Source organism: Stappia sp. P2PMeth1 (assembly GCF_900185735.1).
GTDB lineage: Bacteria > Pseudomonadota > Alphaproteobacteria > Rhizobiales > Stappiaceae > Stappia.
In genome coordinates this window covers 391,867-504,565 of sequence record NZ_FYAW01000019.1, presented here as the reverse complement: position 1 = coordinate 504,565, position 112,699 = coordinate 391,867, and the positions used below count along the sequence as shown (strand labels likewise).

The following is a 112,699-nucleotide window of genomic DNA, read 5'->3' as shown; positions in this document are numbered from 1 at the left end:
TATGACATGGCTGAGGCCATCAAGGTGCGAGCGGCCGCGCACAGCTTCGAGGGCAAGGTGTTCACCGTTGTCTCGTGCTCGACCGTCTCGCAGGAGATCATCGACGCGATGGCGGCCTCGCATCCGCAGGCGCGCGATCTGCTTGTGCGGAAGAACAGCGCCTTTTCCGGTGTGCTGGGGCCGGATGGCCGGGTGGTCGGCGAGCCGCTGATCGACGAGGAAGGCATCGTCTATGCCGAGATCGACCTGTCCCGCTGCATCCAGCCCCGGCAGATGCACGACATCACCGGCCACTACAACCGGTTCGACATTTTCGACCTGCGGGTGAATCGGCGGCCGCTCCAGCCGGCGCGCTTCGACGACTTTGCAGCGGGTGCCGCCGAGGCATCCTTCGCGGATCCCGCCACAGATACAGGACCGGAGACCGAGAAATGAGTGCCAACCGGATCGTGCGTGTGGGACAGATCGTCCCCTCCTCGAACACGACGATGGAAACCGAGATCCCGGCCGTATTGCGCGCCCGCGAGGCAAGCCACCCCGAGCGGTTCACCTTTCATTCGAGCCGCATGCGCATGAAGAAGGTGACCAAGGAAGAGCTTGCGGCGATGGACGGCGACAGCGAACGCTGTGCGCTGGAGCTGTCGGACGCGCGCGTCGACGTCCTTGGCTATGCCTGTCTTGTCGCCATCATGAGCATGGGGTTGGGCTATCACCGGGTCTCGGAGGAGCGGCTGCACCGCCGGACCGAGGAGAACGGCGCGCCGGCGCCCGTCGTCACCAGCGCCGGTGCCCTGGTCGACGGGCTGCATGCCATCGGCGCGAAGAAGGTCTCGATCCTGGCGCCCTATATGAAGCCTCTGACCAAGCTGGTCATCGACTATATCGAGAATGAGGGGATCGAGGTCGTCGACAGCATCTCGCTGGAGATCCCGGACAATCTCGAGGTCGGGCGGCAGGACCCGCTGGCGCCGGTGGAGATCACCAAGCGACTGAAAACCGACAGCGTCGATGCCGTCATTGCGTCGGCCTGCGTGCAGATGCCGTCGCTGGCTGCGATCCAGATCATCGAGGATCGCGTCGGCATGCCGGTCATCTCCTCGTCGGTGGCGACCACCTACATGATGCTGAAGCGGCTCGGCCTGAGCACCCGGGTCCCCGGTTATGGCGCGCTGCTGTCGGGGGCCTACTGAGTGACACGTCTGACACAACTGTCCCTCCCAACGAGAGGGCGGGAAAGTCGGCAACTCGCAAAACGGCTCGGATGCAATGCCGCGCGTGTCTGCGTTCAGGAGAAACCCTCAGGGAGGGCGTCGGTCGGTCCGCGTCACGGCGATGGCTTGGCAGCCTTGCGATCGACCGCTTCAAGCAGGGCATCGGCGCCGTTGCGTAGCAGAGCCTCCTCAAGTGTCTTCTCATAGTCCGCCCGAGCGGCCTTGAGACGATCGGCGCCTGGCTTGGTGAGGACTGCGTAGACGCCTCGCTTGTCGTCCGGACACAGATCCCGCACAGCCAAGTCAGCACGGCTCAAGCGTTCGAGCATGCGAGAAACCGAGCTTTGATTGAGGCCCAAATGCGCGGCCAATTCCTGCATCCGGAGCTCGCTGTTCGCGGCTTTCGACAGAGCATCCAGTGCTCGGAACTCGGACAATCCGAGACTGTGCTTTGCCTGCAGGACTCTGCTCAGGTCTGCCTCGACGCTGTCCACGATATCGAGCAACTTGTGCCAGGAGATGGATTTCGAATGGGGCATCTCTGCATCTGCATCCTTGGACGGCGAACAGGCGGGCACCTACATGTATGGCCATGCAGATGCCCGCGCAAGGCTCACCTATCTGCCGGCCGCTCGGCGGGAGCCGCGCTGATAGGCCTCGAACGGCGCCAGCCTGTCAGGTACCGCCAGTTCGCGGGCACGAGGTGACGCCCACGTTCGAGGATCGGTTTCCAGCAGACGGTATGATCCACGGTAGTCAAACCCATGGTCAGCCGCCGCGTGTCTGTCGACAGCGTAGTAAATATGCGAGATCCCGGCATAGAGGGCACTGAGATAGCACATAGCGCATGGTTCTCCGGAAGCCAAAAGCGTGGCGCCCTGCAGATGCGGCGTTCTTCCAGATCGGCAGGCATTGCGGATAGCCTCGACTTCAGCGTGGGCTGTTGGATCGTGACACTCGATGACGCGATTGACGCCACGACCGAGTATCTCGCCAGTCTCGCCGACAATCAGGGCGGTGAACGGGATGCCGCCGCTGGCTACGTGCTTGAGGGAGAAAGCCACTGTTTCGGCCATCAGCGGAAGCATGCGAGCGGAGGGGGGCTGGACCATATCGATGTTCTCCTGCCGTTCACGAGCCTGGAGCTTGAAGTTTGGGACTGTCGGCCAGCTTCAACCAAACGACCCCTGCGATGATGACCGCGAGCCAGAGGCCCTGAAACCAAGTGAGAGTCTGGTCGAACACGACGCTGCCGAAGAGGACGGCGCCAATCGAGCCGATCCCTGCCCAGACGGCATAGCCAATGCCCACATCGATCTCTCGCAGGGCCGCACTCAAAAAATACAGGGTAAGAAGAAAGAACACGATGGCGGCCGCGGACCAGCCCAGCCTCGTGAAAGCTGCACTGCCTCCGACGCTTATCGCATAGCCGACCTCGAACAGGCTGGCCAGGAGCAGCATCACCCAGGCGCTTGTGGATTTGCGGGCTTCTTGGACGATTGTCATAGCGTTTGGTTTCCTTTGTGAAGCAAGCCGGTTTCGTTGTTTCAGGTGCAGCGCCTACGCTGCGCCGCTCAAGCGCAGGCCAACAACCCCGCCGATGACCAGCGCGATGCCGAGAGCTTTTTTCCAGCTCAGGGTTTGGCCGAAGAACAACGCGCCCAGAACGACGATCCCGACGCCCGAGATTGAGGTCCACATGGCGTAGCCCACGCCGACGTCGAATGTCAGAAGCGCAAGACTGAGAAAGAGGGTCGCCAAAGCACCGCTCGCAAGCGTAGCTGCGGTCCAGCCGGGGTGGGTGAAGCCTTTCGCGTTTCCGGCCGAAATTGCGACAGCGATCTCGAAAATGACGGCGATCCCGAGATACAACCAGGGCATGCTTACTCTCCAATGCTGATGAGGGGATGGGACTGTTTGGGGCCGGCGGCGGCTTCGAACTGATCGAGCGCCGCCTCAAGTTGCGCCATGGGCGGAGTCCCTCGGAAGATCTGATCGCCGACGACAATGGTGGGAACCGAGCGGATCCCCATGTCTTCCTTGGCATGGCGCAGCGCTTCGCGGTGACGTGCTCTGTACGTACCGTCCTTCAGCGCAAGACGAGCCGCTTCCGCGTCGATTCCGACGTCCGCAGCCAGCCCCACCAGGACTTGCGGATCACCGATATTGCGGTCTTCCTGGAAAAAGGCCTGCAGAACACGCAAGGAATAGGCGTGATCACGCCCTTGATCCTGCGCCATCGCCAGCAACTCGAATGCCTTGGCTGTCCTCGGCTGCGGGGAGATCGAGGGCAGCTCGATTGGCACCCCAAGCTGTTTAGCGAGCGGATATACCGACCGGGCCCAGATTGAAGGCAGGTAAGGGTCTTCCGGCTTCAGGGTTGGCACTGGCGCCGGCCTCAGTTCGAAGGCGCGCCAGTTCAGGCCAATGTTGCGGCCCGCTGTTGCCCGTGACACGACTTTCTCGGCCAGCAGGCAGAACGGGCACACATAGTCCGAATAGACGACAACGGATGTCATATGCACCTCACTTACCTTGCATGCACATGCATGTAGATTGGAGTGAGGTGCTCGTCAAGGTGCATGTGCATGCATGTAGATGTGTAAAGGCCGTGATTTGCTCGATTACGCCGGCGCCGTCGAGGTATCGCCCAGCGATGAGTCGCGTTCGAAACGAGGTGCGCAAATGGAAGGGCGACTCAGCCGCGGCTAGATCACGTTGGAAAAGCGGGCAGCGTGAAGCGCCCGCACTCCGGGGGCAGGGGCGCCGAGATTTGGTCACCCGGGTCTGAAGTTCGTCACCTTTGGCGGCCTGCTCTATGCGACCTCCAGATCTAAAAGGAAAACGAGTAAGTCAATGGTTCTATTGTTGTTTTGGACTTTGAAAGACGCTCTGACGGTCGCTGCCAAAGCGAGGCATGATTCAAACTCGCCACACCAGAGGTTGGGCTGTGCGAAAGCGCGCGAAGCGGCGACGGCATCTCCGGCTCCGCACCCTGGGTTGTCACGCCCGGACCTGTGGCGATCTGGGGGTGATCTGGGGTCGATCTGGGTCCGACCGGTCTCGCCTCCGATCAGGCGAGCCAGCGCGGACCTCGCCCCCGGTCAAGGGCAGAGCAGCATCACGGGCAAGGGCATGCCGGGGTGGACGGCGTCGACGTCGGGCGGGATCACGGCGATCCCCATCGCCCGGGCCATGGGCGACAAGGCGGCTGACGCGCCCGGGCCCAACCGATCGAGGATCGGGCGTCCCATCGGGTCGCGCTCGGTCCAGACGACCGGCACATATTCCCGTCGCCCTGTCGAGCGGCGATACCGGAACCCTGCGATGGCCGGCAGCCAGTTGTCCGGCTCCTCCAGCAGTCCGGCGACCCGGCGCAGGGCCGGTTGGGCGATCTGGCTGAAGGTGATCGCGGCCGCATAGGGGTTGCCGGGAAGCCCGACATACAGCGCCGCGCCCAGCCGGCCCACGGTCAGCGGCTTGCCGGGGCGGATGGCAACCTTGAGCACGTCCAGTTCCGCCGCTTCGGCGCGCAGCGCGTCGAGGATGTGATCCTCCTCGCCGGCCGACACGCCGCCGGAGGAGATCACGACGTCATGCCCCCGCGCGGCGTCGCGGATCGCGGCGCGGATACAGGCGGGATCGTCCGGCAGAATGCCGAGATCGGACAGTGCGACCCAGGATAGCCCGGCCAGGGTGGCGCGCAGAAGCACGCGGTTGGAATTGTAGATCTGTCCCGGCCCAAGCGCCCGGCCCGGCTCGGCCAGTTCGTTGCCGGTCGACAGAATGGCCACGCGCACCTTGGGCCGAACAGCGACCTCCGCCACGCCGCAGCCTGCCAGAAGGGCAAGGCGGGGCGGGCTCAGGGCTACTCCTGCGTCAAGCGCGGGCGCCCCATGTGCCATATCCTCGCCCTGGCGGCGGATGTTCTGCCCGGCCCGGGGACGCTGCGTCAGCGTCACGCTGTCGCCCACGCGCGAGACCTGTTCCTGGATCACGACGGCATCGGCTTCCAGCGGGATCGGCGCACCGGTGAAGATGCGCGCCGCCGACCCTTGCGGCAAGATCAGCCGGCGGCCGTCGCCGGCGGCAATGCGCGCGGAGACCGGCAGGTGCCAGGGACCATCGCCCGTCAGGTCGGAAAGGCGGATGGCATAGCCGTCCATGGCCGAGTTGTCGAAGGGCGGCAAGGCCGAGACGGCCAGGACCGGCGCCGCCAGCACGCGGCCTGCAGCCTCGTCGAGGTGAAGCGTTTCGGCGCCCGCCACAGGCGTTGCGACCGCAACGGCACGCAGCCGCGCAGCATCGACCGAGAGCGCCGACCCGGCCCTGCCGGCCGAACAGGAAGCTGCCGTTCCCATCTGCACCTCCTGCGCAGGGACCCGCCCCGGCGGCGGGGCGGGTCCGTTGGCTTGAATCAAAGCATGATCTCGTGAGACTTGAACGAGATGTTGCGGGTCTGCGCCGTGGCGTCCGCGATCTTGCGGATCGTGCCCCAACAGTGCTTGTAGTCCGGCAACACCAGTTCGTTGACCCCCGGATTGACCACGTTGCCCTGGCTTCCCGCCGGCGAGCCGAAGACCATCGCCACCGTGTTCCGCTTGAGCGTCGGCATCGGATAGGCCATGCCCTGCGTCACCCCGTTGTCGTTGACGATTTCCAGAAGATCGCCGGGATTAAGGCCCAAGTCCACCATGTCTTCGGGATGCATCTCGACGAAAGGATGTGGGTAGCGGTCCTGGACGAAGTCGTTCTCCTGATCGAGGAACTGGTTCTGCCAGAAGATGTTGGCGCGAACGTTGTTGATCCAGAAGCGGTGCGCGGCCTGTTCGCGCGCCTTGCCGGCCGCCTGCCAGCCGCGCCAGCCGGCGGCGCAGAACAGCGCCTTTCCGTCCTCGCGCCCGTGACGGGTGAAACGGCCATCGGTGTATAGGCGCGTGGTGCCGATCAGTTGGCCATCTTCATAGCCTATGACCGGCTCCTGCACGCCGTTGTTGCCCATGGCCCGCAGGCGCTCATAGGTCACCTCCGGATTGCCCTGGTGGTAGCCGTCCATGAAGGCGTCTTCTTCGGTTGCCCAGTCGAAACCCTTGAACTGGTCGGCATAGGCCGCGTGTCCCATCTCGCGCAGCACCCGTTCCATGGCTTGCGCGATGCCGGCGGCGATCAGGCAGTCGGGTCTCGAATTGCCGTAGGGGTCCATATATTTCTCGGACAGCCGCAGGCGCCGCTCGCCGTTCATCGAGGTGAGGTTCATCTCGTTGGCTTCGCAGGCCGGCAGGATCACATGAGCATTCTGGCCGATCTGGCTGTGGATGATGTCCACGTCCACCACGAAGAGCCCGCCGGCGTTCAGCGCCGAGACGATCGCGTCGACCACCTGTTCGCGCGTGCCTCCGGCGGCGGCGTCGATGGCATCCTTCACCATGTCGGATCGGCGCTTGTGCACCCGCTTGAATTCCGAAGCGTTCAGCGTGGTCTTGTAGTGGTCGCAGGCCCAGATGTGGTGCACCTTGCCGAGGCCGCGGATGAGGAACTGGTCGACATACTCGGCCGGGCGGCCCACATGTGCGTCGCCGGGACGGTAGTAGCCTTCCTGGTGACCGCCCAGACGGCAGACACCGCCGCCCTCGCGGCCGACATTGCCGGTTGCGAGCGCGATGTTCACCAGCGCACCGATGGTGCGATAGTTGTCGTTGCCCCAGATGATGCCCTTCTCGTAGGCCGTCACGCAATTGCGGCGGCTGCCGTCGTCATGCGGCTTGGCGATCCACTCGGCGGCCTTGGCGATGTCGGCGGCCGGAACGCCGCAGATCTCGGCGGCTTGATCGAGCGAGGTGCGACAGGTCAGCATCGCCGTTTCGAGGCTGCCGAGCGCGGCGGGGTGCGCCGGATCCTCGGGCACCGCCACCCCGTCCTGGAAGGTCGAATTGGCGATGAACTCCTTGTCGGTCCAGCCGTTGTCGACGATATGGGTCAGGATGGCGTTGAACAGCGCCATGTCCGTGCCTTCCCTGATCGCCAGGTGCAGCACGTTCTCGGGGCCTGAGAACTGCTCGGACGAGGCAATCGTCAGAGTGCGGCGCGGATCGACGACGACCATCTTCGCACCGTTCTGCAGACCCTTGACCATGTGGTTGAGGTAGAGGTTGGTCTGCGTTTCCATCGAGTTGGCACCGACGATGAAGATCGTGTCGGTCACCTGATAGTCCTCGTAGGCGTAATTCAGCTCGTCCACGCCCATGTCGCGGCTGGAATGGACCTCGGAATTGTAGGCCGGCCGGTTGTGGATGCGACAGTTCTTCACCTTCATGCTCTGGAAGTACAGCTTGCCGGTGCCCCAGGTGTTCTCGTAGCCGCCGGCACTGCCGCCGTGGTCGAACATCGAGACGACCAGATCGTCCTCGGACCCTTGCGCCACCACCCGCGCCGTGACCCGTGCCACCAGGTCGAGCGCATCGTTCCAGCTTGTCGGCTGCCAGGTGCCGTTGCGCCAGACCATCGGGTCGGACAGGCGCTGCTGCTGTGTGCCCATGACCTTCGACGGCCGGTTCTCCGCCATCCGCGCGCCGCGGATCGACCCCAGGCCCGAATTGACCACACAGCCGCTGTCGGGCTTGACCACCAGATGCACGTCGCGACCGTTCTGGCGCACCACGTTGTACATCGACGGCGCGAACCAGGCCTCGGTTTCCATGTGCTGCTGTTCGCTCAGGTCGACGCCGAACTTGTTTTCGCCAGGCGCCGTTCCGCCCTGACGGTTCATCGGCCAGGTGTAGGCCTTGTAGCCGCAGCCGACGATGCAGTAGTGGCAGGTGACGTTGAATTCCTGCGCATCTGCGGGGATGATCGGCAGGCGGTCGATCTGTCTCTTGTAAGCCATCGTTTTCCCTCCCCCTACAGCACGTTCGACAGGCGGCCGTAGATCAGGTCGTCCACGCCGTCGGCATAGATGTCTCCCTTGTCGTCGACGCGCAGCAGGAATTGCGGCAGGTTCTGCGTGGCATGACCCCAGATCTGCTGTCCGCCCGCCTCGCAGTCGAAGCGCGAGTGATGGCCGGGGCAGTTGAGCGTCTTGTCCGTGGCCGAATAGCTCAGCAGCCAGCCCTTGTGCGGACACAGCACCGAGAAGGCCACGATGTCGCCATCCGGTCCGACGCCGCCGTCCACGGCCTGGCCCAGCTTGAGCAGAACGCCAGGGCTGTCCGGATCGGGATAGGCGACATCCAGCGGCGCGTTCACCGCCAGATCGGCGATATTGGCGAGACGGTTTGCCGGGTAATCGACGCGGGCAAGGGCGCGTGCCCTGGCCTGTTCCGGCGTTGCCACCACCGCGGCCACCGCGCCCGCCGTCGCCAGCGCGCCCCCTTTCAGAAACTGTCGACGCCCAACGTCGACCAATCGGTTGCACTTCATTGGCTGGCTCCTCCCAAGCTCTCCAAAGTCGAAATACGGCAACATGCTATTTCGCGGGTCCAGGGCGGACAACGGCGTGCGAGGTCCTGCTGCAGTGCAGCTAAGGACTGAATTTCAAAGAGAAAATTTCGTGTTCGGAAATCCGGACATGCCGCAGTGGGATCACAGGCCGGACAGGCCCAACCTCTGCATCTTTTCCCACAAGGTTGTGCGGGAGATGCGCAACAGCCGCGCCGCCTCGCCGATCTGACCGCCGGTACGGTCGAGGGCGGTGATGATCTGCACCCGCTCGGCAGCCTCGCGCGCCTGCGCAAGCGACAGGAACTCCCCCGGCCCGGCCTGATGCTCCGGGAACAGGTCGGAGGGCTGCAGCAGCGACCCTGTCGCCATGGCGAGCCCCCGCAGCAATCTGGTGCGAAGCTCGCGCCCGCCCCCCGGCCAATCGTGGGTCCGCACGGCCTCTTCGCACAGGGTGCTGATTCCTTCGACCTGGGGTGCCTGGCGAGGGCCGAGCTTGCGGAACAACTGATGCAGAAGCCAGATCGCATCCTGCGGCCGTGTCCCGAGGGGCGGTATCGGAATTTCGTTCTGCGCCAGCCGCAGGAACAGCTCGGCACTGAAGCGACCGTCCTGAATAAGAGCCTCCAGATCGGTGCCGCAGGCCGCGATCAGCCGCGCCTCGCCTCCCTGGTCGAGCCGGTCGAGCAGCCGGGACTGGACCTCGGCGCCCATCCTGCCGACGGCCTGCAGGAACAATGTGCCGTCTCGTACGGTGCCGAAGCCGCTCGCCGATCCGAACAGCGCCGCATCCGCATCGGCCTCGCGGACGAGATCGACGGTGACGAACGGCGTGACGCGGCGGTCCGACAGGTCGTGAATGCGCCGCGCGACAAGGTCCTTACCCGTTCCCGGACCGCCGCGGATCAGGACGGGCTGGTCGTTCGCCGCGGCTTTATCGATCAAAGCCTCGATCTGCCGCGCCGCCGAAGACACCCCCAGCAAGGGTGGGAAGTCGTCGGTCGGCGACGGGCTCTTCCGATTGCCGACAAGCAGCCCAAGCCGCTCGAGGAACACCGACATGTCGAACGGTTTGGTCACGTAGTCCGCGGCACCCGCCTTCATCAGACGAACCGCCTGGCTGATGCCGCCCTGGCCGGTGATGAAGAGGAACGGCGGCGGCGTGCTGGTGCGGGCCAGCGTGGCGAACAGTTCCTCGCCCGACCCGTCCGGCAGGGCGATGTCGCAGACCACCGCGTCGATCGGCGCGTTCGGGGTCCGGATGGCTCCCAGCGCCCGCACCATCTGCTTGAGCCAAAGCACCCTTGCGCCTTCGAGCTCCAGACGCTGCACCAGCGAGCCGCCCATGATGGAATCGTCCTCGACGAGGACGATCCGTCTATTCCGCAGCATCGCCAGCCTCCGTCGCGAAGGGCAGTGCGACCGTGATGCAGGTGACGCCCTCGACCCGCGCAAGATCGATCCTGCCGTTCAGTTGCCTGGCGAGGTCGCGCAAGAGGCGCAGGCCCACGCCGCCGCCTTGAGGCACCGGGCCGTCGGCAAGCAGCCGCTCGCGCGCGGCCTGGGACATTTCGGGCCCGGTGTTGGTGATCTGCAGGACGAGCTCCCGGTCGACTGGCAAAACGGCCAGCCCGACGCGTCCCGCGGTTCCTGCGGCCGTGCAGGCGTTCAGCAGCAGGTTGAGCACGATCTGCCGAACCGGCACCGCGCAAAGGCCGTGCGCCGTGGGCGCGGGCATGTCCACGGACCAGTCGAGCGTAAGCCCCATGCGTGACACTTCGGGCTGGATCAGGAGCTTGAGATCCTCGAAGTCCTCGCGGGTCAACGGCAGGTCCTGACGATCGAGGCGGTTCTGGTCGAGCGTCGCGCGCGTCACATCGCGCAGATGGCGCAGGCCTCGGTCCAGCAGGTCGGCAGCCTTGCGGACCACCTCGGGCCGGTCGGGATAGTTGCGGATCGTATCGGTGGCGTTCAGCAGGCCGCCGAGCGGGTTGTTGATCTCATGCGCAAGCGAAGAGGACAGGCGACCAAGGGCCACGAACCGCTCTCGCTCGGCAAGCCGCCGTTCGGTTTCGGCCTTGGCGGCGACGGCGGTCACCATGGCATTGTAGGTGCGGGCCAGCCGCGCCGTTTCGCCGTCGCCACGTGGGATCTGCGAGACCGGAATGGGGTGGGGCTCGCCCGGCGTCTCGGTCATCTGATAGGCGAGTGTCGTCACCGGGCGCAGCATCCGTCGCAGGACGACAAAGCCTGCCAGCGCCAGCAGGCTGACGATAAGAGCGTTGCCGAGGATCAGGAAGACGAGCGCCTGCCGCCGTTCCGCCTGAAGGTCGGAGACGTCCAGCTCGGTTGCGATCTGGCCGACCATGCGCCCTTGGTAGACCAGCGGTGCCAGCAGGTTGAGAACGGGGGCGGTATCGTCTATCGACAGATGGTCGAGGGCCACCGCATTTCGGACCAGATCTGCGATATCGCTGTCGATGGGCACGCGCCGAGGGTCGGTCGCCGCCAGAACGCGGCCGCGCTCGTCCGCCACGGCGGTCAGAATCATCCTCCGTCCCTCGGCCCCCTTCGAGGCCCGGTCCAGCGTGTCATAGACCTCCCAGACATCCTTCCGCAGAACATGCGACCCCAAGGCCACCGTCAGCCCCTCGACATGCATCTGCGCCAGTTCCTGGATCCGTGCGTCCTGCACCCGGGCCAGCGACCGCAGGACCACTTGCGAGGCCAGTGTCCCGGCAAGGATCATCATCGCCGCCGCCAGCAGCGGCAGCTTTATCGACATCGGCAGGGAGGCGATCTGCTTCATTCGTCACGGTCCCAGATCGCGCATGCGATCGGCAATTCCGTCATAGAGATCGTCGGTCGCCCGCTGAAAACCGTCGAGATGCAGCGCGGCGAGCGCCTGACGGCCGTCGGCGCGCTCGACCAGGCCCAGCAAGGCATCTTGCAGTGCGCGAACCGGCTCGGAGGCCAGATTGTCGCGCCTCGCGCAGACCGGAGGGAAGCCCAGCCATTCCGACCGCGCAACCACCCGCGTTCGTTCGGTCAGCGCCGGTTCGATGACGGCCAGAGCCTCCCAGACATAGCCATCGACGCTCCCCGACCTGACAAGTCCGTCCGCCACGGCCCGCACCACGTTGCGATGACCGAACGTGAAGACCGACCTGCTGAAGAAGGTCTCCACCCGGTCCCCGAGGCGCCGCAGATCGGTTGCGGTGACGAGATAGCCCGAGTTTGAATCCGGATCGGAGAAGGCGTGCAAGCCGCCGCGCAGATCGCTCAGGCCCGTCGCCGGATCGTCGGCCCCGACGATCAGGTAGGATTGGTATCTCGGGCCGCCGCGCCACACCGGCACGGCGACAAGTTCCAGCGCATCGGCATGTTGCAGATAGGGATAGCCGCAAAGCCAGGCCGCATCGATCGTCCGGTCCAGAAGCAGGCCGGTGACTTCCTGGTAGGTGCGCCGCTGAAACAGTTCGATCTCGCGGTTCATGCCGCTTGCAAGGGCGCGGCGCAGGCCCTCAATCACGACGGCATCGTTATCCAGAAAGACCGGCGTCAATCCCAGACGCAAAACCGGCTGTGCCCGTGCCGGCCTCGCAATCAAGGCAGCCGTTCCTGCGCCGATCAGGAAGCGGCGTGTCATTGGATGGGTCATGATCCCGGCCCCTCCCTTTGGCCAAGATACATAGCGCGCGACCGGATCGGGTGCCTCTACGCTTGTATCGTATTCTTTTTCGCTGTTCCAAAGGCAAAGCAGCGGGAAGCCGTGCCGTGGTTCGCGTGTCCCCCAAAGCGGTCCGCCGGCATGCTGTGCCGAGGACGCCGGCGGTAGGGACGTCTCCTCCCGCGCCAGAGAGGCACGAACTGCCGAAAGCCATGCGACATCCGGATGGATCGAGCAGCGCCTCGCCGACATGAGGTTGATCGGGGTCAAGCCATCCGGTCTTGCGTCTGCTATCGTTGGTCGAACGGGAGGCGGGGATGCGCAGAAGGGGCTTTCTTGTCGGGGCGGGTGCGGCGCTTCTCCTTGGTGGCCTGGGGGCCTATGGGTGGCGGTCGGCCGTCGGTTCGCTCTCAGACTATGCCCGTCATGCCGGCGGCCTGCGTGCGCCGCTGCCGGCCGATCCGGCCGACAGGGATCTCGTCCGCTACGCGGCGCTTGCCGCCAATGGCCACAACACGCAGCCCTGGCGCTTCCGCCTTGCGGAGGGCGCCATGGACATCCTGCCGGATTTTTCGCGCACCACCCACATCGTCGATCCCGACGACCATCATCTTTTCGTCAGTATCGGCTGCGCGACCGAAAACCTCGCCATCGCGGCGGCGGCGGCGGGGCGCCCGGGCGAGGCGCGGATTGATCCCGAAGGTCTCGTCCACTTTGCCTATTCGGCGGGTCCGTCGCGATCCGACCCCTTGTTTGCCGCCATCCCTCGGCGGCAGTCGACCCGCAGCGAATATGACAGCCGCGCCATTGCCGCCGCCGATCTCGAGACGCTGCGCAAGGCTGCCGAGGAGCCTGGAGTCCGCCTCGTGCTGCTGACCGAGCGGGTCCGGATTGACCAGGTGCGGGACCTCGTCATCGCCGGCAACACGGCCCAGATGCAGGATCCGGCGTTCATGGCGGAGTTGAAACAGTGGCTGCGCTTCAATCCCCGGAGCGCAATCGAAGCGGGCGACGGTCTGTTTGCGGCCGCGAGCGGCAATCCCGTGCTGCCCGACAGCCTCGGGCGACTTGCCTTCGACACGTTCTTCACTGCAGCGGGCGAGAGTGACAAATATGCCCGGCAGATCGACAGTTCGGCCGGCATCGCCGTCTTCCTTGGCGAGCGCGAGGACAAGGCGCACTGGATCGCCGTCGGGCGCGCCTGCCAGCGGTTCGCCCTGGCGGCAACGGCGCTGGGCCTCAAGCACGCTTTCGTCAATCAGCCGGTCGAAGTGGCGCCGCTGCGCTCCGACCTCGCGGCATTGGTGGGGGAGCCGGGGGTGAGGCCTGACGTCGTGATGCGGTTCGGCTACGGACGGGACCTGCCGTTCTCGCCCCGCCGTCCGGTGGATGATGTCCTGGTTGCGGCGTCCGACGCCCAGGCTCCCGACGGGGCTGCTCCTCGGCGAACCGCGTAGATCCAGACCGAAAGCGTCGCCGCTCGCCGTCGGCGACGCACCGCGCTGTCCGGCCCGTTTTCCCGCAAATCGCCCTGCCCTCCCGCAACCCGTTGCCGGGCGAGCGCTTTCCGCTCGGGATCGGTCAAGTGAATTGGTACCAAGATATCAATGTACCTCAATACAACTTTAAGGTATCCTTTCCCAGGTCCCGGCAACCCGGCCGCGACCGGATTTCAAGGAGGAAAAGGAGACCATTATGTCTGCCAAGGTTTCGTCGGCTACCCATGACAAGCTCAAGGCGCATGTCGGCCCGATCCATGACGAGATCGGCAAGCTGACGCTTGAGATCGACCGCATCCGCAGCGAGCGTGCGATCCTTCAGGCCATGGCCGTCACCGAACTGGACGGCATGGGCCTGTCCAAGGATGCGGTCGGCAGCCTCGCCGCCGCCTGCTGGTAAGCTCCGGCGCAGGGCAGCCGCTGCCCTGCGCCCCCGCCCCCGACAGCGAGCCTTCCCGATGACCAGACATTTCTCAGAAGCGGGTCAGCGTCATATCGTCATTGTCGACCCGGTCGCCCACTTCTTCAACTACATCCCCGCCGCGCGCGACCTGGGCTACGGCGCCATCGTTCTCAGTTCCAATCCTGATGTCTGCCGGGCCGAGGAGGCGGGTCACCGCCGCATGGACGACGCCTATGCCGCGAACAGCGCCCTGACGGCCTTTGTCCCTTACACCGCCGACGATCTCGACTCGGCCCTGTCCGCGCTGGCTCCCTGGCGCGGCGCCATCGCCGGTGTCATCGCCGGCGACGAGGTCACCGTGCCCGCCGCCGCCGCGCTGGGGCGTAGGCTCGGCTTCGACTATGCCCCTGCCGAGGATGCCGCCTGCCAGCAGATCAAGTCTCGCATGAAGCAGCGTCTCGTCGCCCGCGGGGTGCCCACGCCCCGCTTCGTCGTGGTCGAAACGCGCGAGGACGCCATCGCCGCCTGGAGGGATTTCGGCGGCGACTGCATGATGAAGATGGTCGACTACGCCATGAGTTACGGCATTTCCCGGGTCCGCTCGCCGGATGAGCTGAGCGAGGCCTGGGACCGCATCGCCGCCCGCCGCGCGGCGCTCGATCATGACTTCGCCACGCAGAGCAGCGTGGTGATGGAGGAATTCGTCTCCGGCCGCGAATTCTCGGTCGAGGGCTACGAGCAGGATGGCCGTATCGAGGTGCTGAACTTCTGCGAGAAGCTCTCGCATGAGAATTTCATGGTGATCGGCCATTACGTCCCGGCCCGCACCAGCGCCGGCGAGGCCGAGGCGCTGCGCCGCATCGCCGCCGACTGCGTCCGCGCTCTCGGCATCCGCAACAGCGTCTTTCATGCCGAGGTGCACATGCGGGGCGATCAGCCCTTCCTGATCGAATGCGCTGCCCGGCCGCCGGGGCAATATTCGGTCGGGGTGATGAAACGGGTCTACGGATTCGAACTGATGCGCATCGCCCTGCAATTGGCCTGCGGTGAAAAGGTCACCGTGCGCGCCTGCCCGCCGCGCAAATGGAGCGCGATCATGGCGCTTTACTCCGACGAGACCGGCATCGTGCGCAGCACCCGGTCGCTGGACGCGTTGCGCGCGCGTCCCGAATGCTACGCGCTGAAATGCAGCGTCAAGGCAGGCGACGCCGTTCTCCGGCTGGAAACCTTCCGCGATGTGCTGGGCCTGGCGCTGCTGGAAGCGCCCGACCCCCAGGCGATCCGGGAGGTCTATGACTGGGCCCGCGCCTCGGTGCGCTTTCCGGTCTGATGGGGGAGGGACCATGGACGCACTGACCCTGCTGCCCTGTCCGGATGGGCCTCGTTTCGCTGCCGCGGTGCGCGCCGCCGCGCTCGCCGGCGATCTGCACAGCATCCCGATCTCGGGCACGGCCCGCGACGCCCGGGCGCTGGCTGCGCTCTATCCCGACCTGCCGATCCGCATCGCGCCCGCCCCCCCGCCGTCCGCCCCTCTATTCGACAGCGCGTCTGGTCTGGCGGTCGATCTGCTGAGCGACCTCTGGCAGATGGGCACGGCCGGAACCCTGGCGGTCGCCGATCCGGGGCCGGACAGCCTGCCCGCGCTGGCCTATGCGGTGCTGACCGGCCGCCGGGTCGTCGCCCTGCCCGCGCCGCTGGACCCCTTCGCCGCCCTTTGCGGGTCGGGCACGGCCTTGATCGCAACCCCGGCCGAGGCACTGGACAAGGCCTTCATCGCCCGCCTGCTCGACTGGCAAACCACCGACCCCGAGGCTCCCGACCGCCTTGGCCTGCTGACCGGACGCGACGCAGCGCAAACCGCACGGATCGTCGCCCGTCTTCTGATCCTGCGCGCCTGCCACGCCGCCGGTCACGTGCTGCCCGCTCCCGCCGACAAGGGACCGTCCGAGTTCCTGCTGATCGGCGCGCATGGCAACGAGATGCATCTCGGCTACGGCGAGGAGGACGTGCTGTGCGGGCGCCGGCACGCCCTGCCGCCGCAGCCGGAGGGGCGTTTCGATTGCGGCCGCGCCTGCCAGATCGAGAACCGCCGCGCCGCGCAGTCGCTCGACGCCAACACCGTCCTGCTCATGAGCTGCGACGGCTTCACCCCCAGCCAGGGGCTTGCGCCGCGGGATTTCTCGGTCCTTTTCGGCCTGCTCGACGGGCGTCCGGCGGCGGTGCTGGCGCCGTTCAAGCACGTGCAGGCCAATGCGCCGCTGCTCATCCTCATCGAGGCGCTGGCGCGCAGCGCCGCGCCGCTGGGCGAAATCGCCCACACCCTCAACCGCATCGGCAACACGGGCATGCTGCCTGATCCGGCCTTCCTGGTGCTGGGCGATCCCGACCTGTGCACTGTGCCGCCGCTGGCGCGGGACACACAAGGGGCCGAGACCACCTCCACCCCGCGCGGCACCGTCCTGCGGATCACCCCCGCGCCGCAGGCGCATGCGGTGACGCTCCCGCTGCCCCGGCCTGCGGGCGACACGCCGCTGGCCGTGCTGCCGATGACCCCGGCCCTGCGCGCGTCCGGCCATTTCTTCGCCCTTGCGCCCACCCCCGGCGAGGGGATCGAGGTGACGGTCTTTCGCGACGGCGCGCTCGACCCCGGTCCGCTGGAGGTCGCCCTGGTGCCGGCCGCGCCGCTCGACAGCCGGGTGCTGGCGACCGGGCGCGGCGCCCTCTCGCGCCTGCGCCTCATTGCCCATGTCTTCGGGTCGTCCCCGGCGATGGACACGGCCGGCAAGGACATCGCCGACCTGATGCACCGGATCGCCGCCTTTCCCCGCCCGATTGAGCAGTTGGACGCACTGCCCCTGGCGCTGGCCGCGCCGGCTCTGATGCAGGCCCGCCTCGACGCGCTGCGCCGCGCCGCGGCGCTGCGGATTGCCGACCATCTGGGCGAGGCACGGGTGTGGATGTCGCAGGACCATGCCGCGCTCTACCCGGATCTGCGCCGGGCCGGGCCCGAGGGCGACGGCCCCTGCCCGCATTGCGGCACGCAGGCCTTTGCCTGGCGCTACCGCGACCCGGTGGCCGAGCATCCCGCGCGTGACGTGACGATCTGCCATCGCTGCGGCATCACCGCGGACCTGCCGCTCGCCGCCGCCTTGCGCGTCTCCATGTCGACCCTGCCGGAAGTACGCGGGTCCGCTCTGGAGGTCTGCGTCCGTATCGACAACACCGGCCCGGAGGCCGCGGCGCTCTCGCTGTTCCTGCAGCTCAACGAATGGCGCAAACTGGGCGTCGGCGGCCTGGCCGAGCCGGTCGAACTGTCGGTTTTGCCGGGCGAAACGCTGCGGCATGGCGTTGCGCTGACCCTGCCGCCGCAGATGCAGGACGATATCGTCTCATTGCAACTGTTCATGGTGGACGCAGGTCTCGGACTGCATTTCCTCAGTCAGAAGACCCTGCTGAACCTGACCGCGCAGCCTGCCCGTCGCCGCGCGGTGGAAGCTGCGGAATGAGGGGTAGGGCCTCATTCCTCCATGGTGTGGGCGTCGTCGGCATTCAGATCCAGATGGTAGACCTCGCGCATGGTGCGGATGAACTGCAAGGTCTCCTCGTTGAAGGCGGGCCGGTTCTCCAGACTGTGCAGGATCATTCCCTCCAGCAGGTCGCTCAGACTGATCTCCTTGTGATAGGCAAGGGATTTCAGGACCTTGAGGATCCGCTTCTCGATGCGAACGCCCGTCTGAACTCTTTCCACGTGTTTACCCGACCTGGCCGCCATCTCGCACCTCTCTTCCGACCGCATGGTTCTACTGGGTAAAAGAGCACCGGGGCAACGTCAAATCGGGAAAGGCGCAGGCGGGACAACCGCTTGATGGAGGGGGAGCTTCCGGCGTGTACGCCGCCGTGTCCCATGATGGGTCCTGGATGATCCGAGAGGCATGGCGACCGTCCATACGCACGGGCTGGCGTCGCCTGTCATCGTCCGCGACGATCTCATCTGAGGAGCAGGGAGCCGTCGGGTGATCTCCCTGAAGGTCGGCAGCGGTCCTCAGCCGGGAGCCAGTGTCAGGAAGCGTCGGAACAGGCTGGCGACACGGTCGGGAAACTCCTCATGCGGCAGGTGGCCCGCCTCGGGCAGGATCACCGACCAGCAGTCGCCGAGCCGCGCCTGGATGCCCAGGGACTTGTTCACCGGCAGCACCTTGTCGCCGGCGCCCCAGACCGACAGCACCGGCTTGCGCAACTCCGGCAGCCGGGCCTGCAGGCCCTTCTCGTGGAACTGTTTCAGCGTCTGCAGAAACGCATCTGCCGCCCCGGGCTCCAGCAACTGGCGATAATAGAAGTCCACCATCGCCTCATCGGGCATATGTGCCGTGTAGGAGGCCCGCATCTTCGACCGGAAGATCCGCGGCCCGATGCCCTCGCGCAGGATCGCGCTGCGCATGGCATGCCGCACCAGGCCGATCCGCGCCGCCCGTTCCACCGAATGGGTGCCCCCGGCGATGCCGACGCTGTTGATCAGCAGCAGCCGGTCCACCAGTTCAGGCGCGTTCAGCGCCAGCACCGTCGCCACCGCCGCGCCAAAGGAACTGCCCGCCACATGCAGCCGCGCCAGACCCAGGGCGGCGCAGAGCTCTGCCACCCTGGCGCTGGTCGCATCCAGGCTGTAGTCGCCGAACGCCTTGCCCGAGTGTCCGAACCCCGGCATGTCGATCGCCAGCACCCGGTGATCCCGCGCCAGGTCAAAGAACAGGTCCTGCCAGGTGGTCATCGATAGCGGAATGCCGTGCAGGAACAGGATCGTCTGCGGTCCATCGCCCGCCAGCGCATAGCGGATCGGCCCGCCCGCCACCGTCTGCAGGCGGGCAAGGGGGCTCATGCGGTCTTCGAAGTCCAGCATGGTGAGGGGAACGGGCCGCGGCTCGTGGCCGGCAAGGGCGCGCGGTTTCATGGTCGTGGTCATGCGCCCGCCCCCGCCAGCGCCGTCCGGGCGAAGACCGCCAGCAAGGCATTGTAGTCGTCCGCCCGCTCCCAGGTCAGGAAATGCCCGGCCTCGGGCAGAATGACCGGAGTGACGCCGCCGAGGGCCGCTGCCAGCGCCCGCGCGTGCTCCGGTCCGACCAGCCGGTCCTCGCCGCCATGGATGATCTGCACCGGGCAGGCGATCCCCGCCGGGTCGGCCAGCGGGACGAAGCGGTTCGCCACCAGCGTCTGGCGGCAGAATGCATCCGCATGCTGCTCGTTCACCCGGTAGAAGGTCTTCAGCTTGTACAGTTCGTCGGCGTTGCGGCTGCGATAACCCGCGCCGAACAGCCAGTCGATGCTGTCGTCGAACACCGCCGCCATGCCCGACTGCCGCGCCAGCCGCCGCCAGCCCTCGGTCGTGTCGAGAATGACCTCGTCCGCCGCCAGATAGGCGGAACACAGGCTGATGCCGGCCACCCGCTCCGGCGCCATCAGCGCTGCCTGCAGGGCGATCAGCCCGCCCAGGGCGCAGCCCGCCAGCACCACGCGGTCGAGATCCAGATGCGCCACCAGTTCCAGCACATCGGCGGCCATCGTCGCGCAGTCAGCACTCTCCGGCAGGGGGGAACTGCGCCCGATGCCGCGATTGTCCAGCGTGATCACCCGGAACTCTTCCGCCAGACGCGACGCCTGCCGGGCCCAGAAGCTGGTGTCGCCCCCCACCGGCCCGATCAGCAGCACGGGTGGCCCCTTGCCCTGGCTGCGGTAGCAGAGCGTGCCGCCGTCGCGCAGTTCCAGCGTCGCGGCGCGCACTTTGCGATAGAAATGGTCGAAGATGTTCACCACCAGCGAGCTTTTGTCGTCGATTCCCTCGATCACGTCGGTCGGGTCATAGGCGGGCATGCCTCCATCGAGATAGACCGCTTCGTGCCGCCAGGTGCAGGGGTCGTATTGCAGCGTGTGGGGAATGACTCGCGGCTTGTGCCGCCCCAGCAGGATCAGCACGATCTCGCTCGCCACCAGCGAGGCCGCGAGCACGCAGGCCGAGGCCAGCGACGGTCCCGATCCTTGCATGAAATCCGTGTTCGAGTTCTGCTTCGAGACGTCGTAGTAGCTGATATGCGCCAGCTTCGGCACGAGGCCGCAGGCATAGCGCAACTGCTTCTCCATCGGCGGCTGCGCGTCGGAAATGCCGCAATAGGCCTCCATCGTCATGCCCGCCGGATCGAAGATCTGCAGGCAGGCGCTGAACCCCACGGGCGAGCCCATCAGGACGTAGAGCCCGCGCGCTCGGGCCGCACGGTGAAAGGTCAGGTGATCGTCGATCCGGTAGAAGTCGATGGCATCGATGCAGATATCCACCCCGGCGAACGCCGCCTCGGCGATCTCCTCGGTGAAATAGTCGCGGAACAGCGTGACCCGCGCGTCCGGGTTGATGTCGAGGATCGCTTCGCGCAGCACCTCCACCTTGTCGCGTCCGTCGTTCGAGACGGTGGCGCCGAACTGCCGGTTGATGTTGGCAAGCTCGAACCTGTCGGGATCGACGATGTGGAACCCGCCCACGCCCATCCGCGCCAGCGTCGACAGGCAGTTGGAGCCGATCCCGCCCGCGCCGACCACCAGCACCGTCGCCCGCGCCAGCGCCGCCTGTTCCGCCTCCGTCAGGATGCCGATGTTGCGCTTGAAGGAGTCGGCATAGACCGATCCGGCGCCCTGAAGTGGATTGCCGTCATGCATTGGCCGCCTCCTTGAGCAGGTGCGAAAACCGCTTCCGGTATCTGCCGACCCGCCCCAACGCCCCGGCCACCGTCGTGCCCGCCACATTGACGAACACATCGCCGGCCGGAACATTGAGGATCGTGTCGAACAGCGCGTTGATGCGCGCGTCGGCCACATAGGGCAGGCTGCGATAGAAGAAGTCGCACTCGCCGCGCAGCGTCAGCGTTCTCGCCTCGAGCGGCAGGTGCGGGTCGTATTTTGCCACCACCTGCCGGGCGATCCGCACCACCTCCTCAGGCGGTTGGCGGACGCCGTCCGGATGCACCGGAGCGAGGTGCGACATCAGGCTGTAGACCAGCGGGCTTTGCGAGATCGAGGTGAAATAGACCGCGTCCCGCGCCGGCCGTCCCACCAGCGCGTGATCCGCCAGAAGCACGAGGAGCAGCGCCATCAGCCCGGAATTGCGCAGTTCCTGCATGACGTTGACGCTGCACAGGTGCAGCACGTGCACGCCCGCCCGCCCCGACGGCACGGTCGTATCCACCCCGGCGGTGCCGATCAGCATGCCGTTTCGGAAGATCAGCACCATGGCGGAGGCGTTGTAGAACGGCTCGATCTTGAAATGCCGCCGCATGTGGTCGAGGTGGGTCTCGTCCCAGCCCCGCGCGAAGGTTGCCAGCCTGAGCAGGTCCGGTTCCAGTGCCGCCAGTTCCCCCCGATGGCGGTCGGTGCGGTCGAGGATGACCAGCTCATGCTCGAGAAACGTCATGCGGCGTGCGGTCTCAAACATCGGCGTCGGCCCTTGTGGTGAGGAAATGCAGCGCCCGCGCGATCAAGGTCCCGGCCTCGCGCACATAGGTGCCGCGCCACGCAGCGTCCTGCGGACAGAAGGCGCGCAGCATCTGCGCCCGCGCCCTTGCGACGCAACGCGCATCATCCGGGAAGTGCACCAGCGCACTGTTGGCCGCGCGCAGCGCCAGCAGCGTCCGCGCCGCCGGCCCGGTGCCCAGTTCGAAGGTGACGCCGCAGGCGCCTTCCAGCCCGAAGGCCGTCTTCAGCCCCCGGATCACATCGCCCCGCGCCGGATAGACCGCCTGGTCGCCGGCATGTCCGTCGCTGACCGGCATGCCGAAGATCTCCCGCATGGGCAGCAGCGACGGACCATTGGCGAGCAGGCTCGGCACCTTGTAGCCGCCGATGCCCGAATGCAGGTCGAACAGGATCGTCCGGTCGGGCCGCGCGCCGGCCAAGAGCGGGCCCAGCGCCGCGTTCAGCGCCTGCAGTTCCGGCGCCAGCGCCGCTCCGCCATAGAACACCGCCTGCGGGTCGAAGTACTGCCCGCCCGCCAGCGTCTCCTTGACCTGGCGCATTCCGCCTCGCGCGATCACGCTGGCGACAAAGACCGCGAACCACGCCGCATCGGGCAGGCGCGACAGGGCGCGGCTGCTGAACAGCCGCCCGATGGCGCGGGCCTGCGGCCCGACATCGGCCAGTGCGGCATGGTCCGAAAGGTAATTGCGGTTCAGATCGACATTGTCGGCATTGGTGCGCCGAAACGCGCGGATGCCGCCGGGGTTGATGCCATGCACCAGGATCACCCGCACCGGCCCGTCATGGTCCGCCAGCCGCCGGACCAGCGCCACCTGCGCGGCGCTGCCGCAATGCCCCTCGATCCCGTGCAGCCCGCTCAGCACCACCAGCGTGCAGGCTGCGTCCCCGGGGCCGCACAGCGCCACCCGCAGGCTGTCGCCGCTATCGCCGATCAGGTGGTCACGGATCTCCAGCCCACAGGCGTCGCAGGCCGCGTCGAACATCGCCCGCGCGCCCTCGACGTCTCCGGCATAGAGCCGCGACGCCTCGCCGTCATCGATGTCGGCGGCCATGTCAGTAGGAGGCCTCGGCACGGTTTGCATCGTCGATCTTGGGCTCGGGGTTGCGAAGGGCAGGGCGGCGCTGCACGGTGCGCACCGGCCGCACGCCGTCCGCCGCCAGGACCTGCTCGTCCACCACCAGCGTCTGCCCCTGGAATTTCAGCGGCGCGCCGATCCAGCGCGTTTCCGCCTCCAGATGCTGCCAGTCGCGGGTCATGATGGTTTCCAGCCCGGCGATGCTCTTCACGTCGCCTTTCCACTCCTGCGAGGTGTTGTAGAAGGCGTCGTCATGGCAGGCCTTCACGCAGGCAAGACACTCGATGCACTGGTCGGGGCGCACCGACACCGCCGGCCCTTTCGCCAGCCGCGCCAGCACGCCCTTCGGACAGACATAGATGCAGTCGTAGCAGGAGGTGCATTTCACCGGATCGATGATCGGCTCGAAATGGCTGCGATAGTCGCCCTTCTTCAGCCAGCGCTTCGGCGTGGTCTTGTAGATCGTCGAACTGCCGCAGCCGTCGAGCGAGATCAGCAGCACGATGGCCGTGAGCGTCGCGGCCCACAGTCCGACCTCTTCCGCCGGCATCCGCGTGTACCATGCCACGCCCGCCAGCCCGGCCAGCGACACGCCCAGATGCGTCAGCGTCTTCGCCCAGCGGCGCTCTTCGGGGAGAATGTCCCAGAAGGCGAACCAGGTCAGGTGCAGCAGGAAGATCAACCCCATCGAGATCAGCGCATACTGCGGATAGAAGAAGGCCACCGGGAACAGCGTCATGCAGTAGACCAGCGCCGTCGACAGCGCCTGTTCCATCCGGTCGACAAAGCCGAACTGCGCCAGCGTCATCGGCTCGGAGCGGCGGTAGTTGGCGCGGATATAGGCGGGAAGGTCGTCCAGATGCGTCGGCCCCCAGGCCAGCTTGAACCCCGTCTGCCGCGTCACTTCCTCCGCGTCGATGCCGGGCGCGGCATAGGGCGGCGCGATGATCCGCCGCCCGGCCACAACGTCCTTCAGCCCGGTGACGTTGATCGCGTCGATCACGTCATACTCGTTGTATTCGTTCATTCCGGCGGCGCACCAGACGTTCGAGCCCTTGGAATTCGCCACCAGCAGGTAGCAGTCGAAGGGGGCGAGCACCTTCATCAGCCGGTGCACCGTCAGCGTGTAGTTGCCGCTCAGGAACACCGGGCTGTTGGCATCGGGATTGCCGATGCGGCGCAGTCCCAGCGCGCAGGGAAAGTTGAAATGCCGGAAGAAGACGTGGAACGTCTCGTAGAGCTTGGTCGTGATCCACTCAAACATGGCGTTTGACACCTTCTATCAACTGGAAGGTGGACATGGGCCAGGTCTTCTTCTCGGCGATCTCGAAGCCTGCCGCCTCGATGACGCCCTTGAGGTCCTTCACCGGAAAGAACGCCCGCCGCAGGATGGCGAATTGCGGCACCCACATCAGTGTCATGACCACCCGGAACAGCACCCGCGAGACCCTGCCCTCGGGCCAGACCTCGTCGGCGATCAGCATCTTGCCACCCGGTTTCAGGATCTCGTGGCATTCGCGGAAGATGTGTTCGAGGTAGGGTTTCGACAGTTCCCCCACCACCATGGTGGAGACGATTGCGTCCAGGCTGTTCGGCGCGAAATGCTTCTTCAGGTTGGTGACGCTGTCCTTGATGATGGTGAAGCGGTCCTCGCGCCCTGCCTTGGCGATGTTGCGGCGGCACTCCTTCAGCATGCTTTCGGAAATGTCCATGCCGGTCACGGTCGCGCCGTGCTCGATGCATTTCAGCCCCAGCGAGCCGGTGCCGCAGCCGATGTCCAGCACCTGGTCGCCCTGCTTCATGCGGCTGGCGATGGTGTTCTTGATCCGGTCGATCTTGCCGCCGGTCAGCAGCTTGACCGAGACGTCGTAGCGCTCCGGTGCGTATTCGACCCACACCATCCAACTGTACATCAGCATCGTGACCTCCTTCCGTCGCGTGCCGGAACGTCGGCCCGCCGCCTGTGCAGGCGATGGGCCAGGGGTCGGGATCAGGCGCGCGCCATCGCGTCCGTGCGCTCCTCGCGATAGCCCGCGATCTCGCGTTCCAGGTTCTCGGATGTCGGGAAATGCGCCCGGTCCAGCACCGGGTAGAAGTGCAGGACGGCCCCTTTCGGCAGCGTCACCCGCACGCCGGTCTCCTCGTCGGTCTGCCGCGAGGCGATGATCCGCCGCAGCACGCCGCCGGTGGCAAAGCTCTGCACCGGCACCGCGTCCGTGCCGATCCGCTCCAGTTGCAGCGCGCAGACGGTCTGCGCGTCATGCATCACCTCGATATGGACGGAGTTCGCCTCCGCGTTCCACAGGAAGTCCCTGCTGTAATGCGTGTCGGGCGAGGTGGGTAGCGCGATCTCCGCAGCGCGCCCCTTGAGTGCCTGCCGCACGTCGTTCGGCGTACCGCACTGGGTGCAGCATCCGGCCTCGTCCAGCGCCACCGCTTCGGCCTTCAGCCCGTAGCGGCGCACGGTGCGCGTGCCGCAGCCCGGACAATGGGTGTCCGACACGCCATCGCGGAACATGTTGCCGCAATAGACGTAGCGAATGCCCACCTCCATCGCCATCTCGCGGGCCTTCAGCACGATCGCCTCCGGCGTGCGTGTCACGCTGGTGTAGAGATAGGCCGGGTGGAAGGCGACGTAGTGCAACGGCACCCGGTCGCCCACATGCTCCAGCACCCAGGTATTTGTCTTGGCGATCTCCTCCTCGGTGTCGTTGCGCCCGGTGATCAGCAACTGGCTCAGCTCCAGATGCCGCCCCGAGGCATGCACCTTGCGGATCATGTCGAGCACCGGCTGCAGATGCGTGCCGCCGGTGAACTTGCGATAGAACTTCTCATCCATCGACTTCAGCGAGATGCTGAAGATGTCGATACAGTCGATCAACTCGTCCACCGCGCCGGATTCGATGTAGAACGCCGACTTGTAGAGGGTGACGATCCCCGCCGACTGGGCAAGCCGCGACGTTTCCACCACGAATTCGTGCCAGACCACCGGATCGTTGTAGGTCCAGGAAATGACCTCGATCCCCAGCATCTCGCAGGTGGCGACGATCTGTTCGGGCGTGTAGCGGCGCACATCCGCCTGATCGAGGTGGCGCACCTGGGATGTCCGCCAGTTCTGGCAGAAATCGCAGGACATCATGCAGCCGATATTCCCGAGCGACAGGATCTTCGCTCCGGGGCGGAAGTGGTTCACCGCCTCGGTCTCGATGTATTCCATTGTCGCCTCGACCGACTTTCCGTAGTTGAAGGTGTACAACTCGCCGCCGATATTGCCGCGCACGCCGCAGCGCCCCATCTGCCCGTCCGCGATCTTGCAGTGGCGCGGGCTGAGGTTGCACACCACCATCGAACTGCCGTTGCCGGCCTTCTCCCAATGGGTGGCGGGATAGGCGTCCCGCATCCAGGACACGTCTTGATCGATTTTCATGGCGGCCTCCGAAGCGAAGCGATGGAAAAGCGAAAGGATCAGTCGAGGATCAGTTCCGACAGGCCGAACTTGACCTCTCCCGGCTTGGCGGGGGCGAGGTCTTCCTCGACATAGAAGCGTTCCCAGACAGCGTTCGAATACAGTTGCCCCTTGCGGGTCAGCCGCACCTCCTCGCCGTCGTCGGTCAGGTAGCCCTCGGCCTGGAGCGCCCGCAGCACGTCGCCATAGACCAGGTCCATGGGCACGCCGAACCGCGCCTGGAAATCGGTCTTGAAGACGTTGCCCACCTTCAGCCCGCGGATCATCACCCGGCGCATCTCCTGCTCCTTGCTCAGATGCGTCGAGAAGTCGAGGATCGGCTCTCCGGCGTTGATCCGGTCGATATACTGTCGGATATTGGTGATGTTGGTGTACATGAACTGATGGATCGCCGATTTCGACGATACGCCGAAGCCGATCATCGGCCATGTTCGCCAGTAATAATCAAGGAAGCGGCAGTAATGATCCGCCCGCGCCGGGTGGTAATAGCCCGAGGTGCTGCCGGTGACGTAGCCCGCCTGCTCCAGCAGGTCGAAGGCCCGCACCGCCATTGCCTTCTCTTCCTCGATCAGCGGCAGCTTCTGCCCCTTCTTGAGGATCCAGTTGTGGTAGGCGGTGTTCTCCCAGACCTCCAGCGGATAGACCGTGATGCAGGACATCTCCAGGTCGATGGCGCGGGTGACGGAGTCTTCCCAGATCTCGGGCGTCAGCCCGATCAGGGGATAGATCAGGTCGACATTGACATGGGTGAAGCCCGACTTGCGGATCGCCGTCACCGCGCGGTCGATATCGTGCAGGTCGTGCGGCCGGTTGGTCTGCCGCAGGACGCCCTCGTCGAAGCTCTGGATCCCGATCGAGAACCGGTTGAAGCCAGCATCGAACAGCGCGTCGATCTTGTCCTGGTCGACGCTGCGCGGATCGAATTCCACCGCGACCTCGGCGCCGGCGGCCACCTCGAACGTGTCGCGACAGGCCTGAAGGATGCGGATCAACTGGTCCGCCGTCAGCAGTCCCGGCGTGCCGCCGCCGAAATAGATCGCCTCGATGCGGAACCTCGGGAACACCGGGTTGTTCGGAAACGCCTCGATCTCCTTGATCAGCGCCTGGACATAGGCCTCGCGCAGATCGTCCTTCGAGTTCACCATCACGGTGTAGTCGCAGAAGTGGCATTTCGTCGAACAGAACGGGATATGGATGTAGATCGACGCGTCCTGCTTGCGAAAGAAATTGCCGAAATCCGTGTAGGTGTAGTTGAACGGATAGGTGTGGATGTTGCGGCGGATGTATTTGTCCTGCTGGATGTTCATGTGAATTTTCCTGTCAGGCTGTTCCGGGTCTGGATGAGCGGGGCGTGCCAGGTCGGCGGCGCCAGGTCAGCGGCGTCAGGTCAGCGGTGTCAGGCACTGCAGGCCGGGGGGCGCGGGTCGATGCGCCGCGCGCCCGGTCTTCAGCGTCGGACGTCCGCAGGAGACGAAAAGGTCGCTGAGCACGGACCTGTTCCGACCGCGCAACTCCGGCCCGGCGCGCCCGATGGTCTCGATGGCAGCGTCGACCAGGCGGAACTGGAAGCGGCAACTGCGCGGATCCGGGCGGTTCATGTCGCCGCTGCGGACGAAATTCTCCTGTTTGCAGCCGCCGCTGCACAGGTAGCGGATCGCGCAGTCCGCACACACCGGCGTGTCGTTGATCGACGTCCGCCACCGCTCGGTCGTCGCCGCGTCGACGCCTTCGGAGAAGCTGCCGCTGCGAAAGTCGACCTCGCCCACCAGCCGGTGACAGGGCATCACGGACTGGTCCGGCGAAAAGGTGAAATACTTGCGTCCGCCGGAACAATGTCCGTTCGCCACTTCTCCCAGCAGGATCATGCGGATGATCGTTTCGATCTCCAGCACGCCCTTGAAGCGGTTGTCGTCCGAGAACAGCGTCAGATAGGCCCGCGCGAGGTCGCGATATTCCGCGTCCACCTTGTCGTCGCACAGCGCGTCGATCTCGTCCCGGCTGCGGCCGGCGAACGTGTCCGCGAACACCGGCTTGAGAAAGCTGTCGCCGACCACGGCGGGCAGGATCTGGAACCAGTCGAAGATGTTCTCGCCGTGCAGTTCCCGTACATCCGCGACGAGCGAGGAACCGGGGAACGGCACATAGGTCATGCGTGCCACCAGCGTGATGGCCTCGGACCGCTGGCGCACGCGGCGACAGTTGGCGATGATCTGCTCGAAGGAGCCTCGCCCGGCCAGGTTCGGACGGTTGCGGTCATGCGTCGCCGCGCCGCCGTCGATGGACACCGACACGGTGAAGCCGAAGCGCTCGAACAGGCTCAGTTCCCGCTCGCTCAGCCGTGTCGTCAGATTGGTCGAGATGCGGTAGTGAAAGCGGATGCCGCTGTCTGCGGCCAGCGCGAGTGAGCGCTCGCACAGCGTCTCGATGGCGTCGAAGTTCATCATCGGCTCGCCGCCGAAGAACTCCAGCCGCACCGCGTCCCCGGCGCCGGCATTCTCCGCGATGAAGCTCAGGATCGCATCCAGATCCGTGTCGGTATTCAGCTTTCCCTTGATCCGCCCGTAGTCGCCCCCTTCCGCGAAGCAGTATGTGCACCCCAGATTGCAGACCGACGTCAGGTTGATGTTCAGAGCCAGGTTCGCGCCATCCAGCGGCGAGGCGCGCTCCAACCGATCCCGGTTGAGCGACGTCAGATGGCCCGCCGTCCGCAACTGCTCCAGATCCCTGGCGACCCGCTCCGCCAGCCCGGGGGAAAGCACCTCGGGGTCCCTGCGGTCTTCCGGGGGCGTCCCTTTTATTTCATAGAGTTGGTGCGTTTCCGCATGCAGGATCCAGGCTTTTGCCGCCGCCTGGACGATGTGGAAATCCGGTGTGTCTGGGCGTTGGTCACGCATCCGTTTCTCGCTCCGCGTCGAACTACGGTTAACACCTCTTAATATCGGTACTTTGGTACCAAGCTCAGTGCAAGCACAATCTTTGGGCGAGTTAACCTATGGTAAAACAATCTTAGCGAGTTTTTACGAGGCGGCGGGAGGACCTGCCCCGACTGGGAATTTCGGCTGCTGACGGCAAGTGCAGGGCCGGCCACGCCAAATCGCGAAACCCGGCACAGCGTCGGCGCGTGGCGACATGCAATTCGGCTTGAAGTTTGAATATCCCGGAGTTAGGTACCAATATACCAAACTACCAGAAGCCGAAAGAAGCTCCGTGTCGATCCGCGCTCTCTCCTCCTCCGGCGTCTCCTGGGCGCTGCTTGCCGCCCTGCTCTACACTCTTGCCGCCGCTGCGGCGAAGGTGCTGGTGGGTGACTTCCACGTTCTCGAGATCCTGTTCTTCCGGCAGATCGTCGTACTGCTGTCGACCCTGCCCGAGATGCGGCGCAGCTTTCCGCAAGCGCTTTACACCAGTCGTCCCGGCCTGCATGCCATCCGCCTGGTCGGCGCCTTTCTCGCGCTGTCCTGCGGCATCTGGGCCGTGGCCGTGCTGCCGCTCGCCACGGCGACGACCCTCGGCTTCTCGCAGGTCTTCTTCGTCGCGCTGCTGGCCCGGTTTTTTCTCGGCGAAACTGTCGGGCCGAAAACGTTTGCCGCCATCGCGCTGGGCTTTGCCGGCGTGCTGGTCGTCATGCGTCCCGGCGGGGAGGGCCTGTCGCTGCTCCATGCCGCGATCCCGCTCCTCGGCGGCGTCGGCGGTGCCATGGCGGTGATCAGCGTGCGCCGGCTGGCGCAGACCGAGAGCACCGCCACACTGCTGCTCTACCAGTCGCTGTTTGTCGGGCTGCTCAGCGGCCTGCCGCTGGTCGTCCTCTGGGTGACGCCCGACCTGCCGCAACTGCTTCTGCTGTTCGGCATCGGCATTCTCGCGACGCTTGGCCAGTGGTGCGGCGTTCAGGCGCTGCGTCTCGCCGAGGCCAGCGTCGTCGGCACCCTGGACTACATCAAGCTCGTCTATGCCGAGCTGCTGGGCATCCTGGCCTTCGACGAGCGCTCCGATCGGCAGACGGTCTTCGGCGCGGCGCTGATCGTGCTCGCGGCCTATGCCACGGTGCGCCTGCGCCCGCGCCCGCGCGGTCGCTGAGGGCAGGCCCGGATCACGGTGACCTCGCCGGTGCTTCGGCGGAGCCCGGCGGCGGAGGCGCGTTTGCGGCAGTCGGCCGCCGTCTCTGCGTGACGAGGCGAACGAGGTCGTCGACCAGTTCGTAAAGCACGGGGATCACCAGCAGGCTCAGGAAGGTCGAGGTGATCAGGCCGCCGATCACGACGATGGCCATGGGGGCGCGGAAGCTGGGATCGGCGCCGAAGCCCAGCGCGATGGGCATCATCCCGGCGCCCATCGCCAGGGTCGTCATGACGATCGGCCGGGCGCGCTTGCGGCAGGCGTCGAGCAGCGCATCCAGCCGCGACAGTCCGCGCTCGCGCTGCGCCACCAGGGCATATTCCACCAGCAGGATCGAGTTCTTGGTGGCGATGCCCATCAGCATGATCATCCCGATCATCGCCGGCATGCTGAGATGGGTGCCGGTCGCCACCAGGGCCAGCAGGGCCCCCGGGATCGACAGCACCAGCGCCCCGAGGATCGTCACCGGTTGCGCCCAGGCGCGGAACAACAGCACCAGAACGATGTAGATGCAGGCGATGCCCGTGCCCATCGCCAGTTGGAAGCCGTGCCCCAACTCGTTCGAAGTTTCCGCCGGGCCGATCTCGCTCTTCGTCAGGCCCGGCGGTAGCTGCGTCAGGCTGGGCAGAGCCGCGACCCGCGCCTGCACCTCGCCCAGCGCCCGCCCGTTGAGGTCGACCTCGAAGGTCACGTTGCGCAGGCGGTCCAGGCGGTTGATCTGGGCCGGACCGCTGGCGATCTCGATCTCGGCCACGTCGCGCAGCGGCACCGCGCCGCGCGCCCCCGGCACGGTGAGCTGGCGCAGCAGATCGAGGTCGGCTGCGGCCGCCTCGGGCAGGCGGACGACGACCGGCACCTGGCGCCGCCCGAGGTTCAGCTTCGGCAGGAACTGGTCGTAGTCGCCCTGGGTCGCCACGCGGATCGTCTCGGCGATGGCCTCGGTGTTGACCCCCAGATCCGCCGCGCGCGCGGTGTCCGGGCGCAGGATCAGCTCGGGCCGTTGCAGGCTCAGGCTGCTGACCACCTGGCCGATGCCGTCCAGGCCGCGCAGGTCCCGCTCGACCCTGGCCGCATGCCCGGCCAGCAGATCGCTGTCCTCGCCCGAGAGCACCATCGCATAGGTCTCGCCCGCCACCAGCGCGATGCGGGCGCCGGCCACCTCCTGCAGGCCGTCGCGCAGGTCGCGCTCGATGTCCTGCTGGGTCAGGCCGGGACGGTCCTTGCGCGGCGTCAGGTTGACGGTCAGGGTCGCCATGCGTGCTTCGGCCACTCCGCCGGTGGGGTTGTCGGAGGCGTTGCCGCTGCCGATGGCGGTGAACACGCTCCTCACCTGCGGGTGCTTTGCCACCGCGCGGCGCACCTCTTCGGCGGTCGCGAGCGTCCGGCCGTAGGGGCTGCCGGGCGGCAGTTCGACGGTGATGCGGATCTGGCTGAGGTCGCCGGCCGGCAGGAAGTCGGTCTTTATGGCGCCCGATGCCAGCGGCAGGGCGCAGGCCAGGCCGAAGAGGCCGACGAGCGCCAGCGTCGCCCCCTTGTGCGTGAAGGCCCAGCGCGCCGCCTTCAGATAGGCGGGGATCCAGAAGGGCTCGGCATGCGGCCGGCTGGGCGGCTTCAGCAGATAGGCGGCCATCATCGGCGTCAGCATCCGCGCCACGGCCAGCGAGAAGAACACGGCGACCGATGAGGTCCAGCCGAACTGGACGAAGAACTTTCCCGCAAGTCCCGGCATGAAGGCCGTCGGCAGGAAGACCGCGATCAGGGTGAAGGTGGTGGCGATGACCGGCAGGCCGATCTCGTCGGCTGCCTCGCGCGCGGCGACCAGCGGCTCCTTGCCCTGTGCCATATGGCGCACGATGTTCTCGATCTCGACGATGGCGTCGTCCACCAGGACGCCCACGACCAGCGACAGCGACAACAGGGTGACGATGTTCAGCGTGAAGCCCATCCACTGCATGAACAGGAAGGTGGGCAGGATCGACAGCGGCAGCGCCACCGCGCTGATAAGGGTGGCGCGCAGGTCGCGCAGGAACAGCCCCACCACCACGACCGCCAGCACGGCGCCCTCGATCAGCAGCGACAGGCTGCCCTCGAAGTTCTCCACGACCGGGTCGATGGCATTGAACGCCTCGACAAGGTCGATGTCCGGATGCTCCTGCTGCAGCGCGTCGACCGCCTTGCGCACGCCGCGGGCGACCTCGATGTCGCCGGCGCCGGTGGTGCGCAGGATCTCGAAGCAGACCACGGGCCGGCCGTCCAGGAAGGCGCCGCTGCGGCGCTCGGCCTGGGTGTCGGCGGCCGCGGCCACCTGATCGAGACGGATCACCCGGCCGTCGGGCAGCGGAATGTCCATCGCGGCCAGTTCGGCCGCTGAGGAGGCTTCGACCACCGTCCGCAAGCTCTGTTCGCCGCCGCCGAGCCTGGCGCGTCCGCCGGGGGCCTCGAGCTGCACCCTGGCGAGCCGGCGCGAGACGTCGGCCGCGCTCAGGCGCAGGGCGAGGAGCCGGTCCGGGTCGAGCTCCACCCGCACTTCGCGCGTCACGCCGCCCACGCGCGTCACCGCTCCGACGCCGGGCACGGCCAGCAGGCGCCGGGTGACCCGGTCGTCCACGAACCAGGACAGGGCCTCCTCGTCCCGGCGCGAGGATGCCACCGTGTAGGTCAGGATCGGATCGTTCTTGAACTCGATCTTGCGGATGACGGGCTCGCGGAGCGCGGCGGGCAGGTCGCCCCGCACGCGGGCCACGGCGGCGCGGGTGTCGTCGAGGGCCTCCTGCGGCGGCTTGTCCAGGCGGAACTCGGCCGAAACCGTGGCCACCCCGTCCTGCACCGCGGTGTGCAGATGCCGCAGCCCCTTCATGGCGGCCATGGCGTTTTCCAGTTTGAGCGCCACTTCGGTTTCCATCTGCGCCGGGGCCATCCCCGGCAGGCTGGCGGTGACCGTGATCATGGGCAGGTCCACGTCCGGGAAGTTCTGCACCCTGGCGCCGTGAAAGGCGAAGAGGCCTGCCAGCGTCAGCATGACAAACAGCAGGACGGCCGGAACGGGGTTTCGGATCGACCAGGCGGAGACGTTCATGGTGCCCTCCTTACCGCAGCGCCGGGAGGGGCGCGCCGCCCGCCGCCACGACGACGCGCACCGTCAGACCGTCGGAGAGGAAGCCGACGCCGGCTTCGACGACCGGCATGCCGGGCTCCAGCCCGGCGCGGATCTCGATCCGGCCGTCGCGCCGCGCGCCGACCGTCACCTTCTGCTGCCGCGCCCTGCCGTCCTCGATGCCGAAGACATAGCTGAACCCGTCGCGCAGCAGGACGGCGGTGTCGGGGAGGGTCATCACCTCCCGCAGGTCCAGCAGGATGTCGCCGCGGGCGAAGAGGCCGGCGCGCAGCACGGCGGAAGGCTCCAGATCGACATACACGATGCCGCTGCGCGTCAGCGGATCGACCTGGGGAGAGACCCGGCGTACGCGTCCTTCGGCCGTCTCGCCGCCACTGAGGGCGAGGCGGACACTCTGGCCGGGTGCCAGCCGGGCCAGATCGGGGCCCGGCAGTTCGGCCCGCCATTCCAGCCGACCCTGCCGTTGCAGGCGCAGGATCTCCTGTCCCGCGTGCACGAGCGCCCCTTCCACGGCGGCCACGGCACTGATCACCCCGTCGTCCGGAGCCCGCACGTCGGTGAAGTCCAGCCGCAGTTGGTCGGCCTGCGCCCGTGCGCGGGCGGCTTCGAGCCGCGCTTCGGCCATTTCAGCCGCGGCGACAGCCTGTTCGAAGGCCCGGATCGCGAGGGTCTCGCGCTGGTGCAAGGTCCGGGCGCGTTCGGCGGCACGGGCCGCCTCGGCGGCGGCGGCGCTGGCCTCGCGCAGGGCCGCGCGGCTGGCCTTCAGCTCCGCCCTCAGCGTGCCGGTGGCGAGCCGGGCCAGAAGCTGCCCCCTGGTCACCCGGTCTCCGGTCTCGACCAGCAGTTCCGACAGGCGCAGCCCGCCGATCTCCGCCCCGATGACGACCTCCTGCCAGGCGGCGATGCTGCCGACAGCGGGCAGGGTCTGGGGCCACCGTTCGCGCGCGGCGGAGGTCAAGTTGACCGACAGGGCCGAGGGGGCGGCGGGAGGAGGCTCGGAAGAGGTCGCGCCGCGCACGAGCGATGGCCATGGCGGCCCGATGGTCAACAGGACGGCCACCAGGACGGCCAACAAGGCGGTCAGCCCGATGGCCGGCCCGAGGAGCAGTGTCAGGGAAGACCGGCGACGGCTCATGCGCACCTCTTTCGGCTAAGCCCCGTCCGGCCGCAGCCGAAGCGAAGGGGCGAGGCGGTGAGGTTTCCCTCCGCCCGGCGGCCGGTCATGGGGTGAAGACGATGCGGGTGTTGCCCGGATCGGGACGCGACCAGGTTCGTTCGACCTGGTTGAGCGGGACGGCCCGCGCGTCCACGCGGAAGGTGCCGCGGGCGATCTCCCTCGCCAGCCTCGGCAGCTCGCGCAGGATGGCGCGGCCCGACACGGCCCCGTGTCCGCTGCCGAGGATGCGAAGATCCGCCCGGCGCAGGAGGGTGCCCGGGATCGGCGCGATCTCGCCGGCCATCGAGCCGACGTGAATCCAGGTCAGCGGCAGGCTGTGGCTTTCCCGTTGCGCCAGCATGGACTCCATGCAGCGCACGGCGCTCTCGCCCCAGATGAAGTCCAGCACCACATCCGTCTCGCAGGCGGCGGCACCCAGCCGCTCGTCGCCCAGCAGGATGGTTCCGGTGGCGCCCAGCGCCGGCAACTCCGCCAGCCTGGCCGCGTTGCGGCCCACGGCGAAAACCTGCGAGGCGCCCAGATGCCGGGCGATCTGCACCGCCAGCCGCCCCGAGCTTCCGGTCGCGCCCAGGATCAGCACCCGCCTGCCGCGTTGGAACGGCAGCCGCCAGCGAAAGCCCGGCGCCCGGCAGCGCAGCGCGATCCACGACGCCATGGCCGGGTTCATCGCCGCCGCGATGGCGACCGGATCGCAGCCATCCGGCAGTTCGATGCTGTGGCTGCGCTCGATCACGGTCCGCTCGGCCATCGTTCCGATTCGGCCGGGCTCTTGCACGAAATAGCGCAGCTTGCCGTCGGGACCGCGCCCGACCCCGTCAATGCCGGGGACCTGAGGCAGTTCGGCGGTGCTGGAGTAATGCAGTCCGGCGGCGCGGCCCCGCGTCACATGGTGCAGGCCGGCCGCCAGCACGTCGATCGGCATGTCTGTCGGCGCGCGGGCCTCCGGATCGGCGAAGTCGCCATATCGCGGCGGTTGATCGAAAGCGGTGATGACGGCAGCTTTCACGAGGTCCTTCCTTTCGGGCGCAAACGTGATTAAATTCGCATTACGAATTAATATGGTTCGTAATACGAACAATGTCAAGATGGAGCTGCGATGCAGACGCAAGACGAGACGCCCCCCGCATCCGGCGACGGGCTGGCTGATGCCCTGATGACGACCGCCTTCGTGATAATGGCCGTCGTCAACCGGATCGCCGCCGAGCACGACCTTTCTCAGTCGCTGCTTCGGGTTCTGGGCATCCTGCGGGACCGCCGTCCGCGGATGGCCGAGCTCGCCGACTATCTCGGGCTGGAGAAACAGACGATGTCGGGCCTGGTCTCTCGGGCGGAGAAGCGCGGACTGGTCGCCCGCGCGCCGAATGCCGAGGACGGACGGGCGACCGATGTCTTCCTGACGCGCGAGGGGGCCGAACTGGTCGACCGACTGCATGACGAGGGGCAAGCCGCCCTGGCCCCGATCCTCGACAGGCTCGAGGCGCCCGATCGACAGCACCTCGAGGATCTTCTCCGCCGTCTGGTCGGCGGCCGGCAAGGCTGACGGGTTGCGGCGCGGTCAGGAGAGGCCCGTCGGCGGCGCGCCGTCCGGGGTCTCCCATGCCAGCCGGTCGAGGACGCCCTTCAGCCGAGGCGCCGCGAAATCGAGAAACGCCCGGATCTTGGGAGCAACGAGCCGCACATGCGGATAGACCAGGTGAACCGGTTGCGGCGGCAAGGTGAAAGCCTGCAGTATCGGGACCAGCGTGCCGTCGCGGATCTGCTCGCACACCATGTAGGACAGGGCTATCGTGATGCCATGCCCCATCGCGGCGGCCTGTATCGCCGGGGTCGCGTCGTTGATTTCGAACGTCGGTTGCACAGACACGCTCCCGGTTTTCTGCCCGTTCCGGAAGCGCCATTCGCGGTTCGGCATCAGGCCCGTGAAGGCGATCACCGAGTGGTGCCGCAGGTCCGCCGGCGATGCGGGGACCCCGCGCCTTGCAAGATAATCCGGGCTCGCGACCAGGATCCGATGGACCGAGCCGATCCGCTTGGCGATCAGGGTCGAGTCCGGCAGGTGTCCGATCCGCACCGCGATGTCGACCCCTTCCTCGACGAGGTTCACGACACGATCGAGCAGGAGAACGGACGCCGTCACCCGCGGGTACTGTCCGAGGAAGCCGCAGACGACCGGCGCCAAGGCGGATCGGCCGAAGGTCACCGACGCCGTGATGTTGAGGTGGCCCCGCGGCAGGGCGGTTTCGCCCACCGCCTCCTTCTCGGCAGTGTCGAGATCGGCGAGGACGCGCCGTGCGCTCTCGAGGAAGCGCTGGCCGACGTCGGTGATAGTCAGGCTGCGCGTGGTGCGGTTGAAGACGCGCGCGCCGAGCCGCTCTTCCAGCGCGGAGATGGCGCGCGTCACCGCCGGCGGCGACAGGCGCAGCCGCGCTCCGGCCTTGACGAAGCTGCCCGCGTCGGCCACCGCGATGAACACCTCGAGCTCATGCAGCCGGTCCACTTATTATTCCTCCTTGAGGAATAAAATATTTCATAAGGCGAGCATTCTTTCAATCGATGCCATGAACCAGATTGGGCGGACGCAGTGCCCGGAGCACCGCATCCTCAACCGCACAAGGACTGACTTCATGGCTCGTGTTGCCGTTATCGATCCCCAAACCGCCACCGGCGAGGCCAAGCAGCTTCTGGACGCCGTCCAGTCCGGTCTTGGAATGGTTCCGAACTTCATCCGCGTGCTGGCGAACTCGCCGGTCGCTCTCAACGCCTTCCTGGGTCTTCATGGAATCGCCGGCGCCGGCGTGCTCGACGAACGGACGCGCGAACGCATCGCGCTGGCTGTCGCCGAGCAGAATGCCTGCCAGTACTGCGTTTCGGCGCATACCGCGATCGGCCGCAAGGTCGGCCTCGACAATAACGAGATGCTCGCCAACCGGAGGGGCCGGTCCTCGGATGCCAAGGCGGAGGCCGCGCTGATCTTCGCGCGCGCCCTTGTCGAGCACACCGGTCAGGTCAGCAAGGCCGAGTTCGAGGCCGTGCGCGCGGCGGGTCACTCCGACGCCGAGATCATCGAGATCATCACGCATGTGGCGATGAACATCTTCACCAACCTGCTCGGCAAGGCGACTGAGGTCGAGATCGACTTTCCGAAGGTCGAACTGAACACGGCCGCCTGACGGCGCGAAGGCATCCGGGCGCAGCCTCGGCTGCGCCTCTTCCCTCTGAACCGAAGGAGACACCCCATGACCGAGACGACGCAACCGGACGTCCGCCCCCCGCTGCCGCCCTTCACGCGCGAGACCGCAATCCGCAAAGTGCGGATGGCCGAGGACGCCTGGAACACCCGCGACCCGGAGCGGGTGTCGCTCGCCTATACGCAAGACAGCCGCTGGCGCAACCGTGCCGAGTTCCCGGCCGGCCGCGCCGAGATCGTCGCCTTCCTGCAGCGCAAATGGGCGCGGGAACTGGACTATCGCCTGATCAAGGAGCTCTGGGCCTTCGCCGAGAACCGGATCGCGGTGCGGTTCGCCTACGAATGGCGGGACGATGCCGGAAACTGGTTTCGCAGCCACGGCAACGAGAACTGGGAGTTCGACGAGCACGGCCTGATGCGGCTGCGCTTCGCCAGCATCAACGACCAGCCGATCCGCGACGCCGACCGCAAGTTCCACTGGCCGCAGGGGCCTCGCCCCGCGGATCATCCGGGCCTTTCGGACCTCGGCCTGTGACGCCGGCGCGAGACCGCAGGAGGACATTATGCCCCATCATTTCGCGGAGATTGCCTTCACGCCGACGGTGAAGAAGGTGCAGGAGGCGTTGGGAAGCCGGTCCTCCTATGCCCGCATGGAAAGCGCGCCGGCGGCCGTCAACCAGCGGCTCACCCCGGCGGAGGCCGGCTTCATCGCGGCGCGCGATTCGCTCTACATGGCCACCGTCGGCGAGACGGGCTGGCCCTATATCCAGCATCGCGGCGGGCCGACCGGCTTCGTCCGCGTGCTCGACGAACGCACGATCGGCTTCGCGGATTTCCGCGGCAACCGCCAGTATGTCAGCGTCGGCAACCTGACGGGCGACGACAGGGTGTCGCTGTTTTTCATGGACTACCCGAACAAGACGCGACTGAAGCTCTTCGGGCGGGCGACACTCGTTGGCCTCGACGACGAGGCGACCCTGTCGCGCCTCGAAATGCCGGACTATCGGGCCCGTGTCGAACGGGGGCTCCTCGTCACGGTGGAGGGGTTCGACTGGAATTGTCCTCAACATATCACCGAGCGCCATACGCTGGAGGACATGCGCGCGATGACCGCGCCGCTGGTGGCCCGGATCGCCGAACTCGAGGCGGCATTGGCACGGCACTCGGACGCAGGGCATTCGGATGGGCGCGCGCCGGCGGACCGCTGACGCGCCGGGGCCTTTGCGAATTTCGAGACGGATTTTGCAAAATTCCGTCTCGAAATCGCGAAATTTCAGCGCGGGCCTTGCAAACTCCACAAGTCGGCGTGGCCCCCGTCGACGCCCGGCGCCGGACCTCGGCGAGCGTGTCGTCCGACCGGCCGACCCGTCGGCCATGGGTCAGGCGCCGGGTCAGGCGCGCCGCGCGGGCGTCGGGTCAGGCGCGCCGCGCGGGCGGCAGATGCCTCAGCTTCTCCGGGTTGCGGACGATCCAGATCGCCCGGATATGCCGGCCCACGATGTCGAGCGCGGTGGTCTGAAGGACGCCGTTCGGCTCGACGGAGACGAAGCCGGGCGCGCCGTTGATCGTGCGAAACACGGGGGTCGGCGGCATCTCGGGCGCCTTGCGTGCCAGGCCGACGAAGAAGCCGACCGCCCGCCGTTTCCCCTTCAGGACGTTGATCGCCGCCAGAACCTTGCCGCCGCCATCGGTGTGGACCTCGATCTCCTCGCTGAACAGGGCGAGCAACGCCTGCATATCCCCCTCGCGGCTCGCCCGCCAGAAAGCCGCGACCATCCGCGCGGCCTCCTCGCTGGCGGGCGTATCGACCGGCTCGGCGCCGGCCAGCTTCCGGCGCGCGCGCGACACCAGTTGGCGGCAGGTGGCCGGGGAGCGGCGGACGATCTCGGAGATGTCCTCGAAATCGAAGTCGAACGCATCGCGCAGGATGAAGGCGGCGCGCATCTCTGGCGACAGATGGTGGAGGGTCAGAACGAGCGCGATCCTGACATCTTCGGTCAGCATCCATTGCTGTTCGGCGCTCGCCGCCGTGTCCTGCACCAGAGGATCGGGCAGCCAGGCGCCGATATAATTCTCGCGCCGGATCCGCGCCGAGCCGAGATGGTCGAGACAGAGCCGCATCGTGGTGGCGCTAAGCCACCGCGGGGCACAGGCGATCTCCGCCAGGTCCTGTCGGGAGAACCGCAGCCAGGCCTCCTGCAGGATATCCTCCGTTTCGGCCACCGAGCCGGTCATCCGATAGGCCAGCGCCGCCAGCCGGCGGCGCTGGCGCTGGAAGACGACGATGTGTGCTTCAGGCGGCATCGGCCGCCGCGCGTCTTGGATGGACCGAGCGGAAGGCGACCGCGAAGCGGTTCCACGCATTGATCGTGTTGACGATCAGCGTCAGTTCCACCCGCTCGCGGGGGTCGAAGGCGGCCGCCAGGTCCTCGTAGTCGCCGTCCGGGACGCCGCTGGCCTCGATCCTCGTCAGCGCCTCCGCCCAGCGCAGCGCCGCCCTTTCGCGAGTGTCGAAGGCCGGGCTTTCGCGCCAAGCCGCGAGAACGTCTAGCTTTTCCTGCGAGACGCCGGCGTCCAGCGCCGCGGGCGCATGCATATGCAGGCAATAGGCACAGCCGTTGATCTGCGAGACCCGCATCTTCACCAGCAGGCGCAGGGCCGGCGAGATGCTCAGCGCGCTCGCCGCCTCCTCGAGCGCCAGCATCGGCTTCAGCACGTCGGGGGCAATCCGGAAATAGTCGAGACGGGCCGTCATGGGGAACTCCCTTGCGTTGATGTCGCTCCCTAGACGATTGACGCCCGCCCGGTGTGACACACATGCGCAAAAAAATCTGCCCCCGTGGCCGGGGGCGGGGCTCCGCGGATCCCGGCCCTCCTGTCCCCATATCCGGCCTTTGCGGATTTCGAGACGGATTTTGCAAAATTCCGTCTCGACATCGCGAAAATTCGGCGCACGCCTCGCAAACTCCGCAAGCCCGCGCGAACCCCGCCGACGCCCCGCGCCGCAGGCCGGCTCGGAGCCGGCGGGGCGGGTTATTCCCGCAGCCGCTCCGGCTCGTCGGCGCGCAGATAGGCCTCCTGCTCGGGCGTCAGGACGATCCGGTCGAAGCCGGTCACCATCGGGCGCACATGGCGCAGGAAGCCATGGCCGATGGTCAGCAGATAGACGTGGATGATCACGAAGGTGAAGATCGCGAAGCCGGCGAGGATGTGGAGGTTGGCGACGATCGTCATCCAGAAGCCGCCCGGGTCCCAGTGGCCCCACAGCGCGTGCAGCAGATAGATCAGCCCGGTCGACCAGATGGCCGGGAACAGCACCACTTTCAGCGCCAGATAGCTGAGCGCCTGCAAGGGGTTGTGCTTGCGCGTGAAGATCTTCCGATAGGGGTGCTCCTCGCCCCGGAACACTCCCCAGGCATAGAAGCGGGCAACCGTAAGGAGCCCGCCGAAGCTCGGCCAGAACTGTTTCCAGGCGCCGGTGGTGAACAGCCAGAAGGTCGCGAAGGCCCACAGCAGCAGCAGCGCCAGCGCCACGCCCGAATGCACCACCACCGCAAGCCCGTAGGGCATCGCCTCGTGCAGGCCCATGATCCGCAGGCCGGTGAACAGCAGGATGAAGATCGACACCGCCTGCGACCAGTGCCAGATCCGGTTGAACCGGGTGTAGACCAGCACGCAGCGTTCGTTGGGATCGGAGCGATGTTCAGCCATGCGCCTTCCTCCGCAGCCGGCCCAGCAGCCGCAACAGCCCGTGGCCGAGCACGCCGGCGAGCGCCAGCGCGACCATCAGCATCCCCAGCTTGCCGGCCGGCTGCAGCACCGCGGCGGGGATATAGGTGCCCTCGACCCCGGCCATGCGGCCGTTGCGGGCGTGGCATTCGGCGCAGCCCAGCGCCTGATCGGCCGGCGCCACCATATGGGTGGCCGGCCAGTACATCACGGTATCGGCGAAGTCGAACTTGCCCGAATAGGGCTCGCCGAGATAGGCCATCGCCGCCTCGATCGACTTCGCCCAGTCGAAATTGGTCCAGAAGGCGGTTTCGGTCGCCGGGCCGTAGACATGGGTATGGACGAGCTCGTTCAGCTCGGTGTCATAGGCCTGCCGGCCCGCCATCCGCTTGAAGGGCCAGATCCGGGAATGCGGATCGTCGGGGCTGCCCGTCACCTTGTTGATCTCGACCGGCGCGCTCGGGTCGATCTTGTCGTCGCCGGTGGTGTAGCGCACCTGCCCGTCGAACCAGGCGTAATGCGGGGTCACGTTCTCTTCCCAGCGGAAGTCGCCCTTGGTCGACAGATAGGTGTGCAGCGCCTTGCCGTCCGACTGGATGAAGTCCTCGTCGTGATAGGGCTTGCCGTCCTTCAGCTTGCCGGCGGTCGACCAGTCCCACCAGGTCTTGGTCGCCACCCCGCCCCTGGCGATTTCCGGAATGTGGCAGGTCTGGCAGGCGACGCGGTCGGTATGGTCGTTGAGCTGCCAGCCGATCGGGGTGGCGGCATGCGGGGTGTCGCCGTGACAGGACTGGCAGGTGGCGACGTCGCGGCGCTGGCCCGGCTTCAGCCCGTGCGGGGCCTCGGCCATCACGTCGTAGCGCGACCCCGAGACCTGGTGGCTCCGGCTGACATGACAATCGACGCAGACCAGCCCCGCCCCGTCCTTCGACATGTGCACATCGGTCGCAACGGTTGCCTGCACCAGCGCCGAGGACAGGTCGCCATGTTTCACATTGTCGCCGCCGCCGCCGTAGAAATGGCAGGAGCCGCAATTCTCGATCCCCGGCCTGCCGACCGAGGCCGCGGCCTTGGCAAGGTCCACCGCCACCGCCTTGGCGCCGGTGATGGTCGTGGCCCCCGCGGGCACCGGGTCGAGCGGCGGATGGCCCGCGGCATTGTCGAGCTTGGTGTACTGGCCGGAGCGGTCGTGACAGGCGAGACAGTCGACCGCCGCCGGGTCCGAGGGTGGCTCCTGCCGCACATCGGTCCAGCCATAGCCCGTATGGCAGGAGGTACAGCGCGCCTCGTTGCCCGAGACGTTGCCGCAGAAGGAATTGAGCAGCGTCCGCTTGCCCAGCGTCTGCCCGGTGCGGTCGGCGTCGAATTTCCAGGTCCAGTGCAGCGAGTGCATGACCTGGTTGCCGGCCTCGGTGTGGCAGGCAAGGCAGGCCCGTGTGACCTCGGGACCGGAGGCGAAGGGCCCCTTGAGCGACCTGAATTTCGAATGATCGGCGGTCGAGCCCGAGCCCGAACCTGAATGTGATTCCGGGGCAGACCCCGGCCCGGACCCTGTCTCGGGTGCAGCCGGTGCCGGGCTGGCCTCGCCGCCGGCAAGCGTCGCGGGCGTCGGCGCCGCCGCCTGCTGCGCCGCGAGCGGCTGTACGCCAAGGAGCAGCGCGACCAGCGCCGCGCCGATCCGCAGCACCGGCCTCCCCAGCCGTTCGGGCAAGATCATCGCCATCCTCTCCCCCACAGATGGAATGCAGTATATTCAGAAAACAAGATATTATCCGCGCCCCCGCGTCAACGCGCCCGGTGGCCCGGGGCGAAAGGGTCGCACCATGGGCGTCGGGCGGCGTCTCGGGCCGGGCGCCGGGCCGGGCCTCGGGCGTCTGGCTGTGGGAAGCGGGCCTCGGCCCCGCCGTCACGGGCGTTCGGAGATCGTGTCCGAGCGCACCGCCCTGGTCAACAGGACGGCGCAGGACGCGCGCAGGGCCTTGGGGCAGGATGCGTTGCCGGACTTGGCGCAGACGCGTTGCAGGGCCTTGGCGCAGGGCCTTGGCGCCGGACGCGGCGCAGACGCCGGAATATCCGGCCGCGGCCGGCCGGGAGACGGCTTTTATCAGAGCAAGGGGCGGGGAGGCGAAGGTCACCCCCGGAGCCGCGTCGCCGGGGCCGCGTGGGCGAGGCAAAACGGCGGAGCAAGACCATGGCGGAGACCTGCGCTTGCGCCGGAGCCCTCCGGGGCGTGAGCCGCGAGCGGCGGGAAGGGGGCGGTCTGCTTCTGGGAGATGAGATTTGGAAAGTAGCCATTCATATGAACGTCGCACTCCGAACGTAATGTCCCATGTCAGACGTTTAAGCTGCGCCCTCGGCTACATGAAACTGCCATTTTCATTTGACGAGGTTGCATATTTAATTTTTTTGAATTTAAGGCGCAGTGCGGACAAATAATTCTATTGTATCCTCGGGGTTCTGCTCTGAATTGTATTCAGTACCGTCCTTGGAAAACCCCAATTGAGAGAGCATTTCCTGCATGATGTCGTTGGAAGTTCGCGTTGTGGCAAACAAAGCAGAGCCGTTGGCAGCAGGCAGAAGATCATTGATAAGCCGGGTCATCTGACCTTTTTTGCGATGAGGGACATCGAGAAATATCCAGCCGAGCTCGTAAGGATAAGCAGCAGGGTCTAATTGGCTGCCGGCCTTCTTGAACACTTTGTTACGATATCCGGCGGCCGGCTTCTTCAACGCTGCGGTGCCAACGACAGCACCCTCATAGACAATGATTCCAAGCCGAAAGGCGCGTTTCGCGCGCTGACGAACCCCATCAGCTACTTCGCCGCTCTCGGCCACCTTTGCGGCGAACTGATCAAGTTCAGCGGCGCTAAAAGCCTTGGGAGCCTTCGCGACAATCAGGTATTTCTTGTTGCGCTCGGTATCATGGACGTACTTTGTGGCAACTTCCAATAGATTACTTGCATCCTCGTCCGTAATGTCGCTGTCCTCGGGCTGTTTTGCCGGAACTGTTAGTTTTCCTCCGGCGACGACATGTGAGAAAAGATTTTCATCTTCTCTTATCTCGTTGATAAGCGCGTTAATGTACTTCAGGCGAGCCTTTTTTCGGACCGGGTCCTCACGCTCGTCCTGTCGAAAGAGTGCGCGGAGGCGAGAGTTAACATTGTCTGTGTCTATAGTTAGCTTTGAGACAAGACCTTGAATGGCGCTTAAGGTGCTCTCCGTGTCATCTAGCTGATAATCCGCCCATCCAAGCTGATCGGACATACTCTTGATGCTGCTGTTGAGCGAAGACTCAAGGTTGCTCAGATCTGCCGTAATGCGCTCGGCGGCCACCTCGAATCGCGCCGCAAATGCGCTCGCTTCGCTCTCCAGAAAAAGCCGGAGCAACTCGCTTGGATGTAGCGGACGGTTTCGCGCCCCGTCACGGCGGCAGTAAACACCCTTTGGTGTACAATGCGGCTTGGTCTCGCTCGACGGAACTTGCACCCTAAGGATGGGCATGTCGTCGAGGTTCTCGATATAGATATCGATCGAGACGGGTGGAATGCAGCTAACTGCTTTGTTGAGGACCTGGAGAACGGTGGCATCGCTGACATCGCAACCGCGCACGACTCCGGTCTGGGTCTTGTCTACGACCTGTTCGTCAACGCCAACCAATATGCTTCCGCCAGCTTCCGAATTGGCGAAGGCAACGAGATCATCTGCGCTGATGCCGTCTGGCCGACGCTTGAAATCCGATCGCTTGCTTTCACCTTCGGCCAGAAGTTCGCGTGTCAGCTTGCTTAGATTTTTGATGTGCTTCTTGATCGCCATCGCTCGTCTGGCCTTTGCTAAACTGCGCGTCTATGGGAATCGGCTCGCAGAATCAAATATGCTCCGTTAGTCTTGTTTACTTTCATTCCTGTCCGCAAATATTTCTTTCCGCCTGGGCTCCCCCAGGGCAGTTTCCGCTATTGCTCCCGCTTTGATGTCCGTTTGGAACGAAACGAATGGCAAGTTTCGCGTGGCGACGGCGGCGCGCAGAACGCCGGCAATTGCGTCGCCTGCTGCCCTAGCCGGCCTTCCAAGCAGATCGGGCGGCAGGGGAGAAGCGGCGGCAATATCGCGCAATCGGCGTCAATTGCGCGGAGCTTTGGAGCTTTGCAGTCGGGGCGGCGAGCGCGATTGCGCGACCGACCGGTCAGGTCGTGAACTTATAATTCTGGCGAGAAACCGTCTGCGCGCGAGGCTGATTGGACACAAGCAGCAAGACCGCAGGAAACAGTCGGGTTTTCAGGGGCTTCCGACGCCGTTGCCGACGGGTTCGCACAGACCCGAAGGGCGCTCGCCCGGCATCACGTTGCGGCGTCGGACCGCTCCGCCTGCTGCCATCGCGCTCCTCCTGGCATGTCATGGCCGGGCCGGACGCCGTTTCCGGCACCATTATCAGTCCACGACCCGGGATTGCCGCGACAGGAGCAAGGCCAAAGCCGCCGAGACTGCGCCGAAGGCGCATGTGCCGGTCCAGCCCCAGGCGGCATAGGCCGCACCGCCGATGCCCGCTCCGACCGCGCCTCCGGCGAGCATGGTCGCCATGAACACGGTGTTGAGCCGGCTGCGGGCGGTCGGATCGAGCGCATAGACGCGCGCCTGGTTGGCAACCTGCGAGGACTGCACGGCAAGGTCCAGAACCAGAATGCCGACAACGAGGCCAAGGAGGGAGCCCTGCCAAAGCCCGAAGATGACGAAGGCGAGCAACACGAGACCCGCGCCGGTCGAGACCACCACGGCCGGCCCGCGCTTGTCCGCAAAGCCCCCGGCGATCGGCGCGGCGAGCGCGCCGGCAACCCCGACAAGCGCCAGCAGGCCGACCGCCGTTCCGCCAAGCCGATAGGGCGGATCGGACAGCAGCAGCGCCAGCGTCGACCAGAAGCCGATGAACGCCGCGAAGATCAGGAACTGCACCGCAACCGCGCGCCGCAGAACGCCATGCGTGCGCACCAGCGTCCATAGGGACCCGAGCAGGCGCGGATAGCTCAAGTCGGTTGTTGGCGGCACACGGGGCAGCCAGAGCGCCAGCGCCGCGCCGATGGCGATCATCAGCACTGCCGCGAACCAGAACACGACAGGCCAGCCCCAGGCATCCGAGATCGTGCCGCTGATCGTACGGGCAAGCAGGATGCCGATCAGGATGCCGCCCGTCACCGTGCCGAGAATGCGCCCGCGCTCCGCAGGCGGAGCCAGATGCACGGCAAGCGGGACGATCTGTTGCGCCACCGTGGCGAACAGGCCCACGGCGAGGCTGGCCACCGCGAGCCACACAAAGCCGGGCGAGACGGCCGCACTGATGAGAGCCGCCACCAGAGCGCCGGTGGTGACAAGAATAAGCGACTTGCGCTCCAGCCGGTCGCCGAGCGGCGCGAGGAACAGCACGCCGATCGCGTTGCCCGCCTGTGTCAGCACCGGCACGATGGCGGCGGCCCCGGCCGCCAGCCCGAAATCCGCCGTCAGATGGCCGAGGAAGGCCTGGTTGTAGTAGCTGTTGGCGACGGCCGCTCCAGCGCCGACCGCCAGGAGGCGGACCAGGGCGGCGGACAGGTGATCGGGTCGGGGAAGGTTGGTTTGCATGCGCGGCAGACATACATTTCGGCCTTGCCCGCACAAATGATATCTCTTGTCGAACGATTTAGCTCAGCTAAACTCAAGAGCATGACGCTGCCCGTTTCCCTTGGTGCGCTGCGCACCTTCGTCGAGGTCGGCCGGCACGGCAGCATCAAGCGCGCCGCGCAGGAGCTGAACGTGACGCCGGGGGCCGTCAGCCAGCAGGTCAAGGCGCTGGAAGCGCGCTTCGGCGTCCGGCTTCTCGAGCGCGGCAACCGCGAGGTGAAGCTGTCCGCGCATGGCCTGCGCCTGTTCGGCAAGGTCGCTCCGGGCTTCGAGCAGATCGACGCCGCCGTGCAACTGTTCGAGGATCGTCGGCCAAGCCCGCGCTCGCTGGTCGTCAGCACCACGCCGTCCTTTGCCGCGTGCTGGCTCACGCCCCGCCTTGGCCGCTTCGCCGCGCAGCATCCCGAGGTCGAGCTCCGGATCGAGACCTCGGTGCAGCTCGCCGACATGACGACCGGGGGAGTGGACGTCGCGATACGGCACGGCTCCGGCGATTATCCCGGTTTGGATGCCGCTTTGCTGTTTGCCCCCCGGCTCATTGCAGTCGGCAGTCCGTCGCTCTTGATCGACGGCTCTCTGACCGATCCGGCGGACTGCCTTCGCTATCCGCTTCTGCAGGATCGCGACCGCGCGGACTGGCCGGCCTGGTTTGAGGCGCATGGCGTCGGGCCGGCCCGCAATGCGACGAAGGGGCCGAGCTACGCCGACGACGCCCTGCTGATCCAGGGCGTCATTGCCGGCCAGGGCCTTGCCGTCGTGCGGGATGTTTATGCCGCCCGCGATCTGGAGGCCGGGAGCATCATGCTGGCGATCGATGCGCCCATTCGGGCGAAGGCGGGATATTTCGCCGTGGTGCAGCCGGCTAGGGTGACCGTGCCGAAGATCGCGGCATTCCGCCGATGGATCATGCGCGAGGCCGGTGTCGCATAGATCCCGCGCCCCGCGAAAGGCGTCGAGCGAAGCGAGACTGCCGTGAGCTGAGACAATGGTGGAGCATCGCGCAGACATTTCGAACCCGCAGGGTTCGCAAGGCCAAGGGCCGTCCGAGCTGATGCGAGGCCCCGACTGGAGCGAAGCCCGAAGGGCGACAGCGCGAAGTCAGATAGTGGTGGGCCGTGGCCAATGAAGATTAGAACGACGCCTGCGCTTCGCCCTTTTAATGCCGCACGCTTACGCCGTTTTGAGCAACGGCGGGAATCTTGCCGATCAACGGATATGGCCAGTTCTTTTCAAAGATCGATGCTTACAGAGGAAGGAAGACATGGCTGTTCCTGCCACCAAGACGGAACTACTGGCGGCCATTACGATGACGTTCGAACGGCTGATCGCGGATTTGGCGAAGGTTCAGCCCAACCGTGCACGTGAGGTCACGATGAAGGGCCATGCTGAAGGGACCATGATGAGCCCGGCGGATCTGGTCGCCTATCTGATCGGATGGAACGAACTGGTTCTGAAATGGCTGGACCGCGACGACCGGGGCGAACCGGTCGATTACCCCGAAGCGGGCTTCCAATGGAACCAACTCGGCCTGCTGGCTCGGAAGTTCTACGCCGATTACAGCGCGATGGAATGGCACGACCTGCTCGCCCGTCTGGAGGATGCGAAGGCAGGACTGATCGCGACGATCACGGCCCGATCCGATGAAGAACTCTATGGCGGCGCCTGGTACGGGAAATGGACCAAGGGCCGCATGATCCAGCTCAACACCTCGTCCGCTTACACCAATGCCCGAGCCCGGATTAGGACCTGGCAGAAGGCGCAGGGCTGAAGGTGCGGTTCTTGGCGGAGGGGGACCGGCAAGCACTGGCCGACGGCACGTGAGAGGCGGCATTCGCACAGCTATCGCGCGGAAATTTCACTACAGCGCATAATTAGCAGTGAATGGCGGAGAGAGAGGGATTCGAACCCTCGATACGGTTTCCCGTATACACGCGTTCCAGGCGTGCGCCTTAAACCACTCGGCCACCTCTCCGCAGCCGGCCCGTCCGAAGGGGCCTGCGCAGCAGGCGTTTCGGCGGTCCTCGTGCGGGAGAAAGACCGCAGCCGGCGCAGGTGCCGAAGCGGCACGGCGCCGGACCGATCCGGCCCGCAAGTCGCGCAATATACTGACGGCGCGGCCAAGTTCAAGCCTTCATCCATGTCCCTGAGCGCTTTTCAACACGGGCACGCGGAGGGCCGCAAGACGCCGGCCGGACGACGGGGCCCGGCGGCACGGCCGCCTGCGCATTGTCGCCGTTTTCGCGTGCTTTGCTGTCGCCTGGACGCGCCCGGCGGGCTATGGTCCGGATCGCGGCTGCGCGCGTATCCGGGCTGACGGTCAAGGGCCGGGACGAGCCCCATTTGGGGTTGGCGACACCCGGTTGGCGCGGGACAGGTGCGTCAGGCGGGCGTGACAGGCAGGCGCGTCAGGCGGGCGGCAGCGGCCCGGCAACTCCGGCCCGGCGGGCCGCGGGCTTTCGTGGTGGATGGATCCGGAACGGGACGATGGTCAGACTTTTCCTGCGGCTTCTCGGGCTCTGGTTCGTCGCCCTGGCGCTGGTGGCGCTCGTCGTCGACGGCACCGCCACCATCGCCGCCGGCGCCTGGTCGGCGACGCCCTTCGGCCAGTACTGGTTCGATTTCGCGCCCGGCAGCCTTGCCGCCGCCCAGGCCTTCGTCCAGAGCGAGATCAACCCGCTCGTCTGGGATCCGGTGGTGCTGACGCTGCTGGTGCAGCCGGCCTGGGTGATCGTCGGCCCGCTCGGCTTCCTGCTGCTGTGGATCGGCGATCTCGGCCGCGGCCGCCGCAGGCGGGCCGGCATCGCCTGACCTGACGCCGTCCCGGCGTCTCGCCCAAAAGGAGGCATCCATGTCGTTCATGACCATGCTCAGCAACAAGTTTTCCCTGGTCGACCCGGCGATGGCGCTGCCCGGCCGCAGCGAGCCGATCATGACCCCGGGCATCCATACCGTGCTCGGCCGCCCGCTCGATCTTGCCCCCGGCGCCGGCGAGGACGAGGTGCTGCTCGGCCTCGGCTGCTTCTGGGGCGCCGAGCGGCTGTTCTGGACCCTGCCGGGCGTTCTCGTCACCGCCGTCGGCTATGCCGGCGGCCACACGCCGAACCCGACCTATCACGAGGTCTGCACCGGGCGCACCGGCCATGCCGAGGTGGTGCGGGTGGTCTTCGACACCGCGCGGCTGTCGCGCGAGGCGCTGCTCAAGGCGTTCTGGGAGGGCCACGACCCGACGCAAGGGATGCGCCAGGGCAACGACACCGGCACCCAGTACCGCTCGGCGATCTATTGCGCGGAAGGAAGCGGGATGGCGGCGGCGGTGGAGGCCTCGCGCGCGGCCTATGCGGCGGCGCTGAAGGCGGCCGGCCATTCGCGCGCGATCACCACCGAGGTGAAGCCGGTCGGCGCGTTCTACTTCGCCGAGGACTATCACCAGCAATATCTCGACAAGAATCCCGGCGGCTATTGCGGCCTCAGCGGCACCGGCGTCGCCTGCCCGGCCGGGCTGGACGTTTAGGTCGCCTCTTGCGACAAGCCGCTGCCGGCGATCCGATGCGGGCGGGCGGGACGCGCGACGCGGCGGCTATGCAGCCGCCCCGGCTCGGGCCATAGTCGGACGATGAGACCTGCTCCCGGCATCGATCCGCTCGTGCGTGCCCGCCATCTGCGGCGCAACCGTCTGCACACGCTGCTGCTGGGGGCCGGCGCGGTGCTGCTGCTCACCCTGACCGCCTGGACGCTGGCCGGCCCCGACGGGGTGCTGTGGGCGGCGCTCGGCGGGTCGCTGTCGGTGCTGGTCGCGGCGCGCTTCTCCTCCGCGCTGGTGCTGCATCTCTACGGCGCGCGGGAGATGACGGCGGCCGCCTTTCCCGATGCGCATACGATCGTCCGGCTGCTGGCGCAGCGCGCCGGCCTGCCGCGCATGCCGAAGCTCTACCTGGTGCCGAGCCGGCTGGTGAACGCCTTCTCGACCGGCACCCGCGAGGACAGCGCCATCTGCCTGACCGAAGGGCTGCTGGTCCGCCTGACCCCGCGCGAATTCGTCGGCGTGATGGCGCATGAACTCGCCCATGTGGCGCATGGCGACATCCATGTCATGGCGATGGCCGACATGGTCGCCCGGATGACCGGCATCATGTCGCTGTTCGGCCTGGCCCTGGTGCTGGTCAACCTGCCCGAGGCGCTGGCCGGCGGCGCCGGCGTGCCCTGGGGCACGGTGCTGCTGCTGGTGGTGGCGCCGACGCTCGGGACGATGGTGCAGCTTGCCCTGTCGCGCACCCGCGAATTCGACGCCGATGTCGGCGCCGCCTCGCTGACCGGCGATCCGGACGGCCTTGCCAGCGCGCTGATGAAGCTGGAGCGCATTCACGGCCGGATGTGGGAGGCGGCGCTGCCGCAGGGCGCCCGCATCCCCGACCCCTCGGTCCTGCGCAGCCATCCGGAAACCGGCGAGCGGGTGCGGCGGCTGCGCGAATTGCGCGCGGTGCCGGAGGACTGGCTGCCGGTCGAGGCGATGCCGCATGTGGCGGGCCGCTCGCCGGTGCCCGACACCGGCGCGCCGCGCCGCCGGCTGAGCCGGTTCGGCACCTGGTACTGACGCGTCGGATCGGGCCAGCCGCGCCTATTCCGGCAGGCCGAGGAAGCGGAACGGCTCGGCCTCGACAAAGTCCGCCGTGGCATCGCCCGAATGGATGTGCTGCTGGTCGGGGCCGAGGTCGAGCCTGCGCACCGGCGCGCCTTGCGAAAAGTCGATCTGCTTCAGGTCGACCCAGAACGTGTTCGGGGTGAGGGCGGATTCGAAGAAATACAGCAGCCGCTGGTGGTCGACGACCGTGCGCCAGCGGGTGGAGGAGATGTTCGGCTGGTCCGGCGTGGTGATGCCGAAGGGCACCGAGACGTTGCGGATGACGCTGAAGACGCTGGCGACCGCCCGGTTGGGATCCTCGGGCCGCGGGATCGCCTCGACATAGAAGCTCGCCCGCGCGAAGCGGTCGGCGGCGCGGTTGGTGCCGGGCAGGAACACGGTGCCGCCGATGCCGCGCCAGTATTCGGCGAGCGCCAACTGCTCGTCGAAGGTCGGCGAATTGGTCATCACCGTGTAGCGGCGGCCGTGATGGATGACCTGCCGGCCCTCGATATATTCGACGATGGCGCTGTCGCCGCTGGCATCCGACATGGACAGGTGCAGCGTCGCAAGCCGGTCCTCGCCGGGCACGCTGTCGGTGACGATGGTGAAGGGCTCCGTCTCCAGCACCGCGACCGCCTCGGCGACGCTGGCGAAATTGTCGAGCACATACTGGCCCCAGGCGGCGATGGTCAGGCCCGGACGGTCACCGTTCATCTCGGGATATTCGGACTCGGCCAGCCAAAGGAGGTTGACGGCAAGGCCCTCCTCGTTGACCCCGTCCGTGGTCGATATGTCATAGCCCGAGGCGATGACGCTGCCGTATTTCGAGGTCCATTTCAGCGAGTTCGGCCCGGCCTCGCCGCTGCGCTCCATGCCGCGCGGCATCACCCACAGGTTGGTGGCGATCTCGGTCCTCCAGTCCATCGACCGGGCGGTGATCACCGTGTCGCCGGCGCCGTGATAGACGAGGCGCGTGCAGGCCTCGGCAAGGGCAACGCCGCCGGTGGCGATGAGCGCGGCGAGCGCGATACGCGCGCTGATGCGCGTGCCGAGGTGGCGGGCGCGGGCGGAAAACGGCGTGCGGGGCATGGGGGACCTTTCGGCGAGCCTTGTGGGGGCGACTGCGCCGCCCCGAAACGGACGGCCGCCGCCATGGTAGAGGGCGGCGGCGATGCCCGGCAAGCCGGTAAAACCTGCGGCTGCACGGGCGAGCGCCTATGGCGCGACGCAGGTCGCGGTCAGCCCGCCGTCCACCACCAGCTCCTGCGCCGTGATGTAGCGGGCCTCGTCCGAGGCGAGGAACAGCGCCGCATGGGCGGTGTCCCAGGCATCGCCCATGTGCCCCATCGGGCATTGCGCGTCGCGCCGGGCGATCATCGCCTCCTCCCCGCCATAGGCGGCGGCGAGCGGCTTGCGGATCATCGGCGTGTTCATCAGCCCCGGCGACACGCAATTGGCGCGGATGCCGAGCGGGGCATATTGCAGGGCGATGTTGCGGGTGAGCCCGACGATCGCCGCCTTGGAGGCCGAATAGGCGGCATAGGGAAAGCCGATATAGCGGGAGGCGGCGATCGAGGCGACATTGACGATGGCACCGCTTCGCTGGCGCTCCATCACCGGCAGCACATGCTTGCAGGTGAGGAAGACGCTGGTCTGGTTGACGGCGATCACCCGGTTCCAGCTCTCCTCGGAGGCCTCCACCGGCCCGCCGGTTTCCGAGATGCCGACATTGTTGTGCAGGATGTCGATGCGGCCGAAATGGGACAGGCAGGCCTCGACCATCGCCGCGACCTCGGCGGAGGCCGAGACGTCGGCCTGCGCCGTCTCGCAGGTGCCGCCTTCGGAGCGGATGATGTCGCGCGTCTCCGCCGCCGCGCGCTCATTGCGGTCGACGGCAAGGATGCGCGCGCCGCTGCGCGCGAAAAGCACCGCCGCCGCCTTGCCGTTGCCCCAGCCCTCTCCGGACGACCCGGCGCCGACGACGAGGGCGACCTTGCCGGCCAGGCGGCCAGCCGAACTATCTGTCATGTGGAAACCGTCCGTTGTGCTGCCTTGCAATACGTGCCTTGACGCGAAAAGTCCGGGGCGGGCGGGGCCCGTCCCGGATCGCAAGGAAAGCCGGAGCGGAGGATCGCCGCCGCTCCGGCCGCTCGCGAAGGAGAGGCTATTCCGCCGCCTGGCGCAAGGACTGGGCGTAGCGGGCGAGGGCATCGTCCTCCACCGGCTCGATCGGCGTGAAATCGCGATGGGCGATATAGTCCGGCCGGGTCGGCTTGCGGATCGCGTTGGAGACGGTGGACAGCGTCAGGTAGACGATCTTGCGCGGATAGGGCGTGATGTTGCCCGACGAGCCATGCACCAGATTGCCGTGGTGGATCAGCAACCCGCCGGCCTTGCCGGTCGGGGCGACGATGCCGCCCTTGGCGGCAAGCTCGGTGACCGTGTCGTTGTCGAGCGTCCACAGGCCGTAGCTGGTGGTCGTGGTGTCGTATTCCGACTTGAGCTGGCCGTGGGTGTGCGAGCCGGCGATCAGCATCAAGGGACCGTTGATCGGCAGCACGTCGTCGAGGAACACGGAGATGTTCATCGCCCGCGGCTCGGGCATCCCGTCGTCCTTGTGCCAGGTCGGGAAGTCCTGGTGCCACTGCCAGACGTCGCCGGTGAAGGCGGCCTTCGCATTCACCTTGAACTGGTGCATGTACAGCTCTTCGCCGAAGATCTGGCGCACCGGCTCGATCAGCCGCGGATGGCGGCCGAGCAGGCGGAAGGCCTCGTTGTAGGTGTGGCAGGCGAAGGCCGTGCGCGGCGTACCGTCCTTCTCGCGCCAGATCTCCTTGCGGTCCTCGTCGAAGATGCCATTGGCGGCCTCGCGCAGAACCTCGACCTCTTCGCGAGAGAAGGCCTCGGGCAGGAACAGGTATCCCTCCCGGTTGAACTCGTCGAGTTGCTCCTGTGTCAGTTTCATGTGGCGTTCCTCCTCTTCGCCACGGCGCTCAGGCCGTGTTCCTCAGCGTTCGCCCGGCGGTGAGACGGGCCTCCGTCTCCCGTCCGGCATTTTCCGCGTGGGCTCTTGCGGCCTCTTCCGCGGCCTTGTCGCCGGCCTCGATCAGGCGGGCGATCTCCCGATGCTGCTCCCACGCCGTCTCGCGGAAGCCGCCGATGTCGAGCACCAGCCGCATCGACCGCGTCATATGCGAGAACTGCGGCTCGAGCGTCTCGGCGATCCGGCGGTTGCCGGACAGGACGATGACCTGGTTGTGAAAGGCGACGTCGAGCGAAATCCGCTCGGCGACCGGGGTGTCGCCGTCGAAGCGCTCGGCCTGCTTCAGGATTGCGGCGAGCCGGCGCAGCTCCGCCTCAGGGACGGTGCCCTCGGCGACGCGGGCGGCGGCGAGCCCGGCGGCGAGCCCGTCCAGCGCCGCGCGCACCTGGTAGATCTGGCGCAGATGCACCGGGTCGATCTCGGTGACCTTCAGCCCCTTGCGGCCGGTCTCCTCGACCAGCCCGTCGCGCTTGAGCAATTGCAGCGCGTGGCTGACCGGCTGGCGCGACACGCCGAGCCGTTCGGCGAGCTCCGCCTGGCGGATGCGCTCGCCGGGGGCAAGGTCCGCCAGCGCGATGGCCTGTCGCAGCCGGTCGTAGACGCGGTCCACCAGGATCGGGCTCTGGTCGATGAGTTCCATGGACATGCCTTGCGTCCCCCCTTGGCGCTCCCCTTTGGCGTCTCCCCTTGGCGCCCCCTGGTGCCCCCCTTGGTGCCTCTGTGCTGGTGCGGTCGCCAGATCGCAGCCGTCGTCTCATCCCACGCCGAACGCCCGCCGGGCAATGGTTGCCCGGCAACGGTTACAGGGACTGCCGCGCCGCCGGACGCACCGCGGGTAGAGTTCGGGAGGCCCGCATCGGGCACCCGGCGGCGCGGCCCTTGGGGACGGACCTGTCCCTGACACGGCGAGAGGCCGTGTCCTCCGCTGTCTCCGCGGCGTCCGGGATCCGCCTCGCCGGTTCGGGGCCGGCTGGAGCGGAGCCGGACCGGCCGGCGGTCTGGCGATGGGGCCAACGGAGCCCGGTTGCCGGCAGGGCCGGCGAAATGGGTCGACGCTCCGGCGTAAAGACCGGCGAAAGACTGGCGAGAGACTGGCGAGAGGCCAGTGACGCTGCCGGGTCGCACGGAGCGGCGGGGCCGAAGGGAAGCGACGGGCACCCACTAAAGGAATTCGGAATTCCAAATTCCGTTGACCTCACCCTGCCGCATCGGCGGTGGCCTGTCAACCGGATCGGAATTCGGAATTCCAAAAATTCGTGCAGGCCGCGCCCTCGCGGTGCTTTCTCGGGCCGCGTCCTCGGGTCTCCTCCGGCCGCGCCCCGGCCGCCCACCTTTCCCAGCGTCATTCCGGGCAAGGCGAAGCCGCGACCCGGAACCGGCGAGCCGAGGCCTGTCGGACGTGCTCCCGAAAGCCCCCGTGAGCGCCGTGGCTCCCCGATCCCGCATCTCCGCTTCGCTGCGTGCGGGATGACGCGGGGAGGGGTCTCGCGCCCTCGCCGCCGCTCTGGGAACGAATAGCCCCCGGCTCTGCGGCTTCGCCTGCGGCCGGGGTGACATCGGTGGGTGGGATGACCGGCGCGTGCTTGCGTGCGACCGGGGTTGATGCCCGAGAGGATGCGAGGTGCTGCCTCCCTCCCGTCCGTCTTTCGCAACGCGGCGAGGAAAGCACGTCATCCGCCCCGCCCGCAGGATGTCGTCCCGGTTCGGCGTGGGCGCGCAACCCGCTAAGACGCGGGGATGACGGGTGCGGCGTGCAGGGGGCGGCGAGCGCAGGCGAGGCGGGTGTTTCGCGGTGCCGGGCGGTGCAACCTGAGGAAAGCTTCGCCGGCTTACAGACTTGACGGGGGTTGCGTTGTCATCCAGCCTTCACACAGGACGCATAACAGACATCCGGTCCCTAATGGATGCAGACCGCGCCCCAGTGGAGGAACGTAGATGACCATGCACCTGACGAAGCTCGCCGGCATGGCGAGCGTTGCCGCCCTGCTTGCCGGCCTGATGGCCGCCACTCCGGCACAGGCCGAGTTCAAGCTCGACAGCCGCTACACCGATGCCGACGGCGACATGATCGCCGACATTCCTTCCGATCCCGCCCAGCAGGTCGACCCCTCGACGCTGATCTTCGCCTATACCCCGGTCGAGGACCCGGCCGTCTATGCCGAGGCCTGGGCCGATTTCCTGGCTCATATGGAGACCGTCACCGGCAAGAAGGTGCAGTTCTTCCCAGTGCAGTCGAACGCCGCCCAGATCGAGGCGATGCGCGCCGGCCGCTTGCATATCGCCGGCTTCAACACCGGCTCCAACCCGCTCGCCGTCGCCTGCGCCGGCTTCCGCCCCTTCACCATGATGGCCAAGGCCGACGGCTCCTTCGGCTATGAGATGGAAATCATCACCTATCCGGGCTCGGGCATCGAAAAGGTCGAGGACATCAAGGGCAAGACGCTGGCCTTCACCTCCGAGACCTCGAATTCCGGCTTCAAGGCGCCGTCCGCCCTGCTGCAGGCGGAATATGGCCTCGTCGCCGGCACCGACTACCAGCCGGCCTTCTCCGGCAAGCATGACAACTCGATCCTCGGCGTCGCCAACAAGGACTACCCGGCGGCCGCCATCGCCAACTCGGTGATGACCCGGATGATCGAGCGCGAGGTGGTCAAGCCCGAGCAGATCGTGACCATCTACAAGTCGCAGACCTTCCCGACCACCGGCTACGGCATCGCCCACAACCTGACGCCGGAGCTGCAGGAGAAGATCAAGGAAGGCTTCTTCAGCTTCAAGTGGGAGGGCTCGTCGCTGGAGAAGGAATTCTCCAAGTCGGGCGAGGCGCAGTTCATCCCGATCACCTTCAAGGACACCTGGGCCGTCATCCGTCAGATCGACGAGGCGAGCGGCGTGTCCTACACCTGCCAGTAAGTCTCTGGCCGGCCGGGCGCGGGGACCTGTCTCCGCGCCCGGCCCCGACATGACCGGCCTCCCGGCCCGACAGACCTGGCCCTCTCCCCGGATCCCCGCATGCTGACAGTCGACGCGCTTACCAAGACCTACAAGACCGGTGACAAGGCGCTGAGGTCGGTCAGCTTCACCGTGCCGAAGGGGCAGGTGCTCGGCCTGATCGGCCCGTCCGGCGCCGGCAAGTCGACCCTCATCCGCTGCATCAACCGCTTGGTCGAGCCGACCGAGGGCCGGGTGCTGCTGGGGGACCTCGACATCACCGCGCTGCCGGCCGGCGACCTGCGACGGGCGCGGCGGCGGATCGGCATGATCTTCCAGGAATACGCCCTGGTGGAGCGGCTGACGGTGATGGAGAACGTCTTGTCCGGCCGCCTCGGCTATGTCGGCTTCTGGCGCTCCTTCCTGCGCCGCTTTCCCGGCGAGGACGTGGAGAACGCCTTCCGCCTGCTCGACCGGGTCGGCCTGATCGACCATGCCGACAAGCGCGCCGATGCCCTGTCCGGCGGCCAGCGCCAGCGGGTCGGCATCGCCCGCGCGCTCGCCCAGGATCCCGAACTGCTGCTGATCGACGAGCCGACCGCCTCGCTCGACCCCAAGACCTCGCGCCAGATCATGCGGCTGATCGTCGAGATCTGCGCCGAGCAGGACCTGCCGGCGATCATCAACATCCATGACGTGGTGCTGGCCCAGCAGTTCACCCAGCGCATCATCGGCCTGCGGGCCGGCGAGGTCGTGTTCGACGGCGCCCCCGAATTGCTCGACGAAAGCGTGCTGACCCGCATCTATGGCGAGGAGGACTGGACCGCCATGCGCCGCGCGGCGGAGGAGGACCACCATGCCGAGCGCGACGCGGCCGAGCGCATGGCCGGGATGGTCTGAGCCATGACCGCCACCGCCAAGGCCTACCCCCGCCGCTGGCGCCGCCCGGCGACGATGATCCCCGATCCGCGCTGGCGCTACGGGCTCTACGCCGCCATCCTCGTCTATCTGGTGCTGGCCGTCGGCTCGGTCGAGGTCAACTGGATGCGCGTGTGGGACGGGCTCGACCGCGGCTGGCGCTTCGTCCAGGGCTTCCTGCAGCCGGACTTCACCAGCCGCTGGAAGGACATCCGCGCCGGCATGATCGAGAGCCTGACCATGACGGTCACCTCGACAGTGGCCGGCGTGCTGATCTCCGTCCCCATCGGCATCGGCGCGGCGCGCAACATCGCCCCGCGCGCGGTCTATTACGTCTGCCGCGGCATCATCGCCGCGAGCCGCGCCCTGCAGGAGATCATCATTGCCATCCTGCTGGTGGCGATGTTCGGCTTCGGACCCTTTGCCGGCTTCCTGACCCTGTCCTTCGCCACCATCGGCTTCCTGGCGAAGCTTCTGGCCGAAGACATCGAGGACATCGACGAGGCCCAGGCCGAGGCGATCCGGGCCACCGGCGCCTCCTGGTGGCAACTGGTCAACTATGCGGTCCAGCCGCAGGTGATGCCGCGGCTGATCGGCCTGTCGCTCTACCGCTTCGACATCAACTTCCGCGAAAGCGCGGTGATCGGCATCGTCGGCGCCGGCGGCATCGGCGCGACGCTGAACACCGCCATCGACCGCTACGAATACGACAGCGCCGGCGCCATCCTGCTGATCATCATCGTCGTGGTGATGTTCGCCGAATATTCCTCCAGCCATATCCGCAAGTGGGTGCAGTGACATGCCGGTGACGCAAACCGAGAACGGCCCGGTCTGGCGCCTGCGCACCCCGCGCGCCCGTCTTGCCCTGTGGGCCGGCTGGTTCGCCCTGGTCGCCGTCACCGTCTGGTGCTGGCAGGTGATGACCAGGGACACGATCTGGCTCTTCGTCCTCGATGCCCCGCAACAGGCGGCCGACATCGGCTCGCGCATGTTTCCGCCGCGCCTTGCCTATATCGAGCGGCTGCTCTGGCCGCTATGGGACACGATCAACATGGCGACGCTCGGCACCCTGCTCGGGGTCCTCATCGCCACGCCCATCGCCTTCCTGGCCGCGCGCAACACCTCGCCGAGCCTGCTGATCGCCCGGCCGATCGCGCTGTTCATCATCGTCGCCTCGCGCTCAATCAACTCGCTGATCTGGGCGCTGCTGCTGGTCTCGATCCTCGGCCCCGGCCTGCTCGCCGGCATCATCGCCATCGCGCTGCGCTCCATCGGTTTTGTCGGCAAGCTGCTCTACGAGGCGATCGAGGAGACGGAGGCGAGCCAGATCGAGGCGATCCAGGCGACCGGCGCCGGCGGCGCGCAACTGCTCAACTACGGCTACTGGCCGCAGATCGCGCCCGCCTTCTGGGGCATCTCGGTGTTCCGCTGGGACATCAACATCCGCGAGAGCGCGGTGCTCGGCCTTGTCGGCGCCGGCGGCCTCGGCCTGCAGCTCCAGGCCTCGCTCAACGTGCTGGCCTGGCCGCAGGTGACGACGATCCTGCTGGTCATCCTGGCGACGGTGGTGTTCAGCGAGTGGGTCTCGGCCAAGGTCCGCCACGCCATCATCTGATGGGGCTGCGGATCAGCTCCGCCGCTCCAGCGCCAGCCGCAGGCCGAAGCCGATCAGCACCGCGCCGGTCACCCCGTCGAGCGAGCGGGTCACCGCCGGGCGCTTGAGCAGGCCGGTGATCGGTCGCGTCGCCAGGGTCAGCAGCGCGAACCAGGCGATCCCCATCGTCGCGTGGATCGCGGCAAGGCCGACGCTGAACGCGACCACCGGCACGCCCTCGGCAGTGAACTGCGGCAGGAAGCTGACATAGAACACGCCGACCTTCGGGTTGAGCAGGTTGGTCAGCAGCCCGCGCCAGTACCAGCCGCGGCCGCGGCCGCCGCCGGTTCCCCCCGCCCCCTTGGCGCTCGCCATCGCCGCCAGGTGCCGCGCCCGCTCCGGCGACAGCGCCGCGCGCAGCATGCCGATGCCGAGCCACAGCAGATAGGCGGCGCCGGCGATCCGCAGCAGCAGATAGGCGGTCTCCGAAACCGCGAGCACCGCGCCGAGCCCGAGCGCGGCCATCAGCCCCCAGGCGAGAACGCCGGTCGAGACGCCGGCGCCGGCCAGCATCGCCTGTCCCGGCCCTTCCACCGCCGCCGTGCGCAGCACCAGGGCGGTGTCGAGGCCGGGCGTCAGCGTCAGCAGCGCGGCGGCAAGCGAAAAGGCGAGAACGGCGGAGAGCGGATCCATCGGCAGCATCCTGACGGGAGCGGTGCCCGCAAGGGCGCGGGGCGGCATCCGCAAGGGATCGCATGGCTCCGCCGGCCGGCCAAGCGCTTTCCTCTCAACCGGCGGTGAGGGGCTTTCACGTGCCCCGTGTCCCGTGCCCCGTGTCCTGGGGGCCTGCCGCGCCGCGGGCCTGACGAGGGCCTTAGGTATTTTCGCGTATTGCTCTTGCGGAGGCCGGGGGCGGATGCTGCTCTCTCATCAAAGCCCGCCGACCGACGGGCCCCCCGACATATGAGATCCGCGATGACCGCCACCGGACAGGATGCGCGCAAGCCCTCCGCGCATCGTCCCCACTCCCAATCCGCCGCACCCGATCCGGCGGCCCTGTTCACCCCCAAGCTCGTCACCGTGTTCCGGGAGGGCTATGGCCTTGCCGCGCTCAGGGCCGATGCGATCGCCGGCCTGACCGTCGCCATCGTCGCGCTGCCGCTGTCCATGGCGATCGCCATCGCCTCCGGCGTCGCCCCGGCGCAGGGGCTCTACACCGCCATCGTCGGCGGCTTCCTGGTCTCGGCGCTGGGCGGCAGCCGCTTCCAGATCGGCGGCCCGGCCGGGGCCTTCATCGTGCTGGTCGCCGCGACGGTGATGCAGCACGGGGTCGAGGGGCTGATCCTTGCGACCTTCCTGTCCGGCCTGATCCTGATCGGCGTCGGCGCGCTGCGGCTCGGCACCTATATCAAGTTCATCCCCTGGCCGGTGACGGTCGGCTTCACCGCCGGCATCGCCGTCATCATCCTCGCCTCGCAGGTGAAGGATCTCTTCGGCCTGACGCTGGACGGGCCGGAACCGGGCCCCTTGCTGGAAAAGCTGCCGGTGCTGTGGCGGGCGCTGCCCGGTTTCGAGCCGGCCGCAGCCTTGCTCGCCGGCGGCACGATCGCGGTCATTCTCGGGCTGAAGCGCTGGCGGCCGCACTGGCCGGGCCTGCTCATCGCCGTCACCCTCGCCTCGCTGGTCACCTGGGCCGCGGGCCTGCCGGTCGACACCATCGGCTCGCGCTTCGGCGGCATTCCGAGCGGATTGCCGGTGCCCGCCCTGCCGGACATCTCCTTCGAGCGGATCGTCGCGGTGCTGCCGGCGGCGGTCTCCTTCGCCCTGCTCGGCGCGATCGAATCGCTGCTCTCCGCCGTGGTCGCCGACGGCATGACCGGCCGCCGTCACCGGTCGAATTGCGAGCTGGTCGGCCAGGGCGTCGCCAATATGGGCTCGGCCCTGTTCGGCGGCTTCTGCGTCACCGGCACCATCGCCCGCACCGCGACCAATGTCCGCGCCGGCGCCATCGGCCCTGTCGCCGGCATGCTGCACGCCCTGTTCCTGCTCGCCTTCATGCTGCTGGCGGCGCCGCTCGCCTCCTACATCCCGCTGGCGAGCCTTGCCGGCCTTTTGGCGGTGGTCGCCTGGAACATGGCCGAGCGCCATGCCATCACCATGCTGCTGCGCACCTCGCGCGGCGAGACGCTGGTCTTCGCCGTCACCTTCCTGCTGACCATCTTCCGCGACCTGACCGAGGCCATCGTCACCGGTTTCGCGCTCGGCTCGGTCCTGTTCATCCACCGCATGTCGCAGATCGCCGGGGTGCGCCGGCTGCCGCTGGTCTCGGAGGACCAGGCGGACACCAGCGCCGACGGCGGCCTGCCCTATGACGGGGCGGCGGCCGACCCGCAGGTGGTCGTCTATCGCATCACCGGCGTGTTCTTCTTCGGCGCGGCCGCGTCGATCGGCTCGGTGCTGGAGCGCATCGCCGACACCCACCGGGCGCTGGTCATCGACTTCTCGGCCGTGCCCTTCCTCGATTCGACCGCCGCCAATACGGTGGCAGGCCTTGTCGACAAGGCGACACGGCGGGGCATCAACGTGGTGCTGTGCGGTCTGGAGAAGGGATTGCGCCGCCCGCTGGTGGCGCAGGGACTGGTGCCGCCGAAGGTGACGTTCGCCGCCGATGTCGAGGCGGCGATGGCGGCCCTGCGGGCCGCGCCTCAGGCGGAAGTGCGGCGGTAGACCCACACCCGCGCGGGCGGCAGGTTCTTGAGGATCCAGCCGCTGCGCTGCACGGAGAAGACGCGCGGCTCCGGTGCCACGGGCGGCACCAATGCGTAGGAGAACTGGATGAACGGGGCGCCGGGCTGCAGCAGCTCGAACGCCTGCATCAGGAGCGCGCGGCGCTCTTCCCTCGGGCGCGAGAACAGCGGCATGGAGGAGACGATGCTGGCGAGCGTGCCCGGCTCGACATCGGCCAGCGTCTCGCGCAGCCGGTAGGCGTCGCCGCGCACGATCCTCATGTCGGGATAGCGGCGGGCGAGCAGGCGGCAGAAATCCTCGCTGTATTCCAGCGCGATCACGCGGCTTTGCGGAATACCGCGCTCGAGGATCGCGTGGGTGACGACGCCGGTGCCGGGGCCGAGTTCCAGCACCGGGCCGGGGCGCTCGGCCTCCACGAAGCTCGCCATGCGGCGCGACAGATCGGGTCCGGAGGGGCTGACCGCCCCGGTGGTGAGCGGTTTTTCCGCCCAGCTTCGGATGAAGCGCAGCTCGTCGGCGACCTTGGTGGACAGGCCTTTGACCTTGCGCGCGGGCGTGCTGAGCATGCTGAAATCCCATCCCTTTCGAAATCCGGAGACGGGCTTGCACCCTGCTCCACCCGCCAAGGTGGTCCCCGGCCGTGGTGAAATCAAGGCAGGAAGCGGTCCTGACCCTGGTTCGTGTCCGCCGCGATCGGCCGCATGAAGACGAAGGCCAGCTTGTTGCCGTCGGGATCGCGCGCATAGCCGCCGAAGAACGCCGGCCCGTATTGCGGGCGCGGGCCCGGTGCGCCTTCGTCGCTGCCGCCATGGGCAAGGGCCGCGGCATGGAGCTGCCGGACCATCGCCTCGCAGGAGGCGCGCAGCGCCAGCATCGCGCCGTTGCCGACCGAGGCCTCCCGGCCGTCGAACGGCGCGCCGACCACCAGCGCGCCGCGCGCCGGATCGTCGAACGAGCCCCAGGCCGCGCCGGTCTCGCCGCTCCAGCAGCGCGGCTCGCCGAGGATCGCCATCAGCGCGTCATAGAAGCGGATCGACCGGGCCAGATCGCTTGTCCCGAGTGTCGCATAGGAGAACATCGTCCCTCCGTTCCGTGCCCCCTCGGATCGCCCCGGTTGCGACCCTCACTTGCCGAGCGTGTCGAGGAAGTCCTTCACCCGCGCGAAGAAGCCATGCGACTCGGGATGGGTCTCGCCGGAGGATTCCTGCTCGAACTCGGCCAGCAGCTCGCGCTGGCGGCGGGTCAGGTTGGTCGGCGTCTCCACCGTCACCTGGATATAGGCATCGCCGAGCTGCTGCGAGCGCATCACCGGCATGCCCTTGCCCTTGAGGCGGAACTGCTTGCCGGTCTGGGTGCCCTCCGGCACCTTGACCCGCATGGTCTCGCCGCCGAGCGTCGGCACCTCGAACTGGCCGCCGAGCGCGGCCGTCGTCATCGACACCGGCACCCGGCAATAGAGATCCGCCCCGTCGCGCTGGAAGAAGGCGTGCGGGCGGATCGACAGGAAGATGTAGAGATCGCCGGACGGGCCGCCGCGCAGGCCGGCCTCGCCCTCGCCGCCGAGGCGGATGCGGGTGCCGTCCTCGATGCCGGCGGGAATGTTCACCGACAGGGTGCGGTTGACGGTCTTGCGGCCGGCGCCATGGCAGTCGGGGCAGGGGTCGGAGATCACCTGGCCGCGGCCCTGGCAGGCGGTGCAGGTGCGCTCCAGCGTGAAGAAGCCCTGCGAGGCGCGCACCCGGCCCGAGCCGCCGCACACGCGGCAGATGGTCGGGGCGCTGCCCGGCTTGGCGCCGGAGCCGGAACAGGTCTCGCAGGTGATCGAGGTCGGCACCTCGATCTCCACCGTCTTGCCGGCAAAGGCCTCTTCCAGCGAGATTTCGAGGTTGTAGCGCAGGTCCGCGCCGCGATCGCGGCCGCCGCGCCGCCCGCCGGACATGCCGAAGAACTCGTCGAAAATATCGGACATGGCCGAGGCGAAGTCGCCGGGGCCGCCGCGCCCGCCGCCGAAGCCGCCATTCTCGAAGGCGGCATGGCCGAAGCGGTCATAGGCGGCGCGCTTCTGCTCGTCCTTCAGCGTGTCATAGGCTTCGCTGACCTCCTTGAAGCGGTTCTCCGCCTCCGCGTCGCCCGGATTGCGGTCCGGGTGATACTGCATGGCCAGCTTGCGATAGGCGCTCTTCAGCACCGTGCCGTCCGCGTCGCGGGCAACGCCGAGGACTTCGTAATAGTCGCGCTTTTCCATCAGGATGTTCCGTCACGTCGCCCCGCCATGACGGCACGGGGAGCGGCGCCGGGCGGTGGCGCGAGGGGCGCCGCAAGGGGGTGGAGGATCGGCTGCCTCATATCCGGATGTCACTCTCCAGCGTCTGGGTCGCGCCGGCCTGGGCGCCAGCGGGGGAACTCGGCCGCTCCGCGCGGCGGAACGGGGATCAAACACGGACAAGGGCAGCCGGACGAAAGGCCCGCTGCCCTTACCCGCTCCTTGGCGGCCGGAACCATGCCGTTCCGGCAGGCCGGCGGCGCGGCGCGTCCCGACACCGGGGGCCGCGTCGCCGCTCAGTCAGGTCAGGCGGACTTCTTGTCGTCCTCGTCGCGCACTTCCTCGAAGTCCGCGTCGACCACGTCGTCATCCGCCCTGGAGGCGTCGTCGCCGGCAGCGCTCTCGCCGGCGTCCTCGGCCGCCTGGGCCGCCTTGTACATCGCCTCGCCGAGCTTCATCGAGGCTTCGGCCAGCGCCTGGGTCTTGGCCTGGATATCCTCCAGGTTCTCGCCCTCCAGCGCCGACTTCAGATTGGCCATGGCCGTCTCGATGGCACCCTTCTCGTCGGCCGAGACCTTGTCGCCATAGTCCTTCAGCGACTTCTCGGTCGAGTGGACGAGCGCCTCGCCCTGGTTCTTCGCCTCGACGAGCGCCTTGCGCTTCTTGTCCTCGTCGGCATGCGCCTCGGCGTCCTTGACCATCTTCTCGATGTCGGCGTCGCTGAGGCCGCCCGAGGCCTGGATGCGGATCTGCTGCTCCTTGCCGGTGCCCTTGTCGCGCGCCGACACGTTGACGATGCCGTTGGCGTCGATGTCGAAGGTCACCTCGACCTGCGGCACGCCGCGCGGCGCCGGCGGAATGCCGACCAGGTCGAACTGGCCGAGCATCTTGTTGTCCGCCGCCATCTCGCGCTCGCCCTGGAACACCCGGATCGTCACGGCGGTCTGGTTGTCCTCGGCGGTGGAGAAGGTCTGGCTCTTCTTGGTCGGGATCGTCGTGTTGCGATCGATCAGGCGGGTGAAGACGCCGCCCAGCGTCTCGATGCCGAGCGACAGCGGGGTCACGTCGAGCAGCAGCACGTCCTTGACGTCGCCCTGCAGCACGCCGGCCTGGATCGCCGCGCCCATGGCCACGACCTCGTCCGGGTTGACGCCCTTGTGCGGCTCCTTGCCGAAGAAGGTGGTCACGACCTCCTGGATCTTCGGCATGCGGGTCATGCCGCCGACAAGGACGACCTCGTCGATCTGCCCGGCGACGATGCCGGCATCCTTGAGCGCTGCCTTGCACGGCTCGATCGTGCGCTGGACGAGATCCTCGACAAGGCTCTCGAACTTGGCGCGGGTCAGCTTCATCGTCAGGTGCTTCGGCCCGGAAGCGTCGGCGGTGATGAAGGGCAGGTTGATCTCGGTCTGCGACGAGGAGGACAGCTCGATCTTGGCCTTCTCGGCCGCCTCCTTGAGGCGCTGCAGCGCGAGCTTGTCGTTCTTCAGGTCGATGCCCTGGTCCTTCTTGAACTCCGAGGCGAAGTAGTCGACGAGGCGCATGTCGAAGTCCTCGCCGCCGAGGAACGTGTCGCCATTGGTCGACTTCACCTCGAAGACGCCGTCGCCGATCTCCAGGATCGACACGTCGAAGGTGCCGCCGCCGAGGTCATAGACCGCGATGGTCTTGCCGTCGTTCTTGTCGAGACCGTAGGCGAGAGCTGCCGCCGTCGGCTCGTTGATGATGCGCAGCACCTCGAGACCGGCAATCTTGCCGGCGTCCTTGGTGGCCTGGCGCTGGGCGTCGTTGAAATAGGCCGGAACGGTGATCACCGCCTGCTCGACCTTCTCGCCGAGATAGCTTTCGGCGGTTTCCTTCATCTTCTGCAGGATGAAGGCGGAGACCTGCGAGGGAGAATACTTCTCGCCGCTCGCCTCGACCCAGGCATCGCCATTGTCGGCGCGCACGATGTTGTAGGGGACGAGCTTCTTGTCCTTCTCGACGGTCGGGTCCTCGTAGCGGCGGCCGATCAGGCGCTTCACCGCGAACAGGGTGCCGGTCGGGTTCGTCACCGCCTGGCGCTTGGCCGGCTGGCCGACGAGCCGCTCGCCGTCGTCGTTGAAGGCGACCATGGACGGGGTCGTCCGCGCGCCTTCGGAATTCTCGATCACCTTGGGATTTTTGCCGTCCATGACGGCGATGCACGAATTGGTCGTGCCGAGGTCGATACCGATGACCTTTGCCATATTGCCCTCTCTTTCCAGCAAGCCGGTCGGACCCGTTGCGGCATCGGACCGGCCCCTCTTTTCGGTTCATGGTGACGGGCCGGCTACGGGGCGGGCCCGCATGTCGGAACACGTCGGCAGAACGTGACCGCTATATATGTTGGGCGCTTGCGCATCGCAAGGCTGGCGCGCCGGGCGCGCCCATCGTGCGCTCTGGCCCCGGTCCGCTGGGCCTGCGCCGGGAAACCGCGACGGCCGGCCGATGTTGCAATGCAGCGCAAACCTCCGTAGAAGTCCCATTACGTAGTCCGCCGAGGGGTGGCCCTGCATCCCTTGCGTCCTCCCGCGCCATTTTGCGGATGCCGCCGGACCCCTCTCGACCAGCAAACCATCTGCATGGCCGCGCCTGCCGCGCTGCCCGGCACCAGACCGGATGGCCCGATGTTTTCCCTGTCCTCCTATGCGCGGGACTGGACCGGCAATGTCCGCAAGGACCTCTTGGCCGGCCTCGTCGTCGCGCTCGCCCTCATTCCCGAGGCGATCGCCTTTTCCATCATCGCCGGCGTCGACCCCAAGGTCGGCCTCTATGCGTCCTTCTCCATCGCCGTGATCATCGCCTTCGTCGGCGGCCGGCCGGGCATGATCTCGGCCGCGACGGCGGCGACCGCCGTGCTGATGGTGACGCTGGTCAAGGAGCACGGCCTGCAATATCTGCTCGCCGCCACGGTGCTGGCCGGCCTGCTGCAGATCCTTGCCGGCCTCCTGAAGCTCGGGGCTGTGATGCGCTTCGTCTCGCGCTCGGTGATGACCGGCTTCGTCAACGCGCTCGCCATCCTGATCTTCATGGCGCAGATCCCGGAACTGATCGGCGTGACCTGGCTGACCTATGTGATGGTCGCCGCCGGCCTTGCCATCATCTACCTGTTTCCGCGCCTGACGACGGCGGTGCCCTCGCCGCTGATCTGCATCCTGGTGCTGACCGCGCTCACCCTGGCATTCGGGCTGGACGTGCGCACCGTCGGCGACATGGGCGCCCTGCCCGACACGCTGCCCGTCTTCCTGATCCCCGACATTCCGCTGACCCTCGAGACGCTGCTGATCATCCTGCCCTATTCGGTGGGCGTCGCGGCCGTCGGCTTGCTGGAATCGCTGATGACCGCCTCGATCGTCGACGATCTCACCGACACGCCGAGCGACAAGAACCAGGAATGCATCGGCCAGGGCATCGCCAACACGGCGACCGGCTTCATCGGCGGCATGGCCGGCTGCGCCATGATCGGCCAGTCGATGATCAACGTGAAGTCGGGCGGCCGCGGGCGCCTGTCGACCTTCGCCGCCGGCGCGATCCTGCTGTTCCTCATCGTCGTGCTGGGCGAGTGGGTCGGCCGCATTCCGATGCCGGCGCTGGTGGCGATCATGATCATGGTGTCCGTCGGCACCTTCAGTTGGTCGTCGATCCGCAATCTCAAGGACCATCCGCGCTCCTCCTCCATCGTCATGCTGGCGACGGTGGCCGGCGTGGTGCTGACCCACAACCTCGCCATCGGCGTGCTGATCGGCGTGCTGCTGTCGGGCATCTTCTTCGCCTGGAAGATCGCGCAGATCTTCCGCGTCACCTCGACCCTGTCGGCGGACGGGCGCACCCGCACCTATGTTGTCGAGGGGCAGGTGTTCTTCGCCTCGGCCGAGGCCTTCACCAAGGCCTTCGACTTCCGCGAGGTGCTGGAAAAGGTGATCATCGATGTCGGCCGGGCGCATATCTGGGATATCTCGGCGGTGGCCTCGCTCGACATGATCGTGCTGAAGTTCCGCCGCGAGGGCGCCGAGGTCGAGATCGTCGGCATCAACGAGGCGAGCGAGACCATCGTCGACCGGCTCGCCATTCACGACAAGCCGGGCGCGCTCGACCGCCTGATGGGCCACTGAGCCGAGCGGAGGACACCCCATGACCAAACTGATCGCGCTGGTGGACGGCTCCGTCTATTCCCGCAGCGTCTGCGAGCATGCCGCCTGGATTGCGGCACGCGCCGGCGAGGGCGCCCGCGTCGAAGTGCTGCATGTGCTCGGAAGGCGCCAGGCCGAGGGCGGGGCGGCGAACCTCTCGGGCAACATCGCGCTCGGCGCCCGCACGGCGCTGCTCAACGAACTGGCCGAGCTCGACGAGCGGGCGGCGAAGCTTGCCAAGGCGCGCGGCCGGGCGATCCTCGACGATGCGGCCAAGGTGCTGGACGAGGCGGGCGTCGCGGATGTCACGACGCGGCTGCGCTCCGGCGATCTGGTCGAGACGCTGGCGGAGATGGAGGCGGAGGCCGATCTCGTCATCGTCGGCAAGCGCGGCGAGGCGGCGGATTTCGCCAGGCTGCATCTCGGCTCCAACCTGGAGCGGATCGTCCGCGGCGCCCGCAAGCCGGTCTTCGTGGCCGCGCGCGGCTTCCGTCCGATCAAGCGCCTGCTGATCGCCTATGACGGCGGCACCAGCGCGCTGAAGGCGGTCGATCACATCGCCCGCAGCTCCATTCTCGCCGGGCTCGACTGCCACCTTCTGACGGTCGGCCAGGAGACGCCCGAGCTGCGCCGCAGCCTGGAGGGCGCGGCGGCGATGCTGAAGGGCGGCGGCTACCGCGTCACCGCCGACATTCGCCCCGGCCAGCCGGAGACGGTGATCTCGGAAGCGGTGGAAAAGGACGGCATCGACCTGCTCGTCATGGGCGCCTACGGCCATTCGCGCATTCGCTCGCTGATCATCGGCTCGACCACGACCGAGATGGTCCGCTCCTGCAAGGTCCCGGTCCTGCTGTTCCGGTGACCCGGCGCCGCGCACCCGGCGGCTGGCAAAGCCGCCGGGCTGCGATATAAGGCTGTGGAGCCGGGCCGGCGCGCCCGGACGGGACAGCGACAGCCAACGAGCAGCGAGCAGCGACAGATGAGCAGCGACACCGGAAACCTGGAACCGGACGATCTGGAGACCCGCGTCGCGGCGGGCGATCCCTTCGTGCTGTTCGGCGAGTGGCTGGACCTGGCGAGCGCCAAGGAGCCGAACGATCCCAACGCCATGGCGCTGGCCACCGCTGGCACCGACGGCCTGCCGGACGTGCGCATGGTCCTGCTCAAGGGCTTCGACGAGAACGGCTTCGTCTTCTACACCAACACCCAGTCGCAAAAGGGCGGCGAACTGGCCGAGAACATGCAGGCTGCCGGCGTCTTGCACTGGAAGTCGCTGCGCCGCCAGGTCCGCTTTCGCGGCCCGGCCGAGTTCGTGACAACCGAGGAGGCCGACGCCTATTTCGCCTCGCGGCCGCGCGACAGCCGCATCGGCGCCTGGGCGAGCCAGCAGTCGCGGCCGCTGGAAAGCCGTTTCGCGCTGGAAAAGGCGGTGGCGAGATACGCCGCGCGCTTTGCCATCGGCGAGGTGCCGCGCCCGGATCACTGGACCGGCTACCGCATCCGCCCCCTCTATATCGAGTTCTGGATGGACCGGCCGTTCCGCCTGCACGACCGCCACATCTTCCGCCGCGAGCGGCCCGAGGGCGGCTGGGTGACCGAGCGCTTCTATCCCTGAGCCGCGTCCTGCGCGCCGGCCGCGGCCGGCGGCACGGCGAGCACGTCGACCGTCGCGATCCGCAGCACTTCCATCGCCACCGATCCGACCACCAGCCCGGCAAGGCCGGTTCGGCCGCGCGTGCCCACCACCACGAGGTCGGCGCCGATCGCCCGTGCCCGGCTGCAGATGTCATGTGCCGGCAGCGTCTCGATATGGCGGACGACCTCGCCGGTCGGGGCAAGGCCGGTGTCCCTGAGGAAGGCCGACAACTCGCCCGCCGCGCTGCGGCCGACCTCGGCAAGATGCGCCCGCAGCTTCGGCGTCGAGATCGAGGAGCGCAGCATCAGCCGGACTTCCGGCGCGTCGAACAGATACAGCACGGAGAGCTGCGCCCCCTGGCACAGGTCGAGGCCGGCGAGCCGCCGCGCCGCGTCCGCCGAACAGTCTGACAGGTCGGTGGCGAACAGGGCGTGGGCGTAGGCGCCGGCGGGAACGCCGTTTGCCATCAGCACCGGAACCGGGCTCGCGCGGATGATGCGCTCGGCCGTGGTGCCGAGGAAGGTGTCCATCAGCGGCCGCCGGCGATGCGGGCCAACGACGATCAGCCCGGCCTCCGCCTCCCTGGCCGCGGCGATCACCCCCTCGAAGGGGGCGCCGGTGACGATCCTTGCCTCGCAGTCGAGCCCGTCAACCTCGCGGAAGGTGCGCGCCTGCTCGGCCAGCAGCGCCGTCGCCGCCGCCGTCTCGGCGGCGATCTTGCGCTCGGCCTGGTCGTCGTCGACGGTATGGACGAGGACGAGCCGGGCCCCGCTGCGCCGGGCGAGCAGCGCGGCGCGCCGCAGCGCCCGGTCGGAACGGGTGGAAAAGTCCGTCGCGGCGAGGATCGTGGTCATCGGTGCAGGGCTCCCCTTCGATCTTTCCGGCCAACTTTGCGGCGATTCTTCCGGATCGGACGCAGGTCCGTCACGTCACCGGCCTACGCCTATATCGTCGCAGCGGGTCGGGAAAGCGATCCGGAAAACCACTTGACCAACCCCGTTTGGCCGAAATGCGCGCCGGGAACGCAGGGATCGTTCGTTTTCCGAGGCCCCGTCCAAGGACCGATTCCCTCCCCGCCGCAAAGCGACTAGGCTCCGCCCATGAACAAGGACGACCAGACGGTCGGGGTGCGCCTGCGCCTCGTCTTCGAGCCCGACGCCGCCTTCGGCCCCGGCAAGGCGGATCTGCTGGAGGGCATCGCCGCGACCGGCTCGATCGCCGCCGCCGGCCGGCGCATGGGCATGAGCTACAAGCGCGCCTGGACCCTGGTCGAGCAGCTCAACGCCATGTTCGCCGCGCCCCTGGTGGAAAGCTCGCGCGGCGGGGCGAGCGGCGGCGGGGCGCGGCTGACGGACGGCGGCGAGGCGGTGCTCGACCTCTACCGGACGATGGAGGCGAAAGCCCGCGAGGCCGGCCGCGGCGAGATCGACGGCCTGCGCGCGCTGCTGCGCGAGCCGCCCACGGCGTGAAGCATCCGCATGGGTTCTCGATATGTCCGGACGGAAATAACGCTTGCGCGACAGAACCTGTCAGGCGATATTTCCGCCAGACCATAACGCTTGCCGGGAGGGGCGCGCCGCCTGCCGGACGGGAGAGGGAGCCCCGCCGATGACTTTCGCCTTTCTTCGATCCGGGCTGCGGCCGTCGGCCCTGCTGCTCGCCGCCACGCTGGCGCTGGGCGCCGGACCGGGTGCGGCGAGGGCGGACAACGTGCTGGTCTTTGCCGCCGCCAGCCTGAAGACCGCGATGGACGAGATCGCCCCGGCTTTCGAGGAGGCGACCGGCGACAGGCTGGTCGTGTCGCTGGCCGGCTCCTCCGCCCTGGCGCGCCAGATCCAGGCCGGTGCCCCGGCGGACCTCTTCATTTCCGCCAGCCCCGACTGGATGGACACGGTCGAGGCCGACGGTCTCGTCCAGGCGGGAACCCGTGTCGACCTGCTCGGCAACGCCATCGTGCTGATCGCCCATGGCCGGGATGCCTCTCCCCTCGAGCTCTCCCCCGCTCTCGACCTTGCCGCCTTGCTCGGCGACGGCCGGCTGGCGATGGCGCTGGTCGACGCGGTACCGGCCGGCATCTACGGCAAGGCGGCGCTGGAGAGCCTCGGCCTGTGGCAGGCCGCCGCCCCGAAGGTGGCGCAGGCCGACAATGTGCGGGCCGCGCTGGCGCTGGTCGCCGCCGGCGAGGCGCCCTATGGCATCGTCTATGCGACAGACGCGGCCGCCGAGGACAATGTGACGGTCGTCGCCACCTTTCCCGCCGACAGCCATCCGCCGATCGTCTATCCTGCCGCGGTGATGGCGCAGAGCGGCAAGCCCGCTGCCGTCGCGGCCCTTGCCTATCTGCGCGGACCGGAGGCCCGGGCCGCCTTCGAAAAGCAGGGCTTCGTCGTTCTGGGCGAGTGACGCGCTGGGAACGGGTGAACGGATCGGGGGCGGGGCCGCAGACGCATGGAGTATCTCAGTCCGCAGGAATGGAGCGCCGTCGCGCTGTCCCTGCGTGTCTCCTTCTGGGCAACGCTGGTCAGCCTGCCGCTCGGCATTCTCGTCGCCATGCTGCTTGCCCGCGGCAATTTTCCCGGCAAGCAGGTGCTCAACGGCCTCGTTCACCTGCCCCTGATCCTGCCGCCGGTGGTCACCGGCTATCTGCTGCTCGCCACCTTCGGCCGCCGCGCGCCGGTCGGCAGCTTTCTTGCCGACACGTTCGGCCTGGTCTTCGCCTTCCGCTGGACCGGGGCGGCGCTGGCCGCCGGCGTCATGGCCTTTCCGCTGATGGTGCGGGCGATCCGCCTCGCCATCGAGGCGGTCGACCCGAAGCTGGAGCAGGCGGCCGGCACGCTCGGCGCCTCGCGGGCGATGGTGTTCCTCACCATCACCCTGCCGCTGATCCTGCCGGGCATCATCGCCGGCTCGGTGCTCGCCTTCGCCAAGGCGATGGGCGAATTCGGCGCCACCATCACCTTCGTCTCCAACATTCCCGGCGAGACCCAGACCCTGCCGTCGGCGATCTATGCCTTCATGCAGGTGCCCGGCGGCGAGGCCTCCGCCGCCCGGCTGGTCATGGTCTCGATCACCGTGGCGATGGCCGCGCTGCTGCTGTCGGAATGGGTGAGCCGGCTTGTCGCCCGCAGGATCCGCGGCGCATGAGCCTGTCCGTCGCCCTCCGCCACGCCTTTTCCGGCTTCGCGCTCGATCTCGCCTTCGAGGCGCCGCCCGGCGTCACCGCCCTGTTCGGCCGCTCCGGCTCGGGCAAGACCACGGTGGTCAACGCGCTGGCCGGGCTGATCGCGGTCGATGCCGGCCATGCCAGGGTCGACGGCGAGACGCTGTTCGACACGAGCGAACGCGTCTTCGTGCCGCCGCACCGCCGCCGCATCGGCTATGTCTTCCAGGAGGCGCGGCTGTTTCCGCATCTCACCGTGCGCCAGAATCTCGGCTATGGCCGCTGGTTCGCCCGCCGTCACGGGGCGGAGGTCGCCGACATGGGCGCCGTCGTCGAGATGCTCGGCATCGGCGCGCTGCTCGCCCGCCGTCCGGGCACCCTGTCGGGCGGCGAGCGCCAGCGCGTCGCCATCGGCCGGGCGCTGCTCAGCGGCCCGCGCCTCTTGCTGATGGACGAGCCGCTCGCCTCGCTCGACGAGGCGCGCAAGACCGAGATCCTGCCCTATCTCGAACGCCTCAGCCGCGAGACCAGGGTGCCGATCCTCTATGTCAGCCATTCGGTCGCCGAGGTCGCGCGCCTTGCCACCACGGTGGTGGCGCTCAGTGAGGGGCGGGTGGTGCGCGCCGGCACGCCGGCCGAGGTGCTGAGCGACCCGCAGGCCGTGCCGACCCTTGGCATCCGCGATGCCGGCGCGGTGATCGCCGCCACCGTCGCGGCGCATCATCCCGACGGGCTGAGCGAGCTGGCGACCTCCGGCGGCCGGCTGCTGCTGCCGCATATCGCCGCCGCGCCGGGCGCGCTGGTGCGCGTGCGCATCCATGCCCATGACGTGATGCTGTCGCTGGCGCCGCAGGAGGGCATTTCGGCGCTGAACCAGCTTCCCGTCGAGATCCTCTCGCTGCGCCGCGGCGAGGGGCCGGGCGTCGTCGTGCAACTGCGCTGCGGCAGCGACCGGCTGCTCGCCCGCATCACCCGCCGCTCCGCCGAGGCGCTCGGCCTTGCCCCCGGCCTTGCCTGCCACGCCATCCTCAAATCCGTCGCGGTGGCGCAGGAGGACGTGTGGATCGAGGGAAAGGACGGGCGGTAGGGGGAGGCCGCGCGTCTACCCGCGCAGCTTCGCTTCCTCGATCAGCCGGGCGACCGTCTCCTGCAGCAGGCCGGCGGTGCGCTCGTTGGCGAGATGGCCGTGACTGTCGAAGGCGGAGGCGGCATTGGGCACGGTCGCCATGTTGGGAATGACCAGCGCGCCGAGGCCGATCTCCAGGATGGTGCGCAGGCCGATCAGGCCGCGGATGCCGCCGAGCGCGCCGATCGAGGCGGCGCCGAGCGCGAAGACCCGGTTGCGGAAGGCGGCGGCCGGCGGCTCGCCCTTGTCCGACAGGCGCGAGACCCAGTCGAGCGTGTTCTTCAGCAGGGGCGTCACGGCGGTGTTGTATTCCGGCGAGGCGATGAACACGCCGTTGTGCTGCTGGAACACCGCCTTCAGCTTGCGGGCATTCTCCGGCACGCCGGTGTCCGCCTCCAGGTCGCCGTCATAGATCGGCAGGGGATAGTCGGCGAGCGAGATCTGCGTCACTTTGGCATCGGCCATGGCGGCGGTTTTGGCGGCCAGCGCGGCGAGCTTGGTGTTGTAGGATCCGGCGCGAATCGAACCGGAGAGGACGAGGATGCGAATGTCGGTCATCGAGATCCCTTGTCATCGGATGGCTGTGGACGGGACTGCTGTGGACGGGACGGGTACGGACGAGATGGCGCGGACGGCCTTGCATATATGTCGCAGGAGATCCCTGGCCAGTGTCAGCTCTGCGGAGGGAGGCGCCTGTCCTCTCCCTGCGCCGACGGGTCGGACCGCGCGCCGATGACGATGGCGATCACCCGCGCCCAGTTCGACGCCACCTGCGCCGCCCTGCCGGCCGCGACCCATGTGGTGCAATGGGGCGGGGCCTCGGTGTGGAAGGTCGGCGGCAAGATCTTCGCGATCTGCTCCTCCTGGGGCGAGGGCGCGAATGAGGCCATCGCCTTCAAGTGCTCGGACCTCTCCTACCGCATCCTCACCGACCTGCCCGGCGTGGTGCCGGCGCCCTATCTTGCCCGCGCCTCCTGGGTGCAGGTCCGCGCCGGCGCGCCGCTGGCGGCCGAGGACATCCGCGCCCATCTCGCCGAAGCGCACAGGCTGGTGGCGGCAAAGCTGACGCGGGCGAAACGGGCCGAGCTCGGGCTGTAGGTATAAACTCGTAATTCCGCCGGGAAACGCTCTTTGCGCCCGCCCGCCGCTGCGGCAGTTTCCCCGGATTTGACGGGGGCCGGCGGGGCTTTTCGTTGACATCACGCAGGTGCTGCTTGAAATACAGGCGCCGATCCTGTTGACATGTTTGACGCTTCCGTGCGGTCTTGCGCGACAACCGGAGCGTGACATGGGGTCGTTCCGAGTTTCCGTGGGAGGAAAGAATGAAGTTCAGGACACTCGCCGCCATCGCCGCAGCCGCTGTGATTGGCATGGGCACCGCCACCGCTCAGGACAAGACCGGCTGGCCGAACGAACTGACGATCGGCACCGCAAGCCAGGGCGGGACTTACTTCGTTTATGGCAACGGCTTTGCCAGCTATATTTCCGAGGCGCTCGGCCTCAACGCCACCGGCGAAGTGACCGGCGGCCCGGTGCAGAACGTGACGCTGGTCGAGACCGGCGATCACCTGATGGGCCTCGTCACCATGGGCCCGGCCTATGACGCCTGGATCGGCCAGTCCGAACTGGCGCCGGGGCTCGAGCACAAGTCGATCCGCGCGCTGTTCCCGATGTACCAGACGCCGTTCCAGGTGATCGCGCTGAAGTCCTCGGGCATCAAGTCGGTCTCCGACCTCGCCGGCAAGCGCGTCGGCGTCGGCCCGGCCGGCGGCACGCCCGGCACCTACTGGCCGCGCTTCATGGAAGCGGTCGGCGTCACCGCCAACATTTCCAATGCCGGCGCGTCGGATGCGGCGAGCCAGCTCAAGGACGGCCTGATCGACGCCTTCGCCTTCGCGGCCGGCGTGCCGATCTCGGCCTTCAGCCAGCTCGCCGCCGAGAACGACGTGGTGATGTTCGGCCTGACCGAGGACGAGAAGGCCAAGGTGCTCGCCGCCTATCCGGCAATGGCGCCGCTGACGATCGCCTCCGGCACCTATGCCGGCCACGACTACGACCAGGAAACCGTCGCGCTGTGGAACTTCGCGATCGCCCATCAGGACATGCCGGAGAGCCTCGCCTACGAGATCACCAAGCTGGCGATGGAAAACCCGCAGCGCATGGTGCAGATCCATGCCGCGGCCAGCGAGACGCTGCTGGAGAACTGGGACAAGAACACCTTCATGCCGTTCCATCCCGGCGCCGTGCGCTATCTCGAGGAGAAGGGCATCACCGTTCCCGACGAGCTGAAGTGAACCGGGACTAGCTCGAAAATCGCGGCGCGGGTCCCGGCGGGCCCGCGCCGCATGCATATCGGGTGCAGGGGGGGAGGAGCCACCATGTCATCGAACTCGTCCATCGGCGCGGCGTCCGCGGACAGCGCCATGATCGCCAGCGGCGTCGACGCGGAAATCGTCACGGGCAACCAGCGCGTGCCGACCGGCATTGCCGGCAAGGTGATCATCGCTCTTTGCATCCTCTTCACCTCCTTCCATGTCGGGGTGATGAACCTCTACCCGCTGGAGACCTGGACCTATCGGCTGATCCATGTCGGCGGCGGCCTGGCCCTCGGCTTCCTGCTGTTTTCCTCGATGCTCTTCGCCGACGAGGCCGTGCCGGGCAGGCGGGGCCTGTCGCGCGGCCTCTACCTGGCGCTGCTGGCGCCGGGCGCGCTCGCCGTCGCGGCCGCCTTCGTCCAGGCGGTCGGCTTCTTCGTCACCGGCGAGGGGGTCGGCCAGGCCGCCGCCAAGACGGCGCTGGTCGCAAGCTTCGGCTGGCCGCTGGTTGGCGGCACCCTCTGGCTGATCGCCATGAGCTGGGCCCTGCCGGATCGCGAGCGCGGCACGCTCGATCTCGCCGACGTCTTCCTCGCCCTCGCGGCGGTGACGGTGGCGATGTACATCATCTTCCACGCGCCGTTCCTGCGGCTGCGCGCCGGCACCGCGCTCGCCAAGGACGCGGACATGTTCGCCGCGATCGCCGGCGTGATCCTGATCCTGGAGATGACCCGCCGGCTCGCCGGCCTGGCGCTGGTGATCATCGCGGGGCTGTTCGTTCTCTACAGCTTCGTCGGGCCCTACCTGCCCGGCATTCTCAACCATCGCGGCTATTCGCTGTCGCGCTTCTTCACCTATATCTACACCGACCAGGGCATTCTCGGCCCGACGACGGCGATCTCCTCGACCTATATCATCCTGTTCGTCACCTTCGCCGCCTTCCTGCAGGCCTCGCGCGTCGGCGAATATTTCGTCAACTTCGCCTTCGCCGCCGCCGGCGGCGCGCGCGGCGGCCCGGCCAAGGTCGCGGTGTTCGGCTCCGGCCTGATGGGCATGATCAATGGCACCTCGGCCGGCAATGTCGTGTCCACCGGCTCGCTGACCATCCCCTTGATGAAGAAGGTCGGCTACAAGCCGCAGACGGCGGCCGCCGTCGAGGCCGCCGCCTCCTCGGGCGGGCAGATCCTGCCGCCGATCATGGGCGCCGGCGCCTTCATCATGGCGGAGATCACCGGCATCGCCTATGCCGACATCGTCGTCGCCGCGATCATCCCGGCGGTGCTCTACTTCGTCTCGGTCTATTTCATGGTCGACCTGGCCGCGCAGAAGTTCGGCATGAAGGGCCTGCCGCGCGAGGAGCTGCCGCAATTCGCCAAGCTGCTGCGCCAGGCCTATCTCTTCGTGCCGATCTTCATTCTCATTGGCGCGCTGTTCTCCGGCTATTCGGTGATCCGCGCCGGCACGCTGGCGATGGCCGCCGCCGCCGTGGTGAGCTGGCTGACCCCGCATCGGATGGGCGTGAAGGAGGTGCTGTTCGCGCTGCAGATCGCCGCCAAGATGTCGCTGCAGCTCGTCGCCGTCTGTGCCGCCGCCGGCATCATCGTCGGCGTCATCGCGCTGACCGGCATCGGCACGCGCTTCTCCTCGCTGCTGCTCGGCCTTGCCGACCAGAACCAGGTGATCGCCCTGTTCTTCGCCATGATCGTGTCGATCGTCCTCGGCATGGGCATGCCGACCACGGCGGCCTATGCGGTGGCCGCCTCGGTGATCGCGCCGGGGCTGATCCAGATGGGCATCCCGCCGCTCACCGCGCATTTCTTCATCTTCTACTTCGCGGTGATGTCGGCGATCACCCCGCCGGTGGCGCTGGCCGCCTATGCGGGAGCGGCGATCGCCCAGTCCGATCCGATGCGAACCAGCGTCGAGAGCTTCAAGATCGGCCTTGCCGCCTTCGTCGTGCCCTTCATGTTCTTCACCTCGCCGGCGATGCTGATGCAGGGGCACTGGTTCGACATCCTGCATGTCTTCATCTCCGCCGCCTTCGGCATCTTCCTGCTGTCGTCGGCGGTGCAGGCCTGGTTCTTCGGCCGGCTCAACGTCGTCTTCCGCATCGTTCTCGGCGCGGCGGCGCTGGCGATGATCGCCGGCGGCTGGATCACCGACGCCATCGGCCTCGCCGCGGCGATCGGCGTATGGGCTGCTCAGAAGAAGCTGGTGACGCCGAAGACCATGGCCCGCGGCCTGGATTGAACTGTGGCCGCGCGTCTTTCGCATGCCCGGCCGGGCTGCGGACGACGCGCGGCGCATGGGCGATGCCGGTGTAAAGATGCCTGTCGGGCGAGACGCGGGAAAGGACGCTGATGGCAGCCTGGATCAAGCTGGCCTTCGACCATCGGGAGCCGATCTTCGAGTTCCTGGACACCGCGGAAGACCCGCTCAGGTTTGGACTGAGCCTGGGCTTGCCTGTCGGAGCGCGGCGGTTACGGACAAAGGCCCGGCAAATCAACGTCCGCAAGAGACTGCCCGACATTTTCGTGATGCCGGGGCTTAACGCGGTCAGCCAGCGGTTCAGGGATCTGGTGGAGGAATTCGAACCGGGAACGCATCAGTTCTTCCCGCTCGAACTCTCCTACAAGAACGGCACACCGGTGGAGGAGCCGTTCTTCGTCTTCAACTGCTGCGTGTCGCTCGACAGCCTGCTTGTCAGCCGTTCCGAGGTGAAGTGGCACGGTCTTGGCGAACCCTTGCGTTCTCCAGATCTCGGCGTGCTTTGGCGGCATCGCAACGTTCTGAGCCGACCCGCGATTGCAGGGCATCACATCTGGTGCTCCCTGCGGCTGCGCGTCGCCGGCCTTTACGTGTCAGATGCGTTTCACGACCAGATGAAGCGGCGGAAGATCCGCTATTTCGATGCGAGTCCTTGCGAGGAAAGCGAGGAGCCGTGGATCGCCGAGGAAAATGCCGGGCCGATTCTCGAGTGGGAGGCGCGGCATGGCCTGGAGAAGGGCATGATGCCCTGGCTGATCGAGAATCCGGACGTTCTCTTCTGACCTTTCCGCGCCTACCCCGGCAGCACCTGCGAGTGCTTCACCGTGCCGAAGGCGAAGCTCGATTCCAGCGAGGCGATGCAGGGGATCTTGTGGATCCGCCGGCGCATGAAGCTCTCGTAGTCGGCGAGCGAGGCGACCACCACCTTGAGCAGATAGTCGCGGTCGCCGGCGAGCAGATAGCAATCCATGATCTCCTCGATGCCGGCCACCGCCTGCTCGAAGGTCGTCACCGTTTCCTGGGTGTGCGGCGTCAGCTTCACCTGCAGGAACACGGTGACGGGAAGCCCGTAGGCCTGCGGGTCGACCACGGCCGCATAGCCGGAAATGATGCCGGCCTTTTCCAGGTTGCGCACCCGCCGCAGGCAGGGCGAGGGCGACAGGCCCACCCTTTCCGATAGCTGCTGATTGGTCAGGCGCCCGTCCTGCTGCAACTCGCGCAGGATGCGGCGGTCGATATCGTCCATCTTCAGGCCTCATTGTTGGCAGAACCTGCCAATCTGAACAGATCGAGGGGCAAACTACGCCAGAAATCACCTCTCGCGAAACCCTAGACTGCGGTCAGCAGGTCGGGAGAGGAACGGGGCGAGAGTGCCCGCGCTCTCGCCGCCCGCACCCGGTAGAGGAGCCTTCGCCATGACCCGCAGCAACCGTCCGCTCGGCTTTGCCACCCGCGCTATCCATCACGGCTACGACCCGCTCGCCAATGAGGGCGCGCTGACGCCGCCGGTGCACCTGACCTCGACCTTCGCCTTCGAGACCGCGGAAGCCGGCGGCGAGATGTTCGCCGGCGAGCGCGCGGGCCATGTCTACAGCCGTCTCTCCAACCCGACGCTGAGCCTGCTGGAAGAGCGGATGGCGGTGCTGGAAGGCGGCGAGGCGGCCATCGCCTTCGCCTCCGGCATGGGTGCGATCACCGCGGTGATGTGGACCTTTCTCGCGCCCGGCGACGAGATCCTCGTCGACAGGACGCTCTATGGCTGCACCTTCGCCTTCTTCCGCCACGGGCTGGCGAAGTTCGGCATCACCGTCACCCATGTCGACATGCGCGATCCCAAGAACGTTGCGGCCGCGATCTCGCCGCGCACCCGCATCGTCTATTTCGAGACGCCGGCCAACCCGAACATGCGCCTCGTCGACATCGCCGCCGTCTCGGGAATCGCCCGCGCGGCCGGCGCCCGCACCGTGGTCGACAACACCTATGCGACGCCGGTGCTGACCCGGCCGCTGGAACTGGGCGCCGACATCGTCGTCCATTCGGCCACCAAATATCTCGGCGGTCATGGCGACCTGATCGCCGGCATTGCGGCCGGCTCGGCCGAGGACATGCGTGAGGTGCGCCTCGTCGGGCTGAAGGACATGACCGGCGCGGTGATGGCGCCGCTCACCGCGCATCTGATCATGCGTGGGCTGAAGACGCTGGAACTGCGGATGGAGCGCCACTGCGCCAGCGCGCAGGCCGCCGCCCGGCTGCTGGAGGACCACCCGGCGGTTGCGACCGTCCACTATCCGGGCCTGCCGAGCTTTGCCCAGCATGGGCTGGCCGTGCGGCAGATGCCGGGCTTCGGCGGCATGATCGCTTTCGAACTGGTCGGCGGCATGGGGGCCGGCATCGAATTCCTCAACGCGCTGGCGCTCGCCCGCCGCGCCGTCAGCCTCGGCGATGCCGAAACGCTGGTCCAGCACCCGGCCAGCATGACCCATTCGACCTACACGCCGGAGGAGCGGCAGGAGCACGACATTTCCGACGGGCTGATCCGCCTGTCGGTCGGGCTGGAGACGCCGGAAGACATTCTCGCCGACCTAGCCCAGGCGCTCGACAAGGTCTGGCGCGTCGCGGCCTGAGCGGGCGGACCCGAGGCGCAAGGATCCGGCGGGGTGGGTAATTTTGTATCGACCTCGGCCCGCCAAGGATCGATTTCGGAAAGATTTTGGCGCAAAAAAGAAAAAAGCGAACAAAATTCGCCGAATGCCGCCCTTATGGTTGGCGTCCCTGCGGCACGACGCGCGCGAAGGCAAAGGCAGTGATGGACAGCACCCGCAAGGCCGAATTGAAGGCCATCGAGAAGAAACTCCTGTGGCTCGCCTGCTGGACGATCCACAACGCCAACCACCTGCGGGAAAAGGGTGACGGCATGAAGGTCGGCGGCCATCAGGCCTCCTGCGCCTCGATGGTGTCGATCATGACGGCGCTCTATTTCGACTGCCTGCGCCCGCAGGACCGGGTGGCGGTGAAGCCGCATGCCTCGCCGGTCTTCCATGCCATGCAGTATCTCGCCGGCAAGCAGACGCGCGAGAAGCTGGAGGCCTTCCGCGCCTATGGCGGCGCCCAGTCCTATCCCAGCCGCACCAAGGACATCGACGACGTCGACTTCTCCACCGGCTCGGTCGGCCTCGGCGTCGCGATCACCGCGTTTTCCTCGATGATCCAGGACTATCTCGCCGCCAAGCCCTGGGCCGCCAAGCGCCCCGAGGGGCGGATGATCGCGCTGGTCGGCGATGCCGAACTCGACGAGGGCAATATCTACGAAGCGCTGCAGGAGGGCTGGAAGCACGACCTGCGCAACACCTGGTGGATCATCGACTACAACCGCCAGAGCCTCGACGGCGTCGTCCGCGAGGGCCTAGCCGGGCGGATCGAGGCGATCTTCGGCGCCTTCGGCTGGGACGTGGTGCGGCTCAAATACGGCGCGCTGCAAAAGGCCGCCTTCGCCGAGCCGGGGGGCGAGGCCCTGCGCGCCTGGATCGACGGCTGCCCCAACGCGCTCTATTCGGCGCTCGCCTTCCAGGGGGGAGCGGCCTGGCGCCGGCGCCTGCTCGACGACATCGGCGACCAGGGCGATGCAACGGCCCTGATCGAGCGGCGCAGCGATGCCGAACTGCAGGAGCTGATGACCAATCTCGGCGGCCATTGCCTCGAGACCTTGAGCGAGACCTTCGCCGAACAGGCGCGCCACGACCGCCCGACCGCCTTCGTCGCCTATACGATCAAGGGCTGGAACACCCCGCTCGCCGGTCACAAGGACAACCATGCCGGCCTGATGACGCCCGGCCAGATGGACGAGTTCCGCGCCGCCATGCAGGTGCGCGAGGGGCATGAGTGGGATCACGCCGAGGGCCTCGACATCGACGAGGCGGCGCTGCGCCAGGCGGTGCTGTCGACGCCGTTCTTCGCCGCCGGCCGCCGCCGCCATCATGCCGAGCCGGTGGCGACCACCGGGCCGGTCGCGCTCGACGACAAGGTGCTGTCGACCCAGGCCGGCTTCGGCAAGATCCTCGACCAGATCGCCCGCTCGGATTCGAAGCTCGCCGAGCGCATCGTCACCACCTCGCCGGACGTCACCGTCTCCACCAATCTCGGCCCCTGGGTGAACCGGCGCGGCCTGTTCGCCCGCGACGCGCTGGCCGACACGTTCCGCGACGAGCGGATTCCATCCGCGCAGAAATGGGCGTTCTCGCCCGACGGCCAGCATATCGAGCTCGGCATTGCCGAGATGAACCTGTTCCTGCTTCTGGGTGCGGCCGGCCTGTCGCATTCGCTGTTCGGCGAGCGGCTGATCCCGGTCGGCACGCTCTACGATCCGTTCATCTCGCGCGGTCTCGATGCGCTGAACTATGCCTGCTACCAGGATGCCCGCTTCCTGCTGGTGGCAACGCCCTCGGGCGTGACGCTGGCGCCGGAGGGCGGCGCGCACCAGTCGGTCGCCACCCCGCTGATCGGCATGAGCCAGGACGGGCTCGCCTCGTTCGAGCCGGCCTGGCTGGACGAATTGTCGCTGATCATGGACTGGAGCTTCGACTATCTGCAGCGCGACGGCGAGGCGGTGCATGACGAGCGCACCTGGCTGCGCGACGAGACCGGCGGCTCGGTCTATCTGCGCCTGTCGACAAGGGCGCTGGAGCAGCCGATGCAGCGCCGGGACGAGCGCTTCCGCCGCGGCGTCATCGACGGCGCCTACTGGCTGCGCGAGCCGGGGCCGAATTGCGAGGTGGTGATCGCCTATCAGGGCGCGGTCGCGCCGGAGGCGATCGAGGCGGCCGGCCGCATTGGCGGCGACCGCCGCGACATCGGCGTGCTGGCGGTGACCTCCGCGGACCGGCTCAACGCCGGCTGGCATGCGGCGATGCGCATGCGCAAGCGCGGTCATCGCGGCGCCATGAGCCATATCGAGCGGCTGCTGTCGCCGCTGCCGGCCCATTGCACGATGATCACGGTGATCGACGGCCATCCGGCGACGCTCGCCTGGCTCGGCTCGGTCTGCGGCCACCGCACGGCGGCGCTGGGCGTCGAGCATTTCGGCCAGACCGGCACCGTTGCCGACCTCTACCACCACTTCGGCATCGACGCGGATGCCATCGTCGCCGCCGCCTCGGAACTGGCGCCGGGGCGCCCGGTGCGGCTGGTCAACCCGCTCTGAAGGCGCGCGCGCGTCCTGCGCCGATTTTCCTGTTGCCTGCACGGCGCCTGTCGCGGGCGGGGGATTTGCATTCCCCGCCCGCCTGCTTACATAGGCAGACCGGAGGGGGCAGACCGGAAGGACGCCGCGCGTTGCGTGCCCCGCGCCCCGAACGACCTGGCAGGAGACGACAGCGCATGCAGGCACAGCACGATCCCACGGGCTGGCACGGCACCACCATCCTCAGCGTCCGCAAGGGCGGCAAGGTGGTGATCGCCGGCGACGGGCAGGTCTCCCTCGGCCAGACCGTGATCAAGCACACGGCGCGCAAGGTGCGCCCGCTCGCCAAGGGCGAGGTCATCGCCGGCTTCGCCGGCGCCACCGCCGACGCCTTCACCCTGTTCGAGCGGCTGGAGGCGAAGCTGGAGCAGTATCCGGGCCAGTTGATGCGCGCCTGCGTCGAGCTCGCCAAGGACTGGCGCACCGACCGCTACCTGCGCCGCCTCGAGGCGATGATGCTGGTGGCCGACAAGTCGGTGTCGCTGGTGCTGACCGGAACCGGCGACGTGCTGGAGCCGGAGGGCGGCGTCATGGGCATCGGTTCGGGCGGCAACTATGCGCTGGCCGCCGCCCGCGCGCTCGCCGACACGGATCTCGATGCCGAGACCATCGCCCGCCGGGCGATGGCGATCGCCGCCGAGATCTGCGTCTACACCAACGGCAACCTCACCATCGAGACGCTGGATGCCGATTGACCCGCAGCGCATCGGCTTCCGGCCGCTCACAACGGCCGACCTGCCGCTGCTGGCGCAGTGGCTGGAGACCCCGCACTGGCGCCGGTGGTGGGGCGAGCCGGAGACCGAGCTGGCGCAGATCCGCGACATGGTCGAGGGGCGGGACACGACCGAGCCTTACCTCTTCACGCTGGATGGCCGCGACACCGGCTATATCCAGCTCTGGCGCGTGGCCGACAACCGGACGCCGGACCTCGTCGCCGACCATCCCTGGCTGGCCGAACTGCCGGCCGAGGCGGTCGGCGTCGACCTGTCGATCGGCCGCGAGGAGGATCTGTCGCGCGGCATCGGCACGGCGGCGCTGGCCGCCTTCGTCGCGCAGCTTCGTGCAAGGGGCCACCAGCGGATCGTCATCGATCCGGACGCGGACAACGGCCGCGCCTGCCGCGCCTATGAGAAGGCGGGGTTTCGCCCGCTTGCGCATCTCGCCGGCCGCACCGGCGGAGCGCTGATCATGGAACATGTCGACAGCACCCAGGAGATCCGTCCGTGACCGCCCGGTCCGGCCTTCGACTGAGCTTCATCGAGAGAAAGACACGGCTATGACCACTTTGTCCCCCCGCGAGATCGTCTCCGAGCTGGACCGCTACATCGTCGGCCAGAAGGACGCCAAGCGCGCCGTCGCCATCGCCCTGCGCAACCGCTGGCGCCGGCAGCAGCTCGACGACAGCCTCCGCGAGGAGGTGATGCCGAAGAACATCCTGATGATCGGCCCGACCGGCGTCGGCAAGACGGAGATCTCGCGTCGGCTCGCCAAGCTGGCGAACGCCCCCTTCGTCAAGGTCGAGGCGACCAAGTTCACGGAAGTCGGCTATGTCGGCCGCGACGTGGAGCAGATCGTCCGCGACCTGGTCGAGGCCGGCATCGCCCTGGTGCGCGCCGCCAAGCGCAAGGCGGTCGAGGCCAAGGCACATCTGCAGGCCGAGGAGCGGGTGCTGGAGGCGCTGGTCGGCAAGGGCGCGAGCCCGGCGACCAGGGACAGTTTCCGCAAGAAGCTGCGCTCCGGCGAACTCGACGACAAGGAGATCGAGATCCAGGTGCGGGCCGCCCCGCAGATGCCGAGCTTCGAGATGCCAGGCATGCCCGGCGCCAGCGTCGGCGTGATGAACCTGTCCGACATGCTCGGCAAGGCCTTCGGCGGCCACACCAAGCCGCGCCGGGTCTCCGTGCGCGACAGCTACCAGATCCTGATCGAGCAGGAGGCCGATGCGCTGCTCGACGAGGACAAGGTGGTGGAGGAGGCGGTCCATCTGGTGGAGAATGCCGGCATCGTCTTCCTGGATGAGATCGACAAGATCTGCGCCCGCGGCGAGCGCATGGGCGGCGATGTCTCGCGCGAGGGCGTGCAGCGCGACCTTCTGCCCCTGATCGAGGGCACGGTGGTCGCCACCAAGCACGGGCCGGTCAAGACCGACCACATCCTGTTCATCGCCTCCGGCGCCTTCCATGTCGCCAAGCCGTCCGATCTTCTGCCGGAGCTGCAGGGCCGCCTGCCGATCCGCGTCGAGCTGAAGGCGCTGACCAGGGATGATTTCCGCGCCATCCTGACCGACACGGAAGTGAGCCTGATCAAGCAATATGTCGCCCTGCTGGCGACCGAGGAGGTGGAACTGACCTTCACCGACGACGCCATCGACGAGATCGCCTCGATCGCCGTCGACCTCAACGCCACGATCGAGAATATCGGCGCGCGCCGGCTGCAGACGGTGATGGAGCGGATCCTCGACGAAGTGTCCTTCGTCGCGCCCGACATGACGGATCGCCAGGTGACGATCGACGCCGCCTATGTGCGCGAGAACATCGGCGAGCTTGCCAAGAATGTCGATCTGTCGAGGTTCATCCTGTGATCCCCGGCAAGATGTCTCCCGCGACCGCATGGCGCTTGCCGCGCCCCGGCGGCAATGGCAGCATGCGCCCATGGTAGCGATCCGCAAGAGTTTCGAGGAAGGCCACAGGCGCAAGTTTCTCGTCGTCGTCGACGACACGGCGGAATGCGACCGGGCCATCGTCTATGCCGCCAAGCGTGCCGAACGCACCGGCGGTGTCGCCACGTTGCTCTATGTGATCGCGCCGGGCGACTTCCAGCACTGGATCGGCGTCGAGGACATCATGCGCGCCGAAGCCCGCGAGGAGGCCGATGCCTGCCTTGCCCGGGCGGCGGACCGGGTGCGGGCGGTGGCGCGCACCACGCCGGAACTGGTGGTGCGCGAGGGCAACCGCTCCGACGAGATCCTGCAACTGATCGAGGAGGATGCCGACATCGCCATCCTGGTGCTGGCGGCCGGCAGCGGCTCGGAAGGGCCGGGCCCGCTCGTCACCGCGATCGCGGGCAAGGGGGCCGGCAGCTTTCCGATCCCGGTCACCATCGTGCCCGGCACGCTCGACGACGAATCGATCGCCGCGCTCGCCTGAGCCCGACAAAAGCACAGACTGGAACCATTCCAATCTGGAAACCTGCGCCCCGGCGCTGTATATTAGGGTCAAGACCGGTGGCCGCGCGCCAAAGGGCCGCGCCCGCGAGGGCAAGCCAGGGCCCGCCAGGACAAGGAAGACCGACATGTTCATTCAGACCGAGGCGACGCCGAACCCGGCGACCCTCAAGTTCCTCCCCGGCCGGATCGTGGTGTCGGAAGGCACCATGGACTTCCGCAAGAGCGAAGACGCCGGCACCTCGCCGCTGGCGCAGAAGCTGTTCCAGGTGGACGGCGTCGAAGGCATCTTCTTCGGCCACGACTTCATCTCGGTGACCAAGGGCGATGTCGACTGGCAGCATATCAAGCCGGCGATCCTCGGCGCGATCATGGAGCATTTCCTGTCCGGCGCCCCGGTGATGGCCAGCGAGATGGCCGAGGAAAGCGAGGACGAGTTCTTCGAGGCCGGCGACGAGGAGACCGTCGACACGATCAAGGAACTGATCGAGACGCGCGTGCGCCCGGCGGTGGCGCAGGACGGCGGCGACATCACCTTCCGCGGCTTCCGCGACGGGATCGTCTACCTGTCGATGCGCGGCGCCTGCTCGGGCTGCCCGTCCTCCACCGCGACGCTGAAGCACGGCATCCAGAACCTGCTGCGGCACTTCGTCCCGGAAGTCGAGGAAGTGCGCGCCATCTGATCCGGCATGCCGGCAGACGACGGGCGGCCCGGCCAGGAAACGGCCGGGCCGCCCTCGCTTTTGGGCGCGTCTGCCGGGAGCCGTCCCGCCCGTCGCCGCCACCGCGGCCGGGTGGGCGGGCGCTATTAGCAATTGGTCTTGTCGACTTCTCCCACCGCGACCGGTTTAGTCATCTCATGCGCCTGCTCGCCATCGATACCGCGCTCGACGCCTGCTCTGTCGCCGTCCATGACGGCGGTGGCGGCATGGCGCGCCTGACCTCGGCCTGCGAGGTGCTGGGGCGCGGCCATGCGGAACGGCTGATGGGCATGATCGCCGACGTGATGGTGGAGGCGAGCCTGCCCTTTGCCGCGCTCGACCGGATCGCTGTGACGGTCGGACCGGGCTCCTTCACCGGGCTCCGGGTCGGCCTGTCGGCGGCGCGCGGCATCGCCCTCGTGGTCGGTGCGCCGGCGGTCGGCATCGGCACCCTGGCGGCGCTTGCCGCCGGGATCGCGGCGGACGAGCCGGTCCGCGCCGTGCTGGCGGCCAAGGGCGGCGAGATCTATGCACAGGGCTTTGCTGCCGACGGGACGCCGCTCGAGGCGCCGCGGGCGGTCGATGCCGCAGCCTATGGCGCGGCTCTGCCTCTGGGTGCCGCCCTTGTCGGAGGCGGCGCGGCGAAGCTGGTCGCGGCGAGCGGACGCGAGGATCTCAGGATCCTCGGCGAGGCCGCTTGGCCGGACATTGCCGCCGTCGCCCGCCTCGGCGCTGTCGCCGAGATCGGCAGCCATCCGCCCGAGCCGCTCTACCTGCGTCCGCCCGACGCGGCGCCGGCGCGGCGTGATCTGCGGTTGCTGGCATGAGCCCCTGGTGGTTCCTGCCCGAGCCGCCGGTGGTGGAGGAGGCGAGCCCGGCGGACTATGCGGTGCTGGCCGAGATCCACGAGCGCTCCTTCCCCAGCGGCTGGAGCGAGGACGATTTGGCCGCGCTCGCCCGCCAGCCCGGTGTCACCATCCTGCAGGCCCGCCGCTCCAGCCTGTTCGGCAGCCGCTCGATCCTCGGTTTCGTCATCCTGCGGGTCGCCGCCGACGAGGCGGAGGTGCTGACCATCGCCGTCGATCCGCGCCAGCGCCAGCGCGGCATCGGCGGCCTGCTGATGCGCAGCGCCCTGTCGCGGCTTTACGCCGATCGGGTGGCGTCGCTGTTCCTCGAGGTCGATGCCGCCAACGCGCCGGCGCTGGCGCTTTACCGCCGTCTCGGCTTCCGCAAGGTCGGCGAGCGGCGCGGCTACTATCGCGACAGCGCGGGCGATGGCGGTGCGCTTGTCATGCGGGTCGATCTGGCGTAATCGGCTTGGCGGTGGTGCGACGGCCCGCAGGCCGGCTGGCGTACCGGTCGATGGGTGCGAGCCGGGGGCGCGAGCCGAGGTGCGAGCCGGGGCGCGAGCCAAGGCGCGAGAAGGAGAGGCGAGATGACCGATTCCGGCAGCCGCAAGGGCGCCGAGACCGCGGCCGACCAACCGCTCGCCTCGCTGGAGGAGCAGTGCGTCGCCAAGGGCATGCGCATGACCGAGCAGCGGCGCATCATCGCCCGGGTCATCGAGGGCGCCAGCGACCATCCGGACGTCGAGGAACTCTACCGCCGGGCGGTGGAGAACGACCCGCGCATCTCCATTTCCACGGTCTATCGCACGGTCAAGCTGTTCGAGGATGCCGGCATCATCGAGCGTCACGATTTCCGCGACGGGCGCGCCCGCTACGAAACCGTACCGGAAGAGCATCACGACCATCTGATCGACCTGAAGAGCGGCACCGTCATCGAGTTCCGCAACGAGGAGATCGAGCGGCTGCAGGAGGCCATCGCCCGCACGCTCGGCTACAAGCTGGTCGATCACCGGCTGGAGCTTTACGGCGTGCCGCTGCCGCCCAAGGACCGGGACTGATCCGATGAGGGGCCTGCGCGCCGCGACGGTGCTGGCGACCCTGACGGCGGTGACGCTGCCGCTGATCCCGGTGCAGTGGGTGGCGCTGCGCCTCAAGGGCGGGCTGAAGCGCTCGCTCCCCGTCGTCTGGCACCGCATCGCCTGCCGCACCGTCGGCATCCGCGTGCGCGAGATCGGCCGCCCGGCCCGCGAGCGCCCGCTGCTGATCGTCGCCAATCACGTCTCCTGGCTCGACATCACCGTGCTCGGCAGCCGCATGCCGCTGTCCTTCGTCGCCAAGACCGAGGTCGCGTCCTGGCCGGTCTTCGGGCTTTTCGCCAAGCTGCAGCGCTCGGTCTTCGTCGACCGCCAGCGGCGCAGCGCCACCGGGCGCACAGCCGAGGAGCTGGGCACCCGCCTTGCCTCGGGCGATGCCATGGTGCTGTTCGCCGAAGGCACGTCGAACAGCGGCAACGAGGTGCTGCCGTTCCGCTCCGCCCTGATCGGCGCCGCCCGCCATGCGCTGGCCGGCGACGAGGGGGAAATGTGGATCCAGCCGCTGGCGCTTGCCTATACCCATCTGCACGGCTTGCCGATGGGGCGGCAGTTCCGCCCGCATGTCGCCTGGTATGGCGACATGGAGATGGGGCCGCATTTCATGAATGTCGTGCGCCAGGGCGCGATCGATGTCGCCGTGGTCTGGGGCGAGCCGGTGCGGGTGACGCCGGACATCGACCGCAAGACCCTGACGCGGCTGCTGGAAGACGAGGTGCGCCGGCTTGCCGGCCATGTGCGGGCGGGCTATCCGCCGGCGGGACCGGGTGTCCCGGATGCGCCGGCTATTCTCAACGCGCCCGAAAACGGCTAAAGCAGGCCCCATCGGCGAGCGGCCGGGCGGCAGACGGCGCGGCAGGACCCGCGCGGAGACAGGATGAGCGAAGAGATCACCAACACCCCGGCAGGGGACGGCACCGTCAGCGATCCGGTGGCGAGCCACGCCGCCGGCACGGCGCCGGCGCGCCGGGTCTTCGTCAAGACCTATGGCTGCCAGATGAATGTCTATGACAGCGAGCGGATGACCGACGCCCTGGTGCCGCAGGGCTACAGCGCCACCGAGACGCTCGAGGATGCCGACCTGATCATCCTCAACACCTGCCACATCCGCGAGAAGGCGGCGGAGAAGGTCTATTCGGAGCTCGGCCGGCTGCGCAAGCTGAAGGCCGCGCGCGCCGAGCAGGGACGCGAGACGATGATCGGCATCGCCGGCTGCGTCGCCCAGGCCGAGGGCGAGGAGATCGCCCGCCGCGCGCCCGTCGTCGACCTGGTCTTCGGGCCGCAGACCTATCACCGGCTGCCGGAACTGGTCAGCCGCGCGGCGGCCGGGGAGAGCGTCGTCGAAACCGAGTTCGAGATCGAGGAAAAGTTCCGCCACCTGTCGAAGCCGCAGGCGGCGGGCGAGGCGAAGGCATCGGGACGGCCGCGCAGCTACACCGCCTTCCTGACGGTGCAGGAGGGCTGCGACAAGTTCTGCACCTTCTGCGTCGTGCCCTATACGCGCGGCGCGGAAGTCTCCCGCGATGTCGCGCAGATCGTCGCCGAGGCCGAGCGGCTGGCCGCGCGCGGCATCCGCGAGGTCACCCTGCTCGGCCAGAACGTCAATGCCTGGCACGGCGCGGGGCCGGATGGCTCCGCCTGGGGCCTCGGCCGGTTGCTGGAGCGGCTGGCGCGCATCGACGGGCTGGACCGGCTGCGCTACACCACCAGCCACCCGCGCGACATGGACGATGCGCTGATCGCCGCCCATCGCGACCTGCCGCAGGTGATGCCCTATCTGCACCTGCCGGTGCAGTCGGGCTCCGACCGCATCCTCAAGGCGATGAACCGCAAGCACACGCGCGCCGACTATCTCCGCCTGATCGAGCGCATCCGCGCCGCCCAGCCGGATCTCGCCCTCTCTTGCGATTTCATCGTCGGCTTTCCGGGCGAGACGGACGCCGATTTCCGCGACACGATGGCGCTGATCGAGGAGGTCGGCTACGCCTCGGCCTTCTCGTTCAAATACAGCCCCCGTCCCGGCACGCCGGGCGCCACCATGGCGGGTCACGTGCCCGAAGAGGTCATGACCGCCCGGCTGCTGGAGCTGCAGGACCTGGTGGCGCGCCAGCAGAAGGCCTTCAACGCGAGCCTTGTCGGGCGCACCTGCGAGGTCCTGGTGGAAAAGCCCGGCCGCAATGCCGGACAGCTCAACGGCCGCTCGCCCTGGCTGCAGCCGGTGCAGTTCGACGCGGATGCGAGCCTGATCGGCGAGATCGTGCCGGTGGAAATCGTCGCAACCGGCGCGAATTCCCTGTTCGCGCGTCTTGCGCCGGGGCACAATAGCGGCGAGGCAACGCCCTTGCGGGCTCGGGCGTGAGGCCCGCGCCGGGGGGTTCAGGAGGCAGGATGCCAGGAGAAGCCGCTTGAACGGCGCCAGCCGGACGCCCGGCCGGGGAGGGTACCGCGCCGCGGTCCCCGCTTCGGACATGACCCATGTGGTTCTGGCCTTCGACGACAATAGGCTTGTCGGCGACCTTTTCGGCCAGTTCGACCAGAATCTCGCGCTTATCGAGCAGCGCCTCGGCGTCGATGCGGTGGCGCGCGGCAATCAGGTGATCATCAAGGGACGGCACGGCGGCTGCGAGCAGGCGCGCCGGGCGCTCGAATCGCTCTATGCCCGCCTGCAGCAGGGCTATGAACTGCACCCTGGCGACGTGGAAGGGGCCTTGCGCATGGCGGCGGCCGAAGAGGCGCAACTCGACCTGCCGGCCATCGAGCCGCGCTCGCACCTGACCTATGCGCAGGTCCCCCCCCGCCGCAAGACGGTGCTCGCCCGCACCCCGGCGCAGGATGCCTATATCCGCGCCATGGACCGGGCCGATCTCACCTTCGGCGTCGGCCCGGCCGGCACCGGCAAGACCTTCCTCGCCGTTGCCTATGCGGCGGCGCTGCTGGAGCGCGGCGACGTCGCCCGGCTGATCCTGTCGCGCCCGGCGGTGGAGGCGGGCGAGCGGCTCGGCTTCCTGCCCGGCGACATGAAGGAGAAGGTCGATCCCTATCTGCGCCCGCTCTACGACGCGCTCTACGAGATGATGCCGGCGGAAAAGGTCGAGCGCGGTCTGCAGTCCGGCATGATCGAGGTGGCGCCGCTCGCCTTCATGCGCGGCCGCACCCTGTCCAATGCGGTGGTGATCCTGGACGAGGCCCAGAACACCACCACCATGCAGATGAAGATGTTCCTGACCCGCCTTGGCGAGAATTCGCGGATGATCGTCACCGGCGATCCGACCCAGGTCGACCTGCCGCCGGGCCAGAAGTCGGGCCTGCGCGAGGCGCTGGCCCTGCTGGAAGGCGTCGAGGGCGTGGCGCAGGTGCGCTTCACCGAGGTCGACGTGGTGCGCCACGAGCTCGTCGCCCGCATCGTCCGCGCCTATGACGAGGCCGGCCGCGAGGCCAGTGCCGAGCGTGACGCGGCCGAGGCCGCCGCCGAGGCGGCGCGGCGCCCGCCGCGGCGGGGACCGGCCGCATGAGCGGTTTCTCGGGCGTCCTGCCGGAGATCGATGTGGCGGTGGAGGCCGAGGGCTGGCCCGCGCCGGCGGAGCTCGAGGCGCTGGTCGCACGGGTCGTCGGCATCGCCTGCGCCGAGGCCGGGCTGGAGCTTGTCGAGGGGGCGGAACTGTCCGTCGTCTTCGCCGACGATGCCCGCGTGCGCGAGCTCAACCGCGACTGGCGCGACAAGGATGCGCCGACCAACGTGCTGTCCTTCCCCGGCGGCGACGAGGACGAGCCGCCCTTCGGGCCGCTGCTCGGCGACATCATCCTCGCCCGCGAGACGGTGGTGCGCGAGGCGGAGGCGCTGGAAATCGCCTTTTCCGACCATGTGACGCATCTTGTCGCGCACGGATTCCTTCACCTTTTCGGCTATGATCACCAAATGGAGGACGAGGCCGAGGAGATGGAAGCTCTGGAGCGGCGGATTCTTGCCGTTCTGGGCATTGCCGACCCCTACCGGGACCCGCCTGCGGCCGGACATGACACGGAGAGCGAGACGCCTGCCTGAGCGGGCGTGAAACCGATATGAACGATACAGAGGTCCGAAGTACGACCGACACTCCGGCGTCGCCTGGCGCGGCCGCCGGAGCGGCGGCGGAAGCCGCCCAGACCGACGGCGAACCGCAGCGATCGCTGCGCAGCGTGTGGTCCGATGCCCTGAAACGATTGGCCGGCCTGCGCCGGCCGGGCAACGGTGCGGGCACGCTGCGCCAGAATCTCCAGGACGAACTGGCCCGCGAGGCCGACGACAGCGCCAGCTTCACGCCGGAAGAGCGCATCCTCCTGTCCAACATCCTGCGCCTGCGCGAGGTGCGGGTGGAGGACGTCATGGTGCCGCGCGCCGATATCGACGCGGTCGAGGACAGCGTCTCCGTCGCCCGGCTGATGGACGTGTTCCGCGAGAGCGGCCATTCGCGCATGCCGGTCTATCACGACGGGTTGGATGATCCGCGCGGCATGGTTCACATCAAGGACCTGATGGCCTTTTTCGCCGGCCACGCCATGCCGGAAGACCGGCGCGACGGCGAGGCCGGCGCCGTCAGCAACGAGCCGCAGGGCTTCGACCTGACCCGCATCGATCTCTCCCTGCCGCTGGCGGAGGCCAACCTGATCCGCCCCGTCCTCTTCGTGCCGCCGTCCATGCCGGCGACCGATCTGATGGCGAAGATGCAGGCGGACCGGGTGCAGATGGCGCTGGTGATCGACGAATATGGCGGCACCGAAGGCCTCGTCTCGCTGGAAGACATCGTCGAGACCGTCGTCGGCGACATCGAGGACGAGCACGACGAGGACGAGGAGGCGATGATCCAGAAGGTCGCCGACGGCGTCTGGGTGGCCGATCCGCGGGTGCCGATCGAGGAGGTCGAGGAGGCGCTGGGCACCGGCTTCCAGCTCGGCGATCTCGCCGAGGAGGTCGATACGCTGGGCGGGCTGGTCTTCACCCTGGTCGGCCGGGTGCCGGTGCGCGGCGAGTTGCTCACCGCCCGCGCGCTTCCCGGCTACGAGTTCGAGGTGCTCGATGCCGATCCGCGGCGGATCAAGCGGCTGCGGATCCGGGCGCGGCGTCCCGAGGCCCGCCATGCGGAGACGCGGCGGCGGCTGCGCCGGCCGGATCGGCCGGGCTAGTTGGGTGAATTCGCATTCGCTTCCGGCTTGCGGCCGCCCTTGACCGGCGTCGGGGCGCCGGGAATGGTCTGGTGAGGGGCTGGTGATTCGCCCCAACCGGCGCATTCCCGATGTCAATGCAGGAGCCGACGCAGTGTTGCGCCTCGCACAGGTCTTTCTTCTCGCGCATGGCTGGCGGCGCTGGCTGCTGGCCGCCCTCGCCGGCGCGCTCGCTGCGCTCGCCATGCCGCCCTTCGGCCTGTTCCCGGTGCTCGCCCTGTCGATGCCGGCGCTGGTCTGGCTGCTCGACGGGGCGATCTGCGACGGGCAGCGCTGGGGCCGGCGGCTGCGTCCGGGCTTCGCCATCGGCTGGTGGTTCGGCTTCGGCTTTCATCTGGCCGGCCTGTGGTGGATCGGCCGCGCCTTCCTGGTCGAGGCGGACCTCTTCGCCTGGATGATCCCTTTCGCCGTCGTGCTGCTGCCGGCCGGCCTTGCGCTGTTCACCGGGCTTGCGCTGGCGCTGGCGGCGCTGGCCTGGCGCGACGGGCCGGACCGGCTGCTGCTGCTGGCGCTGGTTCTGACGCTCGGCGACTGGCTGCGCGGCCATGTGCTGACCGGCTTTCCCTGGAACCTGTGGGCCTATGCCTTCGGCGACTATGCGGTCCTGATGCAGCCGGCCGCCCTGGTCGGGGTCTATGGGCTCGGCCTGCTGGTGGCGACCATCTTCTGCGGCCTTGCCGGCTTCGCCGACGGCACGCGCGGCGGGCGGCGGATGGGCGTGGTCTCGCTGCTGCTCTTCGCCGCCCTTGCCGGCTATGGCGCCGCGCGCCTGTCCCTGTCGCCGGACGCCGGGACCGAGCCGGTCGCCCTGCGGGTGGTGCAGCCGTCGATCCCGCAGGAGGAGAAGTGGGAGCCGGGCAACCGCGCCGCCGTCTTTGCCACCTATCTGGACGCGAGCCGCGCGCCCTGGCGGGGGGAGGAGGAGGATGCGGACCTGCCGCGCCTGGTGATCTGGCCGGAATCCGCGCCGCCCTTCCTGCTGACCGAGTCTCCCGATGCGCTGGCGGCGATCGCCGGCCTGCTGCGCGAGGGCGACACGCTGGTCACCGGGGCGATCCGAGCCAGCGTCGAGGATGCCGGCAACCGGATCTTCTACAACTCCGTCTTCGTCATCGATGGCGAGGGCACGATCCGCGATGCCTATGACAAGGTGCGCCTCGTGCCCTTCGGCGAATACCTGCCGCTCGGCGACATGCTGGAGGCGATCGGCCTGACCAAGCTGGTGGCGCTTCCCGGCACCTTCCGCGCCGGCTTCCGCCATCGCACCCTGGCGCCGGTCGCCGGCCCGTCCTTCCTGCCCCTGATCTGCTACGAGGCGATCTTCCCGCAGGCCGCGACCTCGCGCGACGGCCGGCCGGGATTCCTGCTCAATGTCACCAACGACGCCTGGTTCGGCGACACGCCCGGACCCCGCCAGCATTTCGCCCAGGCACGCATGCGGGCGGTCGAGCAGGGTTTGCCGGTTGTGCGCGCCGCCAACACGGGCATATCAGGGGTTGTCGATGCCTATGGCCGGGTGGTCGAACTGCGCCCGCTGATGGCGGCCGCGATCATCGACACGCGCCTGCCCTCTGCGGGCCCCGCAGGGCTTTTCGCGCTATATGGGCAAAAGGTATTGTTAGTTCTGCTGATAGTTTTTCTTGGCACCCTTCTGATAACGCGCTACTTAGGGTATGCGCGTAATGATTGACGGGTCGCGTCGCGGCACGGCATCATAACAACCGCTGCAACCTGCTGCAAAGAAAGGGTTGCAATCCTGCGAACTGGCGTCGGTTCGGCCATGATATTTCTCTCGACGGATGCCCGTATCCGGCGAGGCATGTTGGGGTCGGGCAAAGAAACGCTGGGTAAGAAGAGTATGGTCACAGCAACCGACAGACCCAGAAAGAAGACAAGAATGAGTAGCAAGAAAGCGCCGAACCCCATCGATGTGCATGTCGGCAGCCGCGTGCGGTTGCGCCGGATGATGCTTGGAATGAGCCAGGAAAAGCTTGGAGAAAGCTTGGGCATCACATTTCAGCAGATTCAGAAGTATGAAAAAGGCACCAACCGTATCGGGGCCAGCCGGCTGCAGCATATCGCCACGATCCTGAAGGTGCCGGTGGCCTTCTTCTTCGAGGACGCGCCGGGCACGCCGGAAGATGCGAGCGGCTTCGGCGAAGCCAAGCCGGCATCCTATGTGGTCGACTTCCTCTCCTCCTCCGAGGGCCTGTCGCTCAACAAGGCCTTCGTGCGGATCGAGGACGCCAAGGTGCGCCGCCGCGTCGTCGACCTGGTGCGCGCCCTCGCCGGCGAAGAGGTCTGATCCTTTTCGCAATCCGACGGGAGAGGGGCGGAGGCGGATCCCCTCCTCTCCCGGCGCATGCTTGTCCCCGCGCATGCTTGTCCCTGCGCATGAGTGTGCCTGCGCCCGCACGGCCGCATCCGGGGCGTGCATCAGGCCCGTGTGCCTGGCCCGCGTAACTGACCCGCGTAACTGGCCTGTGCAACTGGCCCGCGTAACGGGCTCTCGTAGCTGGCCCGCGCGGCGTCCTCCCGCCCCCACGCCCGCGCCCACGCCAGCCCCCGGCCGCCTCCCTGGCGCCCGGGCGACAGGCTCGCGGCGGCGCATCCCTCGCCCGGACCTGCGATTTCCGCGTGGCCGCTCGCCGGCCGCATGGCTTGACGAGCCGTCGTCTTCGCTGGCATGTGTCGTGCGTGGCGGCGGGAATCCTCGCCGCTTCTTTCTATTCTTCCCAGAAGGACGGTTGAACGTGGCTCGTCAAGATTATCTCTTCACTTCCGAATCCGTGTCGGAAGGTCATCCCGACAAGGTGTGCGACCGCATTTCGGATACGGTCGTCGACGCCTTCCTCTCCGAGATGCCGGAGGCGCGCGTTGCCTGCGAAACGCTGGCAACCACCAATCGCGTGGTGATTGCGGGCGAGACCCGCGGCCCGGCGACGATCACCAACGAATATGTCGCGCATCTGGCCCGCCTCGCCATTCGCGACATCGGCTACGAGCAGGATGGCTTCCACTGGGAGACCTGCAACATCGCCGTCCATCTGCATGCCCAGTCGGCCCATATCGCCCAGGGCGTCGACGCCTCGGAGAACAAGGACGAGGGCGCCGGCGACCAGGGCATCATGTTCGGCTATGCCTGCCGCGAGACGCCGGAACTGATGCCGGCGCCGATCCATTATTCGCACAAGATCCTGCGTCTGCTGGCCGAGGCCCGCCGGTCCGGCCGCGAGCCGGTGCTCGGGCCGGACGCCAAGAGCCAGGTGACGGTGCGCTACGAGAACGGCGCGCCGGTCGGCGTCACCTCGATCGTGCTGTCGACCCAGCACCTCGACGCGAAGCTGACCTCCGACGACATCCGCGCCATCGTCGAGCCCTATATCCTGACCGCCCTGCCGGCCGGCTGGGTCGGCAAGGACACCGCCTGGCACGTCAACCCGACCGGCGCCTTCGTGATCGGCGGACCCGACGGCGATGCCGGCCTGACCGGGCGCAAGATCATCGTCGACACCTATGGCGGCGCGGCGCCCCATGGCGGCGGCGCCTTCTCGGGCAAGGACCCGACCAAGGTCGACCGCTCGGCCGCCTATGCGGCCCGCTATCTCGCCAAGAACGTCGTCGCGGCCGATCTTGCCGACCGCTGCACCATCCAGCTCTCCTATGCCATCGGCGTCGCCGAGCCGCTGTCGGTCTATGTCGACCTGCACGGCACCGGCAAGGTCGACGAGGCGAAGCTGGAAAAGGCCCTGCGCGAGGTGATGAACCTGACGCCGCGCGGCATCCGCCAGCATCTCGGCCTCAACCGGCCGATCTATGCCCGCACCGCCGCCTATGGCCATTTCGGCCGCGAGCCGGACGCCGATGGCGGCTTCTCCTGGGAGAAGATCGACCTGGTGCACGACCTGCGCAGCGCCACCGCCTGACATCGCGCCGGGCCGCAAGGCCGCGGCCTGTCCTCCCGCCCGGCACGCTGGTGCCGGGCGGATTTCGTTTCCGCCGCCCGGCCGGGGCCCGGGCGGGAAGTGCCGGACCTCACGCATGACCGATCACAGCAAGGGTTCCTTCTTCGGCCGCCGCGTCGGCAAGCCGCTGCGCGCGCAGCGGCGGGAGGTGTTCGAGACGGCGCTGCGGCGGCTGCAGCCGGACCTGTCGCATCCCGCCCCTTGGGACCTGCGCACCCTGTTCGAGGCGCCGGTCGAGGCGGTGTGGATGGAGATCGGCTTCGGCGGCGGCGAGCACCTTTTGCATGAGGCACGGCGGCTTCCCGCCACCGGCGTTCTCGGCGTCGAGCCCTTCGTCGCCAGCCTTGCCAAGGCGGTGGTGGAGATCGAGGCCGAGCGCCTCGCCAATGTCCGGGTCTATGGCGACGACGCGATCAAGCTGCTCGACTGGCTGCCGGGCGCCTCGCTCGACGGCCTCTACCAGCTCTATCCCGACCCCTGGCCGAAGCGCCGGCACTGGAAGCGCCGCTTCGTCAACCCGGTCAATCTCGACCGCTTCGCCCGGGTGCTGAAGCCCGGCGCGCTCTACCGCTTCGCCAGCGACATCGACACCTATCTCGACTGGACGCTGGCCCGCCTGCTCGCCCATCCCGCCTTCGAGTGGACGGCGGAAGGCGCGGCCGACTGGCTGACCCCGTGGCAGCCCTGGTCGGGCACCCGCTACGAGGCCAAGGCCTATCGCGAGGGCCGCAAGGGCCACTATCTGGAGTTCCGCCGGCGCTGAGACCGGCGGGCGGGGTCCAGGGATGCGGCGAATTCTCTTGCGTTCGCCCGCCGGCCCGCTATAGTGAACTCACTTCAATTCTCTATCGGCTCGCATGAGCAGTATGAGAGTGGGCCCTTCCGGGGACCCGCTCTTTTTGTTTTGGTGGTCGCCCTTCGGCGGCTCCGGGGAGACGGTTTTGCAGGATCAGGAAACGCGGATCGTTCGCGAGAACGGACTGGAAGCGCGCATTGCGGCCATGGTCGAGCCGGCGATCGTCGATCTCGGCTTCCGCCTCGTGCGCGTCAAGCTGTCGGGCCTCAACGGATTCACCCTGCAGATCATGGCCGAGCGCCCCGACGGCACCATGACCGTCGACGATTGCGAGGCGGTGAGCCGCGCGGTGACGCCGGTCCTCGATGTCGAGGATCCGATCGACCGGGAGTATCATCTCGAGATCTCCTCGCCCGGCATCGACCGGCCGCTGGTGCGGGCCATCGATTTCGAGCGCTGGCGCGGGCATCTCGCCAAGCTGGAGCTGGCCGTACCGCGCGACGGCCGCAAGCGCTTCCGCGGCGAGATCCGCGCCGTCGAGGGCGGCGAACTGGTGCTGCGGCTGGAGGATCTGCCGGACGACGGCGAGCCGGACGTGCGCCTGACGCTCGCCGACATCGCCGAGGCCCGCCTGGTGCTGACCGACGCGCTGGTCGAGGCCTCGCTGAAGGCGGACAAGGCGGCGCGGCGCAAGGCCGGCGCCAACGGCGCGGACGAGGGCTGAGCCGCGCGGCGGCAACGGGAATTCCGACGGAAGCGGCCGAGCCCTTCCAGATGACAGGAAAGCGCCGGCACGGACCGGCGCGAGAGGAGTGGACTGAGATGGCAATCAGTGCGAACCGGCTGGAGCTGCTGCAGATCGCGGATGCGGTCGCGCGCGAAAAGACGATCGACCGCGGCATCGTCATCGCCGCGATGGAGGACGCGATCCAGAAGGCGGCGCGCTCGCGCTACGGCTCCGAGACCGAGGTGCGTGCCGAGATCAATCCGCGCACCGGCGAGATCAAGCTGCAGCGCCTGCTGCTGGTGGTCGAGAGCGTCGAGAACACCTCGACGGAGATCGACCTTGAGGAGGCGCTGCGCCGCAACCCGATGGCGCGCCTCGGCGACTATATCGCCGAACCGCTGCCGCCGCTCGACTTCGGCCGCATCGCCGCCCAGTCGGCCAAGCAGGTGATCGTGCAGAAGGTGCGCGAGGCCGAGCGCGACCGCCAGTATGACGAGTTCAAGGACCGCATCGGCGAGATCGTCAACGGCGTCGTCAAGCGGGTCGAATACGGCAATGTCATCGTCGACCTCGGCCGCGGCGAGGCCATCGTGCGCCGCGACGAACTGATCCCGCGCGAGCTGTTCCGCAACGGCGACCGCATCCGCGCCTATGTCTACGACGTGCGCCGCGAGCAGCGCGGCCCGCAGATCTTCCTGTCGCGCACCCATCCGCAGTTCATGGCCAAGCTCTTCGCCCAGGAAGTGCCGGAGATCTACGACGGCGTCATCGAGATCCGGGCGGTGGCCCGCGATCCGGGCTCGCGCGCCAAGATCGCCGTCATCTCCAAGGACAGCTCCATCGATCCGGTCGGTGCCTGCGTCGGCATGCGCGGCAGCCGCGTCCAGGCGGTGGTCGGCGAGCTGCAGGGCGAGAAGATCGACATCATCCCGTGGAACCCGGATCACGCGACCTTCATCGTCAACGCGCTGCAGCCGGCCGAGGTGAGCAAGGTGGTGCTCGACGAGGATGCCGAGCGCATCGAGGTGGTGGTGCCGGACGAGCAGCTCTCGCTGGCGATCGGCCGCCGCGGCCAGAATGTCCGCCTCGCCTCGCAACTGACCGGCTGGGCGATCGACATCATGACGGAGCATGACGAGTCGGAGCGCCGCCAGAAGGAATTCACCGATCGCACCCAGCTCTTCATGGAGGCGCTGAACGTCGACGAGGTCGTCGGCCAGCTTCTGGCGTCCGAAGGATTTGCCTCCGTGGAAGAAGTGGCGTATGTCGAGCGCGAAGAGATTGCCACGATCGAGGGCTTCGACGAGGAGACCGCCGACGAGATTCAGGCACGTGCCCGCGAATATCTCGACGAGATTGAGGCGAAGCTCGACGAGGAGCGCCGTGAACTCGGCGTTTCCGACGATCTCAGGAGCATTTCCGGTCTGACCACGGCCATGCTGGTCGCGCTCGGCAAGGATGGGGTGAAGTCCGTCGAGGATCTCGCCGGCTGCGCCACCGACGATCTCGTCGGCTGGAGCGAGCGCGCGAGCGGCACTGTCACCCGCCACGAGGGCGCGCTGAGCGGGTTCGATCTCAGCCGCGCCGAGGCCGAGGAGATGATCATGTCCGCGCGCCTCGAGGCGGGCTGGATCACCGAGGCGGACCTGGCGTCCGACGAGGAGCCGGCCGGGGACGAGGCGGACGAGGGCGAGACGGACGAGAACGGGGCGGACGAGAACGAGGCGGGCATCGCCGCAAGCGGTGTGGTGCACGAGGTTTGATCCGGCTGGGCCCGACCCGGTTGGGTTAGGGTCGAACGACCGGCGGAGCAAGACGGGTGCCGAAACGAAACGAGCCATTGGAACGAAGCTGCGCGTTGACCCGCGCGGTGCGGCCGGTGGAGGACCTGATCCGTTTCGTCGCGGGCCCGGACGGCGCTATCGTCCCCGACCTGCGGCGCCGACTGCCGGGCCGGGGCGTCTGGATCACGGCGAGCCGCCGGTCGGTCGCCGAGGCCCAGAAGAAGAAGGTGTTTGCCCGCGCGCTCAAGGATGGGACCGTGCGGGTGGAGGGCGACCTCGCCGACCAGGTCGAGGCCCTTCTTGAGCGGTCCGCGCTGAACGCGCTGTCTCTGGCCCGAAAGGCGGGCGAGGTCGTCAGCGGCTTCGCCAAGGTGGAGGCGGCGGTGCGCGGGCAGGATATCATCGGACTCGTCCAGGCGCGCGACGGCGGCGACGACGGGGCCAGAAAGCTCGCGGCAATCGCGCGGGCGCGATTTGCCGATACCGGCGGTTGCCGGATCATCGGCTGTTTTACATCGGCTCAATTGGATTTGGCATTGGGTCGGTCAAATGTGATACATGCTGCACTGCTTGCAGGCCGGGCAGGCGAGAACGCTCTCGTCCGGGTTGAGGAACTGGAGCGTTTCCGTACCGAATCCGACAGGACCCCGGTTGCCGGAACGCTCGACGATCCGGTTTCGAATGACGGTGCGGGCGATGCGGTGATCCAGGACTGAAGGCGATATGAGCGAAACGAAGAACCCCGGCGACAAGACGATCAGCATGGAGCGCAAGACACTGGGCCTGAAGCGGCCCGGCGTCGAGCAGGGCACTGTTCGTCAGAGCTTCTCCCATGGCCGCACCAAGGCGGTCGTGGTGGAGAAGAAGAAGCGCCGGGTCGTCCTGCCGGGCGAAGGCGGCAAGCCGGAGGCCGAGGCCGAGGCGGCACCGCGCAGCGTGGCGCCGCCCCCCCAGCGCCGGCCCGATATCGAGCCGGCGACGCCCTCGCGCCGGTCGGAGACGTCCGGGCAGCAGCGGCCGCGTGGTGGCAACATCCTGCGCACTCTGACCGAAGACGAGGCGGCTGCCCGGCAGCAGGCCCTGATCGAGGCGCAGCGCCGCGACGCCGAAGACCGCAAGCGGCGCGAGGAAGAAGAGCGCCTGCGCGCCATCGAGGAAGAACGCCGCAAGGTCGAGGAAGCCGAGCGGGCCAGGCAGGAGGCCGAGGAGGCCGCCCGTCGTGCCGCCGAGGAGGCCGAGCGCAAGAAGAGCGACGACGGCCGCGAGAAGGTTTCGGCCTCGGACGCGGCCGACGCGATCTCTGCCGCAGTCGGCGAGGTGTCGGCTGACGCGCCGGCTCCGGCCGCCCGTGACGAGGCCGCGCGCAAGCCGGCCGCCGCGGCTCCCGCCGCCCCGGCCCGCCGGGCCGAGGGAGACGACGAGGACAGCCGCAAGGGCGGCGTGAAGGCCGTCAAGCGCGCCAAGGTTGCGCCGGTACGCGCCCCGGCCAAGACCCCCGGCGCCGACGACCGTCGCCGGTCCAAGCTGACCATCTCCTCCGCCACCGGCGATGACGAGGGGCGCAGCCGTTCGCTCGCCTCGCTGCGTCGCCGCCGCGAGAAGGAGAAGCGGGCCGGCCAGCAGGTGGTGCGCGAGAAGATCTCCCGCGAGGTGGTTCTGCCCGAGGCGATCACCATCCAGGAACTCGCCAACCGCATGGCCGAGCGGGCCGTCGACGTGATCAAGCTGCTGATGAAGCAGGGGCAGATGCTCAAGATCAACGATGTGATCGACGCCGACACGGCGGAACTGATCGCCTCGGAGATGGGGCATTCGGTCAAGCGCGTCTCGGAAGCCGATGTCGAGGAGGGCCTGTTCTCCGCTCCCGACGCGGACGACACGATGGAGTCGCGTCCGCCGGTCGTCACGATCATGGGCCATGTCGACCACGGCAAGACGTCGCTGCTCGATGCGCTGCGCCGCTCCAACGTGGTGCAGGGCGAGGCCGGTGGCATCACCCAGCATATCGGCGCCTATCAGGTCGAGCAGGGCGGCAACAAGATCACCTTCATCGACACGCCGGGCCACGCCGCCTTCACCCAGATGCGGGCCCGTGGCGCCAAGGCCACGGACATCGTCATCCTGGTGGTGGCCGCCGATGACGGCGTCATGCCGCAGACGAAGGAAGCCATCGCCCATGCCAAGGCGGCCGGCGTGCCGATCATCGTCGCGATCAACAAGATGGACAAGCCGTCGGCCGATCCGAGCCGCGTGCGCACCGACCTCTTGCGCGAGGACATCGTGGTGGAGTCGATGGGCGGCGACGTCATCGATGTCGAGGTCTCGGCGCTGAAGGGCACCAATCTCGACAAGCTGCTGGAGATGATCCTGCTGCAGGCCGAGGTTCTGGAACTGAAGGCCAACCCGCACCGCACCGCCGAGGGCATCGTCATCGAGGCGCAGCTCGACAAGGGCCGTGGTCCGGTGGCGACGGTCCTGGTGCAGAAGGGCACGCTGAAGGTCGGCGACATCGTGGTGGCCGGCTCCGAGTGGGGCCGCGTGCGCGCCATGCTCGACGAGAACAGCCAGCAGGTGAAGGAGGCGCCGCCCTCCAAGCCGGTCGAGGTCCTCGGCTTCAACGGCACGCCGGATGCCGGCGACATGGTCGCCGTCGTCGAGAACGAGGCCCGCGCCCGCGAGATCGTCGACTACCGCCAGCGCCAGAAGCGCGACAAGGCCTCGGTCCTCGCCAGCGGTGCCCGTGGTTCGCTCGAGCAGATGATGAACCGTCTGCAGCAGAGCGGCCACAAGGAGTTCCCGCTGGTCATCAAGGGCGACGTGCAGGGCTCCGTCGAGGCGATCGCCGGTGCGCTGGACCAGCTCGGCACCGACGAGGTCAAGGCGCGCATCCTGCATGCCGGCGTCGGCGGCATCACCGAAAGCGACGTGACGCTGGCGGCCGCCTCCAACGCGCCGATCATCGGCTTCAACGTCCGCGCCAACAAGCAGGCGCGCGACGCGGCCGAGCGGGAAGGCATCGAGATCCGCTACTACAACATCATCTACAACCTGGTGGATGACGTGAAGGCGGCGATGTCGGGCCTGCTGTCGCCGGAGCGCCGCGAGACCTTCCTCGGCAATGCGGAGATCCTCGAGATCTTCAACATCACCAAGGTCGGCAAGGTGGCCGGTTGCCTCGTCACGGAAGGCATCGTCGAGCGCGGCGCCCAGGTGCGCCTGATCCGCGAGAACGTGGTGATCCACGAGGGCAAGCTCGGCACGCTGAAGCGCTTCAAGGACGAGGTCAAGGAAGTCCAGTCCGGCCAGGAATGCGGCATGAACTTCGAGAACTACCAGGATATGCGCCCGGGCGACGTCATCGAGTGCTACCGGGTGGAGGAAGTCGCCCGCACCCTTTAAGGGGCGCGGCCGCGCAGTGCTCGCCGGCGGGATCGTCCCGCCGGCGTTTGCCGTTTGGCCCGGATCGGGGGGCGTGCGGGGAAGCCGCCGTCTTTGCTCCCGACATTTCCGGGCTCCCGAGAGATCCCAGGTTACCAAGAGATCCCAGTTTGCCAGGTGATCCCGGGTTCCTGACGATCCGCAAAGAAGTGGACCGGCTCCATGGCCTCGAACAACAGACATTCCGCGGGAATGCCGTCGCAGCGGCAGCTTCGCGTCGGCGAACTGGTGCGCAAGGAAGTCTCCGACATCCTGGCGCGCGGCACGCTGGCCGATCCGGCCCTCGACGGCACCATCATCTCCGTGCCGGAGGTGCGCATGACGCCGGACCTGCGGCTCGCCAACTGCCTGGTGATGCCGCTCGGCGGCCGTGATGCCGAGCGTGTCATCGAGGCGCTCAACCGCAGCGCCCGCATCATCCGCCGCGATCTGGCGCGCCGGCTGACCATGAAATTCCTGCCCGACCTGCGCTTCGTCCTCGACACCCGCTTCGACGACGACGACCGCATCAATGCGCTGCTGTCCCGCGACGAGGTGCGCCGCGACCTTGCCGAGGACGAGGCGGACGAGACGGACGAGGCTTCCGACGACGCCCCCGACGACGCCCCCGATCAGGGTGGACGCTAGGCGCATGGCACGACGCAGGAAGGCGGCCCGCAACCGCATCGACGGTTGGCTGGTGCTCGACAAGCCGGTCGGCATCACCTCCAACGAGGCGTTGACGCGGCTGAAGAAGATCCTCCACCCGGAGAAGGTCGGCCATGCCGGCACGCTCGACCCGCTCGCCTCCGGCCTGCTGCCGGTGGCCTTCGGCGAGGCGACCAAGACCGTGTCCTTCGCCATGGACGGGCGCAAGGTCTACCGCTTCACCGTCCGCTGGGGCGAGGCGACGGAGACCGACGACACCGAAGGGCCGGTCGTCGCGACCAGCGACGCGCGCCCGGCTGCGGCCGAGATCGCCGCGGTGCTGGCGGAGTTCACCGGCACGATCCTCCAGGTTCCGCCGAAATATTCGGCGATCAAGGTGGACGGCGCGCGCGCCTATGACCTTGCCCGCGGCGGCGAGGAGGTCGAGCTTGCGGCGCGCGAGATCGACATCCACCGGCTCGACCTTGTCGACTGCCCCGACCGCGACCACGCGGTGTTCGAGGCGGAATGCGGCAAGGGCACCTATGTGCGCGCGCTCGCCCGCGACATCGCGGAGCGGCTCGGCACCTGCGGTCATGTCAGCGCCTTGCGGCGCCTTGTCGTCGGTCCTTTCGACGAGGAGGACATGATTCCGCTGGAAACTCTGGAGGAGTTGGGGCAATGTGCGCCCGGCATGGGCCTGACCGAGGCCCATGCCGATTTCATTCTGCCTGTAGAGACCGCGCTGGACGACATCCCGGCGCTGGCCGTCAGCCGGCAGGATGCCGCCCGCCTCCGACGGGGGCAGGGCGTTTTGCTGCGCGGGCGGGATGCCCCGGCGTTTTCGGGCCTCGTGTCAGTGACCACTCAGGGAGAACTGGTGGCGATCGGCGAGATCGAGCGCGGGGAACTCTTGCCGCGGCGCGTGTTCAATCTCGCTCCGGACACGTCCGGGGCGGACATCGTTGAAAGGACATGACCGATGTCGATTACCGCTGAACGCAAGGCGGAACTGATCAAGGAATACGCGATCAAGGACGGGGATACGGGCTCTGCCGACGTGCAGGTCGCCATTCTTTCCGAGCGGATCGCCAACCTGACCGAACACTTCAAGAGCCATGGCAAGGACAACCATTCCCGCCGCGGCCTGCTGAAGATGGTGAGCCAGCGCCGGTCGCTTCTCGACTACCTGAAGAAGACCGACGAGGGCCGCTATCAGGACCTGATCAAGCGTCTCGGCCTGCGCCGTTAACCGGTACGGGCAACGCGGCGTCCGCAAGGGCGCCGCGTTCGCGCATCTGCCGCCGGACTGGCGGCGAAAGACGGTCATGGGGCAGGATAGCAGGCGGCTTGAACGCACCGGCATCGCGCCGGGCGGGCACGAGCCTCCTGCTGTCTTGCCCATGGCGCGTCGCTTGAATGGCGCAGCCGGCACGATGCCGTCTCCGCCTGCCCATGGGAGCAGCCCGGGCCGCATATGGATGCGGGCCGGGTGACCGAAATAGGATAACAACATGTTCGATATTCATCGCGTGGAAGTCGATTGGGGCGGACGCCCGCTGGTGCTGGAGACGGGCAAGATCGCCCGCCAGGCCGACGGCGCCGTGCTCGCCACCTATGGCGAGACCAAGGTGCTGGCCACCGTGGTCGCCGCCAAGGAGCCGAAGCCCGGCCAGGACTTCTTCCCGCTGACCGTGAACTACCAGGAAAAGGCCTTCGCCGCCGGCAAGATCCCGGGCGGCTTCTTCAAGCGCGAGGGCCGTCCGTCCGAGCACGAGACGCTGACCTCGCGCCTGATCGACCGGCCGATCCGCCCGCTCTTCGTCGACGGCTTCAAGTGCGACACCCAGGTGATCGCCACCGTCCTGTCGCATGACATGGAGAACGCGCCGGACATTCTGGCGATGGTCGCCGCGTCGGCCGCGCTGACGATCTCCGGCGTTCCCTTCATGGGCCCGATCGGCGGCGCCCGCGTCGGCATGATCAACGGCGAGTTCGTGCTCAATCCGCTGATCGACGACATGCCGGAATCCGCCCTCGACCTGATCGTCGCCGGCACCGGCGAGGCGGTTCTGATGGTGGAATCGGAGGCCAAGGAGCTCTCCGAGGACGACATGCTGAAGGCCGTGATGTTCGGCTTCAAGGGCTTCCAGCCGGTGATCGACGCGATCATCAAGCTGGCCGAGACCGCTGCCCGCGAGCCGCGCGATCTCAACCTGCCGGATCACTCGGCGCTTGCCGCCCGCATCAAGGAGCTGGCGGCCGGCGACCTGACGGCCGCCTATGCCATCCGCGAGAAGACCGAGCGCCGCAACGCCATCGACGCCGCCAAGGCCAAGACGGTCGAGACGCTGGCCGCCGAGGCCGGTGATACCGGCATCGACAAGGTCGTCATCGGCGGCCTGTTCAAGGATCTGGAAGCGGAGATCGTCCGCGGCGCCATCCTCGACAAGGGCGAGCGCATCGACGGCCGCGACCTGAAGACGGTCCGCCCGATCGTCTCGGAGGCCGGCATCCTGCCGCGCACCCATGGCTCGGCCCTGTTCACCCGCGGCGAGACCCAGGCGCTCGTCGTCGCGACGCTCGGCACCAACGACGACGAGCAGTTCGTCGACGCGCTGGAGGGGACCTACAAGTCCGCCTTCATGCTGCATTACAACTTCCCGCCCTACTCGGTCGGCGAGACCGGCCGCATGGGTTCGCCCGGCCGCCGCGAGATCGGCCATGGCAAGCTCGCCTGGCGCGCCGTGCGCCCGCTCCTGCCGGCGCATCACGAGTTCCCCTACACGCTGCGCGTCGTGTCCGAGGTCACCGAGTCCAACGGCTCCTCGTCGATGGCGACCGTCTGCGGCACCTCGCTGGCCCTGATGGATGCCGGCGTGCCGCTGAAGGCGCCGGTGGCCGGCATCGCCATGGGCTTGATCAAGGAAGGCGACCGCTTCGCGGTGCTCTCCGACATTCTCGGCGATGAGGATCACCTCGGCGACATGGACTTCAAGGTGGCCGGCACCACCAACGGCATCACCTCGCTGCAGATGGACATCAAGATCGACGGCATCACCGAGGAGATCATGCGTGTCGCGCTCGGCCAGGCGCGCGACGGCCGCATCCACATCCTCGGCGAGATGTCGCAGGCCCTGTCCGAGGCCCGCGCCGAGCTCGGCGAGCATGCCCCGCGCATCGAGGTGCTGAAGATCCCGGTCGACAAGATCCGTGAAGTCATCGGCTCCGGCGGCAAGGTCATCCGCGAGATCGTCGAGAAGACCGGCGCCAAGGTCAACATCGAGGACGACGGCACCGTCAAGGTCGCCTCGGCCGACGGCAAGGCGATCAAGGCGGCGATCAACTGGATCAACTCCATCGCCGCCGAGCCGGAAGTCGGCATGATCTACGAGGGCCGCGTCGTCAAGACCGTCGACTTCGGCGCCTTCGTCAACTTCTTCGGCGCCAAGGACGGCCTCGTCCACATCTCGCAGCTTGCCCCGCAGAAGGTCGCCAAGACCACCGACGTGGTCAAGGAAGGCGACAAGGTCTGGGTCAAGCTGATGGGCTTCGACGAGCGCGGCAAGGTCCGCCTGTCGATGAAGGTCGTCGACCAGGAGACCGGCAAGGAGCTCGCCGCGGAGGACTGAGCCTTCGCGGGCGGGCCCCGGCCCGTCTCCACGACAAAGCGATACGGGCCGGACCTCGCGTCCGGCCCACCGCTCTCTGACAGACCCGCCGGTTTCGGCGGGTTTTGTTTTGCTCGGGTCTCACGAGCCGGAGGGTGCCTCCTTGCCGGCCGTCAGGCGGGCGAGGATCCCGGCGACCGTCATCGCCACGTCGCCCCCGGCCGCGACCCGCAGCCAGCCCGGATAGGCGATCCGCCGTTGGAGCTGCCGCGCCAGGATGTCGCCGGTCGCGTCGGACGGGCCGCTGGTCCGGCTCTCGACCCGCTGCCGCAGGGTTTGCGGGTCGGCGTCGAGCCACAGGCCGAGAAACGGCACGCCGGCCGCGGCTGCCGCCGCCGCGATCCCCGCCCGGTCGGCCGGCCGCTCGAACACCGCCTCGGCGATCGCCGCCCCGCCCTGGCGCAGGACCAGCACGGCGCGCCGCTCCATCTCCCGGTAGACCCTGTCCGATACCTCCGGCCGATAGGCCTCGGCCGGCAGGCGCGTTTCGGCCGGCACCCCGTGCAGCGCCTTGCGGATCCTGTCGCTCTCGATGATGCGCGCGCCCGGCGGCGCGCCGAGATGGGCGGCGAGCGCTTCCGTCACGGTGGTCTTGCCGGAGCCGCTGAGGCCGGCGATGGCGACACAGCGCGGCGGCTGCGGTTGCAGCAGCGCGCCCGCCAGCTCGAAATAGCTGCGTGCCGCCTCGGTGAGCCCTTCCGCTCCGCCGCCCTCCTCGATCTGGGTCGCGGTGACATGCGCCCGCACCGCCGCCCGCACCGCCATGAAGAACGGCAGCAGGGCGAAGCCCTCGTCGTCGCCGGTCTCGTCCAGGTACTGGTTCACGACCAGATTGGCGAGGTCGGCGAAGCCGTGATGCCACAGGTCCATCAGCAGGAAGGCGAGGTCGTAGAGCACGTCGATGGTGGCGATGTCCTCGCTGAACTCGATACAATCGAAGAGCTGCGGCGTGCCGTCGATCAGGCAGATGTTGCGCAGGTGCAGGTCGCCGTGGCAGCGCCGGACCCGGCCCTCCCGCGCGCGGGCGTCGAGCAGGTCGGCTTGGCCGGCCAGCGCCGCGCGGAAGGCCTGGGTGAGGGTCGCCGTCTCCGCCTCGCCGAAGACATGGCTGGTGGCGAAGCCAGCCTCGTTGATGTCGAGCACCCCGGCCATCAGGGCGCTGCCGCCGCGCCCCCGCGCTACCGGCGCCTCGCGGTGGAAGCGGGCGATCATCCGCGCCGTCTCGCGCATCAGGGCCGGGGTCAGCCGGCCGGCGCGCGCCATCCGGTCCAGCAGGCAGTCCTGGTCGAAGCGCGCCATCTCCACCACCGCGTCGACCAGCCGCCCGGCGCCGTCCAGCGCCAGCCGGCCGTCGGTCTCCTCGGTGATCCGATGGCAGCCGAGGTAAAGTCCCGGCGCGGTTCTGGAATTCAGCTCCACTTCGGCGGCGCAGGCGGCAAGGCGC

At 67.8% G+C, this 112,699-nt stretch carries 103 protein-coding genes and 1 tRNA gene (2 of these 104 running past the window's edge); 59 read left to right on the top strand and 45 right to left on the bottom strand.

What is annotated here, in order from left to right; all coding sequences use genetic code 11:
- Together P2PM1_RS13320 and P2PM1_RS13315 are read left to right on the top strand one after the other, a co-directional pair.
- Positions 1–435, top strand: partial view of a carbon-nitrogen hydrolase family protein gene (locus P2PM1_RS13320; protein WP_186399357.1) — the 3' end only. Its footprint begins 597 nt before the window's first position; the window shows 435 of its 1,032 coding nt (coding positions 598–1,032); the start codon falls outside the window, past its left edge; its stop codon occupies positions 433–435.
- Positions 432–1,190, top strand: coding sequence for an Asp/Glu racemase (locus tag P2PM1_RS13315; protein WP_305849908.1), 759 nt, complete (start codon positions 432–434; stop codon positions 1,188–1,190). The genes P2PM1_RS13320 and P2PM1_RS13315 overlap by 4 nt, the downstream gene beginning before the upstream one ends.
- A gap of 134 nt (positions 1,191–1,324) precedes the next feature.
- Here P2PM1_RS13315 and P2PM1_RS13310 read toward each other — a convergent pair whose 3' ends face one another.
- The 11 genes from P2PM1_RS13310 to P2PM1_RS13260 all read right to left on the bottom strand — a co-directional run bounded on the left by P2PM1_RS13310 (position 1,325) and on the right by P2PM1_RS13260 (position 12,306).
- Complete coding sequence (locus P2PM1_RS13310) at positions 1,325–1,750, bottom strand: MarR family winged helix-turn-helix transcriptional regulator (RefSeq protein ID WP_186386054.1); 426 nt, start codon at positions 1,748–1,750, stop codon at positions 1,325–1,327.
- A gap of 78 nt (positions 1,751–1,828) precedes the next feature.
- Complete coding sequence (locus P2PM1_RS13305) at positions 1,829–2,323, bottom strand: nucleoside deaminase (RefSeq protein WP_208985265.1); 495 nt, start codon at positions 2,321–2,323, stop codon at positions 1,829–1,831.
- A gap of 19 nt (positions 2,324–2,342) precedes the next feature.
- Complete coding sequence (locus tag P2PM1_RS13300) at positions 2,343–2,717, bottom strand: multidrug efflux SMR transporter (protein ID WP_186399356.1); 375 nt, start codon at positions 2,715–2,717, stop codon at positions 2,343–2,345.
- A gap of 54 nt (positions 2,718–2,771) precedes the next feature.
- Entirely contained in the window at positions 2,772–3,092 is a 321-nt protein-coding gene (locus P2PM1_RS13295; RefSeq protein ID WP_186386056.1) for a multidrug efflux SMR transporter, read from the bottom strand.
- A gap of 2 nt (positions 3,093–3,094) precedes the next feature.
- Positions 3,095–3,730, bottom strand: a complete 636-nt coding sequence (locus P2PM1_RS13290) for a DsbA family protein (RefSeq protein WP_186399355.1) — start codon at positions 3,728–3,730, stop codon at positions 3,095–3,097.
- Positions 3,731–4,315: 585 nt separating this feature from the next.
- The gene (gene glp, locus P2PM1_RS13285) at positions 4,316–5,572 is read right to left on the bottom strand and encodes a gephyrin-like molybdotransferase Glp (RefSeq protein ID WP_186399354.1); all 1,257 of its coding nucleotides are present in this window, start codon (positions 5,570–5,572) and stop codon (positions 4,316–4,318) included.
- Between the two features lie 56 nt (positions 5,573–5,628).
- Positions 5,629–8,094, bottom strand: coding sequence for an arsenate reductase (azurin) large subunit (locus P2PM1_RS13280; RefSeq protein WP_186399353.1), 2,466 nt, complete (start codon positions 8,092–8,094; stop codon positions 5,629–5,631).
- A gap of 14 nt (positions 8,095–8,108) precedes the next feature.
- Positions 8,109–8,627: an arsenate reductase (azurin) small subunit gene (locus P2PM1_RS13275; protein ID WP_186399352.1), complete on the bottom strand. Its 519-nt coding sequence runs from the start codon at positions 8,625–8,627 to the stop codon at positions 8,109–8,111.
- Positions 8,628–8,789: 162 nt separating this feature from the next.
- The gene (locus P2PM1_RS13270) at positions 8,790–10,037 is read right to left on the bottom strand and encodes a sigma-54 dependent transcriptional regulator (protein WP_186399351.1); all 1,248 of its coding nucleotides are present in this window, start codon (positions 10,035–10,037) and stop codon (positions 8,790–8,792) included.
- Positions 10,024–11,454 (bottom strand): sensor histidine kinase, encoded by a 1,431-nt coding sequence (locus tag P2PM1_RS13265; protein ID WP_186399350.1) that lies wholly within the window; start codon positions 11,452–11,454, stop codon positions 10,024–10,026. The genes P2PM1_RS13270 and P2PM1_RS13265 overlap by 14 nt, the downstream gene beginning before the upstream one ends.
- Before the next feature lie 3 nt (positions 11,455–11,457).
- Complete coding sequence (locus P2PM1_RS13260) at positions 11,458–12,306, bottom strand: PhnD/SsuA/transferrin family substrate-binding protein (RefSeq protein ID WP_186399349.1); 849 nt, start codon at positions 12,304–12,306, stop codon at positions 11,458–11,460.
- A 560-nt stretch (positions 12,307–12,866) separates the two neighbouring features.
- Here P2PM1_RS13260 and P2PM1_RS13255 point away from each other — a divergent pair.
- From P2PM1_RS13255 to P2PM1_RS13240, 4 genes are all read left to right on the top strand, one after another.
- Positions 12,867–13,772, top strand: coding sequence for a Tat pathway signal protein (locus P2PM1_RS13255; protein WP_371636703.1), 906 nt, complete (start codon positions 12,867–12,869; stop codon positions 13,770–13,772).
- A 238-nt stretch (positions 13,773–14,010) separates the two neighbouring features.
- On the top strand, positions 14,011–14,214 hold the full coding sequence (locus tag P2PM1_RS13250; protein WP_186399347.1) for a hypothetical protein: 204 nt from the start codon (positions 14,011–14,013) through the stop codon (positions 14,212–14,214).
- A gap of 58 nt (positions 14,215–14,272) precedes the next feature.
- Entirely contained in the window at positions 14,273–15,547 is a 1,275-nt protein-coding gene (locus P2PM1_RS13245) for an ATP-grasp domain-containing protein (protein WP_186399346.1), read from the top strand.
- Between the two features lie 13 nt (positions 15,548–15,560).
- On the top strand, positions 15,561–17,723 hold the full coding sequence (locus P2PM1_RS13240) for a hypothetical protein (protein ID WP_186399345.1): 2,163 nt from the start codon (positions 15,561–15,563) through the stop codon (positions 17,721–17,723).
- Positions 17,724–17,734: 11 nt separating this feature from the next.
- Here the strand turns inward: P2PM1_RS13240 and P2PM1_RS13235 are convergent, their stop codons facing one another.
- The 10 genes from P2PM1_RS13235 to P2PM1_RS13190 all read right to left on the bottom strand — a co-directional run bounded on the left by P2PM1_RS13235 (position 17,735) and on the right by P2PM1_RS13190 (position 29,027).
- On the bottom strand, positions 17,735–17,965 hold the full coding sequence (locus P2PM1_RS13235) for a hypothetical protein (RefSeq protein ID WP_208984636.1): 231 nt from the start codon (positions 17,963–17,965) through the stop codon (positions 17,735–17,737).
- A 294-nt stretch (positions 17,966–18,259) separates the two neighbouring features.
- A complete protein-coding gene (locus P2PM1_RS13230) occupies positions 18,260–19,174 on the bottom strand; it encodes an alpha/beta fold hydrolase (protein WP_186399344.1) in 915 nt (304 codons plus the stop codon).
- Positions 19,171–20,913, bottom strand: a complete 1,743-nt coding sequence (locus P2PM1_RS13225; RefSeq protein ID WP_186386069.1) for an alpha/beta fold hydrolase — start codon at positions 20,911–20,913, stop codon at positions 19,171–19,173. Before P2PM1_RS13225 ends, P2PM1_RS13230 begins: the two co-directional genes overlap by 4 nt.
- Entirely contained in the window at positions 20,906–21,664 is a 759-nt protein-coding gene (locus tag P2PM1_RS13220) for a hypothetical protein (RefSeq protein WP_186399343.1), read from the bottom strand. Before P2PM1_RS13220 ends, P2PM1_RS13225 begins: the two co-directional genes overlap by 8 nt.
- A 13-nt stretch (positions 21,665–21,677) precedes the next feature.
- On the bottom strand, positions 21,678–22,778 hold the full coding sequence (locus P2PM1_RS13215; protein WP_186399342.1) for a M14 family metallopeptidase: 1,101 nt from the start codon (positions 22,776–22,778) through the stop codon (positions 21,678–21,680).
- Between the two features lies 1 nt (position 22,779).
- Positions 22,780–24,066, bottom strand: a complete 1,287-nt coding sequence (locus tag P2PM1_RS13210; protein ID WP_186399341.1) for an HgcAB-like fusion protein — start codon at positions 24,064–24,066, stop codon at positions 22,780–22,782.
- A complete protein-coding gene (gene cpaM, locus P2PM1_RS13205; RefSeq protein WP_186399340.1) occupies positions 24,059–24,721 on the bottom strand; it encodes a corrinoid protein-associated methyltransferase CpaM in 663 nt (220 codons plus the stop codon). Before cpaM ends, P2PM1_RS13210 begins: the two co-directional genes overlap by 8 nt.
- 71 nt (positions 24,722–24,792) lie before the next feature.
- On the bottom strand, positions 24,793–26,229 hold the full coding sequence (gene amrS / locus P2PM1_RS13200; protein WP_186399339.1) for an AmmeMemoRadiSam system radical SAM enzyme: 1,437 nt from the start codon (positions 26,227–26,229) through the stop codon (positions 24,793–24,795).
- Positions 26,230–26,267: 38 nt separating this feature from the next.
- Positions 26,268–27,575, bottom strand: a complete 1,308-nt coding sequence (locus P2PM1_RS13195) for a coproporphyrinogen-III oxidase family protein (RefSeq protein ID WP_186399338.1) — start codon at positions 27,573–27,575, stop codon at positions 26,268–26,270.
- 75 nt (positions 27,576–27,650) lie between these two features.
- Positions 27,651–29,027 (bottom strand): radical SAM/SPASM domain-containing protein, encoded by a 1,377-nt coding sequence (locus P2PM1_RS13190; protein WP_186399337.1) that lies wholly within the window; start codon positions 29,025–29,027, stop codon positions 27,651–27,653.
- Positions 29,028–29,475: 448 nt separating this feature from the next.
- Between P2PM1_RS13190 and P2PM1_RS13185 the strand changes: the two genes are divergently transcribed.
- Positions 29,476–30,345, top strand: coding sequence for a DMT family transporter (locus tag P2PM1_RS13185; RefSeq protein WP_208984623.1), 870 nt, complete (start codon positions 29,476–29,478; stop codon positions 30,343–30,345).
- Positions 30,346–30,358: 13 nt separating this feature from the next.
- Here P2PM1_RS13185 and P2PM1_RS13180 read toward each other — a convergent pair whose 3' ends face one another.
- The 3 genes from P2PM1_RS13180 to P2PM1_RS13170 form a co-directional block, all read right to left on the bottom strand.
- Positions 30,359–33,460: an efflux RND transporter permease subunit gene (locus tag P2PM1_RS13180; protein ID WP_186399335.1), complete on the bottom strand. Its 3,102-nt coding sequence runs from the start codon at positions 33,458–33,460 to the stop codon at positions 30,359–30,361.
- A gap of 10 nt (positions 33,461–33,470) precedes the next feature.
- Complete coding sequence (locus P2PM1_RS13175) at positions 33,471–34,634, bottom strand: efflux RND transporter periplasmic adaptor subunit (protein ID WP_186399334.1); 1,164 nt, start codon at positions 34,632–34,634, stop codon at positions 33,471–33,473.
- Positions 34,635–34,719: 85 nt separating this feature from the next.
- The gene (locus P2PM1_RS13170) at positions 34,720–35,682 is read right to left on the bottom strand and encodes a zinc-binding alcohol dehydrogenase family protein (RefSeq protein WP_186399333.1); all 963 of its coding nucleotides are present in this window, start codon (positions 35,680–35,682) and stop codon (positions 34,720–34,722) included.
- Positions 35,683–35,772: 90 nt separating this feature from the next.
- On the opposite strand from P2PM1_RS13170, the gene P2PM1_RS13165 reads away from it, so the two are divergent.
- Positions 35,773–36,216, top strand: a complete 444-nt coding sequence (locus P2PM1_RS13165) for a MarR family winged helix-turn-helix transcriptional regulator (RefSeq protein WP_186395592.1) — start codon at positions 35,773–35,775, stop codon at positions 36,214–36,216.
- A 15-nt stretch (positions 36,217–36,231) separates the two neighbouring features.
- Here the strand turns inward: P2PM1_RS13165 and P2PM1_RS13160 are convergent, their stop codons facing one another.
- Positions 36,232–37,173, bottom strand: a complete 942-nt coding sequence (locus P2PM1_RS13160) for a LysR family transcriptional regulator (RefSeq protein ID WP_186386081.1) — start codon at positions 37,171–37,173, stop codon at positions 36,232–36,234.
- 127 nt (positions 37,174–37,300) lie between these two features.
- Here P2PM1_RS13160 and P2PM1_RS13155 point away from each other — a divergent pair, with 127 nt between their 5' ends.
- The 3 genes from P2PM1_RS13155 (at position 37,301) to P2PM1_RS13145 (ending at position 39,071) form a co-directional block, all read left to right on the top strand.
- Positions 37,301–37,846 (top strand): carboxymuconolactone decarboxylase family protein, encoded by a 546-nt coding sequence (locus tag P2PM1_RS13155; protein ID WP_186395590.1) that lies wholly within the window; start codon positions 37,301–37,303, stop codon positions 37,844–37,846.
- Positions 37,847–37,912: 66 nt separating this feature from the next.
- Positions 37,913–38,398, top strand: coding sequence for a nuclear transport factor 2 family protein (locus P2PM1_RS13150; protein ID WP_186399332.1), 486 nt, complete (start codon positions 37,913–37,915; stop codon positions 38,396–38,398).
- Positions 38,399–38,426: 28 nt separating this feature from the next.
- On the top strand, positions 38,427–39,071 hold the full coding sequence (locus P2PM1_RS13145; RefSeq protein ID WP_186399331.1) for a pyridoxamine 5'-phosphate oxidase family protein: 645 nt from the start codon (positions 38,427–38,429) through the stop codon (positions 39,069–39,071).
- Positions 39,072–39,279: 208 nt separating this feature from the next.
- Here the strand turns inward: P2PM1_RS13145 and sigJ are convergent, their stop codons facing one another.
- The 6 genes from sigJ to P2PM1_RS13115 all read right to left on the bottom strand — a co-directional run bounded on the left by sigJ (position 39,280) and on the right by P2PM1_RS13115 (position 47,199).
- Positions 39,280–40,167, bottom strand: coding sequence for an RNA polymerase sigma factor SigJ (sigJ, locus tag P2PM1_RS13140; RefSeq protein ID WP_186395588.1), 888 nt, complete (start codon positions 40,165–40,167; stop codon positions 39,280–39,282).
- Positions 40,157–40,618, bottom strand: coding sequence for a carboxymuconolactone decarboxylase family protein (locus P2PM1_RS13135; RefSeq protein WP_186399330.1), 462 nt, complete (start codon positions 40,616–40,618; stop codon positions 40,157–40,159). The genes sigJ and P2PM1_RS13135 overlap by 11 nt, the downstream gene beginning before the upstream one ends.
- Before the next feature lie 278 nt (positions 40,619–40,896).
- Positions 40,897–41,574, bottom strand: a complete 678-nt coding sequence (locus P2PM1_RS13130) for a cytochrome b/b6 domain-containing protein (RefSeq protein ID WP_186399329.1) — start codon at positions 41,572–41,574, stop codon at positions 40,897–40,899.
- Positions 41,567–43,309, bottom strand: coding sequence for a tetrathionate reductase family octaheme c-type cytochrome (locus P2PM1_RS13125; protein ID WP_186399328.1), 1,743 nt, complete (start codon positions 43,307–43,309; stop codon positions 41,567–41,569). Before P2PM1_RS13125 ends, P2PM1_RS13130 begins: the two co-directional genes overlap by 8 nt.
- 695 nt (positions 43,310–44,004) lie before the next feature.
- Positions 44,005–45,405 carry an RNA-binding domain-containing protein gene (locus tag P2PM1_RS13120; RefSeq protein ID WP_186399327.1) on the bottom strand — a complete coding sequence of 467 codons (1,401 nt, stop codon included), beginning with the start codon at positions 45,403–45,405 and terminating at the stop codon, positions 44,005–44,007.
- A gap of 612 nt (positions 45,406–46,017) precedes the next feature.
- On the bottom strand, positions 46,018–47,199 hold the full coding sequence (locus P2PM1_RS13115; protein ID WP_186399326.1) for an MFS transporter: 1,182 nt from the start codon (positions 47,197–47,199) through the stop codon (positions 46,018–46,020).
- Here P2PM1_RS13115 and P2PM1_RS13110 point away from each other — a divergent pair.
- Both P2PM1_RS13110 and P2PM1_RS13105 read left to right on the top strand, forming a co-directional pair.
- A complete protein-coding gene (locus tag P2PM1_RS13110; protein ID WP_244301499.1) occupies positions 47,194–48,168 on the top strand; it encodes a LysR substrate-binding domain-containing protein in 975 nt (324 codons plus the stop codon). The genes P2PM1_RS13115 and P2PM1_RS13110 overlap by 6 nt on opposite strands.
- Before the next feature lie 331 nt (positions 48,169–48,499).
- Entirely contained in the window at positions 48,500–49,006 is a 507-nt protein-coding gene (locus tag P2PM1_RS13105; RefSeq protein ID WP_186399325.1) for a ClbS/DfsB family four-helix bundle protein, read from the top strand.
- 114 nt (positions 49,007–49,120) lie between these two features.
- Here the strand turns inward: P2PM1_RS13105 and P2PM1_RS13100 are convergent.
- A tRNA-Ser gene (locus P2PM1_RS13100) sits at positions 49,121–49,210 on the bottom strand.
- Positions 49,211–49,722: 512 nt separating this feature from the next.
- Here P2PM1_RS13100 and P2PM1_RS13095 point away from each other — a divergent pair.
- The 3 genes from P2PM1_RS13095 (at position 49,723) to P2PM1_RS13085 (ending at position 51,829) form a co-directional block, all read left to right on the top strand.
- Positions 49,723–50,046, top strand: coding sequence for a hypothetical protein (locus tag P2PM1_RS13095; RefSeq protein WP_186395521.1), 324 nt, complete (start codon positions 49,723–49,725; stop codon positions 50,044–50,046).
- A 40-nt stretch (positions 50,047–50,086) separates the two neighbouring features.
- On the top strand, positions 50,087–50,749 hold the full coding sequence (msrA, locus tag P2PM1_RS13090; RefSeq protein ID WP_186388538.1) for a peptide-methionine (S)-S-oxide reductase MsrA: 663 nt from the start codon (positions 50,087–50,089) through the stop codon (positions 50,747–50,749).
- A gap of 102 nt (positions 50,750–50,851) precedes the next feature.
- The gene (locus P2PM1_RS13085; protein WP_186399324.1) at positions 50,852–51,829 is read left to right on the top strand and encodes a zinc metalloprotease HtpX; all 978 of its coding nucleotides are present in this window, start codon (positions 50,852–50,854) and stop codon (positions 51,827–51,829) included.
- Positions 51,830–51,853: 24 nt separating this feature from the next.
- Here P2PM1_RS13085 and P2PM1_RS13080 read toward each other — a convergent pair whose 3' ends face one another.
- The 4 genes from P2PM1_RS13080 to P2PM1_RS13065 form a co-directional block, all read right to left on the bottom strand.
- On the bottom strand, positions 51,854–52,948 hold the full coding sequence (locus P2PM1_RS13080; RefSeq protein WP_186399323.1) for a linear amide C-N hydrolase: 1,095 nt from the start codon (positions 52,946–52,948) through the stop codon (positions 51,854–51,856).
- 126 nt (positions 52,949–53,074) lie between these two features.
- Positions 53,075–53,887, bottom strand: coding sequence for an SDR family NAD(P)-dependent oxidoreductase (locus tag P2PM1_RS13075; protein WP_186399322.1), 813 nt, complete (start codon positions 53,885–53,887; stop codon positions 53,075–53,077).
- A gap of 136 nt (positions 53,888–54,023) precedes the next feature.
- The gene (locus P2PM1_RS13070) at positions 54,024–54,824 is read right to left on the bottom strand and encodes a phytanoyl-CoA dioxygenase family protein (RefSeq protein ID WP_186399321.1); all 801 of its coding nucleotides are present in this window, start codon (positions 54,822–54,824) and stop codon (positions 54,024–54,026) included.
- A 28-nt stretch (positions 54,825–54,852) separates the two neighbouring features.
- Positions 54,853–55,548 carry a GntR family transcriptional regulator gene (locus tag P2PM1_RS13065; protein ID WP_244301497.1) on the bottom strand — a complete coding sequence of 232 codons (696 nt, stop codon included), beginning with the start codon at positions 55,546–55,548 and terminating at the stop codon, positions 54,853–54,855.
- 1,319 nt (positions 55,549–56,867) lie between these two features.
- Between P2PM1_RS13065 and phnD the strand changes: the two genes are divergently transcribed.
- The 4 genes from phnD to phnE (P2PM1_RS13045) all read left to right on the top strand — a co-directional run bounded on the left by phnD (position 56,868) and on the right by phnE (P2PM1_RS13045) (position 60,363).
- Positions 56,868–57,812, top strand: coding sequence for a phosphate/phosphite/phosphonate ABC transporter substrate-binding protein (phnD, locus tag P2PM1_RS13060; RefSeq protein ID WP_186399450.1), 945 nt, complete (start codon positions 56,868–56,870; stop codon positions 57,810–57,812).
- Positions 57,813–57,911: 99 nt separating this feature from the next.
- Entirely contained in the window at positions 57,912–58,730 is an 819-nt protein-coding gene (phnC, locus tag P2PM1_RS13055; protein ID WP_186388543.1) for a phosphonate ABC transporter ATP-binding protein, read from the top strand.
- Between the two features lie 3 nt (positions 58,731–58,733).
- Positions 58,734–59,546 (top strand): phosphonate ABC transporter, permease protein PhnE, encoded by an 813-nt coding sequence (phnE, locus tag P2PM1_RS13050; protein WP_186395460.1) that lies wholly within the window; start codon positions 58,734–58,736, stop codon positions 59,544–59,546.
- A 1-nt stretch (position 59,547) separates the two neighbouring features.
- Positions 59,548–60,363: a phosphonate ABC transporter, permease protein PhnE gene (gene phnE / locus P2PM1_RS13045; protein WP_186399320.1), complete on the top strand. Its 816-nt coding sequence runs from the start codon at positions 59,548–59,550 to the stop codon at positions 60,361–60,363.
- A gap of 12 nt (positions 60,364–60,375) precedes the next feature.
- Here phnE (P2PM1_RS13045) and P2PM1_RS13040 read toward each other — a convergent pair whose 3' ends face one another.
- Positions 60,376–61,035 (bottom strand): LysE family translocator, encoded by a 660-nt coding sequence (locus tag P2PM1_RS13040; protein WP_186399319.1) that lies wholly within the window; start codon positions 61,033–61,035, stop codon positions 60,376–60,378.
- A 282-nt stretch (positions 61,036–61,317) separates the two neighbouring features.
- Between P2PM1_RS13040 and P2PM1_RS13035 the strand changes: the two genes are divergently transcribed.
- Entirely contained in the window at positions 61,318–63,069 is a 1,752-nt protein-coding gene (locus P2PM1_RS13035; protein ID WP_186399318.1) for a SulP family inorganic anion transporter, read from the top strand.
- Here P2PM1_RS13035 and P2PM1_RS13030 read toward each other — a convergent pair.
- From P2PM1_RS13030 to dnaK, 4 genes are all read right to left on the bottom strand, one after another.
- Positions 63,048–63,656 (bottom strand): class I SAM-dependent methyltransferase, encoded by a 609-nt coding sequence (locus P2PM1_RS13030; protein WP_186399317.1) that lies wholly within the window; start codon positions 63,654–63,656, stop codon positions 63,048–63,050. The genes P2PM1_RS13035 and P2PM1_RS13030 overlap by 22 nt on opposite strands.
- An 83-nt stretch (positions 63,657–63,739) precedes the next feature.
- Positions 63,740–64,168 (bottom strand): VOC family protein, encoded by a 429-nt coding sequence (locus P2PM1_RS13025; RefSeq protein ID WP_186399316.1) that lies wholly within the window; start codon positions 64,166–64,168, stop codon positions 63,740–63,742.
- A 45-nt stretch (positions 64,169–64,213) separates the two neighbouring features.
- Complete coding sequence (gene dnaJ / locus P2PM1_RS13020; protein ID WP_186388550.1) at positions 64,214–65,335, bottom strand: molecular chaperone DnaJ; 1,122 nt, start codon at positions 65,333–65,335, stop codon at positions 64,214–64,216.
- A 323-nt stretch (positions 65,336–65,658) separates the two neighbouring features.
- Positions 65,659–67,581 (bottom strand): molecular chaperone DnaK, encoded by a 1,923-nt coding sequence (gene dnaK / locus P2PM1_RS13015; RefSeq protein ID WP_186395456.1) that lies wholly within the window; start codon positions 67,579–67,581, stop codon positions 65,659–65,661.
- A gap of 420 nt (positions 67,582–68,001) precedes the next feature.
- Between dnaK and P2PM1_RS13010 the strand changes: the two genes are divergently transcribed.
- The 3 genes from P2PM1_RS13010 (at position 68,002) to pdxH (ending at position 71,119) form a co-directional block, all read left to right on the top strand.
- Positions 68,002–69,486, top strand: coding sequence for a SulP family inorganic anion transporter (locus tag P2PM1_RS13010; RefSeq protein ID WP_186399315.1), 1,485 nt, complete (start codon positions 68,002–68,004; stop codon positions 69,484–69,486).
- A 19-nt stretch (positions 69,487–69,505) separates the two neighbouring features.
- A complete protein-coding gene (locus P2PM1_RS13005) occupies positions 69,506–70,366 on the top strand; it encodes a universal stress protein (protein WP_186399314.1) in 861 nt (286 codons plus the stop codon).
- 117 nt (positions 70,367–70,483) lie between these two features.
- The gene (pdxH, locus tag P2PM1_RS13000; RefSeq protein WP_186399313.1) at positions 70,484–71,119 is read left to right on the top strand and encodes a pyridoxamine 5'-phosphate oxidase; all 636 of its coding nucleotides are present in this window, start codon (positions 70,484–70,486) and stop codon (positions 71,117–71,119) included.
- Here the strand turns inward: pdxH and P2PM1_RS12995 are convergent.
- A complete protein-coding gene (locus P2PM1_RS12995; RefSeq protein ID WP_186399312.1) occupies positions 71,110–71,994 on the bottom strand; it encodes a universal stress protein in 885 nt (294 codons plus the stop codon). The genes pdxH and P2PM1_RS12995 overlap by 10 nt on opposite strands.
- Before the next feature lie 246 nt (positions 71,995–72,240).
- Here P2PM1_RS12995 and P2PM1_RS12990 point away from each other — a divergent pair, with 246 nt between their 5' ends.
- The 4 genes from P2PM1_RS12990 to modC all read left to right on the top strand — a co-directional run bounded on the left by P2PM1_RS12990 (position 72,241) and on the right by modC (position 75,387).
- A complete protein-coding gene (locus tag P2PM1_RS12990) occupies positions 72,241–72,609 on the top strand; it encodes a winged helix-turn-helix domain-containing protein (RefSeq protein WP_186399311.1) in 369 nt (122 codons plus the stop codon).
- A 139-nt stretch (positions 72,610–72,748) separates the two neighbouring features.
- Positions 72,749–73,543 (top strand): molybdate ABC transporter substrate-binding protein, encoded by a 795-nt coding sequence (gene modA / locus P2PM1_RS12985; protein ID WP_186399310.1) that lies wholly within the window; start codon positions 72,749–72,751, stop codon positions 73,541–73,543.
- A 45-nt stretch (positions 73,544–73,588) separates the two neighbouring features.
- On the top strand, positions 73,589–74,284 hold the full coding sequence (gene modB / locus P2PM1_RS12980; RefSeq protein WP_186388555.1) for a molybdate ABC transporter permease subunit: 696 nt from the start codon (positions 73,589–73,591) through the stop codon (positions 74,282–74,284).
- Positions 74,281–75,387: a molybdenum ABC transporter ATP-binding protein gene (gene modC, locus P2PM1_RS12975; protein WP_186399309.1), complete on the top strand. Its 1,107-nt coding sequence runs from the start codon at positions 74,281–74,283 to the stop codon at positions 75,385–75,387. Before modB ends, modC begins: the two co-directional genes overlap by 4 nt.
- A gap of 15 nt (positions 75,388–75,402) precedes the next feature.
- Here the strand turns inward: modC and P2PM1_RS12970 are convergent, their stop codons facing one another.
- The gene (locus tag P2PM1_RS12970; RefSeq protein ID WP_186399308.1) at positions 75,403–75,984 is read right to left on the bottom strand and encodes an NADPH-dependent FMN reductase; all 582 of its coding nucleotides are present in this window, start codon (positions 75,982–75,984) and stop codon (positions 75,403–75,405) included.
- 174 nt (positions 75,985–76,158) lie between these two features.
- Here P2PM1_RS12970 and P2PM1_RS12965 point away from each other — a divergent pair, with 174 nt between their 5' ends.
- The 4 genes from P2PM1_RS12965 (at position 76,159) to P2PM1_RS12950 (ending at position 80,791) form a co-directional block, all read left to right on the top strand.
- Entirely contained in the window at positions 76,159–76,524 is a 366-nt protein-coding gene (locus tag P2PM1_RS12965) for an MmcQ/YjbR family DNA-binding protein (protein WP_371515098.1), read from the top strand.
- A 224-nt stretch (positions 76,525–76,748) separates the two neighbouring features.
- Positions 76,749–77,720: a TAXI family TRAP transporter solute-binding subunit gene (locus P2PM1_RS12960; RefSeq protein ID WP_186388558.1), complete on the top strand. Its 972-nt coding sequence runs from the start codon at positions 76,749–76,751 to the stop codon at positions 77,718–77,720.
- 84 nt (positions 77,721–77,804) lie between these two features.
- A complete protein-coding gene (locus P2PM1_RS12955) occupies positions 77,805–79,991 on the top strand; it encodes a TRAP transporter fused permease subunit (protein ID WP_186399307.1) in 2,187 nt (728 codons plus the stop codon).
- A gap of 110 nt (positions 79,992–80,101) precedes the next feature.
- Positions 80,102–80,791, top strand: a complete 690-nt coding sequence (locus tag P2PM1_RS12950) for an imm11 family protein (protein WP_186399306.1) — start codon at positions 80,102–80,104, stop codon at positions 80,789–80,791.
- Between the two features lie 11 nt (positions 80,792–80,802).
- Here the strand turns inward: P2PM1_RS12950 and P2PM1_RS12945 are convergent, their stop codons facing one another.
- Positions 80,803–81,255 (bottom strand): Lrp/AsnC family transcriptional regulator, encoded by a 453-nt coding sequence (locus P2PM1_RS12945; RefSeq protein ID WP_186388560.1) that lies wholly within the window; start codon positions 81,253–81,255, stop codon positions 80,803–80,805.
- 169 nt (positions 81,256–81,424) lie between these two features.
- On the opposite strand from P2PM1_RS12945, the gene P2PM1_RS12940 reads away from it, so the two are divergent.
- The 27 genes from P2PM1_RS12940 (at position 81,425) to pnp (ending at position 111,216) form a co-directional block, all read left to right on the top strand.
- The gene (locus P2PM1_RS12940) at positions 81,425–82,633 is read left to right on the top strand and encodes a methionine gamma-lyase (RefSeq protein ID WP_186399305.1); all 1,209 of its coding nucleotides are present in this window, start codon (positions 81,425–81,427) and stop codon (positions 82,631–82,633) included.
- A 182-nt stretch (positions 82,634–82,815) separates the two neighbouring features.
- A complete protein-coding gene (locus P2PM1_RS12935) occupies positions 82,816–85,206 on the top strand; it encodes a 1-deoxy-D-xylulose-5-phosphate synthase N-terminal domain-containing protein (RefSeq protein ID WP_186399449.1) in 2,391 nt (796 codons plus the stop codon).
- A 176-nt stretch (positions 85,207–85,382) separates the two neighbouring features.
- The gene (hslV, locus tag P2PM1_RS12930; protein WP_186399304.1) at positions 85,383–85,940 is read left to right on the top strand and encodes an ATP-dependent protease subunit HslV; all 558 of its coding nucleotides are present in this window, start codon (positions 85,383–85,385) and stop codon (positions 85,938–85,940) included.
- On the top strand, positions 85,930–86,472 hold the full coding sequence (locus P2PM1_RS12925; RefSeq protein ID WP_186399303.1) for a GNAT family N-acetyltransferase: 543 nt from the start codon (positions 85,930–85,932) through the stop codon (positions 86,470–86,472). The genes hslV and P2PM1_RS12925 overlap by 11 nt, the downstream gene beginning before the upstream one ends.
- A gap of 49 nt (positions 86,473–86,521) precedes the next feature.
- A complete protein-coding gene (gene hslU / locus P2PM1_RS12920) occupies positions 86,522–87,826 on the top strand; it encodes an ATP-dependent protease ATPase subunit HslU (RefSeq protein WP_186399302.1) in 1,305 nt (434 codons plus the stop codon).
- Between the two features lie 70 nt (positions 87,827–87,896).
- A complete protein-coding gene (locus P2PM1_RS12915; protein ID WP_186388564.1) occupies positions 87,897–88,391 on the top strand; it encodes a universal stress protein in 495 nt (164 codons plus the stop codon).
- A 145-nt stretch (positions 88,392–88,536) separates the two neighbouring features.
- Positions 88,537–89,091, top strand: coding sequence for a NifU family protein (locus P2PM1_RS12910; protein ID WP_186388565.1), 555 nt, complete (start codon positions 88,537–88,539; stop codon positions 89,089–89,091).
- A gap of 176 nt (positions 89,092–89,267) precedes the next feature.
- The gene (tsaB, locus tag P2PM1_RS12905; RefSeq protein WP_186399301.1) at positions 89,268–89,936 is read left to right on the top strand and encodes a tRNA (adenosine(37)-N6)-threonylcarbamoyltransferase complex dimerization subunit type 1 TsaB; all 669 of its coding nucleotides are present in this window, start codon (positions 89,268–89,270) and stop codon (positions 89,934–89,936) included.
- Positions 89,933–90,421, top strand: coding sequence for a ribosomal protein S18-alanine N-acetyltransferase (gene rimI, locus P2PM1_RS12900; RefSeq protein ID WP_186399300.1), 489 nt, complete (start codon positions 89,933–89,935; stop codon positions 90,419–90,421). Before tsaB ends, rimI begins: the two co-directional genes overlap by 4 nt.
- Positions 90,422–90,544: 123 nt before the next feature.
- Complete coding sequence (locus P2PM1_RS12895; protein WP_186399299.1) at positions 90,545–91,015, top strand: Fur family transcriptional regulator; 471 nt, start codon at positions 90,545–90,547, stop codon at positions 91,013–91,015.
- A 4-nt stretch (positions 91,016–91,019) separates the two neighbouring features.
- Entirely contained in the window at positions 91,020–91,862 is an 843-nt protein-coding gene (locus P2PM1_RS12890) for a 1-acyl-sn-glycerol-3-phosphate acyltransferase (RefSeq protein WP_186388569.1), read from the top strand.
- 63 nt (positions 91,863–91,925) lie between these two features.
- Positions 91,926–93,407, top strand: coding sequence for a tRNA (N6-isopentenyl adenosine(37)-C2)-methylthiotransferase MiaB (gene miaB, locus P2PM1_RS12885; RefSeq protein ID WP_186399298.1), 1,482 nt, complete (start codon positions 91,926–91,928; stop codon positions 93,405–93,407).
- Positions 93,408–93,516: 109 nt separating this feature from the next.
- Positions 93,517–94,560 (top strand): PhoH family protein, encoded by a 1,044-nt coding sequence (locus tag P2PM1_RS12880; protein WP_186399448.1) that lies wholly within the window; start codon positions 93,517–93,519, stop codon positions 94,558–94,560.
- Complete coding sequence (gene ybeY, locus P2PM1_RS12875) at positions 94,557–95,090, top strand: rRNA maturation RNase YbeY (protein ID WP_186399297.1); 534 nt, start codon at positions 94,557–94,559, stop codon at positions 95,088–95,090. Before P2PM1_RS12880 ends, ybeY begins: the two co-directional genes overlap by 4 nt.
- A gap of 17 nt (positions 95,091–95,107) precedes the next feature.
- Positions 95,108–96,208: a hemolysin family protein gene (locus P2PM1_RS12870; RefSeq protein WP_186399296.1), complete on the top strand. Its 1,101-nt coding sequence runs from the start codon at positions 95,108–95,110 to the stop codon at positions 96,206–96,208.
- Positions 96,209–96,341: 133 nt separating this feature from the next.
- The gene (lnt, locus tag P2PM1_RS12865; RefSeq protein ID WP_208985264.1) at positions 96,342–97,937 is read left to right on the top strand and encodes an apolipoprotein N-acyltransferase; all 1,596 of its coding nucleotides are present in this window, start codon (positions 96,342–96,344) and stop codon (positions 97,935–97,937) included.
- A 207-nt stretch (positions 97,938–98,144) separates the two neighbouring features.
- On the top strand, positions 98,145–98,552 hold the full coding sequence (locus tag P2PM1_RS12860; protein ID WP_067223230.1) for a helix-turn-helix domain-containing protein: 408 nt from the start codon (positions 98,145–98,147) through the stop codon (positions 98,550–98,552).
- Between the two features lie 448 nt (positions 98,553–99,000).
- Positions 99,001–100,173, top strand: a complete 1,173-nt coding sequence (gene metK / locus P2PM1_RS12855) for a methionine adenosyltransferase (protein WP_186388574.1) — start codon at positions 99,001–99,003, stop codon at positions 100,171–100,173.
- Positions 100,174–100,288: 115 nt separating this feature from the next.
- Complete coding sequence (locus P2PM1_RS12850) at positions 100,289–100,975, top strand: tRNA (guanosine(46)-N(7))-methyltransferase TrmB (RefSeq protein WP_186399295.1); 687 nt, start codon at positions 100,289–100,291, stop codon at positions 100,973–100,975.
- A 178-nt stretch (positions 100,976–101,153) separates the two neighbouring features.
- Positions 101,154–101,732 (top strand): ribosome maturation factor RimP, encoded by a 579-nt coding sequence (rimP, locus tag P2PM1_RS12845; protein WP_186388576.1) that lies wholly within the window; start codon positions 101,154–101,156, stop codon positions 101,730–101,732.
- A 98-nt stretch (positions 101,733–101,830) separates the two neighbouring features.
- Positions 101,831–103,498 carry a transcription termination factor NusA gene (gene nusA / locus P2PM1_RS12840; protein ID WP_186399294.1) on the top strand — a complete coding sequence of 556 codons (1,668 nt, stop codon included), beginning with the start codon at positions 101,831–101,833 and terminating at the stop codon, positions 103,496–103,498.
- 56 nt (positions 103,499–103,554) lie between these two features.
- Positions 103,555–104,235, top strand: coding sequence for an RNA-binding protein (locus P2PM1_RS12835; RefSeq protein ID WP_186388578.1), 681 nt, complete (start codon positions 103,555–103,557; stop codon positions 104,233–104,235).
- Between the two features lie 7 nt (positions 104,236–104,242).
- Entirely contained in the window at positions 104,243–106,918 is a 2,676-nt protein-coding gene (infB, locus tag P2PM1_RS12830) for a translation initiation factor IF-2 (RefSeq protein WP_186399293.1), read from the top strand.
- Positions 106,919–107,119: 201 nt separating this feature from the next.
- On the top strand, positions 107,120–107,584 hold the full coding sequence (rbfA, locus tag P2PM1_RS12825) for a 30S ribosome-binding factor RbfA (protein ID WP_186399292.1): 465 nt from the start codon (positions 107,120–107,122) through the stop codon (positions 107,582–107,584).
- Between the two features lie 4 nt (positions 107,585–107,588).
- Positions 107,589–108,563 (top strand): tRNA pseudouridine(55) synthase TruB, encoded by a 975-nt coding sequence (gene truB, locus P2PM1_RS12820; protein ID WP_186399291.1) that lies wholly within the window; start codon positions 107,589–107,591, stop codon positions 108,561–108,563.
- A gap of 3 nt (positions 108,564–108,566) precedes the next feature.
- On the top strand, positions 108,567–108,836 hold the full coding sequence (gene rpsO / locus P2PM1_RS12815; protein ID WP_186388582.1) for a 30S ribosomal protein S15: 270 nt from the start codon (positions 108,567–108,569) through the stop codon (positions 108,834–108,836).
- Positions 108,837–109,098: 262 nt separating this feature from the next.
- A complete protein-coding gene (gene pnp, locus P2PM1_RS12810; RefSeq protein WP_186399290.1) occupies positions 109,099–111,216 on the top strand; it encodes a polyribonucleotide nucleotidyltransferase in 2,118 nt (705 codons plus the stop codon).
- Positions 111,217–111,336: 120 nt separating this feature from the next.
- On the opposite strand, the gene P2PM1_RS12805 is transcribed toward pnp, so the two are convergent.
- Positions 111,337–112,699, bottom strand: partial view of a bifunctional aminoglycoside phosphotransferase/ATP-binding protein gene (locus P2PM1_RS12805; RefSeq protein WP_186399289.1) — the 3' portion only. 167 nt of this gene lie beyond the right edge of the window; 1,363 of the gene's 1,530 nt are visible here — the last part of the coding sequence; its start codon lies off the right edge, out of view — the gene reads right to left on this strand; it ends in the stop codon at positions 111,337–111,339.

Coding starts and splice junctions, on each gene's coding strand:
- P2PM1_RS13290 (WP_186399355.1), bottom strand. CDS start 3,730: ATGACATCCGTTGTCGTCTATTCGGACTATGTGTGCCCGTTCTGCCTG.
- P2PM1_RS13010 (WP_186399315.1), top strand. CDS start 68,002: ATGTTTTCCCTGTCCTCCTATGCGCGGGACTGGACCGGCAATGTCCGC.
- rbfA (WP_186399292.1), top strand. CDS start 107,120: ATGGCCTCGAACAACAGACATTCCGCGGGAATGCCGTCGCAGCGGCAG.
- P2PM1_RS13070 (WP_186399321.1), bottom strand. CDS start 54,824: ATGAAACTGACACAGGAGCAACTCGACGAGTTCAACCGGGAGGGATAC.
- truB (WP_186399291.1), top strand. CDS start 107,589: ATGGCACGACGCAGGAAGGCGGCCCGCAACCGCATCGACGGTTGGCTG.
- infB (WP_186399293.1), top strand. CDS start 104,243: ATGAGCGAAACGAAGAACCCCGGCGACAAGACGATCAGCATGGAGCGC.
- P2PM1_RS13250 (WP_186399347.1), top strand. CDS start 14,011: ATGTCTGCCAAGGTTTCGTCGGCTACCCATGACAAGCTCAAGGCGCAT.
- P2PM1_RS12890 (WP_186388569.1), top strand. CDS start 91,020: ATGAGGGGCCTGCGCGCCGCGACGGTGCTGGCGACCCTGACGGCGGTG.
- nusA (WP_186399294.1), top strand. CDS start 101,831: ATGGCAATCAGTGCGAACCGGCTGGAGCTGCTGCAGATCGCGGATGCG.
- msrA (WP_186388538.1), top strand. CDS start 50,087: ATGTCGTTCATGACCATGCTCAGCAACAAGTTTTCCCTGGTCGACCCG.
- P2PM1_RS12950 (WP_186399306.1), top strand. CDS start 80,102: ATGGCAGCCTGGATCAAGCTGGCCTTCGACCATCGGGAGCCGATCTTC.
- P2PM1_RS12870 (WP_186399296.1), top strand. CDS start 95,108: ATGAACGATACAGAGGTCCGAAGTACGACCGACACTCCGGCGTCGCCT.
- rpsO (WP_186388582.1), top strand. CDS start 108,567: ATGTCGATTACCGCTGAACGCAAGGCGGAACTGATCAAGGAATACGCG.
- P2PM1_RS13085 (WP_186399324.1), top strand. CDS start 50,852: ATGAGACCTGCTCCCGGCATCGATCCGCTCGTGCGTGCCCGCCATCTG.
- P2PM1_RS13105 (WP_186399325.1), top strand. CDS start 48,500: ATGGCTGTTCCTGCCACCAAGACGGAACTACTGGCGGCCATTACGATG.
- tsaB (WP_186399301.1), top strand. CDS start 89,268: ATGCGCCTGCTCGCCATCGATACCGCGCTCGACGCCTGCTCTGTCGCC.
- P2PM1_RS13155 (WP_186395590.1), top strand. CDS start 37,301: ATGGCTCGTGTTGCCGTTATCGATCCCCAAACCGCCACCGGCGAGGCC.
- P2PM1_RS13280 (WP_186399353.1), bottom strand. CDS start 8,094: ATGGCTTACAAGAGACAGATCGACCGCCTGCCGATCATCCCCGCAGAT.
- P2PM1_RS13130 (WP_186399329.1), bottom strand. CDS start 41,574: ATGGCTGAACATCGCTCCGATCCCAACGAACGCTGCGTGCTGGTCTAC.
- modB (WP_186388555.1), top strand. CDS start 73,589: ATGGAGTATCTCAGTCCGCAGGAATGGAGCGCCGTCGCGCTGTCCCTG.
- P2PM1_RS12895 (WP_186399299.1), top strand. CDS start 90,545: ATGACCGATTCCGGCAGCCGCAAGGGCGCCGAGACCGCGGCCGACCAA.
- P2PM1_RS12945 (WP_186388560.1), bottom strand. CDS start 81,255: ATGGACGATATCGACCGCCGCATCCTGCGCGAGTTGCAGCAGGACGGG.
- pnp (WP_186399290.1), top strand. CDS start 109,099: ATGTTCGATATTCATCGCGTGGAAGTCGATTGGGGCGGACGCCCGCTG.
- P2PM1_RS13150 (WP_186399332.1), top strand. CDS start 37,913: ATGACCGAGACGACGCAACCGGACGTCCGCCCCCCGCTGCCGCCCTTC.
- P2PM1_RS12880 (WP_186399448.1), top strand. CDS start 93,517: ATGACCCATGTGGTTCTGGCCTTCGACGACAATAGGCTTGTCGGCGAC.
- P2PM1_RS13025 (WP_186399316.1), bottom strand. CDS start 64,168: ATGTTCTCCTATGCGACACTCGGGACAAGCGATCTGGCCCGGTCGATC.
- P2PM1_RS13125 (WP_186399328.1), bottom strand. CDS start 43,309: ATGATCTTGCCCGAACGGCTGGGGAGGCCGGTGCTGCGGATCGGCGCG.
- P2PM1_RS13175 (WP_186399334.1), bottom strand. CDS start 34,634: ATGAGCCGTCGCCGGTCTTCCCTGACACTGCTCCTCGGGCCGGCCATC.
- P2PM1_RS12970 (WP_186399308.1), bottom strand. CDS start 75,984: ATGACCGACATTCGCATCCTCGTCCTCTCCGGTTCGATTCGCGCCGGA.
- modC (WP_186399309.1), top strand. CDS start 74,281: ATGAGCCTGTCCGTCGCCCTCCGCCACGCCTTTTCCGGCTTCGCGCTC.
- P2PM1_RS12995 (WP_186399312.1), bottom strand. CDS start 71,994: ATGACCACGATCCTCGCCGCGACGGACTTTTCCACCCGTTCCGACCGG.
- P2PM1_RS13225 (WP_186386069.1), bottom strand. CDS start 20,913: ATGCATGACGGCAATCCACTTCAGGGCGCCGGATCGGTCTATGCCGAC.
- P2PM1_RS13240 (WP_186399345.1), top strand. CDS start 15,561: ATGGACGCACTGACCCTGCTGCCCTGTCCGGATGGGCCTCGTTTCGCT.
- P2PM1_RS12960 (WP_186388558.1), top strand. CDS start 76,749: ATGAAGTTCAGGACACTCGCCGCCATCGCCGCAGCCGCTGTGATTGGC.
- P2PM1_RS12915 (WP_186388564.1), top strand. CDS start 87,897: ATGGTAGCGATCCGCAAGAGTTTCGAGGAAGGCCACAGGCGCAAGTTT.
- dnaK (WP_186395456.1), bottom strand. CDS start 67,581: ATGGCAAAGGTCATCGGTATCGACCTCGGCACGACCAATTCGTGCATC.
- P2PM1_RS12935 (WP_186399449.1), top strand. CDS start 82,816: ATGGACAGCACCCGCAAGGCCGAATTGAAGGCCATCGAGAAGAAACTC.
- P2PM1_RS13230 (WP_186399344.1), bottom strand. CDS start 19,174: ATGACCACGACCATGAAACCGCGCGCCCTTGCCGGCCACGAGCCGCGG.
- P2PM1_RS13135 (WP_186399330.1), bottom strand. CDS start 40,618: ATGACGGCCCGTCTCGACTATTTCCGGATTGCCCCCGACGTGCTGAAG.
- P2PM1_RS13310 (WP_186386054.1), bottom strand. CDS start 1,750: ATGCCCCATTCGAAATCCATCTCCTGGCACAAGTTGCTCGATATCGTG.
- hslV (WP_186399304.1), top strand. CDS start 85,383: ATGCAGGCACAGCACGATCCCACGGGCTGGCACGGCACCACCATCCTC.
- miaB (WP_186399298.1), top strand. CDS start 91,926: ATGAGCGAAGAGATCACCAACACCCCGGCAGGGGACGGCACCGTCAGC.
- phnD (WP_186399450.1), top strand. CDS start 56,868: ATGGCGAGCGTTGCCGCCCTGCTTGCCGGCCTGATGGCCGCCACTCCG.
- P2PM1_RS12925 (WP_186399303.1), top strand. CDS start 85,930: ATGCCGATTGACCCGCAGCGCATCGGCTTCCGGCCGCTCACAACGGCC.
- P2PM1_RS13270 (WP_186399351.1), bottom strand. CDS start 10,037: ATGCTGCGGAATAGACGGATCGTCCTCGTCGAGGACGATTCCATCATG.
- hslU (WP_186399302.1), top strand. CDS start 86,522: ATGACCACTTTGTCCCCCCGCGAGATCGTCTCCGAGCTGGACCGCTAC.
- P2PM1_RS13145 (WP_186399331.1), top strand. CDS start 38,427: ATGCCCCATCATTTCGCGGAGATTGCCTTCACGCCGACGGTGAAGAAG.
- P2PM1_RS12965 (WP_371515098.1), top strand. CDS start 76,159: ATGACGATGGCGATCACCCGCGCCCAGTTCGACGCCACCTGCGCCGCC.
- P2PM1_RS13220 (WP_186399343.1), bottom strand. CDS start 21,664: ATGACGTTTCTCGAGCATGAGCTGGTCATCCTCGACCGCACCGACCGC.
- pdxH (WP_186399313.1), top strand. CDS start 70,484: ATGAGCAGCGACACCGGAAACCTGGAACCGGACGATCTGGAGACCCGC.
- P2PM1_RS13195 (WP_186399338.1), bottom strand. CDS start 27,575: ATGAACATCCAGCAGGACAAATACATCCGCCGCAACATCCACACCTAT.
- ybeY (WP_186399297.1), top strand. CDS start 94,557: ATGAGCGGTTTCTCGGGCGTCCTGCCGGAGATCGATGTGGCGGTGGAG.
- P2PM1_RS13180 (WP_186399335.1), bottom strand. CDS start 33,460: ATGAACGTCTCCGCCTGGTCGATCCGAAACCCCGTTCCGGCCGTCCTG.
- P2PM1_RS13035 (WP_186399318.1), top strand. CDS start 61,318: ATGACCGCCACCGGACAGGATGCGCGCAAGCCCTCCGCGCATCGTCCC.
- P2PM1_RS13115 (WP_186399326.1), bottom strand. CDS start 47,199: ATGCAAACCAACCTTCCCCGACCCGATCACCTGTCCGCCGCCCTGGTC.
- P2PM1_RS13305 (WP_208985265.1), bottom strand. CDS start 2,323: ATGGTCCAGCCCCCCTCCGCTCGCATGCTTCCGCTGATGGCCGAAACA.
- P2PM1_RS12990 (WP_186399311.1), top strand. CDS start 72,241: ATGAACAAGGACGACCAGACGGTCGGGGTGCGCCTGCGCCTCGTCTTC.
- P2PM1_RS13080 (WP_186399323.1), bottom strand. CDS start 52,948: ATGCCCCGCACGCCGTTTTCCGCCCGCGCCCGCCACCTCGGCACGCGC.
- P2PM1_RS13165 (WP_186395592.1), top strand. CDS start 35,773: ATGCAGACGCAAGACGAGACGCCCCCCGCATCCGGCGACGGGCTGGCT.
- P2PM1_RS13275 (WP_186399352.1), bottom strand. CDS start 8,627: ATGAAGTGCAACCGATTGGTCGACGTTGGGCGTCGACAGTTTCTGAAA.
- phnE (WP_186395460.1), top strand. CDS start 58,734: ATGACCGCCACCGCCAAGGCCTACCCCCGCCGCTGGCGCCGCCCGGCG.
- P2PM1_RS13215 (WP_186399342.1), bottom strand. CDS start 22,778: ATGGCCGCCGACATCGATGACGGCGAGGCGTCGCGGCTCTATGCCGGA.
- P2PM1_RS13300 (WP_186399356.1), bottom strand. CDS start 2,717: ATGACAATCGTCCAAGAAGCCCGCAAATCCACAAGCGCCTGGGTGATG.
- P2PM1_RS12910 (WP_186388565.1), top strand. CDS start 88,537: ATGTTCATTCAGACCGAGGCGACGCCGAACCCGGCGACCCTCAAGTTC.
- P2PM1_RS13075 (WP_186399322.1), bottom strand. CDS start 53,887: ATGACAGATAGTTCGGCTGGCCGCCTGGCCGGCAAGGTCGCCCTCGTC.
- rimI (WP_186399300.1), top strand. CDS start 89,933: ATGAGCCCCTGGTGGTTCCTGCCCGAGCCGCCGGTGGTGGAGGAGGCG.
- P2PM1_RS12860 (WP_067223230.1), top strand. CDS start 98,145: ATGAGTAGCAAGAAAGCGCCGAACCCCATCGATGTGCATGTCGGCAGC.
- amrS (WP_186399339.1), bottom strand. CDS start 26,229: ATGAAAATCGATCAAGACGTGTCCTGGATGCGGGACGCCTATCCCGCC.
- P2PM1_RS13260 (WP_186399349.1), bottom strand. CDS start 12,306: ATGACCCATCCAATGACACGCCGCTTCCTGATCGGCGCAGGAACGGCT.
- dnaJ (WP_186388550.1), bottom strand. CDS start 65,335: ATGGAAAAGCGCGACTATTACGAAGTCCTCGGCGTTGCCCGCGACGCG.
- P2PM1_RS13065 (WP_244301497.1), bottom strand. CDS start 55,548: ATGTCCATGGAACTCATCGACCAGAGCCCGATCCTGGTGGACCGCGTC.
- P2PM1_RS13255 (WP_371636703.1), top strand. CDS start 12,867: ATGGACATCCTGCCGGATTTTTCGCGCACCACCCACATCGTCGATCCC.
- P2PM1_RS13295 (WP_186386056.1), bottom strand. CDS start 3,092: ATGCCCTGGTTGTATCTCGGGATCGCCGTCATTTTCGAGATCGCTGTC.
- P2PM1_RS13120 (WP_186399327.1), bottom strand. CDS start 45,405: ATGGCGATCAAGAAGCACATCAAAAATCTAAGCAAGCTGACACGCGAA.
- phnE (WP_186399320.1), top strand. CDS start 59,548: ATGCCGGTGACGCAAACCGAGAACGGCCCGGTCTGGCGCCTGCGCACC.
- modA (WP_186399310.1), top strand. CDS start 72,749: ATGACTTTCGCCTTTCTTCGATCCGGGCTGCGGCCGTCGGCCCTGCTG.
- P2PM1_RS13030 (WP_186399317.1), bottom strand. CDS start 63,656: ATGCTCAGCACGCCCGCGCGCAAGGTCAAAGGCCTGTCCACCAAGGTC.
- P2PM1_RS12850 (WP_186399295.1), top strand. CDS start 100,289: ATGACCGATCACAGCAAGGGTTCCTTCTTCGGCCGCCGCGTCGGCAAG.
- P2PM1_RS12940 (WP_186399305.1), top strand. CDS start 81,425: ATGACCCGCAGCAACCGTCCGCTCGGCTTTGCCACCCGCGCTATCCAT.
- P2PM1_RS13315 (WP_305849908.1), top strand. CDS start 432: ATGAGTGCCAACCGGATCGTGCGTGTGGGACAGATCGTCCCCTCCTCG.
- glp (WP_186399354.1), bottom strand. CDS start 5,572: ATGGGAACGGCAGCTTCCTGTTCGGCCGGCAGGGCCGGGTCGGCGCTC.
- P2PM1_RS12955 (WP_186399307.1), top strand. CDS start 77,805: ATGTCATCGAACTCGTCCATCGGCGCGGCGTCCGCGGACAGCGCCATG.
- P2PM1_RS13265 (WP_186399350.1), bottom strand. CDS start 11,454: ATGAAGCAGATCGCCTCCCTGCCGATGTCGATAAAGCTGCCGCTGCTG.
- cpaM (WP_186399340.1), bottom strand. CDS start 24,721: ATGCTGATGTACAGTTGGATGGTGTGGGTCGAATACGCACCGGAGCGC.
- P2PM1_RS13040 (WP_186399319.1), bottom strand. CDS start 61,035: ATGGATCCGCTCTCCGCCGTTCTCGCCTTTTCGCTTGCCGCCGCGCTG.
- P2PM1_RS13005 (WP_186399314.1), top strand. CDS start 69,506: ATGACCAAACTGATCGCGCTGGTGGACGGCTCCGTCTATTCCCGCAGC.
- sigJ (WP_186395588.1), bottom strand. CDS start 40,167: ATGCCGCCTGAAGCACACATCGTCGTCTTCCAGCGCCAGCGCCGCCGG.
- P2PM1_RS13095 (WP_186395521.1), top strand. CDS start 49,723: ATGGTCAGACTTTTCCTGCGGCTTCTCGGGCTCTGGTTCGTCGCCCTG.
- P2PM1_RS13245 (WP_186399346.1), top strand. CDS start 14,273: ATGACCAGACATTTCTCAGAAGCGGGTCAGCGTCATATCGTCATTGTC.
- P2PM1_RS13210 (WP_186399341.1), bottom strand. CDS start 24,066: ATGTTTGAGTGGATCACGACCAAGCTCTACGAGACGTTCCACGTCTTC.
- phnC (WP_186388543.1), top strand. CDS start 57,912: ATGCTGACAGTCGACGCGCTTACCAAGACCTACAAGACCGGTGACAAG.